Here is a 115,343-nt window from a genome sequence, read left to right as displayed (position 1 = left end):
GTGCCGCATCGCCCTCGAACGCAGCCTCCCGCACACGGTGCAGCGACAGCCGGACCTGGGTGAAGGCCAACTGATCGGTCGCATGCAGTGTCGCGCTGCCGTCGTTGGCCTGGACCGCCATCTGATACCACTTCGCGGCCTGCTCCAGATCGCCGGTTTCCTTCCAGGCGTCGGCGAACGCTTCGGCCACTTCGCCGATGCGCTCCCAGTGCGGCGCCGGTTGCGCATACTGCGCATGGAGGAATTCCAGCCGGACTCTGGCCGCTTCGATATCGGCGTTGTTCACGCGCAGTTCGGTCTGGATCTGCCGCAAGGCGATCATCAGGCCATGCGAGGAGGCGATGCACGCATAGCGGTCGGTCAGCGCCTTCTCCGCGTACTCGCGCCGACGCACGCCGTCGGCCGTCGGCCTGTCCTGGTCCAGCAGCGGCGCACGCAGATACCAGTCCGGGTCGCCATAGCACTGGTACGCGGCCCAGGTGTTGTTCTCGGGCGAATAAGCGGCTTCGCGCGCGATCGCCACGGCGTCGAGAAAGCGGCGGCGATCGAGCAACGCGTCGTAAAAGCTCGTGGCGAATTTCGCGGCGGCCACGTCGTCGACGGCCCATCCCGCCGCCACCACGCAGCGCACGCCGATGCGGATCAAGGCCTCGGCCACGCTCGCGGCGAAGTACGGCCGGTTCAGCGGCGGCACGACGACTTCGAGCAGACTGCCCGGGTCGCTGCGCGCCAGATAGCAGCAGTTGATGAACACGAGTTCCGGCACGCGCTGCATCTTCGCGAATTCGTCCGCGCCGAGAAATACGCCGTTCGAGAGCACCACGCCGCCCGCGCGCGCGGCGGCGCTTTTCGGGGCGGCGGCCCCTTCGTTGGGGCGGGCGTCGGCAGGCCCCGCGCCATTGCCGTTTGCCGATGCGCCGGCGGGCGTCGCGCCTGGGCTGCCCGTGGCCATGGCGGCAGGCGCGGTAAAAGCCGCCGGCCCGGGCGCAAAGGTGTCGGCGGCCGCGAGGTGGTCGGTGACCGGCAGGCCATGCCCCGCGATATGAACGACGCCCCAGTCGCTGTCGAGCAAGTTGACCACCACCTGGCGCGCGTCGGGGCCGCGTGCGGTGTCCGTCTCCGCGACGAGCGTCGTCACGCGGCGCGCCCCGGCAAGCCCGTTCGTCAACAGATCGCGCACCGCGCGCACTTCGCGCCGCGCGCCCGGCAAGAGCGGATAGCGGCGGTCGTCGGCGCATGGGTCGCCTATCAGCAGGATCGGCGCTTCCCGGCCCGTATCCTCCACCTCGCGGCGAAACTCCTGCGTACGCAGCTTGCGCAGCAACTTGGTCCGGATCGCCCAGGGCTTGTGGCCGCCGCTCCCGGTGTTATCCGCGCTCTCCAGGTCGCGCGTCGTATCGAGCAGTTCCCACGGAATGGCCGCCGTGCCGGAATCGAGCTCGATCTGCATTTCGCTCGACCCGTCGAGCAATGGCCGCATCTCCACGGGCACGAGCAGCTTGAACAACGTGCGCCCGACGCTCGCGTCGTTGCACGTGCTCGACGACGCCACGCTGACGAGTTCCTGAAGCAGCCGCCCTTGCGCCGCGACCGCGCGCACTTCGGTACGGGCGCGGCGCGTGTCGAGCGTATACACGATGGACGACGCGCCGTCCTGATCGACCTGCGTGGCGGCGGAAATCAGGTCGAAGTCCGCGCCGCGATAGCTCGATTCCAGCGGACGCAGCAACGCGCCGGTGCCGATGCGCACGTAATGCTGCACGTCATAGCAGCCGCGTGCCGAGTCGCTCAGCAGTTGCACGGCGCGCCAGCCTTCGACGGCGCGGTCGAGATACAGTTCGACCAGCGTCAGCGTGCCGACTTTCGGCCAGTTCACCGAAGCGAGCATGCGGCTCGCCTCCAGCACGCCTTCCGCCACCGACCGTGCAGCCAGGCCCGGCGACATGCCGGTGCCGCCGCTGCCCACCAGGGTGGCCGCGAGATCGAACCACGCGGGCACGCCGACCGCGCCCGTGCGCCTGCGCGCCTCTTCGGCCACATGTTGCGCCCAGGCGATGACGCCCAGCCGTGCCGCGCTAACGAGGCCGCTCGCGCGCAGATGCCCCTCGTCGCCCAGCCCCACGACGATCACCCCCGCCGGACGCGGCATGCTGCGCAGCGGATTGACGCGATCGACCGACGCGTTGACGAAGACCTGTTGCGCCTTGAGCGCCTGGGGATAGCGCCCGAGCCGGATCGACGTGCTCATCGCGCGGCCCACCAGCCAGTCGAGCACGCACTCCGCGCCGGCCAGGACGCTGCCGCGATAGTGGCCGCACATCACAGCCTCGTCGACGAATTTCAGGTCGGCGTTGATGACCTCGATGCGCAGCGGCGCGTTGGACACGGTGGATGCGTTCGACGCGTCGGCTTGCGCCGGGTCGCGCAACCCGGGGTTCGTCAATACCGGATGATGCTGGCCGAGCGAGACGCCGCGCAGCGCCACGACGTCCGGCGAGTCGCGCGGCGCGGCGGGCGAAGGGGGGGCGGCCGGGTCCGGCTCGCCGCCCAGGCCATAGACGACGCTCATCCCGCCGCTCCTGCCGCGCTCGCGCTCGCATCGCCGGGACGCTGCGCCGCTGCGCCTTCGGCAGCCGCCGCAGGCGCCGCCTTCGACGCCTGCAACGCGGGATCGATCCGCGTGTCGGCGTCGCAATGCACGGCGTAAAGCAGGCCCAGCGGGTTGAAATGCGCTTTCAGGAACTCGTCGCGCAGGCCGAGCATGACGTTGCCTAACGCTTTGCCCGCCAGGAATTCCTCGAAGAAACGGTTGGCCCACGCCTTCGCGAAGAGTGCCGGCGTCTTGCACTCGGTGCCGATCACGCCGCGCGCGCCCTTGTCCATGAAGTACGGTGCGAACCCGTCATAGAACGTCGACGACATTTCCGCCGACTCGCACGCGTTGATGAACACGAGCGGCTTGCCGGCCAGTCGCGTGTCGGTCGGCGCGCGCAGCTTCAGATCGTTGAGGCTCACAAGGCGGTCGGTGAGCTCGATGCAGGACGCGCCTGGGCCGCCAGGATCGGTCAACCCCTTCGAGACCGCGTGGCAATAGAGATAGAGGATCTGATCGGGCGTTTGCGCCTGACGCAGCGCCTTGATGAAATCGTCGCCGCTCTCGCGGTCTTCGATGGTCGTGCCCGCGCGCCCCTGCCAGAACGCGCGCTGCGAGGCGACCACGTCGACGCCCATTTGCGCATCGATGCCCGCATGAAAATTCAGGCTCACGTTCAGGCTCGGCGTGCTCGTGATCTCCGGCTCGGTCACCGCCATCGGATTCTGCAACGGGATTTGCTCGATGATGTGCCGCATGCCGAGAAAATTGTCCCAGCTATACGGTACGTCGCCGCTCACGTCGCCGAGGTACAGCAGCGGCCACGGCACCGGCAGCGTCTGCGCCACGATCTGGATCTTCAGCCGCAGGTCGGCACGCGTGCCGAGTTGCCGCAACGCGTTGCCGACGGCGCGCACGTCGTCGCCCGCGCCGGGACCATAGAAAAGCGTGCTCAGCAGGAGCGCGCCCGCGTCCGCCATGATCGGCAATGCCTTGTCGAGCGCATCCTGTGTCGCGTCGATGCCGCTCTGAAACACGTAGTTGCCGCCCGCGTCCCGGTACATGACGACTTTCATGAGGCTGTCGCGCGCGCTGCGGATATAGGCGTCGATCAATGCGGCGTTGACCGGCAGGCGCACGTGCGTCGCGACCGCGCCGCACAGCACGCATTCGTAATCGCCCGCCGCGCCCGGATAAATTTGCAGGCTCAGGTCGCGCGGCTGTAGCACGGCAAGGCCGTCGAGTCCGCGGCCGCGCGTGGCGACCTGCACGGCCGGGGCCGCCGCCGATCCCACCTCGAAAACCAGGTCGATCTGCTGGATGAACTGGCCGTCCTTCAGGATGGTCGCTTTCAGCGCGCACGGTCCGTCCTTGCGCGGCGCGATGTCGAAGCGCGCCTTCGAATAGCCCTTGCCCGTGGGCGGTATGCGCATCAAGCCCGTCTTCCCCGAAATGTCGAAGTCGTCGGTGTCGATCTGCACCGTGAGCACGACGGTGGCATCGTCGGGCCCGAACACGCCGCGCTCCGCGAACGGCACGCTGACCGGCGCGTCGTGGTGCGCGGTCACGTCCACGCCGAAGGCGAGCGTATGCCACTGCCCTTTGACGAGCGGATCGGCGGGCTCCATGTCCTCGAATTCGGCATTGATCCAGCGTGACGTTGCGGCGGGCGCGGGCGCGCTGCCGGGCGCGGCGGCCATGGCCGCCGGTGGTGGCGGTGGTGGCGGCGGCGATGCGGCCGGTGCGGCCGGTGCGGCGGCGCCTGACGACGCGGCGCCATCCGCAGCCATATCGGCAGGCGGCGCATCCGCGATATCGAGCAGCCCGCCGCGCTGCACGTCCGCCACGCCGGCGGGAGACGGCAACGTGTCCTCGATGTCGAGCAGGCCGCGTCGCGGCGGCAACGCGCCCAAAGGCGGATGCGCAGCCGGCGGCGCGACGGGCTTGGCAGGCTCGGCGGCAGCCGCGGCCGCCCCATCCGCCGACGCGCCTTCGAGCGCCGCCGACCAGAACGCATGCGCGACCTCGGGATGCGCGATGTCGCTATGCGCACCGGCCGGGCCGCTGCCGTTGCGGATCACGCCGCTCGCGTCGAAGTTGAATACGTGCGCGTCGCTGAAGTCGTAGCGCGCGTCGATCGCGCCGAGCGTCAACGCCACCGTTTCGGGCGCGCCCTGAATGCCGAACGCACCGACGCCGCCGTACTTCGGAAATGCATCGGCGCCCAGCAGAAATTGGCCCTTCGCCGCCGCGCCGAGCGGATAGAACTTGCCGACGGCGGTGTCCCAGCTCGACTGCGTCGTGAGCAGCGGCCCGCAAACAAGCGCGCCGTCGAGGATGCGCGAGAAGTAACCCGGCGTGCCCGGCGCAAACGGCACATCGGCCGCAAACGACCACAACGACAGTGCGCCCTGCACGAGGAATAGCGAATCAATGGGACGGTGCAGCGCCGGAATCGGCGTTTCAGCGCCCGTCGTGATCTCTCCGGCGATCATGCCCGAGACAACGATGCAGCCGAAGCTGTGCCCCATCAGGTGAAAGCGCGCGTTGGCGCTGGCGTTCTGCATCGCGCCGAGCAGCGCGTGCGCGCCGCCTTCGCCGAACGTGCGGGCGCGGTCCTTCATCTTCCAGAACGAGAGTTGCCGCAGCGGCGCGAGCACCGCATCCTTGAGCGCGCCCACGATCCCGAGCACATGCGGGGCCGCCGCGCCTGCACCCGCACCGCCGGGCACCGCTGCCGTCGCGGCCTGCGGAGCGACCGCGTCGACGATCGCCTGCGGATCGAAGCCGTCCTGATCGGCGCCCGGCCGGCCGGCGGCACTGCCCGTGCGCAGTTTCGAAGCGGTGAATAGCGTCTCGAAGTCCGCCAGCACATCGCCCGGCAGGTTCGTGTCGCTTGCGCCGTCCGCAAAATCGAAGATGCGTTGCAGCGCTTCTCGTGCGTCGGCGTCGGCGCCCAGTTGCCCGGCCAGCGTGTCGATCGCGTCACGGCTGGCGGCGTCCGCGCCGGTCGACAGCACACCGGCCGGCGACGCAGCACCGGCGGCGCTCGCGGGTACGGTCTCCATGCCCCACGGCAGGCTCGGCCAGTGCACGCCGATCACCATCGGATTGAAGGCCGGATTGCGCGCTTCCATGGCGGCGAGGTCCGCCTCGCACTGCGCCATCGCGCCAATCCAGCGATCGTACTGATCGATCGCCGCCGGCACATCGCCTTGCCAGCCGTGGCTGCACACGAACACGTCGGTGACCGGATCATCGGCCGCCGCGAGACGCGCCATGACCGCGGCGCTGAGCATCGTGCCGTCGGCTTCGGCACGCTCGCGGCCGTTCTCGTCGAACAGGATCAGGTAATAGGCAATATCGCTACCGGGAATGTTGCGGATCGGCATCGTGGTCTCCTTCGCGTTCTGTCTGCGCGGGGGCCTCGCACTTCACTCACGCGGCAAGCCCCTCTTCGAACAGCACGGCCTCCAGCTCACGTCGCTGCACGAGGCCGGCCATATTCGGATCTCCGGCCCACAAACGCTTCATCGAGCGAATCTGGGCGGGAATGTCCGCTAACTTCTGATTCTGGATGTCACTGCTGATTGCGCGCATCTCGGTGTAGCGATCGCCCGCGGCGTTGAACGATGCACCACGGTTGTACACGAGCGACACCAGGGCGCCGAGGCAATCGGGATTCAGGTTGGCCGCGGCTGGCGGCAGCGCCCCGAGCGTGCGCGACGTGTAGCGCGGTACGTCGGTCTGCCGGAAAACCGCGTTCGCCGCCGCGAACGGCACGGTCACGCCTTTGGTCTGCGCCAGGATCTGGCTGGCCGCCGCTCCCGTTTTGCCGCATGCCGGCGTGAGTGTCGCGACGGCCGCCGCGCCGAGCGACGCCGTCCAGTCTTTCGCAAGCTGCGCGGCGCTCGTGTAGCCGAGGTCGTATCCGATGCCGATCGTCACGCCCGAGTTGCCCTTCGGCCAGATCGGGTGCTGATAAAGCCTGTTATACGCAGCTTCGCTCGTCACCTCGAAGGCGATGATCATGTTGATCGCGCGGTCGGAAATCGGTGCGACGTCGAGCACGAGCAAAGGCGGTTCGGGGTGTTCGCTCTCGAAAAGCTTGCGCTCCTCATCGAGCGGCACGTCGGGCGACAACAATCCCGGCGTCTGAATGGTTTGCAGGAGCAACTGGTCGAAGGAAGACATGGTGTTCACCTCGTGTACCTTCTGGCACGCGCGGTTCGTCCAGACGCACCGCGTCCTGTTGATATACAAAGGACTGCAAACAAAGTAATGGATACAGCAGGCAGATCACGGGCCGACGTCCGGCGAGCAGGTAGACAGGGAGTATGGTCGGCGATCAGCGGGAACTCAAGTAACCCCACTGAAAGAATAGACGAAAATCTCCGCTGGCAATGCGGTTTTTTTATGGATTCGCGAGGCGCCGCCGCATGCTTTGCACCGGTTTGATAACGCGAGGTGCGTACCCGACCCTCCAACGAGGCGAACATGGAATGTATCGTTGCCCGCCGGGTGACCCGGCGTGACTCGAACGTTCGTGCGCTCAGGAAACGACGACGGTAAATTCGACGCCTGATTCAAAGTCCAGCGTGGTGGTCGAAAAGCGCGGGTCGTTGTCGAGGTAGTGCTTGTAAGGCCGAACCGCGTCCTCGGCCGTGTACATGTTGTCGGCGAGCACGATGGTTCCCGGGCGTAGCAGGCGCTCGATCTGCCTGAACAGCTTCAGATACGCATCGGCCCATACGTCGATAAACACCATGTCGAACGCGCCGTCGAGTTCGGCGACGGTCTGGAAAACATCGCCCTCGTGCAGGTCGACCCAGGCGTCCACGCCCGCCGCTTTGACGTGGGATCGAAGATAAGCGCATTTGACGGCATCGAGCTCGGTCGCGACAAGGGTGCCGCGGCCCAATGTGCGCAGGGCGTCAGCAAGATACAGCGTGGACACACCGCAGGAACTGCCTAGCTCGAGAATTCGAGCCGGTCTGTGCGAAAGAACCATGTTGTACAAGAACCGCCCCGTTTCCGCTGAAACGGCCAACGATAGCGGCGTGCCTTGCGAGGATTCGAAATCTTCGCTCGACAGCCCGAGCGTTTCGAGAAAGCGCCCACGCAGTCTGGGCGCAATCATTTCGTATTCCTCGGCGAGCGTGAGCCATTCCTCGCTCGGGCCCTGGAACTGCGCGCGTGCGCGGGCCATCACTTCTGACTGGCTCTGTTCGTGAAGCCGCCGCAAAAGAACGGAGGTCGATGAAGTCATGTTTCTTCCCGGACAATATCGTTAGTTATGCTGACATATATAGCCGATTGTCACTCCGTCAATCGGCCCCACCCACAGCGAAACCGGGCTAACGCGATGCCATTCTGGCGAGCTTGATCGCGCGCTCGGGGCACGCCGTCACGCAAAGCCCGCAAGACCGGCAGGCGTCCGCGTTCGGCGTGTAGGCGACTTTCATGCCATGCACGCGCAGCTTGAGGCGGTTCATCCAGCCGAGGCCGAGATAATCGGCCTCATCGATCCGCCGGATCTCGAACACGTTCTCAGGGCAGACTGCCAGGCAATCGCCCTTGCCTTCACAACGTTTCAGATCGACGACCGGCGCAATCACGCCCGGCTGCTGTTTGCAGTCGCCCGTTGATTTCTCGCGCATGGTCAGTCTCCCGCGCGCGGACCGCGCCCCGTTCGCCATGCCGTCTTGAAGTGCTCGCGTTCTTCGGGCGTCATCGCCTCCCATTTGCGCCAGTGACGCCGTTCGCGCCAGCCGCCGCCGTGCCCGCGGAATCCGCCAAACAGAATGCGGCTCAACACGAGCAGGCCCAGCGCATGCGCGAAGTCGATCGCGCGCGCCCCCACGAATAGCGCTGGAATCACCCAGTTCCACAACGTCATGACCACCCACCCGAGCACGCCGATGGCGACCACCACAAGCAGCGCTTTACCTGCGCATCTGATTCGAAATTTCATCCATCGACTCCTCTAAATATCCAGTTCGTCATAAACGGTTTGCAGCCGGGCGCGCAGATGCAAGACCGCATAGCGCTTGCGCGCGAGCAGCGTATTGAGCGTGACGCCGCTTTGCGCGGCCATGTCCTTGAAGGCGCGCCCCTCCAGCTCGTGCGCGATAAACACCTCGCGTTGATTCGGCGGCAACTCGTCGAGCGCATTCTGCAACGCCTCGAGCAGCACCGCGCGCGCGTACAGGGCGTCGGGGCCCGCATCGTGCGCGGGCAGGGCCAGGTCGAGGCGGTACTCGCTGCCGGCTTCCTCCTCGTCCCCGTCGAGGTCCACCAGCGGCAGCTCTTTTTTCTTGCGAAAGCGGTCGATGATGCGGTTGCGCGCGGCACGAAACAGCCACGCGCTCGCCTGCTCGATCGGAGCGGGCAGCCGGTACGCCTGCACAAATTCGGAGAACACGTCCTGAAGGATGTCCTCGGCATCGTCCGGGTCGCCGATTCGGCGCCGGATAAAATTGACGAGCCTCGTGCGCTCACGCACCACGGTCGCCGTAATGTCGCTGTCTCGGTCGGTCATCGGGTGCGGGTTGGGTCGTGCCATGCCCCTGAAGACGTTTCAGGCGCGCGAATATTGTAGCGAGCACGAAAAATCCTTCCGCGAGCCGTTGCCGGTTCGCTCAGGGCAGGACCAACCGGGGTTTCGCGAAGCGCGTTCAGCCACTCAGTTGTTGAACGGCACGGGCGCGCTGCGCCTGCGCTTGCTGGAGAAGGCGATACGAAGCGTAATACTTGAAGATGTTCCGGACATACGTGGTCGTCTCCATGCCGACCTTCTCGGCTACCACGATTTCAACATTGTTGAACCAGACGTCAGGATTCAGGCCGCGCTCCGCAGCCAGTTTGCGCATCTTTGCGATGGTGCCGGGTCCGGCGTTATAGCTGGCGAAGGCAAACAGCGGCCGGTTCACTTCCGAGAAATGGGCATCCTGGAAGTAACGTGTCATCAACTGGTCCAGATACTTCGCCCCCGCGTGAATATTCGACTGCGCGACCTTGATGTCCCCGACCTTGAGCTCCTTCCCAGTGGCCGGCATCAGTTGCATGATGCCGACCGCGCCCACGCGACTCTTCGCATCCTGATTGAGCTGAGACTCCTGAAACCCTTGCGCCGCGAGCATTAACGGGTCGAAGCCATATTGGTGACCATACTTATCGAAGAAGGCCACGGTTGCCTTGAAGCGCGCCAGCTCGGCACTTTCCGTATTGTTGTGGATCTGCTTGATGCCCTGCATGTACTGCTTCAGGCGGACCTCCGCCACGCTTTGCTTCCGGATGAAATTGTCGTAGAAGTTGCTGACCACGGCCTGCAACTGCGGACTCTGCTTGCGGATGGCCCAGCCGACTCGACCGCCCTCGCGTACGGCGATGTCCTCGTGCACCTTGATCTGCGGCAGGATCTGCGCCCACATGCGCGCCTTCCAGTCGTCGACCACGAGGATCTGAAGCAGGCCGACGTTGAGCATTTCCATCGCATCTTCGTCTTCGAGCGCATCCGGCAGCAGCACGAGCCGCATCGGCGGCTTGCCGGCTTTCTGGAAGCGGGCATTCAGCGCGCTCAGGCTCTCGTAATAGCTGCTGGAGCGGCGCACATGCACGGTCTTGCCGCTCAGGTCGTCGAGCGTCGACAATGCGGGCGACCTGGGCCCGGTCAGCACCAGTTCACGGGTTGGCTTGAGCGCATGGGCGCTGACGAAGTCCACCACCTTCTGGCGGTCCGGCGTGATCGTCAGGTTGCCGGCGGCGATATCGCCGGCGCCTGCCACGAGGCCGGGCAGCAGCCGGTCACGCGTCGTGGGAATCATGACGACCGTGATCGGGCGTTTGCCGAGCCGATCGGCATAGGTCTTGTTGATGAACCGTTCGAAGTCGCGCACGAAGTCCGCGGTCAACCCGCGCTCGTGCCCGCGATCATTGAAATACAGCGTGCGACTGTAGGGAACCAGCACGCGAATCACCCGGCGATCGAGCATCGCGTCGAAGTCGCCACGCCATGGCTTGTTGGTCAGATCCATGCGGCGCGGCGCACTCGCGGGGACGGGCGCGGAAGCCGCCAATGGCGACGACGCCGGAGCCGACGCCGCGGGAGCCGACGCCGCCGGCCGTGCCGGCGCAGCGGCGGCGCACGTTGCACTGCACGCGCACAGCGCCACACCCAGGAGCCCCGTTACCAGCCACGCACGAACGAAATGCATGATTCACACCATTGCCGTTGGTCGTTTTTGGCCTGGCGCCCCGATCGGGTCAGTGGTTCACCCGGGCCTATTAGTCTGATCTTTGCGTCTGAGCGTTCGACGCGTTTCGCGTGCCCGCTTCGACTCTTACAGCATAGTTGCGCGTGAAAGCGGTTCAAGGCCTTTCATGCTGTCAGGTGGCTTGCCGCGCCCACGGGTCGAGTCTCGCGCCGCGCCGGTCGCAACCGTGACACACAGGGCTTTCCATCAATGCGCGAAGCTGATCGGCATGCCGCCGTCCGGATGCGCAACGATGCCCATTGGAATGCCGTAGATCGCGCTGAGCGTATCGGCGCGCATCAACTCGGCGGACGGGCCGTGCGCGAGCAGGCTGCCGCCCTTGAGCGCGATGAGTTCGTCGCAGAAGCGGCCCGCCATGTTGATGTCGTGCAGCACCACCACCACGCCGATGCCGCGCTCCTCGCTCAGCCGCCGAACGAGCGCGAGCACGTCGATCTGGTGCGCGATGTCGAGCGCGGAGATCGGTTCGTCGAGCAGCAGGCAATCGCTGTCCTGCGCGACCAGCATCGCGAGCCACGCGCGCTGGCGCTCGCCGCCCGACAGGCTGTCCACGGCGCGATCGGCGAAACGCACCACGTCGGTCTGCTCCATCGCCGCGAGCACTTTCTGCGCGTCGGTGCGCGAAAAGCGGCCGAGCGCGCCGTGCCACGGATAGCGGCCGAGCGCAACCAGTTCGCGCACGGTCATGCCGTCGGCGGCGGGCAGTTGCTGCGGCAGATAAGCGACCTTGCGCGCGAACGCACGGCTTTCCCACTGCGCCAGCGGCCGGCCCGCGAACGCGAGCATGCCTGCGGCGGGCTGCTGCTGGCGCGCGAGCAGCTTCACGAGCGTCGATTTGCCCGAGCCGTTGTGGCCGATCAGACCGTACATCCGGTGCTTCGCGAGCGTCAGCGACAGGGGCTTGAGCAGCGTGCGGCCACCCGCCTCGAACGCAACGCCCTCCAGGGTGAAAAGCGCCTGCGCGTCGCCATCGTGCGAAAGCGTCGTGGGCACATTCGTTGGCAAATTCGTTGACAAACTCGTCGGCAAATTCATTGGCAAAATTCTCGGCGTCGATTATTTATTTGCATAGCGAATCAATGTGCGGCGGGCCTCGCTTGCGTCACTTCGCCGGCACCCGCGCCGGTTTGCACAAGCTGACCGTATTCGAGCTTGATATAGCGATCGGCAAGATGGAAATAGCGGTCGTCGTGCGTAATGACCACTACGGTTTTTCCCTTCGCCTTCAACCCCGGCAACAGCTTGCGATAGAACACCTCCTTGAAGAGCGGGTCCTGATCGGCGGCCCATTCGTCGAACAGATAGAACGGCCGGTCTTCCAGGTACGCCACCAGCAGCGCGAGGCGCTTGCGCTGCCCCTGCGACAGTTCGAGCGTGGAGAACACACCGTCCTTGATGCTGACCTTGTGATCGAGTTGCAGATGCACGAGCAGGTCTTGCGCCGTCTGGTCCAGCCCGTCGAAACGCATGCCAAGCAGGTTGTCGAACAGGAAGAAGTCGCTGAACACCACCGAAAAAAGCTGTCGATAACTATCACGATCGGCCTCGCCCAACGGCACGCCGTCGAGCACGATGCGTCCGCTTTCGGGCGCATAGAGGCCCACGATCAGCTTCGCGAGCGTGGTCTTGCCGCTGCCGTTGCCGCCGATCAGATAGACCAGTTCGCCCGGCTCGAACGTGAGACTGACCGGCCCGAGCGTGAACACGTCGTTCTCTTTCTCGCGAAAGTAGCGATGCGTGACGCCGTCGAGCACGATGCTCCCGAATGCGCGCTTCTCCGGCGCGTCGAGGCCGTTTTCGAGCGGCAGTTCGGCGTTCACCGCCTCGATGCGCTCCAGCGCTACGCGCGCGGTGCCGATGTTCGGAATCGCCGACAGCAGCGACTCGATCGGCATGATCATGTAGAGAAACACCATCGCGTAACCCGACATCACGTGCGAACTCATGGGAAGCACGCGCGCGACCACGAACAGCGTGATGCCGATGAAGGCGAACAGGATGAAGCTGCCCCAGCTCGCCGCCGCCGCGTAGAGCACGTAGCCGCGCGTACGCTGCACGCGCACCGCTTCCACGTTGGTGGAAAGCGTGCTGTCGATGAATGCGGCGCGGCGCAGGCGATGCAGCTTGAGTTCCTTGGCGCCGTCGAACAGCGCGCGGAAGTGGCGCACCAGATCGTCCTCGCGCTGGCGCGACGCGCGCAGGTGAAAGAGCGCTCGGCCGTTGGCGACGCGAAAGCCCGCCGCGCCGATCCCGATCGTCACGATCGCCACCAGCAGAATCTGCCACGACAGCACGCTCAGATAAGCGAGACAGCCGACGATGACCGCGCTTTGCATGGCGAGCGCGGGCATGCGCACGAACAGCATCACGATGGCGTCGAGATCCTGCGTGAGCACGGCGAGCGAGCGCGCCGCGCCCTGCTGCTCCAGGTGACGAAACGAGGCGTCGCCCAGACGCCGGATCGTCTGCATGCGCAGGCTCGCCTTGGCGCGCTGGCCGAGCCCCATGAAGAGCGTCTGCGACACCGTGCGCGTGGCGAGCACGACCACGCCGAGCGCGAAGAACTGCCAGCCGAGCTGCGCGAGTTGCGCCGCCGAAGCCGACAGCGCCTGATTGATGAGCGCGACCAGGCCGGCATTGCCGAAGCCGCTGATGAGACTGGTGACGAGTGCCACGCACAAGGTCCAGCGTGAATGGCGTGCGAGCTTCAGGAGCAAAGACATGAGGTTCCTTGAGACGGTGCGTCAGGAACCGGGCCGGTCTGGCGCCGGTCTCCGGAACATTGTGAGGATCAGATAGAGTCCGCCGAGCAGCGTGGCCATCACGCCGGCCGGCATTTCCTGCGGGAACAGCACCCAGCGCCCGAGCCAGTCCGAGCCGATCATGAGCGTCGCGCCGAACGCGGCGGCGACGAACAGCATGGGCATGGCGCGACGGATGCCGAGCATGCGCGCCATATGCGGCGCCATCAGGCCGATGAACGAAAGCGGCCCGATCACGAGCGTCGCCACGGCGCTCAACAACGCGCTCAGCATCAGCAGACCCAGGCGCGCGCCGGCAATACGCACGCCGAGCCCGGCCGAGACCGCGTCGCCGAGCGGCAGGATTTCGAGCCAGCGGCGGCACAGCGGCACGGCCGCGAGCGCAAGCAGCGCGCAGGCGGCCACCAGCGCGGCCATCCACGGCCCGACGTTGTAGGTCGAGCCCGCCAGCAGGTTGTAGAGAATGATCACGCGCGGATCGCCGCTCGAAACGGCGATCACGGAGACGGCCTGGAACGCCGCGCTCAGCGTCATGCCCGCGAGGATCAGCGTGGCGGGCGAAAACGACGAGGCACGCGCGATCAGCACGAGCGCGCAGAGCGTGAGCATCGAGCCGGCCGCGCACCACGCGAGGAAGGTCGGCAGGCCCGGATGCGCGGTGAGAAAGAGCGCGCCCGTCAACCCGAGCGCACCGCCCGCCGAGATGCCGAGCAGATCGGGACTCGCCATCGGATTGCCGGTCATGCGCTGCACGATGCCGCCCGAGAGCGCGAGCAGCACGCCCACGCCGGCCGCCGCCACGACATGCGGCAGGCGCAGGAACAGCAGCGCGGCGGCTTCGTGTGCATCGCTCAGATGCCAGCCATCGAGGCCGCGCCCGAGCGTGAGCGAAAACAGCACGACTGCGGCCAGCGCCGCCGCACTCGCGAGCGCCGCGATGCGCAGGCCGCGCGGCGAAAGCGGCGCGCCGGGCTGTGTGGGCGTTTGCGCGAGATCGGGACGGCCGCGCAGGCGGCGCAGCATCGCGAGCAAAAGCGGCGCGCCGATCAGCGTCGTGATCGCGCCGGTGGGGATCGCCATGCCGAAGCGCGCCGCGCCGTGTTGCGCGAGCTGATCGGCAAGCCATAGCAGCGCCGCGCCGATCAGCGGCGACCAGATCACGCGCTCGCGCAGGCGGCGCGCGCCCGCGAGCCGCGCAACGGCGGGCGCCGCCAGGCCGACGAAGCCGATCACGCCCACGGCGCTCACCACGAAGGCCGCGATCAGCAGCGTGAGCCCGAGCGTGATGCCGCGTGTGGCGCGCAGCGAGACGCCCAGGCTCGACGCCACCGTCTCGCCGAGATCGAACACGGCCAACGGCCGCAGCAACAGCAGCAGCAACAGCGCACACGGCGCGAAGCGCAAGGCGAGCGAGACCGCCACGCGCCAGTCGTGCTGTGCGAACGAGCCGCCGCCCCAGACCAGCAGGCCGCTCAACAGGTCGTAGTGCGAGATCGCGAGCGCGAGACAGAACGCGCCGCCGCAGAGGTTCACGATCATGCCCGCGAGGATCAGCGCGAGCGGCGACATGCCGCGCCGCGCCGCCAGCGCGAACACGGCGGCCAGCGCCGCCGCGCCGCCCGCGAGCGCGACCGCGTCGCGGCCGCCGGCGAGCAGGAACGGCGCGTAGACGGTGGCGAGCGCGAGCGCCAGCCACGCGCCCGAGAAGATGCCGAGCGTCATCGGTTCGGCGAGCGGATTGCGCAGCACCTGCTGCGTCGCGACGCCCGCGAGACCGAGCGCGGCGCCGCACAGCAGCGTGACGGCGACGCGCGGAAAATCGCTGTAGTGCACCAGCAGTTGCGTCACGTCGCCGGGCGCTGGCGCAACGAGCGATTGCCACCACAGCGCGGGCGGGAGCCGTGCGTCCAGGTGCTGCGCGAACAACAGCGCCGCGATGGCGAACAGCGCGCACACAGGCACGAGCGGCGTGCGGCGCATCGCCACGAACGGCCGGGTCATGGCATCCCTCATGCGGCCTCCGAAGCTTGTGCGGCAGGCAGCGTGGCAGGCAACGCAGCCAGGGCATCGACGAGCGCGTGCGCGAAATACGCCGCGCTCAGGATGCCGCCCTCGGGCGGCACCTCGGCCATGCCGGTCATGCGGCCCGCGCGCGCGAACGGCATGGCCTGCCAGACGCGGCTCGTGCGCATCATCATCGCGGTCATGGCGGGCAGCGGCTTCACGTACACGAGCGTTGCGCGCGGATCGGCGTCGAGCGCGTCGAAGCCGATCATCGCCGCGGCCGCCGCGCCGTCCCACGCATTGCGCAGGCCCAGTTGCGCGAGCAACTCGCCAAAGAGGCTATGCGTGCCGAACACGCGCAAACGCGATTCGTCGATGAAGCGCGCCACGTACAGGGGCGCGTCGCCGCGTGCGTTCGCATATGCGGGCAGCGCATCGAGCCGCGCGCGCGCCTGGGCGATCGCGCGCCGCGATTGCGCCACGGCGGCTTCGCCTTGCGCCTCGCGGCCGAACAGTTGCGCGAGCCGCATCGTCTCCTCGCAGGCCCCCGTATACGGCGCCGGGCTTGCGCGAAACTGGCCGAGCGTGACGGTCGGCGCGAGACGCTCAAGCGCGCCGCGCAGCGACGCATGCGCGGGCGTGATGACAATGAGGTCGGGCTTGAGCGCCAGCATCAACTCCATGTTGGGCTGGAACATCAGGCCCAGATCGACCACGGAATCCGGCACCGGACAGGCCGTGAAATATCGCCGGAAGCCCGGCGTGTTCGCCATCCCCACCGGCACCACACCGAGCGCGAGCGTCAGCTCGGCCAGGCACCAGTCGAGCACGATCACGCGGCGCGGCACGGCGGGCCGCGCGCGCGCGCCGGGGCTCACGAGGTTCAGACAAGCGCCGCCCAACAGCGCGGCGAGCAAGGTCCTGCGTTTCATTGCATCAAACCGGAAAGAAGGATTGCGGAATTACCACTGATACTTCGCTCCCGCCGTGAGCAGGCGGCCCTGCCCCCAGTAGCAGTAGTTCGTGCCCGTGCACGAGGCGAAATACTTGCGGTCGAGCAGGTTCGAGACATTCAGCCACGTGGTCCAGCCTTGCAGGCCGGAGAAGCGGCGGCCAAGGTCATAGCGCAGCGAGAGATCGACGAGCGTCGCTGACGAGGTCATGAACGAGTTCGCCGTATCGCCATACGAGCCGCCGATATAGCGCACGCCGCCGCCGAACAGCAGCCCCGCGAGCGGACCGGCGGAGACCGAGTAATCGGCCCACAGCGAAGCGGTATTGCGCGGAATGCCCACCGGCACCTTGTCGAGAGACGCCGAATTGCTCTTGGTGTTGAGCAGGTTCGTGTAGGTATAGCTCGCGATCAGTTGCAGGTTGTTGGTGAGGCTCGCGTGACCTTCCACTTCGAAGCCCTGCGAGCGCACCTGGCCCGTGAGCACGCTGAAGCCGCTATGCAGCGGGTCGGTGGTCTGGACGTTGTTCTCGGTGAGATGGAACGCCGACACCGTGACGAAGCTGTTGAAGCCCTTCGGCTGGAACTTCACGCCCACTTCGTACTGCTCGGCCGTGAGCGGCGAGAACGCTTCGCCGCCATACGAGGTGCCGAACTGCGGCTGGAACGAGCGCGAATAGCTGAAGTACGGCGCCACGCCGCTGTCGAACTGGTACACGCCGCCCGCACGCCACGTGAATGCGCGGTTGAACTGCGTCGTGGTCGCGCCGGTCTTGTACGAGGTTTGATCTTCGTTGGCCCAGTCCTCGCGCACGCCGAACAGGAACGACCACTTGCCGATGTCGAGCTGATCCTGCGCGTACACGCCGAGCTGCTTGATCGAGGTGGCGTTCGACGTCGCGAACATGAAGTTCGGGTAAGGGATCGTCTGGCCGTAGATCGGGTTGCTTTCCGTGAGACCCGGCGTGGAAGTCAGATTGCCATAGAAGTAATGGTCGAACTGCATGTTCTGGTAATCGAGGCCGACCGTGACGTTGTGCTTCACCGGCCCCGTATCGAACTTCGCGTTCAACTGGTTATCCACGGTGTGCGCATTCAGGCTTCCGTAGTTCAGATACGCGGTGCGCGCGAGCGTGTCGGTCCCCGCCTTGAAGCCGTCGTTGCCCACGTACTGGATCGTCTGCGTGTTGCGCAGGAAGCGATAGCTCTGCTTGAACGACCACACGTCGTTGAAGCGGTGCTCCAGCTGATAGCCGATCGACGCCTGGGTTTTGCGGAAGCTGTCCCACGTCGGCTCGCCCGGATTGAGGCTGCGGCTCTGCCACGTGTACGGCACCGAGTTGTAGATGCCCGCTTCCGGGTCCGACTGATAGTTCGCGAAGATCGTAAACGTCGTGTCTTTCGTCGGGCGGAACTGGATCGTCGGCGCAATCGAGAAACGCTGCTGGTTCACGTAGTCGGTCTGGGTGCCGGTGTTGAAGCCGTCGGCGGTGACGCGGTAGAGCACCTTGCCGTCCTGGTCGACGGGGCCGCTCATGTCGAAGAAGCCCTGCACGCGGCCATAGCTGCCCGTTTGCAGACCGATTTCATGGTACGGCGTGGCGGTGGGCATCTTGCTCACGAGATTGACCGTGCCGCCGGGCGAGCCCTGGCCGTACAGCACCGAAGCCGGGCCGTGCAGCAGTTCGATGCGCTCGAACAGGTACGGATCGAAGCTCGTGACGTTGAAGCCGAAGCCGCCGTTCGGGCCGGGCGTGCGCAGCCCGTTCCAGAATTCGTCCACGAGGAAGCCACGCGCGTAGAGGTATTCGAGCGAATCGGTATTGGTGCCGCGCTGCTCGGGGTTGATGCCCGAGGTGTAGCGCAACGCCTGCGCCACGCTTTGCGCGCCCTGCACGTCCATCTGGTCGCGCGTAACGACCGAGATCGACTGCGGCACCTTGATGATCGGCGTGTCGGTCTTGGTGCCCGCCGTGCTGCGCCTCGCGACATAGCCCACCACCGGGCCCGTGCCCGTTTCGGCGTCGCGCGCGCCCTGCACGACCACGGCCGGCAGTTGCCCGCCCGGCTGTGCGGCGGCGTCCGACGCCGCCACGGGCGCCGCCGCCGTTTGCGCGCTGGCCATCTTCGCGATCGCGAGCGCCACGACGGCGGTGATCGTGCGCACCTTGATCCGCCGCGTCTTGCCCGCCGCGTCACCGACGTTGTTCGACGACTTTATGATCCTTCCCCGATTCATCCCACGCACCCCGTTCAAGATTTAATCTTCGCCACATTAAGAATGCGAATCATTTCGATTGTTATTCATAACTTGGCGGACGGACGATAGAATACGGGCGAAGCTTTGCCGACGTCCTGTCAATTCGCTACGCAAAGCCCGCGAAATTTGACGGTTTTGCCGCACTTCCTCTCAAGATTCACAAATGACCGATATCTGGCAGCGCATGACCGGCACGCAGCGGCGGCAACTCAAACGTCCTGTCATCGCCAAACGGTACGATTTCGAGTCCGGCGACAGCGAAAGCTGGCACTCGCACACGCAACCGCAGTTCGTCTACACGACGCGCGGCGTGCTGCGCGTCATCACGCCCGACGGCGCCTGGACGCTCGGCCCGTACCGCGGCCTGTGGATCGCGCCGCTCGTCGCGCACGAATTGCAGGCGGTCAGCCCGGTGGAGATGTACACGGTCTATTTCGAAGTCGACGTCGCGCCGCGCGACGAGCCGAGTTGCCACGTGCTGATGATTTCGACGCTGCTGCACGCGCTGGTGGGCGCGCTCGTGCTCGATCAGCACAACGGCCATCCCGAGCGCCGCTCCGCATTGATCGATCCGCTGCTGCTCCAGGAGATGCACGAGGCGCAACTGGCAACCGAAGGGCTGCTGCCGCTACCGAAGGACCGCCGCCTGCAACAGATCTGCGGCCAGTTGATGGACGCGCCCGCCGACAACACGCCGCTCAACGACTGGGGCATGCGCGTGGGGGCGAGCGAAAGCACGCTGGAGCGCGCCTTCAAGGACGAGACCGGCCTCACCTTCGGCCAGTGGCGCCAGCGCTTGCGGCTGGTGGAATCGATCTCCCGGCTCGCCAGGGGCATGGCGGTTTCGACCATCGCCACCGAACTCGGCTACCGCAACTCCAGCGCCTTCATCACGATGTTCCGGCGCGCGATGGGGGAAACGCCGCAACGCTTCCTGCGCAACCGCAGCGGGCTGGAGCAGGCTACGGCGCAGCAAACGCAATAAGCGGCGCTCGCCCTGCTTCGGTTTTTCTATCGCAGGGCGCAAAAAGAATCGGCCCCGCGCGGGGCCGAACGAACGCCTAGCGTTTTTGTTCCTCGATCTGTTGCCGCAGGCGTTTTTCTTCATCCTGAAGCTCCGGCGTGAAAGCCTCGCCGAAGTCGGCCGGGTCAAAGAAAGGCCGGATCTCGATCTCCGAATCGCTAACCATGGGATTCGGACAACGCTTGACCCATTCGATCGCCTCGTCCATCGATTGAACCTGCCACAGCCAGTAACCGGCAATCAGTTCCTTGGTCTCGGCAAACGGGCCATCGGTAACGGTCCGGTCCTTGCCGGAGAATCTCACGCGGGCACCGGCCGAACTCGGCTTCAGGCCGTCGCCGCCTTGCATGATTCCGGCCTTCACCAGTTCCTCGTTGTACTTGCCCATCGCCGTGATGAGTTCCATGCTGGGCATCTGCCCCGCCTCCGACTCATCGGTTGCCTTGATAAGGACCATCACACGCATTGCGCTTCTCCTGTCAATAATGGGGGGTGTCCCGGTTGGGTGCCCGGTGGCTGACGCAGCCTCCACGACTACGACGCGCGAGGTGGCAAGAAATCGACAGGCCATCGATAAATAATCGACAAACAATCGACAAACAATCGATGTCACCGTTTGCCCGACACCGCCATCGTACAGGTCTCCTCGATGCGTTACGTGTGCCGGACACCGCCTGAATCACGACAACGCGGGCGGCTCGCCGATCGGCGCGCGAATCAGCAGATACGGCGGCTCGCGCAAGTCGTGTCCGTCATTGAAGCCGGGCAGCCGGTTCCATTGCCCCAGGGTGCAATAGACATGATGGTCGGTTGCGAAAATGCCATCGGGCCACACGATGCGCGGATCGCGCACGACCACTTCCATACGCCCATCTGGCAGCCGGCGCATGATCGCGTCGTGCTCGCCCGCTGTCATGTAGATGCGATCGGCGGCGTCCGTCGCGAGGCCGTCGGTCATCACCTTTTCGCCGTGATCCACCACGCTCGCCGCGAGTTGCGCATCGTTCGCCCCGAAGTCCGCCAGCACATCGGTCGCGATGCTGTAGAGCCGGCGGCTCGTCAGCGGCGAATAGTAAAGCCGCGTGCTGTCCGCGCCAAGCGTGATGCTGTCCGCCCCGCCCACGGGAAAGGTCGGGTGACTCGCGTCATAACTGAGCGGCCGACCTTCCAGCACCACGCGAAAACCCGCCTCGGGCTGCGTCGAAGGATGCCCGGCGAGCACGCGGCGCTGCCTGCCGCTCGCGATGTCCACCACGACCAGCGCGCCCGTGTGGCCGAACGACGAATCGGCGACATAGGCCGTGCCTTGCGCACCGTGCGTCAGATCCACGCGCAGGTCGTTCATATGGCTGTCCGGGCGCATCGCGGGCGGCGTGAGCACGATGCTCGCGATCACGCGGTCGGACGCCGGATCGATGCCGACGACTTTCGCGGCGCCCGGCGCGATCGGCTGCCCCGCAAGCTTGCCGTCGTCGATCGCCCAGAGTCGGCCGCGCCGGTCGGTGGTCATGCCGTGTATGGAGATGAGCCGCTGGGCGGGCGGCAGATCCGACGGCAGGCTGAGCGCGGCGCTCGGATAGGCAATGAGCGCGCCGCCGCGCAATTCGGCGAGCGTCGCCTCGCGATGATTGTCGGCGTGGCGCGGAAAGCCCACGAAGATGCGCCCCGACGGCGTCACGGCAATGCCCGAGGGGCCCGGCCCCGAGAACGCGGCGACGACCTCGAACGCTCCCGTGGGCGCCGAATCGCCCGACACCGTCCCGGCAAGCGCCTCGTTCGGCAGCGTGGCGACGAGCGCCGCGCCGGCCGTTGCGGCAAAGAAGTCGCGGCGCTTCAATGGAAGTCCCCTTGGTACTTGTCGACGGCCGCCTGCGCGCAGGCTTCATCCTTATCGCCGCCGGGCGCGCCCGACACGCCGAGTCCGCCGATGGCCGTGCGGTCGGCCTTGCGCAACGCGACGCCGCCCGCAATGAACAGCACCTGCGGCTCGGTCGCGAGCACGGCGCCGTCGAGCGGGCCGGTCACTTTCGCGGCGATCAGCGCACTCGTGGAATCCTTGTCGAACGCCAGCCCATAGGCATAGGCCGTGTAGGCCTTGCGGTACGAGACGGACAGCGACTGCAACGGCACCGTATCGCCCTTGACGACCGCCTGCTGGTGCCCCGAAGGATCGACCACCGTGGCCGTGACCGAGTAGCCCCGGGCCGCGCACACGCGCACGGCTTCGGCGGCCAGTGCCTCGGCGGTTTGCCAGCGGAGCTTTTGCGTGGTCACGAGATTCGAGTCCGCGGCGTGCGCGGCGGGCATCAGCAGCGCGGTCGCCGTCCCCGCCATCAGCGCGGTCAGTCGTTTCCGGTAGTCCATCACGGTTCTTGCCTCCTTCATCGAGCGGAAAAATGCTGCGGTGCATTAATTTTCCGATGCGCTCTTGCCCTGATAAATGGTTAAATTCCGGAAACAGTCCACGGTTTTTCCGTGCAATCCATGCATGCCATCACTGAACTGGAAGTGTTTGTCGAGGTCGTGCAGCAAGGCAGTTTCTCGGCGGCCGCGCGGCGTCTGGGACTCGCCTCCTCGGTCGTCGCCGACCGTGTGAGCGGGCTGGAGAAGCGCCTTGGCGTGCCGCTCCTGCTGCGCACGACCCGGCGCCAGTCGCTCACCGAAGCGGGCGAAGCCTATTTCGACGAAGCGCGGCGCATTCTGGCGGACCTCTCGGCGCTGGAGCAGCGCGTTACCGAAAGCGCGCGCGAGGTGCGTGGCACGCTGCGCGTGACGGCGCCGAATCCGCTCGGCCATGCGTGGATCGCGCCGTTCATCGAACGATTCGCCGTACGCTATCCCGAGATCGCGATCCATCTGACGCTCGATGACCGCTACGCCGATATCGTCGCGGAAGGCTTCGATATCGCCATTCGCGGCGGTCCGAGCGTCGATGCGAACCTGATCGGCCGTCATCTGTTCGACACGCGCCGTGTCGTCGTCGCGAGTCCCGCGTATCTCGAACGCCACGGCGCGCCCGCCTGTCCCGAGGATCTCGCCGCGCATCGCTGCCTCGTTTTCAACACGCAGCCGCATATGTTCGCGCAGTGGCGCTTCGGGCGCGCCGCGCACGAGCGCAAGCTGCGCATTGCCGGTGCGCTCGCGAGCACCAGTTCGACCTTGCCCGTCACCTGGGCGCTCGCGGGTCTCGGCCTCACGCAAAAGTCGTGGTGGGAAGTCGCGGAGCACGTCGCGGCCGGAAATCTCGTCACCGTGCTCGACGCCTTCGAGCCCGAGCCTGCCCATTTCTACGCGATCCATCCGGTGAATCGCTCGCGGTCCAAGAAAATTGCGCTATTCGTCGATCAACTGGCGGAAAGCCTGGCGCCATTGAATGACGCTGGGTAGCGCATAACGCAACGGCTTTCAATCGCCGGCATGGCGTCAGCGCCTTTCCTTCCGTTATTAATACATCGTCATCCTTAATAAATGGCGAATTGAACGGATTCAATCGCGATGCAGCCATAAGCGACTGCGGCCAATTGACTCAAACCCCTTGTTTGCCATTTCCAAAAGAGAGCATTGTCTGAAATGAACTAGATCGGTCGCGCTCCGGGAGCGCATGATGGCAATCCACGCGCTACCGCCTCGTAGTCGACAGGGACTCACCATCCACACGGCTATTGACAAGCACCTCACATCGAAAGGAGTCGTTTCATGGCCTACGCAACCACGAACCCCTACACTGGGGAAACACTGAAAACGTTCCCGAACTCTACCGACGCCGAAGTCGCCGATGCGCTTGACCAGGGACATGGCGCCTTCCAGGCCTGGAAGGCCCTGCCGGTTTCGCAGCGTGTGAAGGTTCTACAGAATGCGGCCGACCTGCTGCGCCTTCGGCACGCCGAATATGCGAGGCTGCTGACGCTGGAAATGGGAAAGTTGTTGAGTGAAGCGCAGGCGGAAGTCGAGTTGTCCGCCTCGATCTTCGAGTACTACGTCAAGCATGCCGAGAAGCAACTGGCGCCCGAAGCACTCAAGTCCGAGGACAGCGCGGTGACCTCTGCATGGCTGGTACACGAGCCGCTCGGAATCATCCTTGCGATCGAACCGTGGAACTTCCCCTACTACCAGATTGCGCGCATCATCGCGCCGCAATTGGCGGCCGGCAATGTCGTCGTACTCAAGCACGCCTCCAACGTGCCGCAGTGCGCTGACGCATTCGAAAAGCTGATGCTCGAAGCCGGCCTGCCCGCAGGCGGGTTCAAGAACCTCTATGCGTCTCGCGACCAGATCAAAAAAATCATCAACGATCCACGTGTGCACGGCGTGGCACTGACCGGCTCCGAAGCCGCCGGTGCGGTGGTGGCCTCGCAGGCCGGCAAGGCCTTGAAGAAAAGCACCATGGAACTGGGCGGCGCCGATGCGTTCATCGTGCTCGCCGACGCGGACCTCGACAAAACGGCGAAATGGGCCGTCATGGGCCGCCACTGGAATGCCGGTCAGGTGTGCTGCTCGTCCAAGCGGATCATCGTCGTCGAAGCCGTCTACGACGAGTTCATCGAGCGATATACCGCCGGGGTGCTGGCACTGAAGGCGGGGGACCCGCTCGATCCGGCCACCACGCTCGCGCCGCTCTCTTCGAAAAGCGCGGCCGACGAAGTGCGCAGGCAGATCGGAGAAGCCGTCGCTCATGGCGCCACGGCCACCGTGATCGGAGCCGAGGTGCCGGCACAGGGGGCATTCGTACGCCCCGTAATGTTGAGCGATCTCGAGCCGGACAACCCGGCCTACTACCAGGAGTTCTTTGGTCCGGTCTCGTTGATCTTCAAGGCCAAAGACGAAGCCGAAGCGATCGCCATCGCCAATGACTCGCCGTTCGGCCTCGGCGGCTCCGTGTTCACGCGGAACATCGACCACGGAATCAAGGTAGCCGGACAGATTTCAACGGGTATGGTCTATATCAACCACCCGACCTCGGTGAAGGCCGATTTGCCATTCGGCGGCATCCGCCGCTCGGGCTACGGCCGCGAACTGATTGCGCTGGGGCTAAAGGAATTCGTCAATCACAAGCTGATCGGCGTGACCGACATCGACGGCGCGTTCTGATTCCCCGGCCTCGCGCGCTGTGTGGCGGTTCATGGCCACACGGCGCGCCGAATCCGCGCGGCGGCATCGACCTGACCTATAACAATTAAATCGGCATCCTTATCAAATTCCCGTCCTTCGATCACAGCCGAAACCCCCAAAACACGGCCTCCTCATTCCATGCCGCAGCCACACCTGTAAGCTTTGAAAGGCTGTAACGATCCACGCCCCCGTAGAAGCATTGCTCTGTTTTTTCTCGTAGCGCCCCGCATAAACGTGTCACATCGATCCGACATCATGGCGGCGCGACCGTTTGCGCACGCAACCACAAGCATCGGCGCACCACACCTACATTCAACGAGAAATACAGGGACCTGACATGAACAAGCGCGCCTTGACGCTCGCGAGCAGGTTGGCTTTTACGGGCCTCGCGGCAAGTCTCGCCGCATGCGGCAGCAGCAACGACGACACTTCGCATCTGCAAATATCGGGCGTGGCGGGACAGGGCGCGCCGGTGGTCGGCGTGCCGGTGACGGTGACCGACCGCAGCGGCGCCGTCACGCAGTCCGCCGTCACCGATTCGAGCGGCCAGTTCTCCGTCGCGGTCTCGGGCCGTGCGCCGTTCGTGCTGACCGTGCCGGTCACCGACACCGACGGCACGCCCACGGTGCTCTCCTCCGTCATCGATCCGGCGGCGCAAGGCGGCACGCAAGCGCTGAACGTCAACCTCAATCCGCTCACCTCGCTCATCACGCAGCGCGCGCTCGGCGCGGCGCTCACGAGCGCGCCGAGCGGTTCGCAGATCGCCTCGGCCAACGTGAGCGCGACGGGCATCGCGCAGGCGGTCAGCGCCGTCGACACCGTGTTGCAGCCGCTTTTCACGGCGATGCAGGTGCCCGCCGCGCTGGTCGCGGACCCGATCGGCTCGGCCACCTATCAGGCGAATTCGTCGAATGCGCTCGACAGCCTGTTCGACGTCACGCGCTTCACCGTGCACAGCGCCACCGTCGGCGTGGGCAATAACAACGGCGCGCCCGCGCAGAATTCGGCCACCTACCAGTCGCTGCAACTGCCGCTCACGGGCGCCATGCCGGCGCCGCTGTCGAGCGGCCCGGTGGCGGCCGCGCTGGCGCTGAGCCAGGGCCCGACAACCACGCCGATCCAGCATCTGATCGTGATCGTCGGCGAGAACCAGACCTTCGACGGTCTGTTCGGCGCCTATGCGCCGCCCTCGGGGCAGACGGTGAAGAACCTGCTCTCCGAAGGCATCATCAACGCGGACGGCTCGCCCGGTCCCAACTTCGCGCTCGCCGCGCAGAACCAGGCCACGGCGCCGAGCGCCTATACGCTGAACCCGGCCCGCAGCAGCGCCTACAAATCGCTGCCCTCGCCGGAAAACACCGGCATGCTCACGCTGAACAATCTGCCGGCTTATATCGGCACGGTCGCGCAAGGCAAGACGCCCACCGTGGCGCCCAGTTCGTACCTGTACGGCGCCGCCGACCAGGACTTCCCGGTCACGCTGCCCAACGGCCCGTTCCAGATCACGAAGTCGACGGCAAGCGCCTCGCTCGTGAACTATAGCCAGCCGAGCACGACGCTCGTCGGCACCTCGGCGACCAACGCGAACTACACGATGCTGAGCACGCTTTACTCGTCGCTCGGCCTCGTCGCGACGACGGGCGACCCCGTGCACCGCTTCTTCCAGATGTGGCAGCAAACGGGCGGCGACAACTCGAAGCTCGACCTCTACACATGGGTGGCCTCCACAGCGGGCCAGGGCGGCGACACGGTCGAGAATGTGCCGGGCGGCCCGCAGGTCAGCCCGACGAACCCGGGCCAGGGCGGCGAGCTGATGGGCTTCATGAACATGTCGGCGGGCGACGCGCCTTACCTCAAGTCGCTCGCGCAGCAATATGCGCTGAGCGACAACTATCACCAGGCGGTGATGGGCGGCACGGGCATGAACTTCTTCTCGATCGCGACGGGCGACCTGCCGTGGTTCAACAGCAGCGGCGCGATCGCCACGCCGCCCGCCAACCAGATCGAAAACCCGGAGCCGCTCTCGGGCACGACGAACTTCTACACGCAGGACGGCTATCAGGGCGGCTCCTGGGTGAACTGTTCGGACAGCACGCAGCCGGGCGTGGGCGCGATTCTCGGCTTCCTCTCGTCGAAGCACGTGGCGAGCAACTGCGACGCAGGCAAGTACTACCTCGTCAACAACTACAACCCCGGCTACGACCTGAGCGGCAACACGCAGCCTATCGGCGCGAACAACTACAACTATCCGCCGCAAACGGTGCCGACCATCGCCGAAGCGCTCTCGGCGAAGGGCCTGGCGTGGGGCTGGTTCACGACCGCGCGCGACACGGCCGACGTGCAGTCGCAGGCCAGCTCGCTTTCGAGCAGCCTCACGGGCAGCACGGCGCTCGCGTCGAGCCTTGCGGGCCTGCTTCAGCAAGCCGAGTACAACAACATCGGCGACCCGCTGGTGGGCTCGCAGAAGGTGATGACCTCGTCGCTCAAGAACAATCTCCAGGACCTCACGGCCTTCATGACCGCGGTGCAGTCGGGCAACCTGCCGGCCGTCTCGTTCGTCGTGCCGCCCAACACGTTCAGCGGCCACCCGGGCTTTTCGTCGCCGGCGGCTTATGAGCAGTGGCTAAGCCAGGTGATTACGGCCGTGAGCGCCTCGAAGCAATGGTCGAACACCGCGATTCTCGTGACGACCGACGAGGGCGGTGGCCACTTCGATACCGGCCCGATCCAGCCGCTCGACTTCTTCGGCGACGGCCCGCGCATTCCGATGCTGGTGATCTCGCCGTATGCGCGCAAGGGCGCGGTCGATCACACGTACAGCGATCACGCGTCGATCCTGAAGTTCATCGAGCGCAACTGGCGTCTCACGTCGTTGTCGTCGCGCAGCCGCGACCGGCTGCCGAACCCGTCGATGCAGTCCGCCTCCTACGTGCCCGTGAACGGCACGCCGGCCATCGGCGACCTCATGTCGATGTTCGCGTTCTGATCGCGTGCGCCGCGCCGCCGTGCGGCTTCGCGCATTGCCAACCGTGATGCGCGTAGCCGCGTGGCGTTCGCCCGCCGCCGTCAACCGGGCGAAGCCTTGCGCTTCGCCGTTTTTCTTTCCGCCGCAAGCCGCCCCTTCCCGATGATTCGAAACGGTTTTCCACCCCGCGCCTGGATCGCGGCGCTGCTCGTTGCCGGTCTCGCCGCCGGCGCCGGCATGGCCGCGCCCAGCCTCGCCGACGCGCCGCACGCCGCCGCGCCCGCATCGTTGAGCATGCAACTACCCACGCGACGCTGGGTCCGCTATCCGGCCGTGCCCGCGCAACTGAGCCCCCAGGCCGCGCTCGGCAAGCAGATTTTCTTCGACGCCTCGCTCTCCGCCTCGGGCAAGATGGCCTGCGCGTCGTGCCATAGTCCCGAGCACGCGTATGGCCCGCCCAACGGACTCGCGGTGCAGCTCGGCGGCCCGGACCTGAAGCGCCCCGGCACGCGCGCCGTGCCCTCGCTGCGCTATCTGACCTACACACCGGCGTTCACGCGCCACTACTACTTCCCCGGCTCAGAAGACACCGAGGACGAAGGTCCGGCGGGCGGCTTCATGCGCGACGGCTCGATCGCCTCGCTGCACGAGCAGGCGGGCCACCCGATGCTCGACCCGAACGAGATGGCCAACACGAGCCGCGCCGTCGTGATCGAGAAACTGGCGCACAGCGGCTACGCGGACACGTTCCGGCAGGTGTACGGCGCGCAGGTCTTCGCGGACGTGAACAAGGCGTTCGACAGCGTCGGCATGGCGCTGCAAGCCTTCGAAACCGAGGACGCCAGCTTCCACCCGTACACGAGCAAGTTCGACTCCGTGATGTCGGGCAACGCGACGTTTACGGCGCAGGAACTGCGCGGCTACCAGCTCTTCAATAATCCGCTCAAGGGGAACTGCGCGAAGTGCCACTTCGACCAGCCGGGGCCGGGCGGGCGGCCGGCACAGTTTTCGGACTTCCAGTACGCGGCGCTAGGCGTGCCGCGCAACCCGGAGATTCCGGCGAATCGCAACCCGAGGTATTACGACATGGGATTGTGCGGTCCCTACCGGCGAGACCTCGCGGACGAGACCGACTTTTGCGGCCTGTTCAAGGACGCGACGCTGCGTAACGTCGCCACGCGCTCCGTGTTCTTCCACAACGGGCGCTTCCATACGCTCGACGACGCGCTGCGCTTCTACGCCGAGCGCGACACCGATCCGCGCAAGTGGTACCCGACGAAAAACGGCAAGCTCGTGCAATACGACGATCTGCCGCCGAAGTATCGCGACAACGTCGACCGGCTCGATCCGCCCTTCCTCAATCACAAGGCCGGTGAGAAACCGCCTTTGAACGAAGCCGATATCCAGGATCTGGTGGCGTTCCTGAAGACGCTGAACGACGGCTACGCGGCCGCATCGGGCGGGCCCGCGATTCACGAGGCGCATTGAGGCACATTGTTGCGCATTGCAGCGCATGGGCGGTGGCGCGAAACGCGGCCTGGGCACTCGGCGCGGCTATCAGGTCGCCGAAACGAGGACCCGGTTTCGCCCACTCTCCTTCGCGCGAAAAAGCGCGTCGTCCGACGATTTGAGCAGCTTCAGGTAATCCGGATGACCGTCGTGCGCGGCAACGCCAATGCTGACGGTGACCTGAAACGATTGCCCGTGCGCCGTGGCGACAGGATGGGAAGCCACGCGGCGGCGCAGATTTTCCGCGATTTCAATCGCATGAGCGAGATCCGTGTCCACCAGCACGACAAGAAATTCCTCGCCGCCGAGCCGGAAGACATAGTCGCTGGCACGAACACATTGACTGAAGCTCAAGGCCAGTTGTTGCAGCGCTGCGTCGCCGGCGTCATGCCCAAACGTGTCGTTGATCTCCTTGAAGGAGTCGGCGTCGATGGTGAGCGCGCAAAGCGGGGTGGCGTTCTTGCGGGCGAAGTCGATCTCGCGGCTCATGACCACCTGCAAATAACGCCGGCTCAGCAACCGCGTAAGCGCGTCGCGTCCCGATTCGATGTGATCGGCGGCCTCGAACAGCGCGTTGAGAAGAAAGTCGATGGTTCGGGTCTGGTCCCGGATGTCGCGCAACAGCTCGATGCGCCTCGCCGCATCGTCCTCATGGGAAATCCTCAGCACGACCTCGTCAACCGTGCTCAACTGCGCAACGATGGCGTAGACCTCATTCGAGCCTTCGAATACGTGAACACCCTTGTGGGTCAGCCACAAGCCGAAGTCCGACTTCGACAGCGCGGGCAAACGATTGCGCTTTTCGCCTGAAGCGATCGCGTACATCAATTCATTTTCCCAATCGAGTAACGCCGCACGCTGCCTGTCCTTTTCGGCGCCAATATCCTGAGCGGCGGCAAACAGCCGATACGACTCGGCGGATCTCGCATTTCTTTCGTGCGAAATGGCATACGAATGACACATGATCTCGATCGCAAAACCCATGACCTCCGAAACGTATTCGGCGCACGCAATGCGATCGGTTAATGAGATACCCGCCAGCCGCTCGAAGATATCCACGTCCAGGCGGCGCGAGCCCCGCATTACCAGATAGGCGGGAATGCCGATCCTTGCGTGGATTTCACCGATCTCCTGCTGCCTGCGCACCGCGGCCTGATATTCGCCGCTCACCGCGGCCGAAAATACGTCGACCAGCCAGCCTTGCATTGCGTCGTGCAGCCTCGAATGCACCAGCTCGTTTGACAGAAAAAATTCCGCGGCCGAATCGGCCATCATGCGCGAATAAAACGAGGATGCCAGTTCCGACTTTCGATCCCGAACCAGGTGTAGAACGTGGTCGTGAATGGTTCCGGAATAACGGGCGGCAATCACGCGCCATTCTTCCACTAATTTCTCAACAACATCTGAGGTTGGCATGATACGAAATGAAATCCGCTAGGGTTGGCTGCACCCGCAACGGGCGGGCTGAAGAGGGGCCGGGTCGGTTCGAAGGCCGATTCTACGCCATCCGGCCCGAACCGTTTCGGCCATGGCGGCGCGATTCATTCCCGGAGCCGATGATGGCGACCAGGAACTGGGGTGGCACAATTTTATCCGTTGAAAATCCGGCAAATCGCTCAATTCGGGGGTGTGTCCGCATGTTCCTGAGACTCCTGCGCTTTATCGTTAACTGGCGCATCCATCGACGAGATAAAAAAGCATTCAAGATGCTACTTTTAATCAAATCCGTCTTTTCCAGACTCAAAATCGCCGCGGCAACGAAACCCGATCAAGCAGCGCTATCCAGTGGAGCATATTACTCGGCGCTGAAAGGTTAACTATTGTCAAATACAGCGGATTTGGCCAAATAGAAGATTTTCAACGGATTTTTCCGCCGATATAATCGGCTTCAAATCGAGATAAGACGCGCGGCAATCCCGCCGTTTTTCATCAGATATCAGGTGCGCACGCAACGGTAAAGACCAAACCCGCGCGGCTCGATAAAAATCGCCTGCCATCATTATGGTTCGGGCGACGCATATTCATGCCTTTGTCGTAACAATCGGGGTTTCAAATCAAATAAAACAAGCTGCGGCCCGGTATTGCCATCACACCGGCCACGGCGGTTCTCGCCTGCCTTTTGGGGAATACGGCCCGAAGCAGGCAGCAGAAGATAAGTGCAAGGACGACCATAACAATGCCTGTACGAATCATGTCGGTTTTCGGCACGCGGCCGGAAGCCATCAAGATGGCGCCGCTCGTCAAGCGGCTCGAATCAGACGGGGAAGTCGAATCGATCGTTTGCGTGACCAGCCAGCACGGCTCGATGCTCGAACAGGTGATGGCGTTCTTTCGCATCACCCCCCAGTACGATCTCGCGCTGATGACCGCGAACCAGACGCTCAACGGTCTGGCCTCGCGCCTGCTCGGCGCGCTCGACGATGTGCTGGAGCGCGCCAAGCCCGACCGTGTGCTCGTGCACGGCGACACCACCACGGCCTGCATGGCCGCGCTCGCCGCGTTCCACCGCCGCATTCCGGTCGGCCATGTCGAAGCGGGCCTGCGCACAGGCAACCTCCAGCAACCCTGGCCGGAAGAGATGAACCGCCGGGTCGTGGACGTGGTGAGCGACCTGATGTTCGCCCCCACGGCCGGCTCGAAGGCGAATCTCGCGCGCGAGTCGCTGGCCGGGCGCGTGATCGTCACCGGTAACACGGTGATCGACGCGCTGCACGAAACCACCGCCCGCCTCGACGCCGACGCGGCACTGCGCGCCTCGCTCGAAGCGCGCATGCGCTTCGTCGACGGCAAAAAACCGCTGCTGCTCGTGACCGGCCACCGCCGCGAAAGCTTCGGCTCCGGGTTCCAGAACATCTGCGCCGCGCTCGCCGAACTCGCCCTCGGCGACGACATCCAGATCGTCTATCCGGTCCACCTCAACCCGAACGTGCGCGGCCCGGTGCAAGCGGCGCTCGGCGGCATGCGCAACGTGCACTTGATCGAGCCGCTCGATTACGTGGGCTTCGTCTGGCTCATGCAGCGCGCCTCGCTCATCCTCACCGACTCGGGCGGCGTGCAGGAAGAAGCGCCCGCGCTCGGCAAGCCCGTGCTCGTGATGCGCGATGTGACCGAACGCCCCGAAGCCGTGGCGGCGGGCACGGTGCGCCTCGTCGGCACGGCGCGCGAGTCGATCGTCGAGGCCGTGCGCGAGCTGCTGCGCGACCCGCAGGCTTACGGCGACTTCGCGCGCCGCCTCAATCCCTATGGTGACGGCCACGCCTCGGCGCGCATCGTCGCGAGCCTCACCGGGCGCAGTTTCGACGAGTTCGCCCATCCTGGCGTCGAAGCAAACCGGACGGCAAGCCCCAACGCGCCGTCACGCGACGCCCCGTTCGACGCCATCGCGCGTGTGTAACGCGCCTGCGCGCCCTTTCGAGCCGATCTGAGCCGATTCCAACCGAATCGCCCCACTTCGAGCCCTTCCGACATCCCACGAGCCCGGTCATGCTGCTGCCCCAACGTCCCTTCGCTTCGCGCCAACGCACTTCCCGAACCACCCTCACGTCACTCGCCCTTGCAGCCGGCCTGCTGCTGCCCGCGCTCAGCCACGCCAGCGCGACGGGCGACAGCCTGCGCCAGCTCACGGCGAACGCGGGCGTCACGCGCAGCGTCGCGCTGTCCGATCTCGGCATCACCGATGCGGTCGTGCTGACGGGCGGCGCGAGCCAGGACTTCTATTTGCCGGTGCCGAAGAACCTGACGCTCGCCAACGCCGCGATCGCGTTCGATGGCCACTACCTCAAGGGCCAAACCGGCACCGCTTCGGTGGTGCTCTCCGTGGACGGCCAGCCTGCGCTCTCGCAGGCGCTTGCCGACGGCGACGGCCTGCTGCAACGCTCGCTCGCGGTGGCCCCGCGCGTGCACGGCGCCGGCTTCGTGCGACTCGGCGTGAACCTGCTTTCGAATACCGGCGTGCGCCATTGCGAAGATCCGAGCGCGGCGGCCAACTCGATCGTCATCTCGCCGCAAACACGCCTCACCTACCGCGTCGAGACGCGGGCCGTGACGAGCCTTGACGACGCCTGGAGCACGCTGCCCGGCGCGCCCGTGCTGCTCGTCTCCGGCGCGCAACTGGAGCAGGCCGCGTTCGACAGCGCCTGGCGTCTCGGCGTCGCGCTCGAGCGCGGCGGCAAGCGTGTTTCGGTGCGCACCCTGCCGGCCGTGGGCGAGAATGTCGACACGCGCGGTCTTGCCGTACCCGACGCGCTCGCCGCCATACCCGCCTTCGCGGCGCTGCGCGACAACACGGCGACGCACAAGCTCGCGAGCGACGCCGAGCTCGGCGCGCTGATCGTGCTGGGCGCCCCGAGCGCGAGCGGCGACGTGGTGGTGGCCGACGCCGCGCTGCGTGCGCGGCTCGCCGGCGCGCTCGACGCGCTGAACGCGCAGCTCGCGAGCGACCCGGACGCGCAAGCCGGGCTGAAGGCCTGGCGCGCGAGCCATGCGACGCTGGCCGACACGGCCCTGGCCGCGCAGCAGATCCGTCTGGCCACGCTCGGCGAGCACACGGTCCTGGCCGTCTCGCCCGACGCGGGCGCGCAGGCCGCCGGCCTCTTCGACGACACGCTGCGCCGCGTGCTGACGACCGACAGCGTCGTCGCGCCGATCGCGCGGCCCGACCAGCGCAACAACGGCAAATTCGTGAGCCTCGCGAATCTCGGCGGCTCCGCGCAGGCGTTCGACGTGCTGGCGCGCGGCGACTGGACCGTGAGCTTCCCGCTCGCCGCCATCGCCGCCGATTCGCGCATGCCCGCCGAAATCACGCTTTATGTGGCGGCGGCGCCGGGGCCCTCGTCGTCGCGTCCGGTCGCAACGATCTACTGGAACGGCGTCCTGCTGGCGGCAAAGCAGCTTCGCGCCGACGGCCAGCCCGAGCAGCTGCGCGCACGCGTGCCGGGCTACGTCCTGGGCGTGAACAACAACCTGCGCCTGTCGGTGCAGCGCCAGCCGTATTCGGCCGACTGCAACGAGACGCCGCAGGCCTATCCGGTCAACGTGCTGCCCGCATCGAGCTACATCAGCGCGGGCGACGCCGCGCCGAACGGCACCTTCATCGGCCTGCTGCCGCTCATGGCCGGCCACCCGCAACTGATCGTGCCGCGCCGCTATCTCGCCACCGCACCCGACGCTCTCTCGCGCGTGATCGGGCTCGCGCTCGCGAGCGGCCTCTCGCCGACGCAGACCGAGCTCACCGTGGCCAACGGCGACGCGGCCGTCAAGCCCGCAAAGCCGTTCCTGGCGATGGAAGTCGCCATCGACGGCGCGTCGCCTTCCGCGCGCGTGAGCGACGGCCGGCGCCTCCAGATTCGCGGCACAACGGTCGACTGGCTCGACGTGACGGGCCTCACGCACCTCTCGAGCGCCGAAGTCGTGAGCGCGCACGGCGAAGACGGCTTGCTGTGGTACGCCATCGGCGCGACCCCGGCCGCCGGCGCGCAGCCGGCCGCCGTCCAGCCGTTCGTCCTGAACCGCGGCAATCTCGCGATCCTCGGTGACAGCGGCCCGCTCGCCTGGATCGACAGCGGCAACCCGGACGCGAGCATGCCGCCGGGCGCCGGCGAAACGCAGTTCTACGAATGGCGCCGCTACGTCTCCTGGGGCGTGCCGATCATCGCGATCACGTTGTTCGTCTTCCTGACGCTGTTCATCCTCGCGACGCGCGCGCGCCGCAAGAACCAGAACAACGCCGAATAACGCCGAATAACGCCGGATTACGCCACTCCGCAGCGCGCCATGATCTCCTCGCTCTACTGGCCTTATCTCATCGCCGACTACTACCACGCGCTCCAGATGGTGAGCGCCGTGGTGGGCGTCGTCATCCTGCTGTCGAGCCTCGACGACCTGTTCATCGACGCCTGGTACTGGGTGCGGCAGATCTGGCGCTCGCTCACCGTCTGGCGCCGCCACACGCCGTTGCAGGCTTCGCAGCTGCGCGCGGTGCCGGAGCAGCCGCTCGCGATCATGGTGCCCGCGTGGCTCGAATACGACGTGATCGCGCCGATGCTGGAGAGCATGGTCGGCACGCTCGAATACAAGAACTACATGATCTTCGTGGGCACGTACCGCAACGACGAGCGCACGCGCAACGAAGTCGAGCGCATGCGCCGCCGCTACCGGCAGCTCGTGCGCGTGGAGGTGCCGCACGACGGCCCGACCTGCAAGGCCGACTGCCTGAACTGGATCGTGCAGGCGATTTTCCGGCAGAACTCGCAGCAGCCGGTGCCGTTCGCGGGCGTGATCCTGCACGACAGCGAGGACGTCCTTCACCCGCTGGAGCTCAAGTACTACAACTACCTGCTGCCGCGCATGGACTTCATCCAGTTGCCGGTCACGTCGCTCGAACGCGAATGGTACGAACTCGTGGCGGGCACCTATATGGACGAGTTCGCCGAGTGGCACTCGAAGGATCTCGTGGTGCGCGAGAGCCTCTCGAAGATGGTGCCCTCGGCGGGCGTGGGCACCTGCTTTTCGCGACGCGCGCTCGAATTGCTCGCCGCCGAAACGCAGAACCAGCCGTTCAATACCGACACGCTCACCGAGGACTACGACATCGGCGCGCGCCTCTCGCGCAGCGGCATGAAGCAGATCTTCGGCAAGTTCCGCGTGGAGTACGTGACGCGACGCACGGCGCTGTTCGGACTCGGCAAGGAAAAGATCTCGACGATCTCGATGCCGCTCGGCATTCGCGAGTATTTCCCGAATACGTTCCGCACCGCCTACCGCCAGAAGGCGCGCTGGACGCTCGGCATCGGGCTTCAAGGCTGGGCGCAGGTGGGCTGGGAGGGCTCGCTCGCGGTGAAGTACCTGCTGTTTCGCGACCGCAAGGGCCTCGCCACGTCGTTCATTGCCATCTTCGCGTATGTGCTGCTGCTGAACTTCATCGCGTTCTGGATCGCCGGGGCGCTCGGCTGGTGGACGCTCTACTATCCGTCGCTGTTCTCGCCCAATGGCTGGCTCGCCACGCTCATGGGCCTGAACGCGTTCGCGCTCGCGCTGCGCGTGCTCCAGCGCAGCTACTTCGTGCATCGCATGTACGGCTGGGAGCACGCGCTGCTCGCAGTGCCGCGCATGGTCATCGGCAACTTCATCAACGCGATGGCCGCCGCGCGCGCCTGGCGCCTGTTCCTCGTGCATGTCTTCACCGGCAAGCGGCTCGTATGGGACAAGACGATGCACGACTTCCCCTCGACCGATCAGCTCACGCAGCAGCGTCAGCGCCTGGGCGAGCTGCTGCTCTCCTGGCAGGCCATCGACGAAAGCAAGCTCGCATTCGCGCTGGAGGCCCAGGCGAACGAGCGCAAGCCGCTCGGCCAGATTCTCGTCGAACAAGGCTGGCTCGACGAGGCCACGCTGCACGAAGCCATCACGTTCCAGCAGGATGCGCAGGGCGCCGCGCCATCGATCGAGGCCGCCCAGGCGGAAGCCGCGCGATGAAGTTGCGTCCGTTCTTCCCCGTGCGGGCGTGCGGCCAGTCCGCCCGCCGCGCGCAGCGCGCCGTGTGCTGCGCCGCGCTCGCCGTGAGCTGCGCGGCGCGCGCTTATGGCGTCGAAGCCGTGCCCCAGGCTAAGCCCAACCCGGTGGCCAAACCCGCTGCGGCACCGCACGCGGCGACCCGCGAAGCGCCACTGGAAGGCGAAGCGTTCCGGCTCGGCGACGCGGCCTTCACGGCCTACAACCGCAAGGACTACGCCGCCGCCGACGCGCTCGCCGCGCGCGCACTCGCGCTGCGTCCCGACGTCACGCGGCTGTGGCTGCTGCGCGTGTACGCGCTGCAAAACCAGAACCGCCCCGCCGACGCGCTGGACGTCGCGCAAACCGCGCTCGCGCAGGGCCGCCGCGACCCGGCGCTCACGGCCGCGCGCAACACGCTGCGCGCCTCGCTTGCGGGTGCTCATGCCGCGGGCGCCACGGCCACGCCGACAACGCAAACGCCGGCCTGGAAGCTCGGCGACGAAGCCTACAAGGACTATGCCGCGGGACGCTACGCCGAGGCGGCCGACCACGCCCGCGAATCGTTGCGCCTGCAACCGGACAATCCGGGCCTGCGCGGCCTGCTCATTTATTCGCTGGAGCGCCAGCAACGCTTCGAGGAAGCGTCGCGCGAAGCCGACGCCGCGCTGCGCCTCACGCCCGACGATGAGACCTTGCAGGCGTTGCGCGACCGCATGCACCGGCTGCTCGCGCCGGCGCCCGCCAAGGCGGCATGGGACGCCTATCGCACCGGCGACTACGCCCAGGCCGCCACGCTCGCGCGCGACGCCATCCACCAGGCGCCCGATGTGCAGAGCTACCGCTATCTGCTGACCGGCGCGCTCCTGAGCGAAGGCGAGTACACGCAGGCCGACACCGCCGCCACCGACGCGCTCGCCCAGGACGGCGACGACGCGCTCTCGCTCGCCATGCGCGGCTTCGCGCGCGCGCAGCTCGGCCAGACCGACGCGGCGCGCACCGACCTGAACAAGGCGCTCAAGCAGGACTGGCTCTCCGATGCGCAGATGGCGACCGTCAAACGCATCGCCGCCGATACGCTGCGCATGAGCATGAGCGCGAACGCAGGCACGGGCGGCGCCAGCGTGCCGGGCGCCGTGGCCACGTCCGTGGCTTCGGCCTCGTCGGCCTCGCCGGCCAGGACCGCGCCCGTGGTGTTCTGCACCTCCGATCCGCAAGACGTACTGTGCAACCTGCTGCCGGCAGGGTCGAGCCTCGCGGGCGCGGGGCCAGGCTACGACGCCGCCACGCGCGCTTACGCGGACTTCGCGCACCGCGACTTCAGCGCGGCGGCGAGCGCGGCCAGCGAAGCCGTGCAGGCCGCGCCCGACAATCTCGCCTATCGCCTTCTGCTCGTGAACGCGCTGGAACGCGCGGGCCGCCACAAGGACGCGCGCGCGGCCTTCGAGCCCGTGACGCAGCGCACGGACGTGCCGCCGGGCGAATGGCTCGACGTCGCCTACACCGCGCAACGTCTCTCGTACAACACCGAAGCGCGCAACGCGTTCGCGAACGCCGTCGATGCGAACGACGCCGGCCAGATCGAACTGGCCGCGCAAACGCGCCAGAACGTGCGCCAGGCCGTGTCCGACCTCGACCGCACGTGGGGCTTCACCGGCGCGCTCGGCTACGGCACGGTGGGCGTGATGAACTCGGCGTTCTCGCCGTCGCTTTCCGCGCGGCGCACCTTGCAGTCGTCGGAAGAACTGTATTGGCGGCCGCCCGTCATCGGCAACGTCGACGGCAGCGTGTTCGAGGTCTACGCGCGCATGAACCAGGCGCTCTACGACGGCACGGGCGGCTCGACCGGCCTGCCGACGAACCAGGGGGTGCTCGGCGCGCGCTGGAAACCCTTCGCACGCCAGAACTTCGTGTTCGCCGTCGAGCGCTTCGTGCCCATCGGCAGCGACAGCCGCGCCGACTGGCTGCTGCGCGGCGCCTGGTCCGCCGGCGAAGGCGGCAGCCTGCGCGTGGACCGCCCGAACTGGCCGTACTGGCAGATCTACGCCGAAGGCGACTACTTCATCGAGCATCCGCAAACGCTCGGCACGTTCGAAGCGCGCTACGGCCGTGCCTTTGCCGCCGCGAACAATCTCGTTGCGATGCCCTATCTCGCGCTGAACGCGGGCTACGACAGCCTGCTCGCGCGCCACGCGACCGCAGGCGTCGGGCCGGGCGTCGCGATGCGTCTGTGGTTCCGCGAGGACCGTCATCACGCGCCGCAATCGTTCGTCGAACTGAACGTCCAGTACCGTGTCCGCGTGGCGGGCGACGATCGCTCGGACGGCATCTTCGCCGGTCTTTATTTCTCATACTGAGTCGTGAGCCCGTCCATGCCCTTCCGCTCGCCCCTTCGCGCTTTCTCCCTCGCCGCCGCGCGGCTGACGCTCGGCCCCCTGGTCACCTTCGTTGCCCATGTCGCCCACGCCGCGCCCGCCGACGACATGGCGCACCTCTACGCGCTGCCGCCGGACGGTTCGGTGTACGTGCGCGTCGTCAATCCTTCGGACACGCCGGTCGCCGTGCAACTGGGCGCGGGCGCGAAGGCCGAGACGATCGGCGCGAAAGGCCGCATCGGCACCGACTATCGCGCGATCCCCGGCGGCGCGCTCACGCTCCTCGTTGACGGCAAGCCGGCCGGGGTGGCGGGCGCCCTGCCGCGCGGCGGCTTCGTCACGCTGATCGTCGGCCAGCCGGGCGCGGGCGTGCAGCCCGTCGTCGACGAAAGCCCCGCGGCCGACGGCCTGAAGGCCGAGTTGTCCGCGTACAACCTCGTGCCCGCGTGCACCGCCGCGATCCGCGTGGTCGGCGGCCCGGCCGTGTTCGGCGCGCTCGCCTACGGCGCACGCGCGGCGCGCGCGATCAATCCGGTTTCGGCCTCGCTCGACGGCGCCTGCGGCGCGCACGTCTCCGCGCCGCAGGCGTTGCCCGCGCTGAAGGCCGGCGACCGCTACAGCCTGTTCCTCGTCGGCACGGCCGGGCATCCCGCGCTCGTCGGCATGCTCAATCGCACCGAACCCTGGCACGCGCACTGACGCGCCGTGTGTCCTCTCACGACTGCAACGCCCTTTCCGCCCGCACCATGACACTCAAACAACGACTCGCCGGCCTGCTGATCGCCTGCACCTGCCTCGCCGCCACCGCCGCCCACGCGCAAGCGGTGCTGATCGGCAAGGACAACTGGCTGTTCTACGCGCAGGACAACCTGACCGACGCCGGCAAGCCCGGCATCGACAACGCCGTGCAGCTCATGAGCGCCGCGAAAGAGGCGCTCCAGGCGCGCGGCATCGGCCTCGTGGTGCTGGTCGCGCCGCTCAAGGCGCGCTTTTACGAAGACAAGCTGCCGGCCGGCACGGCCATCTCGCCCGCCGCGCGCGAGCGCTACGCGAACATCGTCGCCGGGCTGCATGGCGCCGGTATCCAGACCGTGGACCTGATGCCCGTGCTCAAGAGCGTCGAGCACGACGACCAGACGGCCTTCTTCCAGAAGGACTCGCACTGGACCGCCTGGAGCGCCGAAGCGGCCGCCGCGGCGACCGCCGACGTGATCCGCCAGAACTGGAAGCTCGGCGGCGAGGCCGGCACCGGCACGCCGCCCGGCAACTGGATCAAGGAACGCCGCTTCGCCGATTTCGCCGAACTGATGACGGCGGCGCAGCGCAAGGAAGTCGGCCAGGAAATCTATGTCGTGCGCGCGAGCCAGCCGCAGTCCGGCGATCTGCTCGGCGGCGACGCCGCCGCGCCCGTGCACGTGGTGGGCAACAGCTTCGTGCAGCCGTATCTGGGCTATCCGCAGGCGCTGTCACATGCGCTCGACCGGCGCGTGGGTCTCACGTGGAAGTACGGCAACTTCGGTCCGTGGGCCGTGTTCCTGCAATACCTCGAATCGCCCGCGTTCCAGCAGGCGCGTCCGCAGGTCGTCGTGTGGCAGCTCAACGAAGTGCAGATGATGTACGGCCCGAACACGAGCGGCCAATGGGACGCCGCGTCGCTGATGAGTGAAGCCGACTGGAAGCGCCGTGTCCAGGCCGCCATTGCGAAGTAACGCGTCATGACCGTGCCTCGTCCCACGACTCCCGGCTCGCATCGCCGCGCGGCGCTGTGCTTCGCGGCGCTGCTCACGGCCGGGCTGCTGCTCGGCGTGCAGCAGTCGACGCGCGCGGGCCTCGGCTCGCTGGCGCCCGCCCAATGGCTCAGCGGCGCGGCGGGCACGCAGTTGAGCGCGACGCTACGCGTGCCGTACCGCGAAACGCTCGAAACCGCCGACGCCGCGTGGCGCTACCGCGTGTTCGGCCAGCTCGGCGCGCAGGTTCGCCAGGGCTGCCCCGGCTGGCTGTTCTACACGGACGGCCTGCGCGCGCCCGTGCCCGACGCCGGCGCGGTCATGTCCGCGCGCATCGCGCTGATGCGCCGGCTCGTCGCCCGGTTGCGCGCCGAGCATGTCGCCGTGCTGGCCGTGACGGTGCCCGACAAGTCGCGCCGCGAAACCGGGGCGCTCTGCGGCCTCTCTCGCCCCGCCGAAACGGCGGCGCAACTGCCGCGCTGGCAGCACGCGCTTGCCGAAGCCGGCGTGCCGCAAGCCGATTTGACGAGCGCGCTGGCGAGCGTGCCCGCACCGTTCTACCGCACCGACGTGCACCTGAACCAGCCCGGCGCGGCGGCCGCCGCGCAAGCCGTGGCGGCAGCGGCGCTGCCGCTCGTCGGCAGCCGCGGCGCGCTGCGCTACGACGTCACGCGCGCAGCCGCGGCCACGCCGCGCATAGGCGACCTGCTGACGCTCGCGGGCCTCGCGAACGCACCCGCCGGGTGGCGTCCCGCGCCGGACCGCTACGTGCCCGAGCAGTTCTCGCAGCCCGCGAGCGGCGGCCTGCTCGACACCGGGCCGGCCGTCACGGTGATGCTTGCGGGCAGCTCGAATTCGCGCCGCAGCAACTTCGCCGAACAGCTCGGCCAGTCGCTCGGCGCGCCGGTCTGGAACGTGAGCCGCGACGGCGGCAAGTTCGCCGACGCGCTGATGCAGTCGATGGAAGACCGCGCGCAGTGGCCGCCCACGCTCAAGCTCGTGATCTGGGAGATGTCGGAGATGTCGCTCGTGCAGCCGCTCTCGGCCCAGGAAAAAGCCGCCTTGCGCGACGGCGTGCACGCCGACCTGTGACGCGCTCCATGATCCGCTAACGAGGAACCATCAGATGTCCGAATTAACCTGGCTGCCGCGCACATCCGACTGGGCAAAGCGCCTGAACGCCCTGCCGCGCGAGCACACGCCGGACTGGCACGCGCTCGTGCGCCTCGCCAACGAGAACCTCGACTTCGTGCAGACGGGCAAGCTCGACAAGCGGCTCGTCAAGGCTTATGGCGGCACGCCGCCCGAGACGCTGGACACGCAGCCCGTGCGCCTGGCGGTGCTCGGTTCCTCCACGGTCGATCAACTGCTGCCGGGGCTGCGCGTGGGCGCGCTGCGCCACGGCTTGTGGACGCAACTTTACGTGCCCGCTTACGGCCAGGCGATGCGCGAGTCGCTCGACGCGGCATCGGGCTTGTACGCGTTCGCGCCGAACGTGGTGCTGTGCGCGTTCGATGCGCCGCACCTGATCGGCGACGACACCACAAGCCTGAGCGCGGAACAAGCGGAGGTACGCGTGGCGCGCATCGTCGGCGACTTGCGCGCGCTGTGGCAGCGCGTGCGCGAGCGCACCGAGGCGCACGTGATCCAGCAAACGCTCATGCCCACGCTGCTGCCGCTGATGGGCGAAAACGAGTCGCGCCTGCCCGGCGCGCCGCTCACGCTCCTGCGCCGCGTGAATGCCGCCCTGCGCGAAGCCGCGAACGCCGAAGGCGTCGATCTGCTCGCGCTCGACGACGCCTGCGCCCATGACGGTCTCGCCGCCTGGCACGACGCGCGCCTGTGGCTGCGCGCGAAGCAGGACGTCTCGCCGTCCGCCGCGCCCCTGTACGGCGAGCGCGTGGCGCGCCTCATCGCCGCGCGGCGCGGCGCGAGCGCGAAATGCCTCGTGCTCGATCTCGACAACACCTTGTGGGGCGGCGTGATCGGCGACGACGGCCTCTGCGGCATCGTGCTCGGCCAGGGCAGCGCCGAAGGCGAAGCCTACGTTGCGTTCCAGCGCTACGCGCGTGACCTCACGCGGCGCGGCGTGATTCTCGCCGTGTGCTCGAAGAACGATGAAGCCAACGCGCTGCTGCCGTTCGAGCAGCACCCGGAGATGGTGCTCAAGCGCGGCGACATCGCCTGCTTCGTCGCCAACTGGCAGGACAAGGCCACGAATTTGCGCATGATCGCGCAGCGCCTGAACATCGGACTCGACGCCCTCGTGTTCGCCGACGACAACCCCTTCGAGCGCAACCTCGTGCGCGAGCAACTGCCGATGGTGCGCGTGCCCGAAATGCCGGAGGACCCCGCGCTCTACGCCGCCACGCTTGCGCAGGCGGGCTGGTTCGAGAGCGTCGCGCTCACGGGAGAGGATCGCGAGCGCGCGACCCAGTACCAGGCCAATCAGGCGCGCGAAGCACTGCGCACGAGCGGCCAGGATCTCGCCTCGTATCTGGCGAGTCTCGACATGGTGCTGGAGTGGAATACCTTCAATACGACCGACTTGCCGCGCATCGTGCAGTTGATCGGCAAGACTAACCAGTTCAATCTCACCACGCACCGACACGGCGAAGCCGAAGTGCAGGCCATGATGCGCGACCCGCTCGCGGTGCTGCTCCACTTCCGCCTGAAAGACCGCTTCGGCGACAACGGCATTATCGCGATCGTCGCCGCCGTGCCGGATACGAACGAAACGGCGCGCGAAGGCGACTGGCGCATCGACACGTGGCTCATGAGCTGCCGCGTGCTCGGGCGCGACGTCGAGCAGGCGACACTCGGCGTGCTCGCCGACGCCGCGCGCAAGGCGGGCGCACGCCGCCTGATCGGCGAATACCGGCCCACGCCGAAGAACGGCATGGTGCAGGGACATTACCCCGGCCTCGGCTTCGCGCCGCTGGCCAGCTCGCAAGATGCCACGCAATGGGTGCTGGATCTGGGCGACTTTATTCCTTCTCACACTCCCATCGAAATCCGGAGCATGCAATGACCGAAGCAGACATTCTCGACGCCCTGACCGACATCTTCCGCGACGTCTTCGACGACGACAGCGTCGTCATCACGCCCGCCTCCACGGCGGCGGAATACGACGCGTGGGACTCGCTCTCGAACGTGAACATCATGGTCGCCGCGGAAATGCGCTTCGGCGTGCGCTTCAAGGCCTCGGAGGTCGAGGGCCTGCGCAACGTCGGCGAACTCATTGCACTGATCCAGCGCCAACTCGCGGCCCGGCGCTGAACGACCGCCTCCACCGCTCACGTCCGAGAGAAAAGCACCGCCATGCTGTTCAATTCCCTGCCCTTCCTGCTGCTGTTCCTGCCCGTCGCGCTGGGCGGCTACTACCTTGCGGGCGCGCTGCGCCCCGTGGTGGCGGCGGCATGGCTGTGCCTCGTTTCGCTCGCGTTCTATAGCTGGTGGAACCCCGTGTTCGTGACGCTGCTGCTCGGCTCCATCGCGTTCAACTACGCGCTGAGCCGCGCGATGCTCGCAACCGAGGCGAGACCGCGCCTCCAGGCCTGGCTGCTCGGCGCGGGCATCGCGGCGAATCTCGCGCTGCTGTTCTACTACAAGTATCTCGCGGCGCTGCTCGGTTTTCTGGCGACGCACGGCCTGACGGCGCACGCCATGGCGGACACGATCCTGCCGCTCGGGATTTCGTTTTTCACGTTCACGCAACTGGGCTTCCTGCTCGACTGCCGCGCGGGGGTCGTGCGCGAGCGCGGTTTCGTGAGCTACGTGCTCTTCGTGACGTTCTTTCCTCATCTGATCGCGGGGCCGATCCTGCATCACAAGGAAATGATGCCGCAGTTCGCCGATCGCGAGAGCTATCGCTTCAAGCCCGAGAACCTCTCGATCGGCGCACTGATCTTCATCATCGGGCTCGCCAAGAAAGTGCTGCTCGCCGATGCCATCGCGCCCTGGGCTGAGGCCGGCTTCGAGCGCACGGGCGAGCTGCAATTCCTCGCCGCGTGGGGCACGGCGCTCGCGTATGCGCTACAGCTCTACTTCGACTTCTCCGGCTACTCCGACATGGCGATGGGGCTCGCGAAGATGTTCGGCATCCGCTTCCCGCTCAACTTCAATTCGCCGTACAAGTCCACCGGCATCATCGAGTTCTGGACGCGCTTTCACATGACGCTCACGCGTTACCTGACCGCGTACCTCTACAACCCCGTGGCGATGGCGATCGCACGCGCGCGGGCGCGCAAGGGCCTGCCCGTCGGCCGCAAGGCGACCGCGACGGCGCGCGGCTTCGCCAGCATGATTCTCTTTCCGACGATGTTCACGATGGGACTCGCGGGCGTGTGGCACGGCGCGGGGCTTCAGTTCCTCATTTTCGGCCTGCTGCACGGCGCCTACCTGAGCGTGAACCACGCGTGGCGCCAGTTCGGCCCGAAACGCACGGCACCGACGCGCGGCCTCACGCGCGCGGGCTATGTGCTGCTGACGTTCCTCTGCGTCGTGTTCGCGTTGCTGTTTTTCCGCGCGCACAGCACGGCCGACGCCTTGCGCGTGGCGGCCGGCATGCTCGGCCTGCACGGCATGGAGCCGCTCGCGCCGCTCGGGTTCCCGCTGCATGCGCTCGCCTACGGCGACGCCTGGGGCGTCGGCGACCTCATGCGCCTCGTGTTCGAGCGCTGGGGCGAAGGACTCCTGATTATCGTGCTACTCGCGCTCGTGTGGTGCGCGCCGAACTCGAACCAGATCGCCAACGTCTACTCGCCCGCGCTGGAAGGCCCGGCCGAGGGCGCGCCGCGCTGGCTGCAATGGCGGCCGACGCTCGCGTGGACAGGCGTATGCATGCTCGTGCTCGGCTATGCCATGCTGAATCTCCAGCACACGGCGCGCTTCCTCTACTTCCAGTTCTGACGCTTACCCGCCCATGCTGACCGAATTCGATTGCACGTTCCATCACATCGGCATCGCCTGCCGCGACCTCGACGCAGAGCAGTCCGGCTGGGCCGCGCTCGGCTACGCGCAGGAAGGGCCGGAGTTCGAAGACCCGCTTCAGCGCGTACGCGGCCGCTTTCTGACCGGCCCCGGGCCGCGCCTCGAACTGCTCGCGCCAACGGCCGAAAATTCGCCGGTCGAGGGCGTCATCAAGCGGCGCACCAAGCTCTATCACCAGGCGTTCGTCACGCCCGCCTTCGACCGCGCGCTGGCGGCGATCGAGGCGATTGGCGCGCGGCGCACCGCGGAGCCCGCCCCCGCCGTCGCTTTTGGCGGCAAGCGCATCGTGTTCGTGCTGCTGTTCAACGGCAACATCATCGAGTTGATCGAAGCCGCCTGATTCAGGGCGCCGCGCTCAGGCGGTCGCGGCACGCCATGCGTCGAGCAACGCCTTCGCGCCGGGCTCGTCGCCGATCACCCACGGGTCGATCGCGAAGGCCACGATGTCGTGCGCGCCGTAGTCGCGCGCGATGGCCCATTGCGCCTTCACACGCGCGTAGCTCGCCGAGCGCGCGGTGAAGGTATCGGCGCCGGGCTGCGCGGGCGGCAGGTTCTCGAACAGTTCCAGAATCAGGTCGAACGCCACGCCGCGCGAGACGAACAGATCGCGCAGCGGCTGCAATGGCGCATAGGCGGCGACGCCTTGCGCGCCCGCGCCGTCCTGGATCATCGGACGCACCGTCGCCTGCTCGATCAGCACACGCCACAGGCCTTCGAGCGTGGCGTCCGTGTCCAGGCGGCTGTGGAACGTCGAAATGCGTGCGGTCTCGCCACTCGTTGCGCGCGCAACTTCGGCAAGGGTATTGAGCCACGGCACCAGCTTTTGCACGCGCGTGGCATCCCCCCAACTGTACTGTTCGATTTCGTACGGCAAATACCAGCCCCGGAACGCGCGATGGCGCGGCCACGGCGCAGCGCGCATCCAGGCCGTCGTGCGCGTGGCGGTGCTCGCCAGATACGCGTCGAGGGCGTCGCTATCGGCACCGCCGAGAACCTTCCACCATCGTTCGTCGTAAGGCAGACCCAGATGCACCGTCATGCCGAGTTGCGCGCAGTCGTCGAGCAAGCCCTGCAAGAGCGCGTCCGGCGCGATCCAGGTATGATCCGCGTCGCCGTCGATACCCACCCATTGCACGAAGATCGTCGTGCAACCCAGCGCATGCGTAGCCACGAGGCGCTGCTGCCATTGCTCGCGCGTCCAGCCCAGATGCTCTCGCCAGAGCTGCACGAACGTGCCGCCCGTCGCGGCAGTGGGCTCGCACGCAGCAAGAGGCAGGCAAGCGGCCAGCGCAGCCGCGCCGAGGAATCGGCGACGCGAGTGCGACAAGCGCGGCGGATGTATCGGCATGGGCGAGGGGTTGATGGAGTCAGGCTGCGGGTGGTCGGAGGGGCGCCGTCTCGTGACGCGTCATGACACGAGCGCGAGTGCGGGGCATATTGTAGTGCCTGATTGCAATCCGAGGAGCGAGGCGAACGTTGTCGCTCGCAGCGGGCGGCGCGGCCTATGCGAAGTGCGCGCGCTCACCCCGCCGAGCGAGACGAGCAACCCTCACGCCGCGCCCGCCTCGCTTTCATCCTGCGCGAGCAACTGGCTGTCGGGCAGCCGGAAAGGCACGGCGCTGTCCGGATTATTGGCCTCGACCAGCCGGATCAACTGCAACATGAACACATCGCGCTCGACGGGCGACAGGTGCTCGATCGTGCGATCGTGCGCGCGCTGCACGGCGCTCGCCATCTTCCGGACCAGACGCTTGCCCGCAGGTGTCAGCTTGACGAGCCGCAGCCGCTTGTCGTGTTCGACCTGGGTGCGGCTCACGAGCCCCCGTGCATTCAAACGCGGAATGACTTCAGCGACGCTCGAACGCTCCAGCCCGACTTCGATGGCGAGCGAGTTCTGATCCATCTCCCCGAGCGATTCGAGCGCCGTAAGCAGGCTGTACTGCACCGGCGTGATATTGAACTCGCTCGTTTCCTGCGCGAACAGGAAGGTATGGATCTGATGCATGCGCCGTATCAGAAAGCCCGGCCGCGAAAACAGCGGCGAACGCGCCTGCCGCCCGGCGAGTTCCGCGCGGACGCTTTGAATGTCAATGGAATCGGTGACGGTGGTTGGCATGAAGTCGGCTCAGAAGGAAATGGGTGAAATTCGAACGCCCCGATGCGCATTCTAGGCCGTAACCGCCGCTCATCGCAAATACGCGGTACACCAACGAATCCCCATAAAAAGGCATCGCGCCTGCGCTTGGTGCACGCGCCGGCCGGCACTCGCCGAATCGGTGCGAACCGGCCGTTCAAACCTCAGCGGCATGGCGCGCATCGGCCCGTGGCTGCGACCATAAGTCACTGATCCGAAGCGGAAAATGCGCCCGCGGAAAGCCGCGCGAAAAAACCGGCACACTATTTGCGGTACACCACGCATCTCCCCACTCGGCTATCGACCCGTACATGTCACAAGTTCTGCTCAAAGGGGGCCGCGTCATCGACCCCGCCCGCGAAATCGACGCCACGCTCGACGTTCTGGTGGAAGACGGCGTGATCGCCGCCATCGGCCCCGACCTCGCGAACGAGGCGCCTCAGGCGCAACGGATCGATTGCGGCGGCAAGCTGGTGCTGCCCGGCCTCATCGACACGCACGGCCACATTTATCAGTACGTGACCGGCCGCTTCGGCCTGAACGCCGACCAGTGCGGCGTGCAGTCGGGCGTGACGACGATCATCGATCAGGGCGGACCGAGCTGCATCACGATTCCGGGCTTTCGGCACTACGTGGCCGAGCGTTCAGCCACGCGCGTGCTGGCCTTCATCTCCGCGTATCTGGTCGGCGGCCTCGAAGGGCACTACTACCCCGACCTGTATCGCCCCGATTGTCTCGATGCCGAAGCGACCATCAAATCCATTCAGGCGAATGCCGATCTCGTGAAGGGCATCAAGGCGCACGCCGAGATCGGCGGCTTCGCGCGTTGGGGGCTCGATGTGATGAAGATCGCCGCGCAGATCGGCCGTGGCGCGCAGTTGCCCCTGTATATTCACTTCGGACAGTTGTGGCCGAAACCCCGCAGCGGCGGCCTGCCTGTCGAGCCCGACACGATCTTCGATCAGGTGGTTCAGACGCTCAAGCCGGGCGATATTCTCGCGCATCCGTTCAGCCGCCATCCGGGCGGTTTCGTTGAGGAGAACGGACAACTGCATCCACTCGTGCACGAAGCGATTGCGCGCGGCCTGAAGATCGACGTGGGCCACGGCTCGCATTTCAGCTTCAAGACGGCGCGTATCGTGCTCGATGCGGGCGTGGTGCCCGACACGCTCGGCGCCGACATGCATGGCTACAACACGCACGTTCCCGCCCCCGCCGGCACGCCGGAGAGCCATCCCGACGAAGAACACTCGTTCCTCGGCCGCACCCAGTTCAGTCTCGTCAGCGCGATGACCAGCATGCTCGCGCTCGGGCTGCCCCTGCAACACGTCGTCGCGATGGCGACCTGCAATGCCGCGAAGATGGTCGGCATGGAAGACCGGATCGGCTCGCTGGAAGTGGGACGCGGCGCGGACATCAGCGTGCTGGAAGACCGCCGAGGCCGCTGGGTGCTGGAAGACAACGAAGGCACCCAGATCATCACCGACCGCATGCTGTCGCCGCTGTTCTGCCTGAGAGACGGCGTGCGTCACGACGCCGTTTCGCCCACCCTGCCGCTCGCACGCGCGGCCTGACCACGCGAGCCGAACACGATGATCAAACGTCCCCACACCAACGGCGGCGACAAGGGTCCGCAAGGCATCGGCGCATCGCTCAGGCGCAAGGAAGACGAGCGCTTCATGCACGGGCGCGGCGAGTACGTTCCCAACATCCGCATGGTCGGCATGCTCGACGTGGCGTTCGTGCGCAGCCCGGTCGCGCATGGTCATATCGTCGGCATCGAGAAGCCGGAGTCTTTCGCGCAGGCGGTGTATACGCTGGCCGATCTGGAGGGCGTGAAGCCCATCGTCGCCAATTCGGGCCTGCCCGGCTTCAAGCGCTCCGAGCAGCCCGTGCTCGCGAGCGGCAAGGTGCGCCAGGTCGGCGAGCCCGTCGCGATGTGCGTGGCCGCCACGCGCGCGCAAGCCGAAGATATCGCCGCGCAAGTGTTCGTCGACTTCGAGGAACTGCCCGCTGTCGTCGACATGCTCGATGCGCGCCGCGAAGACTCCGCGCTCGTGCACGAGCATTGGGGCGACAACGTGTTTCTCGAGACCTTCGTCGATGCGAACCCCGACATCGATCTCGACGCCATTCGCCGCGATGCGCCTATCCGCGTGCATCGCAAGCTGCGCACGGCGCGGCAAAGCATGGCGCCGATGGAGGGGCGCGGCGTCGTCGCCCATTGGGACCGCCGCCTCTCACAGCTGATCGTGCACACGTCCGCGCAAATGCCGCACATCACGCGCACGGGTCTCGCGGAATGTCTCGGCCTCGACGAGGGACAAGTGCGCGTGATCGCGCCCGATGTCGGCGGCGGCTTCGGCTACAAGGGCATTCTGCTGCCCGAGGAAGTGTGTTGCGGCTGGCTCGCGATGCACCTGGAGAAGCCGGTGCGCTGGATCGAAGACCGCCGCGAACAGCTCACCGCCAACGCGAACTGCCGCGAGCACGATTACGACATCACCGGCTACGCGGATCGCGACGGCCGCCTGCTTGCTGTGGAGTGCGAAGCTCATGTGGATTCCGGGGCGTACTCGTCGTATCCGTTCTCCGCGTGCCTGGAGGCGGCGCAGGTCGGCAGCATTCTGCCGGGTCCGTACAAGATGGACCGTTTCCGCTGCCGGACGTGGTCGGTCGCGACCAACAAGCCGCCGATCCTGCCCTATCGCGGCGTGGCGAGAACGGGCGTGTGCTATGCGATCGAAACCGTCATGGATGCGATTGCGCTCGAAGCCGGCATCGAGCCTTATGAAGTGCGTCTGCGCAATCTCGTCCAGCCGCACGAGATGCCCTACGACAACATCACCAAAAAGCACTTCGACAGCGGCGATTATCCCGAGGCGGTGCGCCGCGCGATGGCCGCGATCGATCTGCCCGCGGTGCGCGCGCGTCAGCAGCGCGGCGAACCGGACGGACGGCGCATCGGCTTCGGCATGGCGGTCTTCTGCGAACAGGGCGCGCACGGCACGTCGGTGTACCACGGCTGGGGCATCCCGATGGTGCCGGGCTACGAGCCCGCCGTGATCCGCCTCACGCCCGACGGCGTGCTCGAAGTGCGTGCGGGCGTGCATTCGCACGGCCAAAGCATGGAGACCACCCTCGCGCAGATTGCCCACGAAGTGCTCGGCATCGACACGGACCGCGTGCGCATCGTGCTCGGCGATACGGGCGTCACGCCGTACTCGACGGGCACATGGGGCTCGCGCTCGATCGTGATGGCGGGCGGCGCGGTGGGCCGCGCCTCGAAGGAGCTCAAAGAACGCCTGCTGAAGATCGGCGCCCACCTGCTCCAGGAACCATTGGACGACGTGCGCTGGGAAAGCGGCGCGGTCGTCGGCAAGCAGGATTCGCGCACGTTGGCGCAAATTGCGCGCATCTGGTATCTCGCGCCGCAATTGCTGCCGCCCGATGTCGATCCGCGCGGCCTCGAAGTCTCGACGTCGTATCAGGCGAAGCGCGATTCGGGCACGTTCAGCTACGCATGCCACGCGGTGATCGTCGCCGTCGATCCGGTGCTCGGCCAGACCGAAATTCTGGACTACGCCATTGTCGAAGACGGCGGCGTGCTCATCAATCCGATGGTCGTCGACGGGCAGGTCTACGGCGGCGCGGCCCAAGGCATCGGCACCGCGCTTTACGAAGCGATGCCCTATAGCGAAGACGGCCAGCCGCTCGCCTCGACGCTCGCCGACTATCTCTTGCCTGGCGCGACCGAGGTGCCCGCGATTCGCATCGAGCACATGGAAACGCCGGCGCCCTATACCGAGTTCGGGCAGAAAGGCATTGGCGAAAGCGGCGCAATCGGGCCGCCCGCGGCGCTGTCCAACGCCGTCAACGATGCGTTGCGCGGTCTCGGTGTGCGCATCGACCAGTTGCCGGTCACGCCGCGCCTGATCGTCGAAGCGCTCGCCAGACGCCGCGCGCAGCAGGCCAACTCACTCAAGGAACTCCTCGCATGAAAGCCGCGCCCTACGACTACGCGAAGCCGGCCGCCTGCGACGAGGCCATTGCGCTCATCGGCCCGGCCGACGGCAGCGGCAAATTCGTGGCCGGCAGCCAGTCGCTCGGACCGATGATGAACCTGCGCCTCGCGCAGCCGGAAAAACTCGTCGATCTGCGCGGCATCGAGGCGCTGCGTGCGTGCCGCATCGACAACGAGGTCGTCACGCTCGGCGCGTGCGTGACGCATGCGCAGATCGAGGACGGCAAGATCGACACCGGCACGCGCGGGTTCATGGAGCACGTCGCGCGCGGCATCGCTTATCGCGCGGTGCGCAATCGCGGCACGCTCGGCGGCAGTCTCGTGCACGCCGATCCGGCCGCCGACTGGATCAACTCGATGTGCGCGCTCGACGCGCAATGCCTGGTGAGCGGTCCGGGCGGCGCACGCACGATCGGCAACAGCGAGTGGATGTCCGGCGCCTTCACGACCGCGCTCGAAGCCGACGAGATTCTGACCGCCGTGCGCTTCACACGCCTTTCGCCAACGGCGCGCTGGAGCTACTACAAGGTCAACCGCAAGCCGGGTGAGTTCGCGGAAGCCATCGCCGTGTTCATCGACGACGCGGTGCGCGGCGTGTGCCGTGCCGTGATCGGCGCGCTCGACGCGCCGCCCTACGCGATCACGGACGCACGCGAACTGCTCGCCGCCGATCCGGCCGCAACGTGCTTCGACGCGCACCTGGAAGCGGCGGGCGTCGAAGCGGGCAGCTACGAACATGAGGTGCATCGCGCCGCGCTCGTGCGCGCGGCGGCGGGCATTCGCAATCAGAAAGGGAGCGCATCATGAGCGACGCCTACGTCAAGACGATCGAGCTCGTCGTCAATCAGGCGACGGTCGCCGACCGCGTCGAGCCGCGCACGAGCCTCGCCGACTTCCTGCGCGAGCAGCGCATGCTGTGCGGCACCAACATCGGCTGCGAACAAGGCGTTTGCGGCGCATGCACGATCGAGGTGGACGGCGTGCCGACTCGTTCCTGCATCACCCCCGCGATCAGTTGCGCGGGCAGCGCGGTGCGCACCATCGAAGGCTTCGACGACGACGCCACCATGAACGAGCTGCGCGCCGCCTTCAGCGCCGAACACGCGCTGCAATGCGGCTACTGCACGCCGGGCATGCTGATGAGCGCGCGCGACATCGTCACCCGCCTGCCCGACGCCGACGACGCCCGCGTGCGCCTCGAACTCTCCGGCAACCTGTGCCGCTGCACCGGCTACGTGGGCATCGTGCGCGCCATCCGCCGCGTGCTCGACGCACGCCGCGCGCGCGCGGCGGCCCCGCTTGCGGCGCTCGCCGTGACGGCTTGAAGCATCGAATACGGAATCTATCGCCATGGAAATCGAACAAAGCTTCACCGTGCCCTATCCGCGCGACGCCGTTTGGGCGCACTTTCACGATACGCCCGGCATCGTCGCGTGCCTGCCCGGCGCATCGCTCACCGCGCCGGTCGAGAACGGTCTGCTCAAGCTGGCGATGACCGTCAAGCTCGGGCCGATCGTCGCCTCGTTCGCGGGCGACGGCGAGATGACGCTCGACGACGCCGGGCATCGCGGCAGCATCACCGGCACGGGCGTGGACCGCAAGAGTGCTTCGCGCGTGAAGGGCGTGGCGTCGTTCGCGCTCGCTCCGGTGAGCGCGGGGGAAACGCGCGTCGATGTGAAGGTGGACTATGCGATCAGCGGCAGTCTCGCGCAGTTCTCGCGCGGCGGCATCGTGAAGGAACTGGCCACGCGCATGACCGAAGCGTTCGCGGCAAACCTCAAGGCGAAACTCGACGAGGCGGGCGCGGCGGAAATCCGCGTGGATGCGCCAGCCGAGGCGGTGCCCGTCGAGCCCGAAGGCGTCGCGGCGGCGCAGCCGGTTGCGCACACCACCGACGTTCCTGCGCAGTATGCGCAAACCGCGCACACCGCACAGGACGCGCCCGCCGCACCTCGCCCCGCTCCTGCGCGCGCCCAGCCGGTTAACGCACCGCTCGACGTCGGCCAACTGTTCTGGAAGGTGCTTTGGTCGCGGCTGCGCGGACTCTTCAGTTTCGCGAGCCGCTGACGATGCGCGCCGACGATGCCAACGCGCGCGCCCTGCGCCGCGTGCATGCGGTGCGCCCGCAATGGCGCGGCGTCGTTGCCGCGCGCGACGCGGTGCGTTTGCCGGCGTTCACGCTGTTGCACGCCGGGCCGCCTTTCGAAGACGCACGCAGGCCTTCCGCTGTGGTGATTTCATCGGCAGTCCTATGCTGCCTTTACGAAGGCTGGGCAAAGGACGAAGCGCACGCCGAACGGCTCATCGCGCAAGGTGAGGTACGCCTTGAAAGCGCCCAGTCGTATGGCGTGGTCACGCCGCTCGCCGCCGTAATCTCGCCGCGCACGCGCCTTGTCGAAGTGGCCGATGCGCAGGCCCCCGCGGCACGCGCGTGGTCGTTGCTCGGCAGCGGCGCGGGCCCGCAGATTCGCTTCGGCAGCCGCGACCCGCGAATCCTCGAACGCATGAAGTGGCGCGACGAAGTGCTCGCGCCGGTGCTGGATCAGGGGCTCGCGCACGGTGCGCTCGACCTGTTCCCACTCGCGCAAGCCGGTCTCGACAGCGGCGACGACCTGCATGCGCGCACCACCGGCGCGACCGCCGCGCTGCGCGCGTTGCTGGCGTCGCGTTTGAATCACGCCGAGGTCGATGCGATGCTCGCGCAAACGCCCCTCTTCTTCCTGACGCCATGGATGGCCGCGTGCGCGTTGATGCTTGCGGCGGCGGCGCAGGCGGGCGAGCCGGCGTCGACGCTGGTGGTGGCGCTCGCGGGCAATGGCGAGCGCGTGGGCATCCGGCTCGCGGGCGCGCCCTCGCGCTGGATCACCGCCGATGCGCGCGCGCCGGAAGGACCGCGTATCGATCCGGACCAGGTGGCGGCGGCCGCGCCGCTCACGGGCGACAGCGGCGTGATCGACGCGGCCGGGTTCGGTGCACAGGCGCTCGCCCATGCCCCCGAGCCTGCGCAGGCCTTCGAGGCCTGGTTCCCCGCGGCCGCGCATGATCGGCAAGCGCGCATCCACACAGCGCCTCACCCCGCGTTCAGCCGGTTGCCCGGCGTGCTCGACGCCGCGCGCGTCGTTCGCGAAGACATCGCGGCGCGCGCGGCGATTGCGATGATCGCCGCAGACGGGCGCTCGGGCTTGCTGGGGCGGGGCATCTACACCGCGCCCCCTGAACTCTTCGCGCGCGCCTTGAACAGCCTCCACGGTGAAACCGAATGAGCACGGAGCCGATCAACGATCCCGCGACGCTCGCCGCCGTCGAAGCCGCCTTCGATGCATACGAGCGGGCGCTCACGACCAACGACGTTCCGGTTCTCGACACGCTGTTCTGGAACAGTCCGCATACCCTGCGCTACGGCGCGACGGAAAATTTGCAGGGCTACGAAGCGATTCGCGCGTTTCGCGCGCAGCGGCCGGGAAAAGGCCTGACGCGCACGATCATCGACCGGTCGGTGACGACCTTCGGCACGCAGTTCGCGGTGGCGAACATCACGTTTGCACGCGCGGGCGAGTCGCGTATCGGCCGACAGTCGCAGACGTGGGCGTGCATTGACGGTCAGTGGCGTGTCGTCGCCGCGCATGTCAGCTGGATGGAGCCGTCATGACCCGCAGCGATCTTCTCCAGCCCGGCCTGCACGGCGCATTCGTGGCCGACGGCTTCGACGCCCTGCCCGCCGGCGCATTGCCCGCGCGCACGGGCGGCAAGCTCGCAGGAAAACGTCTCGCGGTGAAGGATGTGTTCGATATCGCGGGGCTGCGTACGGGCAGCGGCAATCCCGCGTGGCGCGAAGCCCAGCCGGTCGCCGCGCGCACCGCGCTCGCCGTTCGCGCGTTGCTCGAAGAAGGCGCGCAGTGGATCGGCAAGACCGTGACCGACGAACTCACATACAGCCTCGCGGGCGTGAACGCGCACTACGGCACGCCCGTCAATCCCGCCGATCCCACGCGCATTCCGGGCGGCTCGTCGTCGGGTTCGGTCGTGGCCGTGGCGGCGGGTCATGCGGACATCGCGCTCGGCACCGATTGCGGCGGCTCGGTGCGCCTGCCCGCGAGCTATTGCGGCGTGTGGGGCATGCGGCCCACGCATGGCCGCATCGCGACGGACGGCTGTCTCACGCTCGCGCACAGCTTCGACACGGTCGGCTGGTTTGCGCGCGACGCACGCACGCTAACGGACCTGTTCGAGGTGCTGGCGCGCAGCGTCGTCGCGCCGGGCGACGAATCATTCGCACTGCACGTGCCGCGCACCATGCTCGCGTGCCTCGATGCGCCAGTGGCGGCGCACTTCGAGTCGTCGCTACGCACGCTTGGCGGCGCGGTGAAGTGGGTCGCACCCGGCGATTCGCTTGCCGACTGGGCGCAGGCGTTTCGCGTGTTGCAGGCGGCGGAAATCGCACAACGTTACGGCGCGTGGGTGCGCGAGCATGCCGGGAGCTTCGGCCCCGATGTGGGCGCGCGCTTCGCGACGAGCCTCACGGTGACCTGCGAGCAGATCGCCGAAGCACAGCGTGTGCGCATCGAAGCGATCCGAACGATGGCCCATTCACTTGCGCACGCAACGTTCTGGCTCGTGCCGACGGTGCCGGGCGTCGCGCCGCGCGCGGACGCTTCGGCGCAAACGGTCGATCATGCGCGAGCGCGTGCGCAGCAGATGCTTTGCGTCGCCGGCCTCGCGGGTCTGCCGCAAGTGAGCATGCCGTGGATGCGCTTCGAAGGCGCGCCCGTCGGCCTCTCGATCATCGGTGCGCGTGGTGAGGACGAAGGCGTGTTGCGCGTCGCGCACGCAGTGCACGAAGCCATGCGCATGGCTGAGCGATAAGTTTCCGGCCAGGTCGACCCTGGCGTCCAGATGATGCACGCGTTGTCCCGCACGAACCCACACCAGAGGAACGTTATGACGAAGCACTTGACGGATGCGCAGGTGGCGCATTTCAAACAATACGGCTATGTCTTTCCGATGCGGGCGATCAGCGCGCAGGAGGCCACGGCGTATCGCGGCGTGATCGAGCAATACGAGGCCGCCTCCGGCGAGGACGTCAACAAGACCTTGAAGATCAAGGGCCACCTGGCCCTGCCTGCGATCGTCGAACTCGCGCGCCACCCTGCCATTCTCGATGCGGTCGAGGATCTCATCGGGCCGGACATCATGCTGTTCGGCGCGTCGATATTCGCAAAGAACGGCCGCGATCCTCGCTACGTGTCGTGGCATCAGGACTCCACCTACTTCGGGCTCACGCCGCACGAGGAAGTGACGGTCTGGGTCGCGCTCACGCCCGCGAATTCCGTCAACGGCGTGCTGCGCGTCTTGCCGGCCTCGCATAGCGGCCCGGATCTGAAGCATGTCGAGACCTACGCGAAAGACAACATGCTGGCGAAGGGCCAGACGCTTGTCGATATCGATGAGGACCTTGCCGTGGAGATGCCGCTCCAGCCCGGCGAGTTCTCGATGCATCACGAACGCACCGCGCACAGTTCGCTGCCCAACCGCTCGGACGACCGGCGTATCGGCTTCGCATTTTTCTATGTGCCCGCGCATGTGCAATCGGCTACGGGCCGCCGGCGCGCGACGCTCGTGCGCGGCACCGACCGCTTCGGTCACTGGGACGCCGACACGCTGCCCGAATACGACTGCGATCCGCGCTCGATGAGCGAACTCGCGCAAACGTGGGGCAAATACAAGGATGGGGAAGTGAAGCAGGCCGCCGACATGACGTCGCCGCGATGATTCAGGCAACGCTCATCGCCGCGCGCCGGTCGCGGCGATAAGCGTGCGCCTCAGTTGAACCTCCGTTAAACCTCAGGCAAACCTCAAGCCAGCGTGGGCGCCCCGCTCCAGTCACCGGAGGCCTGATGCGGCGAACGAAAGCGCGCCAGAAACTCCCGCGCGCGAGCCGTCTGCGGCGCACCGAAGAAGCGCTCGGGCGGCGCGCTCTCGATCACCTGGCCCGCGTCCATGAACACAACGCGGCTCGCCACCTGTCGTGCGAACTCCATCTCGTGCGTGACGATCACCATGGTCGCGCCTTCCTGCGCGAGCGAGCGCATCACGTTCAGCACTTCGCCGACGAGCATCGGGTCGAGCGCGCTGGTCGGCTCGTCGAACAGCAGGATGTCGGGCTTCATCGCCAGCGCTCGCGCAATGCCCACGCGCTGCTTTTGGCCACCGGACAGGCGCGAGGGAAACGCATCCATCTTCCCCGCCAGCCCGACGCGCTCCAGCAATTCCCGGGCTTCCGCGCGCACCGCTTCGCGTGGACGGCCGAGTACGTGCAACGGCGCTTCCATGACGTTCTGCAGGACCGTCAAATGCGGCCACAGCGCGAAATGCTGAAACACCATGCCGATGCGCGCGCGCGAGCGCGCAAGCTCGGCGTCGCTCATCTTGATCGACGAGCCTTCGCGCACGCCCATGCGCTGGTTGGACACGTGGACCGTGCCCGCGTCGGGCACTTCGAGCCAGTTCACGCAGCGCAGCAGCGTGGACTTGCCGCAACCCGAAGGCCCGAGCAGGCACACGGTCTCGCCCTTGTGCACGGTGAGCGACACGTCGCGCAGCACAGGGTTCTCGCCGAACGACTTCGAAATGCCGTTGAGCCGCAGCACCGTTTGCGCGCCAACATGTTCCGCAACGGCTGCGTGCATGATGGCGGGCGGGACATCGTTCGAAATGTTCATGCTCTGCGTTCCTCGGCGAATCTCGACAGTAAGCCGCTGCCGCCTTCGATCACGAGGCAGATGGCCCAGTACAGCAGCACCGCCGTGATGAACGCCGCGAACGGAATGAAATAAGTGGCCTGAATGCCGTTCATCTGATGCGTGAGTTCGCCAACCGCGATCACCGTGAGGAACGCGCTGTCCTTGACGATCTGCACGAGTTGATTGCCGATCATCGGCAAGGCGACCGTCACGACCTGCGGCAGGACGATGCGCCGGACCAGCCCGAAACCGTGAAAGCCATAAGCCCGTGCGGCTTCGATCATCGGCGTGGGCAAGCCCGCCCAGGCGCCGCGCAGCAACTCCGCCATGTAGGCCGTGTTGTAGAGGATCAACGCGACGGCGCCCGCCCACCAGTTCGACATGCGAATGCCCACCGTCGGGAGGCCGAAATAGATCAGATAGACGAACAACAGGAAAGGCGCGCAGCGCATGGCGTCCACATAGAGCATGGCAAGCCGCGCAATCGCCGGGCGCTTCGACATCAACGCGGGCGTGAGCAGCGCGCCCAGAACCAGCGACGCGACAGCCGCCACCGCGAGCAGGCCGAGCGTGTCGAACAGGCCCGACAACACGTCCGCGCGCTGTTGCCAGATGATCAGAAAGTTCTCCGTCATGCGCGGGCCTCCACGGGTTGGCGGCGCTCGATCATACGCTGCGCCTTGATGAGCACGAACACGATCAGCCCGTAAATGAGCAGTGCAAAAATGAAAGGCGGCAGCGGATCATACGTGCGCGCGCCGACGCGCAGGGCCGCGCGCGTGATCTCGACGATGCCGATGACCGCCACCGCGGGCGTCGACTTGATCTGCAAGGTCATTTCGTTGACGAGGCCGGGCAGGCTCGCGCGCCAGATCTGCGGCATCACGATGCGGCGAAAGCGCAGGCCGCGCGGCATGGCGAAAGCGAGCGCGGCATCGTATTGATCGCGGGGAAAGTTCATGAGCGCCGCGCGCCAGATTTCGCAGTTGAACGCGGCGGTGCTGATGGTGAGCGCGAGAATCGCGGCGGGTGTGGGGTCGAGCGAGATGCCGAACTGCGGCAGCGCGAAGAAGATCAGCAGCGTGAGCGTCACGGCGGGGCACGAGCGGATCAGGCTCACGTACGCGACCACGAGGCGGTGGAAAAACGGCACGCGCGCCCAGCGGATGAGCGCGAGCGCGAGGCCCAGCGGCACGCCGACCACGATGCTGGCGACCGAAAGAACCACGGTCGCCAGCGCGCCCTGAGCGATGCTCCAGTAATCGAAGGCGTTCATCGATGCACAGTAAAGGCGTTCAGAGGTCAGTTGACGGACTGCGGCATGTCTTTGTAGCTCGCGCCGAGCCACTTCTGCTGAAGCTGATACATCTCGCCGCTCTTGCGCAGTTCGAGCAGCGCGGAGTCGACCATCTTCAGCACGTCGGTGTTGCCCTTCTTCACGGCCCACGCGATGTAGGTCGGCTTGCCGATGGCCTGCCCGACCGTGAACACGTCGGGGCGCGTCTTCACGAGCGAGTTCAGGCTGATCTGCGTGTTGGCGACGGCGTCGACGCGGCCGAGGCCGAGGTCCTGATAGGCCTCCGGATACGACTGATATTCGACGATCTGCTTGAGGCCGTTGCCGCCGTGCTTCTTTTTCAACTGCTCGTCGAAGAGTTTGAGGTCCGCGAGCATGGCGCTGCCCGTTTCCGCGCCGACGACCTTGCCGACGAGGTCGTCCGGCGTCTTGATCGGCGAGCCCTTGCGGGTCGCATAGAACGTGACGGCCTCGCAGGTCGGCGACGCGAAGTCAAAGGTCTTCTTGCGCTCGTCGGTGACGAGCACGGCCGTGAGCGCCATGTCGTACTTGCCGGTCGTCACGCCCGGCAGGATGCCGGACCACGGCATGACCTGCTGCTTCACATCGACCCCGATCTTCTTGCGCACCAGGGCGAGCAGTTCGTTGTCGTAGCCGGTGTTCTTGCCGTTGTCGACGAACTCGAACGGATTGTAGTCATCCTCGGTCGCGACGCTCAGATAGCCGCGCGCCTTGATTTCCTCGGCGCTGGCCCCGTAGCTCGCATGGCTGATGCTGAAGGTGGCGACGAGTGCGAGTGTGCAGGTGCGCAAGAGCGTGACAGTGGTGCGCGGTTTCGGCTGACCGGGAACGCGGCGGGTGAGACGGACTGACATGAAGAACCCCTTAGGTGTTGGATGATGACCGTCGAATCGATAATTCGTCCTGGTACTCACGATTCATCGTGGATCATGCAAGGGGTATGCCAACGATCTCCTTTGCCGCCGCAGACCCGTTGCCGTGGCGGCGCGGGTCGATCGTGCGAATGCGTCGCAAATATGTGGTGCACCACATATGTTTGCCAGGCTTGCTATTCGTGCATGCGCGCACCGATATACGACATGCCCGCCTTGACGGTCGAGGTTCAATCGATCGCCGCTTGATTGGCGCGAGATTCTTTGCCATGGATAATCAGCAGGCCTGTCAATTCAATGTATGCTGACGGCGACGTCCCGTGATGCGCGTGGACGGCTCGTAGCCAGGTCCGATGGCCCCCCTCATGGATGCCCCAAGCGATAGCGGAGCGAACGCGTGGACAGTGTGAATCTCGAAGTCCTGAAGCAAAGCGCGCGTTGGCTCGACGAAGGCCGTCGCGTGCTGCTGGTGACGGTGGTGAAAACGTGGGGCTCCTCGCCGCGCCCCGAAGGCGCGATGCTCGCCGTGCGCGACGACGGCCGCGTGGTGGGCTCGGTGTCGGGGGGGTGCATCGAGGACGATCTGATCGAGCGCGTCCGGCAACGCGGCATCACGCAGGACACGCCCGAAGCGGTGCGATACGGCGTGAGCGCGGAAGAAGCGCATCGCTTCGGCTTGCCGTGCGGAGGCACGATCGAGCTCGTGCTGGAACCGTTGACGCGCGCGAGCGGCATCGCCGAATTGTGCGCGGCGGTGGAAAGCGGCCGGCTCGTCGCGCGCACGCTCGACATGACGACAGGCGCGGCGCGCATCGAATCCGCGCGGGCGGCGGACGGCGTGAGCTTCAACGGCCGCACGCTGCTGACCCTCCACGGCCCGCGGTTCCGTATGCTCGTGATTGGCGCGGGGCAGTTGTCGCAATACCTGTGCAGCATTGCGGTCGGGCTGGACTACCAGGTGACCGTCTGCGATCCGCGCGAGGAATACACGGACGGCTGGGAAGTGCCGGGCACGAGGGTCGTGCGCAGCATGCCCGACGACACGGTAATGGACATGAAGCTCGACGAGCGCTGCGCGGTGATCGCGCTGACGCACGATCCCAAACTCGACGATCTCGCGTTGATGGAAGCGCTGAAAACGCCCGCGTTCTATGTCGGCGCGCTAGGGTCGCGCCGCAACAACGCCGCGCGCCGCGAGCGGCTGAAGGAGTTCGACTTGAGCGACGCCGAACTCGCGCGGCTGCACGGGCCGGTGGGCATTTACATTGGCAGCCGCACGCCGCCGGAAATCGCCGTGTCGATACTCGCGGAAGTCACGGCGGCGAAGAACGGCGTGTCGCTGCCCGAACTGCTACAGGTCGAAGGCGCAAAGGCGGCGCGCGAGATTGCGGGACGAGGCGAGACCTGTGACGCGTGAGTAGAAGCCAGCGCGCTCTGAGCCAGGCACGTCGTGCTTTGCTTTTTCCCTTCGAACGCGCTGTGTTTCACCGCGTTGCCAACGATGTCCCGCACGCCCTTTCCGAACCGGAACGGCGCGCGGCACATCAAATCAACGGCTGCCAACCGCCGTGCTGGTCGCCTTCTGAAGAAAGCGCGCGCGCATCGGCTTGAGCACGAACATCGCGAGCACCGCGGTGACGATGTCCAGCGTGATCGCCACGCTGAACACCGGAACCCAGCTTCCCGCATGCAGATGCAGCAGCGCGGCGAGCGGCCCGCCGAAGATCGAGCCGATGCCCTGCGAAATGTACAGCCAGCCATAGTTCTCCGTGGCGTGGCGCGTGCCGAACGTGTCGGTCAGCGTGGAGGGAAACAGCGAGAAAATCTCGCCCCAGCCGAAGAAGACCACGCCCGAGAGCAGCACGAACAATACGGCGTTCTCGCGCGTCAGGAGCCACAGCGCCATCGCAACGCCTTCGAGCGCGAAGGCGAAGAACATGGTGTTTTCGCGCCCGAAGCGGTCCGACACCCAACCGAACAGCGGACGCGTGAGACCATTGGTGAAGCGGTCGATGGTGAGCGCGAGCGGCAGCGCCGCCATGCCGAACACGACAACCTTCGTGATGCCGAAGTCGGCCGCGAAGGTCGCCATCTGCGAGGTGACCATGAGGCCCGACGTGGACATCATCGTCATCATCGCGAACATGAGCCAGAAAAGCGGCGAACGCATCATCTGCGAGGGACGCAGGTTCGGCACGCTCGATGCCGCTACAGCGGATGCATGCGCCGGCGCGACATCGCGCGGCACGCGCAAGCCCTGCGACGCGAGAAAGCCCACAACGGCGAAGGCGATGCCATAGATCCACAGGGTGGCGTCGAGGCCGCGCGACGCGAGCGACGCCGAGATCGGAAAGGTCGTGACGATGGCACCCATGCCGTAACCCGCCGCCACCGCGCCCGCCGCAAAGCCGCGGCGATCGGGGAACCAGCGCACCATGAGGCCGACCACACCCACATAGACGATACCCGTGCCCAGCCCGCCGACGAGACCATACGTGAGATACAGCATCGACGTGCTCGTGACCATCGACGCCAGCACCCAGCTCAGGCCCGACATCACCGTGCCGAGCGAGATCAGCAGGCGCGGTCCGAAGCGGTCGATCAGCTTGCCCTGAAACGGCGAAAAGAACGTCTGCAAAATGATGAGCAGCGAGAACGTCACCTGCAATTCGGGCAGCGGCACGCCGAGCTTCGCCGACAACGGTTTGGTCAGGAGCGTCCACACATATTGCGGGCTGGAAATCGCCATCATGCAGAGCAGGCCCAGACCAAGCTGAAGCCAGCGATTGTGCGCGGCCACAGCGGGCGCATTGGCGGCCGCATGGTCTTGCAGCGTCTGGATGCGTGTGTTCATATGCACTCCCCGGTTTGATTCGGAATTAAAAGGACGAAAAGCCCCCTCCAGTCCGGCGAAATGCCGGACCGGATGGTGAGACAGCTTCAGTTGCGTGCTGCTGTTTTGTGCCGCTGTTGTGTGCTGCTGTTGTGTGCGCTACCAGCCTGCGGCGGCGCCGTCGCTGCGAGGATCGTGGCCGGCCTCGAACAATCCATCTGGATAACGAACGATTGCGCCGGCGTGGCCCATCGCTTCGTCGTAGGCGGCGAGCACTTCCACGTCGTGGCCGAGCGCGCGCAACGCGTCGACGGTCTGTGCGGGGAAACGCGCTTCGAGCTTCAGCGAGTCGGTGGACTGGCCCCAGGTGCGGCCGAGCAGCCAGCGCGGCGCATCGATTGCGGCCTGCGGATTCCAGCCGAAGTTCGCGATGCGCGAGAACACCGCGCTTTGCGATTGGGGCTGGCCGTCGCCGCCCATGTTGCCGTAGACCATCGTGCGGCCGTCGGCGAACTGGGCGAGCGCCGGATTGAGCGTGTGGAACGGTCGGCGGCCCGGCATGAGCGGATTGAGCGACGACGCATCGAGCGAAAAGCTACAGCCGCGGTTCTGCCAGTTGATGCCCGCGTTCGGCAGCACGATGCCGCTGCCGAACTCGTGATAGATGCTCTGGATGAAGCTGACGGCCACGCCGTCGCGATCGATCACGCCCATCCAGACCGTGTCGCCGGGGCCGCGGCCCTGCCCCCACGGCGCGGCGCGCGACATCGACACCTGGCGTGCCATCGCGTCGAGCGCGGCGGGTTCCAGTTGCGCGGCCGGGTCGATGCGCATGTGGTCGGGATCGGTCACATGCGCGTCGCGCACCTTGAAGGCGAGCTTGGTCGCTTCAACGCACGCGTGCACGAACTCGGGGCCGAGCGGGTCCATGCCGTGCGCCAGCACGCGATCCAGCACGCCGAGAATTAGCAGCGACACGAGGCCCTGCGTGGGCGGCGGCATGTTGTACACGGTGCCGAGCGTGTGCTTGAGCGCGAGCGGCGTACGTTCACGGGCGCGGTGGCGTTCGAGGTCGTCGAGCGTGATGAGCGTTTCCAGCGACGCCAGGTCGCTTGCGATGCTGCGCGCGAGATCGCCGCGATAGAAGTCGTCGAGCCCGGCATCGGCAAGTTGTTGCAGCGTCGCGGCAAGACGCGCATTGGAGAAGCGCTCGCCGGTTTGCGGCGCGCGCGCAGCGGGCATGAAGGTTTGCGCGAAGCCGGGCACGCCTTGCAGTTCAGCGCCTTTGCCCGCGACGCAGTCGGCGTGGCTGCGCGTGACCGGAACGCCGTGCCGGGCGTAGTGAATCGCGTCTTCCAGCAAGCGCGCGACGGTCATCCGGCCGCCGAGCGCGTCTTGCGAGAAGCGCTGAGCGAAGTCCCACCCGGAGACCGTGCCCGCGACCGTGTTGGCCGCGAGCGGGCCGCGCGCCGGAACCGCGGCGAGACCGAGCGAGCGATACGTGTCGATGTCCGCGCGCATCGCCGCCGCGCCGCACGCCTCGATGCCGACGGGTGCGTGGCCGGGGCGCGAGATCAGCCAGAAGCCGTCCCCGCCGATGCTGTTCATGTGCGGATAGACCACCGCGATGGTCGCCGCGGCGGCGATCATCGCTTCGACCGCGTTGCCGCCTTCGCGCAGCACGGCGAGCGCGCTTTGCGACGCAAGCGCATGCGGGGCGACCGCCATGCCGCGCGAACCGCGTGTGGGATTGAGTGTGCTGGCCGCGCCGTGCGCGTTTGCTGCGGAGACTTCGAGAGGCATTGACGTTTCCTTGTATACAACGAAATTCGTCAAAGCCAGATCCGTGCCAGTCCCTCGTAAAAACCCTGATAAGGCCTGCCAGGCAAGGCTTTCAGCGCCACGGCACGAGACGCGTGGCGTCGCCGTGCAATGCCGTCAGATGGTGCGCCGAGGCCGCGCCGGTGCCTGAGCGGTGGCATTGCGCCCCGTCTCGGTGCGCGCCGCGAGCAGCCGCTGCATGGTGAGGCCGTTCACGCTGGCCTGGCTGCCGCCGATGTGACGCGAGACCAGTTCGACGCTCAGCGCGCTGTCGCCACGGCGAATGGCGTCGAGAATGGCCGCATGCTCCTCGTAGGTTTCAGCAATGCCGTCGCCGTGCACGAGATCGAGGCGGCGCACGACACGGATGCGGTCGGTGACGCGCCGCATCGTCGAGGTCAGTTCGTCGTTGCCCGCGGCCTCGACCAGCGCGTGATGCAGCGCTTCGTCGAGTTCGACGAGCTTGCGGCCATCGGCAATGCGCTGCGTGCGGCCGACCTTCCAGACACGATCGAGCGCATCGAGCAGTAAATGGAGCCCGGCTTGCGGCGCTTCGCCGTTGCAGAGCTTGCGCACGGCGAAGGTTTCGATCATCTGGCGCATTTCGTAGAGGTCGTCGAAGCGCTTGTTGTCGATCGGCACGACTTCCCAGCCGCCGCGCACGTAGCCCTGCATCAGGCCATCGCTTTGCAGGCGCTGCAACGCTTCGCGCGCGGGCGTGCGGGAAACCGCGAAGCGCTCCGCGATCGCGCCTTCCGTGAGCCGGTCGCCCGGCAGGAGGTGCATGTCGAAGATTTCGTCGCGCAGCGTGTAGTAGACGCGATCCGCCCGCGAAAGCGCGGCGTCCGGCGCCATCGCGAGGCTTTGGTCCAGCGTCATGTTCGGCTTGATGTCGGGCATGGTTGGAAAGCTTATCAAAGGAGCCTGCGCGACAGAAAAGAATCGCGATCCCGAAATCGGGCTCGCGATGATCGAGGGGATGTTGGGTGCGGGATCGCGCGCGCGGCGCTCAGTAACCGCCGCCCGAGGAATTGCCTGAAGTGCTCGATGCACTGTCGGCGTTCCGGTTCATGTCGCCCGCGGCCGCGAGCCCTGAAACCGCGCTCATTGCGAGGCAGACGAGACAGGCTAGAAGAATCCGATACCGCTTCATGGTGATCTCCTGGTGAGGATGCCGAACCGCCGGTACATTGTGGACGCATTGCGCGGCTCGTCGCGAATGAAAACGTCTACATCGCCATAAACGGGGCACACCGGCGCCTTATTCCTCGTGAGCAACAACGATGCCTGTGCGGCTGAATAAACGGCGTTGCCTGGCGCTCTCTTTTATCTATCCAGTTCAACCATTGAGGCACGGACGATCACACGGGAGACGCGCCCTGCTTCGCGGGAATAAACCGCGCGCGTGGATCGTTCTTTGACCGTCAAGGTCTTTGGACAGAGCGAGGGATACGGTCATGAAGTCGCTAACGGAAACATTCGGAGATGTATCCGGCGTCGTAGCATGCTGCGCGGCCATCGTGACGCTCGTGTCATGCGGAGGCGGCTCCGGTTCAAGCAATGCCGGACCGCCCGTTCAGTCGTCGTTCGCCGTAACGGCCCTCGTGTCCGATGGTGCGGTGCCCGCCGCTCACATTGACGCGCATCTGAAAAACCCCTGGGGCGTCGCCTTCAATCCGCAAGGGTTCGCCTGGGTCGCGGACAACGGCACCAACGTCGCGACGCTCTATGACGGCAGCGGCACGCCACAATCGCTCGTCGTCGTGATTCCCGACGGCAAGAACGGCACGGCATCGCCCACGGGCATCGTCTTCAACGGCACGCAAAGCTTCGTCGTCGCGGAAAACGGCAAGTCCGGCGTCGCCGCGTTCATTTTTGCGGGGGAAGGCGGCACCATCACCGCGTGGGCGCCCACGGTGGCGCCAACCAGCGCGTTCGTCATGTACGACGACGGCGCGGGCGGCGCCGTGTACAAGGGTCTCGCGCTCGCCGCGATGAACAACAACACCTTCCTTTACGCCACCGACTTCCATAACAACAAGATCGATGTCTTCAATGCGTCCTTCGCGAAGGTCCCGATGACCGGCGCGTTCACGGACCCGGCGATTCCGGCGGGTTTCGCGCCGTTCGGCATTCAGGCGATTGGCGCGAATCTGTTCGTCACCTACGCCATGCAAGACCCGGCCAGGCATGACGATGTCGCGGGAGCGGGGCGCGGCATGGTCGATGTGTACGACACCGCAGGCAACCTCAAGCAACACTTCGTAACGGGCGGCCCGTTGAACGCGCCGTGGGGCGTGGCGCAAGCGCCCGGCAACTTCGGCACGATGAGCGGCGCGATACTGATCGGCAACTTCGGCGACGGGACGATCAACGCATTCAATGCATCGAATGGCCTGTTCATGGGGCCGCTCAACGGGGCGAACGGGAGCCCGGTTGTCGAAAACGGCGTGTGGGGTATCGCGTTCGGCAACGACCTCAGCAATCAACCGTCCAATACGCTATTTTTCGCGGCGGGGCCGAATAACGAAGCCAATGGCGTCTACGGAAGAATCGATCTGAATACGACAGCGAATTCAGGGACGAGCACGGGTTCAGGCACAGGTTCAGGCACAGGTTCAAGCACCGGCTCGGGCACGGGAGGCGCAATGGGCATGTAGCGCCGACCTCGCATTCGCGCACCGCCGCGCTCCATGCGAGGGCGGCCTGCGTGCGCGTCGTCAATAGACGTGATCGGCCTTCACTGCCTTGACCTTGCGAATCAACCCAAACGGAAGCTAGGCGCAAATCCGCGGCATCGCGGCCCGTCTGATCGGTGAATTTCTGGAACAGGCAGACGATGCACGTGTGCCTGTTGCGTTAAGCGTTCTAAAAGGGAATCCTGCAATCAACCTTTACCGGCGCCTGGGATTTCAGGTCGTCAATACGACTGACACGTCATGGCAAATGCGGCGGCAGTGCGCGGCAGCCGGTCACGAGCGGTAGTTAGATTTCTAGTCGAGCATCCATAGAGGCTCAAAGACCTGGCTTGACAACAATCTTGCCAATAACCCGCCCGGATTCTTGCGATTCGTGTGCCTGAACAATGTCGTCGAGCGGCACTGCATCCCTATCGTCGGTGCATACGCACCGTCCGCGAGACAGCGGCTGATCGCTGAAACGGCTGCGGACTTTGCAGCCGTCGGCACTGTGTAAATGTAGACGAACCGGAATGTGCAGCCTGCGATCATCGCCTTGAGCAGAGGAAGGGCCAACTGGTCATCGGCAGATCCGACGGCATAGGCGCTGATGACGCCGCCATTAGCCAGGCAGTCCATATCGGTAGCGAGGTTCTCTTGCAGACCGACCTCCACGATACGATCGACCCCGCGCTGCCCTGTTGCCAACTTCACGATCTCCGCCACATCTTCCGAGCGTCGATTGATGACAAGGTCGGCACCCGCGCGTCGCGCGGCGTGCGCCTGGTCCGGCGTTGAAACGGTCGTCGCGACCCAGGCGCCAGCCCATTTGGCCAGCAGGATTGCCGCGGTTCCGACGGCCCCCGCGCCGCCCTGAACGAGTATGGCGCGCCCCTTGATGTCGCCGTCCGCAAAGAGGCAGCGATGAGCCGTGAGTGCGGGAACGCCCAGACAGGCGCCAATCTCAAACGAAACGTTGTCGGGCAAAAGAACCGCTTGCGATACCGGCACGACGGCATAATCGGCCGCCGTGCCAAACGCGCGACGATACTGCGCTTCGAACAGCCATACCCGCTCGCCAATACGTGTCGGCGCAACACCGCTTCCCACTGCGTCGATCACTCCGGCGCCGTCTTGATGCGGAATGATCAACGGGTAGGTCGCCGGGCTGGAGAAGCCGGTACGCGCCTTGATATCGCTGGGATTCAAACCGGACGCATGGATGCGCACACGGACTTCGCCAGGCCCCGGTTGCGGGACCGGGAAATCTCGCAGCCTCAGCACTTCGGAAGCCTTACCCTGTCGTTCGTAATATGCGGCCTTCATCTATCCGACTCCTTGAATCATCACGGTCATGCGCTGCGCGACTGCCAGCGCAATTGAGCCGAAACTATCGGAGGCCGACCGTTTTTGTACAAGAAGGCACATCTTTGATATATAGGGATAAAAAGTATCCTATTGGGAGCCAGCATGGCCTCTTCGGTCACCACGTATCAGTGCTCGGTCGCCGCCACCGTCGACGTTGCGGGCGGAAAATGGAAACCGCTGATCGTTCACTACTTGATGAACGGCACCAAACGGTTCGGTGAATTGCGCCGCCTGATCGGAACGGTCACGCAGCGCTCCTTGACGCTCCAGCTTCGCGAACTCGAACTGGACGGCATCGTGACCCGCGAGGTCTTCGCGGAGGTTCCGCCGCGTGTCGAGTACACGCTCACCGAGTTCGGAAAAACGCTCGCGCCCGTTCTCGATGCGATGAAGCAATGGGGCGACGCCTATATCGAACGGCTTGAGCAGCCAGTGGGTCGGTAGGGGCGCCCCCTACAAGGCAAGCGTCTAGAAGTCCGCTGACGCCGACACCCAGAACGTACGCGGCATACCGCTGATCACATAACCGGTCGGGTTGGCCTGCCAGTAATACCGGTTGAAGAGATTCGTGACGTTGGCCCGGAGCGTGATGTCACGACCGCCGATCCTCGTCGTGTAACGGCCGCCCAGATCGACGCGCGTCCAGCTCGGCACGTGCTGGAGGTTATCCTGGCTCACATAGGCTTCGCCGGTATAAATCAGCCGGCCCGTGAGCGTGAATCCCGGCATGAAAGGGGTGTCCCATTCGGCCCCGACGTTGGCCTGCCATGCGGGTGCGCCGACGGCGTGATTGCCGTCATATGCGCCGCCCTGCGTGCGCTCGAGTTTCGCATCGAGCCAGGTCACGCCGCCCAGCACGCGAACACGCGGGCCAAGCTCGCCGAAGCCGGACAGCTCGATGCCCTGGTTGCGCTGTTCGCCATCGAGGCTGTAGATCTTCGTGACCGGATCGACGATACCGCTCGGCACCTTGATCCGGAAAACGCTCAAGGTCGCGCCGAAATGGCCGAGATCGAGTTTCGAGCCGATTTCGACCTGCTTCGACTTGTATGGCGCGAACACGGCGTTCGGGTTGGCCGCGTCGGCGGGCGGCGCGGTGCCGGGCGTCAGCGCCTCGATATAGTTCGCGTAGAACGACAACCGGTCGAGCGGCTGAACGACGAGCGCCACCGAGGGCGTCGTGGCCGACTGGTTGTAGTGGTAAGTCGTGGCGCCCGACGTCGCGTAGTTGTTGCTGTCGATCCACTGCTGCCGCACGCCGAGCGTGAGTTGCACGAGTCCGCGCCAGGCGGAGACGGTATCGGCCACGCCAACGCTGCGCAGCGTCTGCGAACTGTTCCTGGCCTCGGGCGAAGACGAAATCGCGGGGCCTGGGTCCGCGAGGCGCGTGGGTGAATAGATGTTCGTCAGATAGCTGCCGTAGACGGTCTGCCCGAACCACGTCGTCTGCTGCAAGGTATTCCCGCTCACCACGAACTGATGATCGAGCGCGCCCGTCCGGAACTTCGCGCGCGCGCCCGCTTCGGCGGAAACGGCGCGTGACCTGCCTTCCTGATAGCGCGAGGTGGACAGCGCGTCGCCTTGCGCATCGAGCAGCGTCGCGCCCGGATCTTCTAGCTTGTCATAGCCGAACTGGTTTGCGCCCACGGCGCCAAACAACGTCACATTCGAAGTCAGGTCGTACTCCGCACGCCCCATCGCGGTCAGGCTGTGAGAGTTCGAATACGAGAAGTTCTGGGCGAGATTGATCCGCGGGTCCGGCGCGGCCGGCATCGCAATCCCGGCGAGCGGCGTATAGCCACGCGCCGCCGCGCGCATGTAGTCCTCCTGATAAATCACGTCGCCGGACACGCGCAGGCGCTGGCCGCGATAGTCCATGCCGAGCGAGAGCGCGTTGCCTCTCCTCGACTGCTCGTCGATTCCCGTGTCGCCGTCGCGATGCGCGGCGTTGATGCGCACGCCAAACTCGCCGTTCGCACCGTAACGCCGGGCGATATCGGCGTGCGCGCCGAACACGGAGTCCGACACGTACTCGCCCGTCACACGCGTAAGCGGCGTGTCGTCCGCGCGCTTCGTCACGATGTTCACGCTGCCGCCGACGCTGCCCTGCGGCAACATCCCGTTGAGCAGGGCGCCCGCTCCCTTGAGAATCTCCACGCGCTCCACCGGATCGGGACCGACCCGGTAGTTCGGCACGAGCCCGTAGAGACCGTTGAGCGACATCTCGCTGTTCTCGACCCGCAGTCCGCGTATCGTCAGTGCGTCGTAGCGGTTGCTGCTGTCGATCGCCGCGCGCACGGAGGGGTCCGTGGTCGTGAGCAGTTCCGCCACGCTCGTCGATTGCTCGTCGCGTATGAGCTTCTCCGTGTAGCTCGCCACGCTGAACGGCGTGTCCATGTAGTCGCGCTCGCCCAGCATGCCCAGGCTCGCGCCACGGGCGACCTGACCGCCGGCGAAGGGCGCGCTCAGCGGATCGCCGGCGCCTTTGCCGACCACCACCACGGCGGGCAGCAACGCCTCGGGCGTCGTGGCCGACACGGCGCGCAGCGAATAGCTGCCGTCGTTTTGGCGGACCGCTTCGAGGCCCGTGCCCGACAACAGCCTGCGAAACGCTTCGTCGACGGAATACGCGCCCGCAACACCGCCGCTGACTTTCCCGGCGGTCAATTCGCCCGGCGCGCCCAGCAGCACGTCGGCCTGGTCGGCGAGGCGGTTCAGCGCCCCTGCGAGCGGACCCGCCGGCACATCGTAGTGACGACGGGCCTCGGACGTGGCCGCGCTCGCGGCGGGCTCGGCCCAGGCGCAGGTGGCGGAGCCCGCGAGCAGCGCGCTCAGCACGGCCGCGCTCATGACGGCGGGAACCGGGCGGCGCGTCATGGCGGGCACGCGGGATGGGTTTCGGGTGCGAAAAATCGGGCCGGACGAAGTCCGGTCCTGGTGTGACGGCTGGCGACGCATGGAACGCTGGGTCCTCAAGATGGAGATGGATTCAGGAAACCCATCGCCCCTGCGCGCCGCCCGCGATGTTGCGTCGCGAGCGTGTCGTTGAAGGTCCGATGAGTCCTCTTTCATCTACACATCGAACGAGGCCAGCAAATGCGAACTCGATTTCGGAATTTTTTTTGCACCGGGCGTTATCGAGGCTCGATCGTCGTCCACCAGGGCAGCGTTCTGCGCACGGCAACCGGCAGATCGCGCGCGAGCATGGCGAGCACCTGATCCGGATTGCCGGCCGGGTAGCGGCCGACGACCCGGATGCCCGCCACGCGCGGGTCCACGCCAATGTGGCCGCGCCGGTAGCGTGCGAGCTCGGCAATCAGGTCGCTCAGCGGGATGTCTTCCGCCAGGATGATGCCGCGCGACCACGCTTCGCGGGCGCGATCGGCGGCCACCGCGTCCGATATCGCGTCGGGCGTGAACTGCCGTTGCTGACCGGCGGGCACGCGCGCCGTGATGCCCGAACGCGTGCGGATCTCCACGAGCCCGTCGAAGACGCTCAGACGCGTGAACGCGGCCGTCTCGCGCACCGTGAAGCGTGTGCCGAGGGCCTGCATCGTCCCGTCACGGCTTTCGACGTAGAAGGGGCGACCACGCGCATCCTTTGCCGTGTCGACCAGGATTTCGCCCGCGTTCAGGGTCAGCAGGCGGCGCTCGGCGTTGTAATCGACATCGAGCGCACTGTCCGTGTTGAGCCACACGCGCGTGCCGTCGGCCAGCACGACATCGCGCCGCTCACCCGTTTGCGTGCGATAGTCCGACCGCCATGCCACCACGAGACCGGGCAGCGGCGAGCACCGCCAGCCCAGCCAGGCGGCCGCGCCCGTCGCGCCGAGCGCCGCAAGACTCGCCAGCGTCCGCCGCCGGCCGCTCGAAGGCTTTGCCGCATGCCGTGCCGAAACGCGCAACGCCGTAACGGCCGCCTCGCGCTCGCCCGGCGCCTGGACGCGCAGCGGCGCGAACCGGCGGCTGACCGACTCGATATGCGCCCACGCCCGGCGATGTTCGGGACGCGCTTCGAGCCAGGCGGCCCAGGCTTCGCGCCGCTCGTCGTTGTCGCCCTCGGCGTAGAGCGCGGCGTACCAGTTGGCGGCCTGCTCCAGACTGTCGAAATCGGCTTCGACGCAGTCGTCGGCGGCAGAAGACGATGCCGTGGAACGCATGCCCTAGCGCGCGAGGCCCGTTTCGATCAGCGCCAGATGGAGCATCGCCTGAGCGAGGTACTTCTGGATCATGCGTTCCGAGACGCCAAGCTCGCCGGCGATTTCGCGCGTGGACAAGCCGTGGATCTGCGCCATGACGAACGCCGTGCGCACCTTCTCCGGCAAACGGCCAATCAGCGCGCCAATTTCCATCAACGATTCGACGACGATGGCGCGATGCTCCGGCGAGGGCTCGAAGGGCTCGGGCAGCGCCGCCAGCGTGTCGAGCCATGCCTGCTCGACCTGGCGCCTGCGCCACAGATCCACGCACAGGCCTTGCGCCATCGTGCGCAGATAGGCCCGCGCCTCGCCAGGATGGCCGAAGCGCCGGGGCGCGGGCTTCACGATCAGGCGCAGGAAGGCGTCGTGAGCGAGATCCGCCGCATCGGCGGCGTCCCCGAGGCGGCGGCGCAGCCACGCCTGCAACCAGCCGTGGTGCGCCTCGTAGAGCGCATGCACCTCGCAGTGCTCGATGGGTTCGACGGCGGTCATGAAGCGGCAGCGAAGGGGTCCGAAAAGGGGGGGCGAAAGCGCGTCGCCCCGGAAATAGAATGAAACTTATTCTCGTTTGCCGCATTCTGTCAAGTTAATTGAGAATCATTCTCAAATCGCTTGACACAATCTTACATATGTAAATAATTCGCATTCACCGCTTCAGCCGGTGCGCTCGCCGCTCGTTGCACGAGCAACTTTCGCGCATCGACCCGCTGCCGCAGCGCGGGCCAACCGCACACGCTCTCGTTACGCCAGAAACAGAATCACAGCCGGGACACACGTCTACGATCAGGACTACCAATAAAATGATTCAGCAAGACATCGCCACGCGCCTCCCCTGCCTTCCCCGCCTCTCGGCACACACGATCGCCGTGCGGCTCGCTTTCGCCAGCGCACTCACGTTGGCCACGGCGACGGCCGTTCATGCGCAGGAATCCACCCAGGCCGCGAAGGATACGCAGGAGGAGTTGCCCGCTGTCGTCGTCAAGGCCCAGGCGCAGCCCGACGAACTGCCCGCGCCCTATGCGGGCGGCCAGGTGGCAAAGGGCGCCCGTGTCGGGCTACTGGGCAACAAGAACGTGATGGACACGCCGTTCAGCGTGAGCACCTACACCGCGAAGCGCGTGCAGGACCAACAGGCCGCCACGCTCGCCGACGTGCTGAACAAGGACCCGTCCATCCGCTTCACGGGCCAGACGGGCGGCGTGACCGATTCGTTCTTTATCCGCGGCTTTCCCGTCAACGAAGGCAACATCAGCGAATTCGCGTTCGACGGCGTCTACGGCGTGGTGCCGAACTATCACGTGTTTCCCGAGTACGTCGAGCGCGTGGAAGTCATCAAGGGGCCCGCCGCCCTGCTTTACGGCATGTCGCCCAACAGCGGCGTGGGCGGCGTCGTGAACATCGTCCCGAAGCGGCCGCTGGCGCAGGACTTGACGCGTGTGGGCATCGATTACACCTCGGATGCGCAGGTCGGCGGGAATGTCGATATCAGCCGGCGATTCGGCAACGACAAGCAGTTTGGCGTTCGCTTCAACGGCCTGCATCGTCAGGGCGGCACGGCGCTCGACAACCAGTCCTCGCGCTCGGAGGTCGGGGCGCTCTCGCTCGACTACCAGGGCGAACGCTTGCGCGCGACACTCGACTTCATCGAGCAGTACCAGTGGATCGATGCGCCCACACGGCCGTTCCTGATCGCATCGGGCCTTGCGGTGCCGCAGGCGCCCGATGGCGCGCGCAACGTCACGCAGGCGTGGGGCTGGTGGAAGTCGCTCGATCAGTCCGTGCTGTTGCACACCGAGTACGACGCGAGCCGCAGCGTGACCGTCTTCGCGGACGCGGGCACCGCGAAAACCGATGTCTCGCGTCTGTCCGACCAGACGCCGACGATCCTGAACGCGGCGGGCGACACGCGCTCGACCCCGCAAAACTGGAAATTCCAGGTCAATCGCTGGAGCGCCGACACGGGCGCGCGCGCGCATTTCGACACGGGCCCGGTCTCGCACTCGGTCACGTTGATGGCGAGCATTTACGGCGATCGCATCGCCAACGGCAGCAACTCGGGCTCGGCCATTCTCTCGAACATCTATGCGCCGGTCGCAAGCCCGGAGCAGGCCATCGCCTCGCCCTCCCGCGTGGCGAAGGTCTCGTCCTCGCTGCTCTATGGCGTGGCGCTCGCCGATACGCTGAGCGTCCTCAACGACCGCGTGCAACTGACGGCCGGCGTACGGCAGCAACAGGTCCAGTCGGACAACTTCAACACGACTACGGGCGCGAAAACCTCCTCGTACGACAAGGGCGCCGTAACGCCGCTCGTGGGCATCGTCTTCAAGCCGATCGAGCACGTCTCGCTTTACGCCAACTATGTCGAAGGCCTGAGCCGCGGCGACATCGCCCCGACCACGGCGTCGAACGCCGGTCAGGTGTTCGCGCCATACAAGGCCCGCCAGGAGGAAGTCGGCGTGAAGCTCGACTACCACAGCCTGCTGGCGACGCTCGCGGCGTTCCGCATCACGAAGCCGAGCGGCCAGCTCTACGGCACCGTCTACGCGGTCGACAGCGAGCAGCGCAATCAGGGGCTCGAAATGACGTTCGCGGGGGAACCCGTCAAGGGCGTTCGTCTGCTCGGCGGCGTCACGTACCTCAGCGCCGAGCTCACGAAGACGAACAGCGCGTCGACGCTGGGCAACCGGCCGGTCGGCGTGCCCCGCTGGATGGCCAATGTCGGCACCGAGTGGGATTTGCCGTGGGTGCGCGGACTCACCCTGACGGGCGGCGTGAACTTCACGGGCCAGGAATACTTCGACCAGGCCAACACGCAGTCGGTGCCGTCGTGGACAACGGTCGATCTGGGCGCACGCTATACGACCGCGGTTCACGGCAAAACGACGACCGTGCGCGCCGGATTGCTCAACGCGTTCAACCGCAAGTACTGGTCGGGCGTGGCTTCCTACGGCACGATTTCGCTCGGCTCGCCGCGCACCGTGTTCGCCTCCGCCTCGGTTGATTTTTGATGCGATGGCGTCCTTCCGGCGCCCTTCCGGCGCCCTGCTGGCGTCATACGAAAGGGGTACCATGGGAAAGACGTCGAACGCCTGGCTCATCCCTGCCTGCGCGTGGAACGTCTCACTGGCCAGGAGTTCCGCCATGATCCTGTATCACTCCACGCCCGATTCGCCGGTTATTGAAATATCCGTCGAAGGCAAAATCACCGACCACGAACTGCGCGAAGCCATCGAGCACATGCGTGGCGATCTCGAACTGAATGGCAAGACCCGCGTGCTCGAACGCATCGAGCATTTCAGCGGCATCGAAGCGAAGGCGCTGTGGACCGACATGACGCTCGGCGTTGCCGTCGCCCGCAAGGTTTCACGCGCCGCGGTGGTGGCCGACGCGGCATGGATTCGCGCCTCGATGCATCTGGCGCGGTTCTTTACGAAGGCTGAAATCAAGGCGTTCCACGTCGACGAGCTGGAACAGGCGCGCGCGTGGATTAACGCCTGACGGTCGGATCCAGCCGGCAGCACAGGACAGAGGGCGGGCCATATCTTTTGCCCGATCTCGCCCGGGAAGGCATCGACTGCGTAGTGCGAATTGGCGCCTTGCAGGATTACAGCGGCGCGTAGGTCTTTCCACGCACCATCAACGTCGCGCAGGTCACGCAAATCCAGCGCACCTCGTTCTCCGACGTGCGCCAAAGAAACCGAAAATGGCATTTATGCATGGATGCCTTCCCATCACGAAAATCTGCATTGCCCGGGGCTTTCCAGGCTGCCTGGCGTGCGCGTGTCACCTTTTCCCGTGACCGCGAGCGCTACGTCCGTCCGCTTTCGAGAAGCAGCATCGCAATGAGCGATATGAGGGAAAGTACGAACAGAGACACGCCAAAGACGATCAGCAGACGATTCATCGCGTCGGTTATTGCTTCAAGGATGCCGATCTTATGCGAGGAAGGCTTAGGAAAGCCTTAACTGACCCGGCTTCCCCGCGTGAAATACGCCCCTTCAGTTAGCTTTCCGTAATAAATGCGCCGCTGCCGCCATTGACTGGCATCGCGCTTCCATTTTTCTTTCGATACGCCTTCACATGGCGCCCGGCGGCCAAAGCCGGGATATAAAGCGACTACTACATACTGCGTTGCCGGGAGCAGATTGTCATGATCTGCTGAACCGCACCGTTGTCTTCCACGCCGGGCAAAGCATGCAGCAGGCACGTGTAATACTTCTTTTCGCGCGGCAGCGTCATCGCGCCACCGCGATACAGTTTGTCGCAGGCGTTGCGCAGCACCCCTACGTTGGCAGAATTCCGGCTGTTTTTTAATGCGTGCAATACACACTGGTCGTAGGCCGCCGGGCCATTCGCATAGGCTTGGGCGAGCAGCGGCGTCATGAGCGCCGCAAGCGCGATCATGCGAAGTCGCAACATGTTCGGATTCCTTGTTATTGTGGTTGGAATGGGCGGTGCGCGCGCCATCATGCATTTTCTGGACGGGTGATGGGCACACCGCCTTCGGAATGCGGGCTTACCTTGCGGCCTCCTTGCCTACCGCCCCGCATTCGTACCGGTGAGTTAGCGGGTCCGCTTTGCAGGCCATCGGTCCGTGGTTGTCAAAATGAACGGCCGCGCGGTCGTTTCCACGCGCGCCGGGGGCGCGCGCCGACGAACGTGGGCGATCGATCATGTTCTGCGTTCGCATCGCATCTGCCGCGGAGGTCTCGCGTTGCTGCTGCGTCTGTCGCTCGCCCTTCGCCATCCCCTGATTGAACTGCGAGCTGAAGCTTCCGGTGTGGTCCTGGCGCGGCGCGTGCGGCGCGCGCGTGGGGTCTGTGCCGCGGCCGTACGTGCCAGGCGACGAATTGCGAATGCTCTCCAGGTCGCCATATGACTGCGCGGCGGCCGATCCGCTCACGCACAGGCAAACGAAGGCTTTGCCGATCAGCAACCACGGCTTGCGGGAAAAATCCGGTCTCATGCTTATACCCCCTTGTACGCCTGATACCCCTGATACGCCGACCCAAAAGATCGGCGTATTCATCGATTTGTTATTGGACCATGTCGCGCAACTTCTTCAGCACCGCTTCTGCCTGTGCGGGATCGGTGTATGTCGTCGCCGTTTGCGTTTGCGCGTTCGCCGCCACGCCGCTGGCCGCCGTTGCAGTTTGTGTGCCTGCGGGCAAGCCTTTCCCCACGCAAATGGTATCGGCCGGAGGCAACGAACCGTTGAGCAGGTAATCAACCGCGTAGCCCAGGACACATGTGCTATCGGTAAACAGTGCGCCGTGGCTGTAATCGGTGTCCTGAATCAGGAGCCTTGAACCCTTCAACAGGGCGGCCGTCGCGCGTGCCCCCGCCAGCGGCGTGGCGCCGTCGTTCTCGTCCTCCAGCAGAAGCATCGGCAAATTCGCCGCGCGCTCGAAGGGCAATGCCTTTCGCGCCGTGAACGGCCAGTACAGACAGGGAACCGAGGAAACACTGCCGCCTCTCAGTGGAGCAGACTGTGCGAGCGAATTTCCCAGATCCGTCCAATACTGTTGATCCCGGTGGGTCAAGGCGCCGTCATTGCAGGTGACCGCCGCATTGGCAGCCGCGCCAACGGCCAGTCCTACCGGCTTTGTGCTGCCCGAGGAAGATGCAACGTACGCGTCGACTGCGCCCGCGGCGATCTCGTGCGCGCGCGCTTCCATGCGTTCGCTTGCCTGTGGAAGGAATTGCCGCCCGTCGACTGCACTCTTGAGCTCGCGTGGAGACATCGCCGGGTTCGCCGCAAGCAAGTCGATTATCCCGTTGACCACCGCCATATAAGTGACGACCCCGTCAATCTGGCTCTGAGCAAACAGCGAGTGATACACGGCGCCTCCGAGCCAGCTTGTGAGCCACGCCGGACCGCGCCTGGAAATGCTCCTGACATCATCCACGCTCGCACCCAGTCCAAAGAGATCGTCATGGGATGCCACGTAGGGCGCCACGATCCCATCCAGAACATGCTGCAACGCCGGGGCCTGCGCGGGCGCATACTCGACAAGAGGAAGGGTGATATCCACGACACTGTCCAGTACCATCCGGCCAGTGCGATCTGGAAACAGGCTCGCATAGCCCGCCCCCAGTGTCGTCCCGTACGACGTACCGAAGTAGTTCAGCTTGTCGTAGCCCAGCGCGGCACGCATCACCTCCATGTCCCGTGCCGTGTATTCGGTATTGATATACGGCGTCAATGGCGTACCGCCACACGCCGCCGCCTCCGCGCGGGCGTCGTCAACGAGTGCATCGATAGCCGCAGCGGAACGATCCGTGTAAACCGTAAGGGCAGGGCCGGCCGCTATCGAGCTGCAAACCAGTTGAACGCTGGACCCCACGCCGCGTGGGTCAAAGCCGATCACGTCATAGGAGTCGGAAAGTTGCAGCAGTTTCGCGCCCACCGAATCGGACGGGTTACCGATCAGCAGCAACTGACTCACATCCAAAGCCTCGTTGAGGCCGCTTACGCCGGGGCCGCCGGGATTCGTCCAGATGGCGCCCAGACGGCTCTCGGGTTTGCCCGCGCTCACCTTCAGGACGCCAATGCCCACGCTGCCTTTCGAAAGGTCGTCGTAGTCGAGCGGCACATTCATCGTCGCGCAACGTGTTCTAGCCGATAGCTGGCTCAGCGCCCCCTGGTCGAGTCCGCTGAAATAGTCCGAACTACAGTCATGCCACGCGACCGCCTGTGTGTAGTACGGCGCGAGCGCCGTGTCGGCGCCGGTGTCGGTTGATCCCCCGCTGCAACCGTACAGTCCAGACACACTGAGAAGAAGAGCAAAGAATCCCAGGCTTTCTAGTTTTTTATTCATGGCCCCGACAAGCTTGTTATGCGTTATGTTTTACTGGAAAGCAAAGCCGCTCATGCAGAGCCGGCGTGCGACACCTCTGCCTTCATTTCCCGGTTATAGTCATTGGTACTCCGAACGGTACGAGGCGCGACCACCCCGTTTCGTTGCTCCACGATCCCCATGAATGCAACGCCCAAGGCCGACAGGACGAAGACGCCGTGGATGATGGTCTGCCACATGATGCCGGCCGGGGTGATGAGCGCCGCGGGCGTACCCAGGCTGCCGGCCTCGATAAACGTGCTCAGCAACTGGATCGATGAAATCCCCACGATAGACATGGCCAGCTTGACCTTGAGCAGGCTTGCATTCACGTGGCTCAGCCATTCGGGCTGATCGGGGTGGCCGCCCAGACGAAGACGCGAGACGAAGGTTTCGTAGCCCCCGACGATCACCATGATCAGCAGGTTCGAGATCATCACCACGTCGATCAGGCCCAGCACCATCAGCATGGTTTCCTGCTCGCTGAAGCCGGCGACGTGGGATACCAGGTGCCAGAGATCCCTCAGGAACAGCACCACATAGACGCACTGGGCCACGATCAGGCCCATGTACAGCGGCAACTGCAACCAGCGCGAGCTGAAAATGAAAAGCGACAGCGGCTTGACGTGTGGATTGGATGAGGTCATGAGAAAGTGAGTGCTGCTCCCCGTTCAATTGGAAAGTGGTGAACCCACGGGCCGCAATCCGTTGACCGGATCGAACAGGCGATACGCCGGTCGTCGCATTCCATGCAGGCCGTATTCACGTTCGAGGGTTCGCTGTTGATGAGCCGAAAAAAGAAACCCGCACAAGCAGCACGCCCAGCGGGTTTTTCAACACACACGCCGCTACGCGGGAACGCGCACCGACGCTTTACCGCTTTCCACGCCCTTCAATCGTCGACTCGGGGCGCGAGGAATACGGGAGCATGCAACGATCAAGCGCTGGCATCGCGCGTGTCTCGCGTGTCTCCCGCCGGATCGAATCGGGCTTGACACGGCTTCAGCACAGGTAGAATGCACACACCCCCGGGTTCCGAAAAGATTATGCAAAGTGTGGGCGAGCGCACATATCACTGAAACCTGGTATTTTGCGACCACCCCCTTCAAAAACCCGTTAGGGACAGCGATTATCGTGATCCGATAGATTGACTCGACTAAATCGTCATGACGACCTCTCCTGAAGACAGTGCCGAATCCATGCTGGTGCGCACGCTTGCGGCCGATCTCGTGCTTCCCGCGCCCGTGCTGCTGGTCGAGGACGATCCGCTCGTGTGCCGCCGGCTCAAATCGTTGCTCACGCAACTGGGTTACCGGGAAGATGCGCTGGCGTTTGCCGGTTCGCTCGCTCAGGCGCGCGCGTGGCTGGCCGATCAGCCGGTCGCGCTGGCGCTGGTGGACCTCGGCCTGCCCGACGGCAGCGGTGTCGACCTGATCGCCGAACTGCATGCGGCGGACCCTGGCCTGCCCGTTCTGGTCGTCTCCGCCTGGAGCACGCAGGACGCGATCCTGGCGTCCCTGCGCGCCGGGGCGGTCGGCTATGTGCTCAAGGAGCGCGACGACATGGAGATCGCACTCGCGCTGCGCAGCGTGCTGCGAGGCGGCGCGCCGATCGACCCGTTCATGGCACGGCGCATCATCGAGGAGTTGCCCGCAAAGTCGGCGGCGCAGCCGGGAGACGCCGGATTGAGCCAGCGCGAGAGCGAAATTCTTCGCCTCGTGGCCGACGGGCTGAGCAATCGCGATATCGCCGAACGGCTGTTCCTGTCGCGCTACACCGTGGAATGCCACATCAAGCACATCTACCGAAAGCTCGCCGTTTCGTCACGTACCCAGGCCGCGAGTGCCGCGCGTCAGCGAGGCCTGCTGGATTGAGCGCGCTCGCGCGATGGTTCCGCTGGTTGCCGTGGTCGCTCTGGCCGCTGTGGCTTTGCACCGCGACCGCCTGGGCGCAGGCGCAGACCACGCCCGCGACGTGCACGGTGCAGATTCTGGCCGTTCATGCGGCCGAGGCCACCGCAGACGGCGGCAAACCGGCGCCTTCGCAATGGCAGCCTGTCACGCTGCCCGACGAGTGGAGTCGCCGCCACCCCGACTTTGGCGGCGTCAGCCTCTGGTATCGCATCGACTGGCAACGGCGCTGCCCCGCTTCAGCGGCGGGCCCGGTGGCCCTGCTGTCGCAGTCCATCGTCATGGCCGGAGAGATCTTCGTCAACGACCATTTTCTCTGGCGCGACAAGCACCTGAGCGAGCCGCTCTCGCGCAGCTGGAACAAGCCGCGCACCTGGCTCCTGCCCGACGTCTGGCTGCACGACGGAACGAACACGCTGTGGGTGCGCGTGGTCGGTGGCGACGCGCGACAGTCCGTGGGTCTCGGGCCGCTCTTTCTCGGCGAGCCTGAACGCATCCAGCAACAATACGAAGCGCTCCAGTGGAGCCACCGCACCCTGTTCGAGATTAACCTCATCGTCTCGGGCGTCATCGGCGTGCTGTTCTTCGGCATCTGGATCCTGCGCCGCGACCAGAGCTTCTACGGCTGGTACGCCTTCTCGTCGCTGTTCTGGACGATCTTCATCGCCAACGTTCTGGCCACCAGCCCGTGGCCGTTTTCAAACAGCCTGATGGTGACCCGCGTGAACACCATGGCGGCGCTGTTGAGCGTCGCGTGCTTCTGCGTGTTCACCTGGCGCTTTGGCGGACAAACCCGGCCGCGCCTCGAACATGCCTTGTGGGCGGCCAGCGCCGCGTTGCTCGCGGCGCAGGTCGTCGTCCCCGACGCCTGGGTCGGTTACGCGCAACAAGCGGGCTTTTTCAGCGCAACGGCCGCTTTTCTCATCAACTGCCTGCAATTCCCCTTTCATGCGTGGCGCACGCGCCGGCTCGAACATACGTATCTCGCCGTTGCTCTCCTGATCCTGCCCGTCGCCAACATCCACGACTTGCTCGTGCTCAAGGCGATCATCCACACGCACCCGGTCTTTCCGTATGCCAACACGGCGTTGACCTTGTCCCTCGCGGCCATCATGGGCATTCGTCATGCGCGCAATCTGCGCCGCATCGAGCGCTTCCAGCAGGAGCTTGCCGAAGGCATCGCGCAGGCGCGCGGCGAGCTTGCCAGGACCCTGGAGCGCGATCATGCGCTGGCGCTCGCCAACACGCGCTTGCAGGACCGGTTGCAGGTCGCCCACGATCTTCACGACAGCCTGGGCGGCTCGCTCGTCCACATGATGGCATCGGTCGAACAGGGCGCCGCGGCGTTGCAACGGGCGCAGGTTCTCTCCATGCTGAAGTTCATTCGCGACGACTTGCGGCAGACCATCGACAGCAACTCGTCGGCGGGCGTCGCCGTGCCCGCATCGCCGCAAAAGTGGATCGCGCCCTTGCGCCACCGGTTCACGACCTTGTTCGACGAGCTGGGCGTCGACTCCGACTGGCAATTTCCACAGGCCTGGCGCACGCCGCCGAATGCGATGCAGTATCTGGCGCTCACACGGCTGGTCGAGGAGGCGCTGACCAACGTGATCAAGCACAGCCGCGCGCGGCATGTGCGGCTCTGGCTCGCGCAACCCGCTGCTGACGAACTGGTTGTCGGGATCGAGGACGACGGAGTCGGCTTCGACGTGGACGCGGTCCGCCAGGCCGATATCAGCATCGGAATGCGTTCGATGTCGGTGCGTATCGGTCGTGCAGGCGGTGCGCTGGAGGTCGCTTCGGAACCGGGGCGAACCACGTTGAAGGCGCGCATGACAGTGACACGGTCCTGAACGACGCTCAGGGGCTCGCCGTCACCGGCCCTTCCATGATGTCGTGCGGCTTCGGCACCCCGATCCTGATCGCCAATGCGGCGAGCAGCACCATGGCGACGTTGAACCACAACGCGACTGCCGCGGCGAACCGGAGTTGGTCGGGCTGACCGGCCGCCACGGCGCGCACCGGCGAGAGACCGCCCGGCGCCGTTAGCGCGGTGAAGATCGCGGCCGATATCGCGATGCCAAACGCCGTGCCGAGCGACGACGCCATCTTGTAGATGCCCGAAGCCGCACCGGCCCTGGCGTCCGCGACGCTGGACAGCGCAGCGTCAGTGGAAGGCGTCGCGTAGATGCCCAGCCCGGTGCCGAGCAGGGTGAACCCCATAACCGCGATCATGACGTAGCCGGTCGCCGTGACGTATGTGAAGGTCGTGAGCGCGATGCCGGCCGCCGTCATCGCGCAGCCCAGCAACATCGGGCGGCGTGGGCCGCCGCAGCGCTGCTGCATTTTCTCGCCAACGCGAATCGCCACCAGAATGGCCAGCAGGTAGCCCGTTGTCAGCAAGCCCGACTGAAGCGAGGAAAGTCCATAGGCCTCCTGAACGAGAATCAAGACGACCAGCAAAGCCCCGGCGACGCCGTTGAGAAGAAAATTCGACAAGGTGGCGGCCAGGTAGATCGAATTCTCGAAGAACCGAAAATCGACGAACGGGTGAGCGCAGCGACGTTCGGCGTAAATGAATACGCCCAATGCCCCCGCGAATGCGACCGCCAGCGCGAGCACGACAGGACTCGACCAGCCCAGTGTCGCCCCCTGCCCCACCACGACATTGAAAGCGACCATGGCAATGAGCAATGCGATCAAACCGGTCCAGTCGAACGACTGCGTCGCGACTCGCGCATCGCCGCGGCTCTCAGGCGTTCCGCGGATCAGCATCGCGCTTGCCGTTGCAACGATAATTGACATCCAGAAGATCGATCGCCACCCCATCGTCGCATCGACCAGACCGCCCAGCAGCGCGCACAGGCCCGACCCGCCCCACGAGCCGATCGACCAGAAACTCAGCGCCCGCTGCCGCGCCGCGCCGGTGTAATAGGCTTTCATCAGGGCGAGGGTTGCCGGCATGATGCAGGCCGCCGATATGCCTTGAATGATGCGTCCGGCAATCAGGAATATCGCGGTACCGCACGGAGAAGCCGCGATCAGAACCGACCCGATCACGCTCAGCGCCAGTCCCGCGTAAGTCATCCTCACGCGGCCGAAGCGGTCGGCCAACCCGCCCGCTATGACGATAAAGACCCCGGAAAACAGCGCCGTAATGCTCACGGCTATATCGCCGATGCCATTGTCGATCCGCAGTTCCGTGCGCATGACCGGGAGCACGTTGAGCGTGGTCTGGGCGAACAGCCAGAACGTCACGACTGCGAGCACGATTCCCGCGATGAGCCTGTCGTGGCCCTCGTAAGCGGCGGGTTGAAACATCGTGTCGGGCATCGCCATTTTTTTCTCCGCGCGGTTTGGCATCCGTTCAACAACGCGCCTTCAAACGTCCGCCGCCCGACCTCGCCCGAACGTCGACATGCACGACGCTCTGCGCCTGAGGAGAACATCGGGCACGCGTCGGCGTGGTAGTGGTAGTCGTGGTGGCAGAGGGCACGGCAGGCTCACGCCTTGACGGTCGATGGCGGGATGGGTGGCAAGGAAAATGGCTGTCGGCTGAGCCTCTGGTTTAATCAAACGCAGCGTGAATCTTTGCCTATACTTTCGTCTAACTTACGTGCGCTTGACACTCCCATTTGGGAGGGAAATCAGCGTCGCAAGGGAGCGGGCATGACGCGCGTCGAGACGATTCACCGGGCTATCCGGCACGTTTATGAGGCCGCGCTCGCGCCGGAGGATTGGCCACGCGCCATTGCCTCTATTGCCGAGGCGGGTGAAGCCGGCAAGGCCATGCTGCATGCGCAGGAACGCGAAGCGCCAGGCCTTGCGATCTCCATCGGCTTCGATGCGAACAGCGCATGGCTCCTGCAACGGGAAATCGAAACCCGCATGCCCGACTGGATCAAGGCCATTCCCGTGGGCAAGGCGCTGCGCCAGTCATCGGCGATCTCGGATACGGATTTCAAACGTTCGGACATCTACAGAGAAGCGATCCGGCCCGCCGGCGGCTTTTACGGCATCGTCGCGCCGCTGGTTCGCGAGCCCGAACGGCAGGTGCTCTTTTCGATGGGGCGTGAGCTGGGGAAGGCCAACTTCAGCGACGACGATCTCGGCGCGCTCACGCTGATCGTTCCGCATTTGACGACTGCGCTACAGGTACGAAAACGTCTTGACGCAGCGGACCTTCGCGCGAAGGGTGCGTATGACGTGCTGACTCACCTGGATATCGGCGTGGTGCTGTTCGATGCCGCAATGCGGCCTATTTTTGCCAATCGCTGCGCCGAGGCGCTGGCGCGTTCCGGCGACGGCTTGCTGCTTTCCGGGAGGTCGGTGTCCGCATCGCGCCCATCCGATGCGAGAAGCCTGAGAGCGGCGATCGCGGCGGCCATCGCGCTGAACAACACGGGCCGCGACGCGAGTGAAACCGCTATTCGACCTCAAGCGCCGATGCGCTGTTATCTCTCGCGCAGTCCGCCGCGTCTTCCACTTGTTGTCCGCGTCTTGCCCGTCAGTGCGTCGGACCTGCTACAGGGCATCAGCGCGAGCACCCGTGCCGCCCTGTTCGTGATCGAGCCGGACAGGCAAGTGGCAATCGATCCGATGGTGCTGGCCGCGACTTTTGAATTGACGCGACGTGAAGCAGCGCTCGCCGCGCTGCTCGCACGAGGAATGGAGCTTGCAGAAGCCGCCTCGCAATCCGGTATCGCAATCGGAACGGCGCGCGGATATCTTAAGCAGATTCTGGCGAAGACCGCCACGCACCGGCAGGCCGAACTCGTCTCACTGTTGCTGCGTGGCGGGCTGCACATTACGCGCTGAACGGCACGACAACGCGCATGGCCGGCGGTATCCGCAAGCCGCAATCAGTAGCGCGCAAGCTGGCTGCCGTTGACTTGCACGCGGTCGCCGGGGCGCAGGTCGCCAGGCGTCGGCACATTGAACGCGCGCACTGAACCGTCGCTCAACTGCACGTCGATCTGGAATCCCGCGGGCTGGCCCATCTGCTGGCCGATCTGGTTGCCTGCGTAGGCGCCGCCGAGCGCGCCGATGACGGTCGCGGCGTCGCGGCCGTGGCCACCGCCGACCTGATTGCCGAGCACGCCGCCAACCAGCGCGCCGACTACCGTTCCCGCAATGCCCGATGTGCCCGTGGCGTTGCTCAGGGGCCGGATGCTCGAAATCGTGCCGTACTGGGCGCCGTACTGCGAGCCATTTTGATTGCCGTATTGCGAGTTGTATTGCGAACCGTACTGACCATTGTTTTGCGTGTCATATGGCTGTTGCGGCGCGGGCGGCGGTGCATAGGCGGGTTGCTGCACGGTGCCGGGTTGCGCGTACGCGGGCTGGCTATACGCCGGCGCTGCATATTGCCCTTGATAGCCCTGCTGCGCGCCGTAAGGCGTGTAGCCCGGAGCAACGCATGCGGACAACGAAAGACTTGCAGCGGCAACCAGCGCTGCGGCGAGAACGGAACGGGTAGAGAGCATGGGCATCACGGTGTAGTTTGCATTGCCGCCGCGCCGTGCATGGCAAGCGCAATTGGAAAAGCGGTTGCGCCGGAGTATACGGAAAGCCCGCGCGCACGTGCGCCGCGCGACGGTAACAACATGTAAAGTCCGTTGCCGTGTGAATGACGGCGCTCGCCGCGATATCGCGACCGTGATGATTCCGTGCGTGCGCAGGGCGTGCCGAACGTGTGCGGGCTTGATGCATCGATGCATGCATGACCTCGATGCACGAGGCGCGCTCTGTAGTGTTTGATTAACGCGGTGGGTGCCACCACAATCAAGATGTCAGGTCGCGAACAAGACCGGCCGGGAGTGAATAGAACAAGCGACACAACAGCGACGCGAAGTTCGAACGTTCGTTGAAAGGCACATTCACGCTCCTGGTCCCCCGGCTTCTGCGTTTGAAGCGAACCATGATTACCATTCGGTACCATTCCAGGTTCGGCCTCTTCCTGCACACCGGAATTGTTGCATCGGCGTATTTCGCAGGTGCGAAGCTAGGCCTTTCCTATGCGGTAGTGGGCGGTGCGATCTCTCTGGTATGGCCTTCCAGCGGCATCGCGCTCGTTGCGCTGCTCGCCATGGGCATGGCGGTTGCCCCCGGCATTGCCGTCGGCTCCTTCCTCGCCAATGTCTCGGTGGGCGTGCCGGTCGCTGTGGCCGCGACAATCGGCATCGGGTCCATGCTCGCACCGTTGACGGCAACCCTGCTGCTGACGCGCGCGACCCGATTCCAGATCAGCCTTGACCGCATCAACGACGTGCTGGCGTTCATCGGCCTCGCTGCCGTGGCGAGCACATCGATCAGTGCGGTGATCGGCACGACCGCCCTGCTGGGAGGCGGCCTCGTGCCGGCCGAGGGCTACGGGGCGGCCTTTCTGAAATGGTGGCTCGGCGACATGATGGGGGTTCTCGTCATGGCGCCGTCCCTTTTCAGCGTCCTCGCCTATTCGAACCCGGTGCGCTCCAGGCAGCGGGCCGTCGAAGCGTGCGGACTGCTTGCCGTGACCTGCTGGGTGAGCTACCTCATCTTCGGCGCGCCGCAACTGGCCGGGCACGGCTACTATCCCGCGGCGCTCGCGATCTTCCCGTTCATCATCTGGGCGGCGCTGCGCTTCGATCGCCTCGGTGCGAGCATCGTGACCCTGACGATCTCGGCCGTGGCCATCTGGGGCACCACCCACGGCACCGGGCCGTTCGCCGCCGCATCGGCTGTGGACAGCCTCGTGAGGTGGTGCGCTTTCGCCAACGTCGTGGCGGCAACGGGACTGCTGCTCGCGGCGGCGCGCGCCCAGGAGCGGGGCGCCCATGACCTGCTGCGGGCAGCCCATATCGAACTGGAGCAACGCGTGCAGGCGCGAACCGAGGACCTGGAGAAAGCCAACAACGAACTCAAGGAAGAGATCGTGCGCCGCCGCCTGCTGGAAGGGGAACTGATCCGCATCGGCGACCAGCAACAGCGGCTCATCGGCCAGGAGTTGCACGACGGACTCGGGCAGCACCTGACGAGCCTCGGCCTGTACTGCGCCGCCTTGAACCAGAAGCTTCAGACGCAGGGCCACCCGGCCGCCGCCGACGCCACCATCGTAGTCGGCCTGGTGAAGCAGGCGTCCTTGCTGACCCGCAGGATCGCCCACGGACTGGACCCCGTGGCGATGGAATACGGAGGCCTTGCGGCCGCGCTGCACGGACTGGCCGAGACGGCGCGCGCGCTCAACGGCGTGGATTGCGTGCTGAGCATCGCGCCGGATGTGGACTTGCTGGACCCGCTGCTGCAAATCAACCTGTACCGTGCGGCACAGGAAGCCGTCAACAACGCGCTGAAATACTGTCACGGCCAGCGCATCTGGATTGACCTGGAGCGCTCGGGCGGTCAGCAGACGCTGTCGATCAGTGACGACGGCGTCGGCATCGACCACGAAGACATGGAGCGCGCCTCGGGTCTCGGGCTGCACAACCTGCGTCACCGCGCGAGCCTGCTGGGCGGCTCCTGCACCGTGTCCCGCAACGGTCTGGGCGGCACCACCGTCGCCATCAGCTATCCGCTACCGGAGGGCTCCGGCCATGCCCAGGCAACGCGCTAGCTCTCAACGCGCGACTCAAATCCTGATCGTGGATGATCACCCCATCATCCGGGACGGCATGACGCTGTTGCTGAATCTGCAAGAGGACCTGCATGTTTGCCGTGCCGCCGGCAACGCCGAAGAAGCGCTCGCGGCGATGGAGTGCGGGCCCGATGTCGCCATCGTGGACATCAGCCTGCAAACGGACTCCGGCCTCGAACTGGTGAAGACGCTGCGTCATCGATATCCGGACCTGGCCATTCTCGTCCTCAGCATGCACGACGAAAGCCTGTTTGCCGAACGCGCCCTGCGCTGCGGGGCAAACGGGTATCTGATGAAACTCGAGGCCACGGATCATGTCGTGGGCGCCATTCGCGACGTGCTGGCCGGCAATATCTACATGAGCGCCGCCATGCATGAGAAGCTGGCGCGCGCGCTGGCCGTCCCTCGCAAACAACCCGAAGGTCCCATCGCCAGTCTTTCGGAACGGGAATTCGAAGTGCTGCACCTGATCGGGCTCGGCTTCAGCACCCGCGAAATTGCGGAGAAGCTGAGCCGCAGCGTGAAGACCATCGAAGCGCATCAGGCCAATATCAAGGAGAAGCTCAATATCCGCAACGGCAAGGAGCTCACGCGGTTCGCCATTCAGTGGATCGAGAGCCAATAGCGTGAATCACGCCAATACGGTTAAAGCGCCATTCGGGCTGAGCCCGTGCGTCGAATAAGGCGATCCCCTAGACGCTTTTAGGACGGACACCTGATTCATGCGCATGGGGTCGGCGCATATAGTCGTAACTATCGGCGTGCCAGCCAGCTGGCACTGTCCATGCACCCACGTGGACCCGTTGGTGGCGTGACTACCCGCGACGTCACCACCCGTCATCCGTCGACGGTATGCAAATTACCGTTCACCGCGCACCTTTCACCAGGGAAGCGCCCTCAAACGGAATATCGCATCAGCTCGTTGAACCCGAACGCCTCGGCACGCCGAAGGAGCGATCATGCGCGCATTCGACATCATGACTACGTCGGTCGTCACCGCCAGACCGGACATGACGATCCACGACGCGGCAAAGCTGTTCGTCGACAACCATATCGGCGGCATGCCGGTCGTCGACGACCGCGGACAGGTGGTGGGCATCGTCAGCCATCGGGACCTGCTGCATCGCGTGGAGAACGGCACAGCGCACAGCAGGCGCCCGTGGTGGGTAGAAGCGCTTGCGTCGTCCCCGCGCGACCAGGCGGCGAGGTATGTGAAAGAGCACGGTCGCTTCGTCGGCGACGTCATGTGCGACGCGGTGATCTCAATCGCCGAAGACATGCCCCTCCAGCAGATCGCCGACCTCATGGAGCGCCGCCACCTCAAACGCGTGCCGGTGCTCAGGCAAGGCAAGCTCGTCGGCATCGTGTGCCGGGCAAATCTGATTCGCGCGCTCGCCAGCGTCGAATCGCGCGTGGACGCTCAAGCGCATGACGATGCGAGCCTGCGCGACGCGATCGTGCGGGAAATGCGCGGGCAGCGCTGGGGATTGCCCAAACAGGGCGTGCTCGTCAAGGACGGCGTCGCGCATCTGTGGGGCGTGATCGAGTCCGACGAGGAAAAGCGCGCGATCCGCATCGCGGCCGAGGGCGTGCCCGGCATCAAGCGCGTAGAGAGCCACGTGGAGTTTCCGGGCGTGACGCCAACGCTGTAGCGCCCCTCAACCGCCCATCGTTTGCATAGGTTCAACCCCGTCTCGCTCGAAGCTGCCATACACGCCCCGAGCGAGGCCCGTTCGATACAGGAGGAAATCAGCGAAGCGAAACGGCTTGCCTTGGCGCCGCTCGCGTTCGTCGCTTGTATTCGTCGCTTGCATTCCCGTTACTGGGCGGCTTTCCGGCCGCCCAGGTCGGTCGGAAGTGCGGCCAGTTCTCCTGAATGTCTCCTGCTTCACGGCATCGATGGATCGTTGAAGCCGGTTGCATGCAAGAGCGCTCGCCGCACCCTACGTGGCAATCGCTGGAGGTAGCGCATCATGAAAACCCTTGTTCAAACTGTCGTTGTCCTGACTGTCATGGCCGCTCCGGCCATCTCGCTCGCTCAATCGAACGGCCCAGTGACGACTGAGCAAGTCCGCGCCGAGCTCGTCCAGCTCGAACAGGCCGGCTATCGCGTCGGCGACGGGGACAACGCAACGTATCCGGCCGAGATCCAGGCGGCCGAAGCCCGCGTGGCCGCGCAGAACGGCGGAAGCAGTTATGGCGGCGTGATCAGCGGGACGTCGGCATCCGGAGCGCCCCCCGCGCCCGTGACCGGCCTGAAGCCCGTGTACTTCGGTCAGTAAGCCATTGCGCTCACGCACCGTTTTATCGAAAGCCCTTCTTCCAGACGGAGAAGGGCTTTTTGCCGGGCGCGCATTGCCTGCTGAGCGCAGCCAACGCGCGGTCTCGCGCACTCAGTTCGCACCGGCGCGCCGCCAGCGCAAATAAGAGTTGACCAGTTTGCCGCCGGAGTTGATCGGCCTGGCCGTGCTCAGGCTCAGCACGTTGCCTTCAATCTTGACGACACGCGGCTGCGTCTGGCCAATCCAGTTGGGGAACAGCGATATGAACATCGAGTGGGTGAGCGACTGCGTCGCTTCGTCCACCTCGAACGGCCCGGTATAGGCGATATAGCTGCTGCCCTGCGCCTCGTATTCCTGCGCGCTCCCCTTGAACCAGTCGCCGGAAGCAAAGGGCATGCGCTCCTGGCGGCACAATTGCGCGGACATGTAGCCGTCCGGCGTGTACATGATGATGCCTTGGGGCGTTTCGCCAAAAGGATAGAGCGTGCCGGAGCCGTCGACAGGTTCCTCGACGTACGAGACCAGTTTCCAGGCGCCGATCAGTTGTTCACGCAAAGTGGCTTTCATCACATCATTTCCTGTGTTCGAAGATTTACGACGCCTGCTGCATGTCGTTGTCGATGGGGAGCAACTGGCCGGAGATCGACTTGCCCGCGTCCGAGGTGATAAAGAGCGCGAGGGCGGCAATGTCGTTGGGGTCGACGAAACGCTGCAACGATTGCAGTGACATCGCCTCGCGCCGCTCGTCCTCGACCGGACGGCCGCTGAGCTTCGCGCGCCCCGCGAGTACGTTCTCGATGCGCTGCCCCGCCACGGCGCCCGGCAGAATCGCATTCACGCGAATGCCCCATTCCCCCAGTTCGCGCGACAAGGTCTTCGTGAAGCCGATGAGTCCCCACTTGCTGGTCGAGTACGCGCTGCGATTGGGATAGCCGAACCGGCCCGCCACCGACGACATGACGATGATCGACGCCGCACCCGATTGCTTGAGATGCGGGATCGCAAGACGGGTCACGTTGAACGTGCCCCCCAGATTGATCTGCATGACTTTGTCCCACGCGTCGGGATCGAAGCTTTCGACCGGGGCCGTCGGTCCCGAGATGCCCGCGTTGTTCACGAGCACGTCCAGACCGCCGAGCACGCCGATGGCTTGCGGCACCACCTGCTCGATCTCGACTCGACTCGACACATCGCACTTGAATGTTTCGACGCCTGGCAACTCCGCGGCGAGCATCTTGAGCGCGGCTTCGTCGATGTCGATCACCGCCACGCTCGCGCCGTTTTGTGCGAAGGCATGCGCCATGGCGCGTCCAATGCCCGATGCGCCCGCCGTAATCAAAACCCTTTGGCTTCCCATGTCGCCCTCCTCGTGTTCGCTTGACACGACTCACTATAGGCGGCGCACATCAATCCATGAAATCGTTTGTTATTATCACTCGCATAACTGTGATGGATAGGTCATGGATCTGACGCGCATTGATCTCAACCTGCTGGTCTCGCTCGACGTGCTGCTCGCCGAATGCAATGTGACGAAGGCGGCAGCGCGGCTGCACATCAGCCAGCCGGCGCTTTCCGCGCAGCTCGCCCGCCTGCGGAACCTGTTCGACGATCCGCTGCTGGTCCCGCTGCAAAAGGGCCGGGGCATGAATCCGACCGCACGCGCGCTGGCGTTGCACGGCCCCCTGCGCTCGGCGCTCAAGACGCTGGGCGCGGTGGTGCAAACCGAACTTACGTTCGATCCCGCAAAAGACCAACGGGTGTTCCGCATCGCGCTCGGCGACAACGCCATGATCGCCGTGGGCGCGCCGCTTGCCGCGCACATGGCGTCGCAGACGAGCGGCAACGTGAGGATCGCCTTCAGCATGAGCGAGCCCGAACGCATCGGGCGATTCATGGAAGAAGGCGAATTCGACGTGCTCATCGACTCGGAGCGCGCCATTCCAGGCGGCCTGCTTGCGGCAGTGCTGCGCGAGGAGCCGTTCGTCATGGCGCAGCGCAAGCACCACCCTCGTGGAAAGCGGCCGCTGAACCTCAAGACGTATTGCGCGATGCGTCACGTCGTCGTCTCGCCCGACCGCGACAATTTCCGGGGATATATGGACGGTTATCTCGAAGCGCTTGGCCAGCGCAGGAATACGATCCTTGCCGTGCCGCAGGCGGGCATGATCCCGGACATCCTGGCCGGCTCCGATTGCGTGTGCACGCTCCCGCGCATGCTCCTCTCCCGCTGCCTGGATGTCGTCGATATATTCGATCTGCCGTTCCCCTGCGAACCGTATCGGCTATCTCTCGCGTGGCATATTCGCGACGACAACGATCCTGCGGTGAGGTGGCTGCGCGAGCAGATTTTCGCGCTGGAGAAGGTGGACAGCATATCGCGCAAGCGGTCAACGTCTTCAACGAACCGCCGCAAACGCCACACGGAAACCAGGCGCTGAATACGTTCAGGACACCAATGTATTTTTACACAGGCCCGATCCTGACTTGTCGCTTTGCTAGATGTTCTCCGCCATCGCACGCACCGTCTGATTGATCCGCGTCTTCATATGAAAGAACGTGTCGCTGTCTCGCAACGCCAACGTGCGCGTGGCGCCCAGGTGAGACGTGACATCGATGTCCTCCAGCACCCGTGCGGGTCGCCGTGAAAACACGATGATCCGGTCCGCAAGGAAGACGGCTTCCTCGACATCGTGAGTGACAAAGATCACGGTGCGCGCCTCCTCGCTCTGAATACGGCGCAGTTCCACCTGAAGCTGCTCGCGCCGCTGCGCGTCAAGCGCGCCAAACGGTTCGTCCATCAGAAGCACTTCGGAGCCCGCGGCCAGCGTTCGCGCGATGGCCACCCGTTGGCGCATGCCCCCCGATATCCTGTTCGGGAAGGTGTCCGCGAATTCATGAAGGCCGACAAGGCGCAGATAATAATCGGTGCGGCGACGCTTCTCTTCCTTGCCAAGGTCGGCCCGGTAGCGCATGCCGAAGGCCACGTTCTGGCCGACGGTCAGCCACGGAAACGACGAATACGATTGAAACACCATGCCGCGCCGCTGGTCGGGCTTGCCGACCGGCTCACCCTCAAGACGGATTTCGCCGGTGCTCGGCGTGTCGAGTCCGCCTGACATGCGCATCAGGGTCGTCTTGCCACAACCGGAAGGTCCGAGAAATACAACGAACTGGCCTCTCGGGATCGTCAGATCGAAGGGTTTTTCGACGACCGGCAAGCCACCGAACTGTTTCGTGACCCCGTCGAAAACCAGATACTCTGTCGTTCGAATGTTCATTAATCAGCACTCTTGAGATAGCGGAACATCCGCCGATGTAGCGCGCGAATCATCTGGTCGCTCACGAGCCCGATGATGCCGATCACGAAGACGCCGGCCATGACCTGATCTGTCTGCATGTAACGGCGCGCATTCCAGATGACGAAGCCGAGGCCGCTATCGGACGCCACGATTTCAGCAATGATCAGGTAGGTCCAGCACCATCCGAGCGTAATGCGCAAATTGTCAACCAGATTGGGCAGCATCGATCGCCAGGCAATATCCGTGAGAATCTGGAACGGACGGCCGCCGAGCGTACGCGCGATCTCGATGTATTCGTGGGGAACGCGATTGGCGTCGTCGACCACGAGCAGGACCAGCTGGAAGAACGTTCCCAGCCACAGCAGGAAGATCTTGGTTTCCTCGCCGACGCCGAACCAGATAATGCTGATCGGCACCAGCGCCGGTGTCGGCAAGTACCGGATGAAGTCCACGATCGGTTCCAGCGCGGCGTTGATCGGACGATAGCTGCTCATCAACAGGCCGATGGGAATCGCCATTGCCGCCGACAACGCAAATGCCGCGAGAATGCGCCCGATCGAAATCAGCGCGTTGCCGACGATCTGCCCTTCGAGGGTCATGGTCCACAGGCTGCGGGCGATCTCGATGGGCGACGGCAGAAAAGTGGGATCGACCCAGCCTTTCCATGACGACACCTGCCACACCAGCAAGACTGCGAAGCTGGCGCCCAGGCCAACAAGAACGTTGGCCAGGCGGCTGATGCTGCCACGAAAGGCGAAGGCGTTCTGAAGCGGCTTGTTCACTTGAGGTCGGCGGCCGAAATGGATTGCAGAGCCGAACCGTCGAATGAACCGGCGGCCGACAGCGTATGGTCCGATGCGCCGTTCGCAAGATTCAGCTTCATCAGCGTATCGAAAGTCTTGTAGATGGAACCCGGCTGCCCGGCCGCGCCGAAATATTGCTTCGCGGTGTCGAGCGACGTATAGGAGAGGCTTCCATCGATGCTCGCCTTGAAGTCTTTTTCGCTCTGGCTAAAGTGCGGCGCGGCAAGACGGATAAAGTCGGCGGGCTTGGCGTTGTAATACGCAATCGCCTTGTACACGCCGATCAGGAAATTCTTGTAGGCGAGCGGGTCGGCCTTGAGTTTCGACTGGTTGACGATAATGGCATCGACAATCGTACCCGGATAGCTTGCCGATGAAACCAGAATATGAGCGCCGCGTTTCTCGCCCAGTGTGACTGCCTTGTTCATGAACGGCTGGAACGTCCCTATCGCGGCAACGTTGCGGTCCGAAAACACCGATAGCGCATCGGATCCCGCAGTCTGCTTGACCGTCATGTCCTTGTAGCTCAGCCCGGTCTTGCTCAGTTCGAGTTGCAGCAGGAGATACGCGGGAATATCCGTTTCCATCGCCACCACCTTGCCCTTCAGGTCGCTGACCTTCTGGATCGAGCCGTCCGCGACCACGCCGTCGCCGCCGTTGGACTCGTCGATCGTGCCGATCATGACGCCCGGCGTCGAGGGGCTGCGCGGGCGACGCTGATAGTCGTCGACGGTGCGCATGTCGACTTCGATATCGCCGTGTGCGATGCCTGCGAGCGCGTCGGCCTGTTCATCGTCGAACTTGACGGACACATTCAGCCCCAGCTTCTTGAAGTAGCCAAGATCGTTCGCCACAAAAACCGGCGCGAAGCCTGACCAGTTATTGCAGATCACGCGAATCGTCTTGTCCTCGGCGTGAGCGGCCTGACTGGCGGCGACCAGTGCGAAGGCGAGCATCGCCGCACGAGCGCTGCCCCGATGATTGAGTCGTTTTGACATGAGTGGTATTCCTAACGAATTAGCAGAATGGGAACGGCGAAGGGGAAAGATCAGCTACGCGCTGGATCGGCGTCGCCGACCCAACGATTCATGCGCACATCGACAGCAAGCGACTTCTGGTACATCGCGCGGTAATGGGGAAGCCATTCGGCGGCGTCGCGCATCAAGGTGTCGCGCTGCCCGGCAGCGGCCGCCATGATGGCGCGGGCCTCCTGTCTCAGGGCCGATTCGTCGATGGTCTGTAGCTTGCCGTCGCGCATCACCACCTGCCCCGCGACCATCGTCATGACGACCGCACGGCTTGCGTCCGCATACACGAGCTGGCGCGCGATATCGTTGAGCGGCGTGAACGGCAGCGTATCCAGATCCAGCATGATCAGATCGGCCTGGAAACCCGCCGCAAGACGGCCAAGCCGGTGTGCCTGACGCATCGCGGTCGCGCCGCCCCTGAACATGCACTGAAGGATCTCGCTCGCTACGGGCCACGATTCGGGATTCGGATCGCCGATCGTATGAATCAGCGCCGCCGTTTTCATGACCGACCACAGGTTGACCGCATCGTCCGCGATGATTTCATCGGACCCGAGCGCAATCGGAACCCCCGCTTGCGAAAGCCGCCGGAACGGCATGACGCCGCTGCCGAGCCGCAGATTGCTGATCGGGTTATGAATCACCTGGGCACGAGATCGCGCCAGCAGCGCAATATCGTCGTCGTCGATCCACACGGCGTGGATCACATTCATGCGTTCGGACAGCAGCGCGAGGTCGTCGACATACTGGATCAGCGAGCGGCCGTTCAGGCACACTTCGCCAAACACGCGCTGCAAGCGAGTCTCCAGCATGTGGATGTAAAACGGCAGATCGTGTGTGCGGCTGAGTGCGTCGAGCGCTCGCAGATAATCGACGCTCACGCGCTGCGGCGCCGAACAGGACACCGCGGCGCGCAGCCGTCCGTCACTGGATTGATGCCACGTCTCGATCAGATAGCGATAGTGACGCAGCAGGTCGTCCGTCTGCATGGGCGCGGGGGCTTCGAGCCGCGCCCGGAGTCCGGCGGGAACGAGGTCGCCGAGAAACGGAAGCTTGGCGATTTCAGGCAGGTTGGGCTGGTCGAGCGCCACCGTCGCCCGAATACCGATATCGCGATAGGCGCTCATCACCGCGTCGATTTCGGCATGACTCGGGGTCGGCAGGAAGAACGCATCGTCCTGCACCGAAGTGACGCCGATCTTCAGCATTTCCGCGGCGCCGATCTGCGTGCGGACATAGGCGCTGCGGGCGGATACCGCTGCGTCGGGAATCGCAGGCACTTCGTAGAGCATGAAGAGTTCGAGCGGCAGACTGTCCAGCGCGCCCTTCAGGAAGTTCGTCGGCGAATGGAAATGCGCGTTGATCAGGCCCGGCATGACAAGCTGTCCGCTGCCGTCTATCACGAGATGCGCATCGCCAATGCCTCGTGACGCATCCGGGGCGATTTCGCGGATCTTGCCGTGTTCGATGACGATGTCCGCGCGGCCATACTGCGGGCATGCAGGATCCATCGTCAGTACGCAGGCATTCCTGATGACGGTCAGGGGTGCCACACCGTCGCTTGTCGGGGCCGTAGAAGCATTCGCCGGCCCAACAGGGTTGTCGCTCATCGCGATCACCTTTTTGCTGGACGGGCACGCCAACCCGATATCCTCTATGTGAACAGAGGAGCGCTGCCTTTGACGGTTTCGAAGTTAAGGGAAAAATTTTTTGACGTCAACGCGTCAAAAAAAAGCCGTCGGCGCTCATCATCGTCAACGACCGGCGACGAAATGCGCGCTTCATGGCCGCTTCATGGCCGAGGCACCGTCAAGCCATCGAACGCTCAGGCGCGCAAAGGCAAGCTGTCCGGCAAGGCCACTAGCAACGCTCCTCCCTGAGCGCCTTCTTGCGTTTGACGGCATACATGGCCAGATCGGCACGGCGCAACACGAGATCGACATCGGGCTCGTCCGCCGCCACCTGTGTGAAGCCCACACTCGCCCCCACGCTCACGCGCAGTCCCGGCGCGAGGTCGAAGGGCCGCTCGATCGCATCCGCCGCCAGCGTGGCCCAGTCGTCCGGCGCGGCATCCACGCGCGGGTCCACGATGACGAATTCATCGCCCCCGATACGCGCCACCAGCGCGCCCTTGCTCGCGAGCGTCGTGAGACGCGTGGCCACCTGGGCGAGCAGCAGGTCGCCCGCCTCGTGGCCGTGTGCGTCGTTGATCGACTTGAAGCCGTCGAGATCGACGAAGAACGCGGTCATGCCCGCCTTGATGGGCGACGCCCCCGTACGGCAGGCCGCGCTCAACAGGCCGTCCCGATTCAGGAGTCCGGTCAGCGTGTCGTGCCGTGCGCGGTGGCTGTTTTCGCGCTCCGCCTTCATCGTCGAAATGAGCAACGCGTTCAGATGGCGCGCGGCCACGCTCATCGCGAACACGTAGAAGGGAATTTGCAGCAGCGTCAGCAGAAGAACCGGTTCGCCGCCCAGCAGCGCGCCAATGCAGCACGGACCGAGCGACAGGCAGATCATCACGGCCACCAGTCGAGGCGCCGCAAAATTGCGGAAGCAGATTCCGCCCACCATCGCGGCAGCGGAAAGAAAGGCCAGTGTGGCCGATACCCAGTCCCCGCTCATCGCGGTGACCAACGCGCCGTAGCCGACCGTCGCGCCCCACAAAGGCGCGAGCAGAACATAGAGGTCGGTGGGCGTTGTCTGGCCCTGCACCGCGCGACGCCGCGAATACACGAGCACGACCAGCCGTAGCGCGCATACCGCGATCTCCGCGATGAACCACAGCTTGAACGGCAAGGTCGGATGCCGCCGCGCCAGCACCCAGGCCACCGCCACCGTGTTGGACACGCCGCCAAAGAAGATCGGCAGCGTGCCAAACAGGGTGCCGACCAGCGCGACGCGAATCTCGTGAGGCGCGTCCTGACCGGGTGCGGTCAGCCAGCGGGCCAGTCTGCCGCGCGGCAAAGAGTAGATTTCCTTCCGGTAATTCACCTGTATCACCGCCTGTCATGCCGCGCCCCGGCCGCGTGGCCGGTCGTGTCAATCATGTGTTCAAGGGTTGAGCAGCGACCCGCCCAGCCCGGCTCTCCCGTTCCAGGCAGCGTCCTTCCACCTGACCCGGGCGATGACGGAACCGCAGCCGCGTGAACGCCCAGCTACGTTTACGGCCGGCAATGCAGGGAACTTTAGGATTGCGCCTTCAAATCGGCGCGGACGCCAACCGGCAGCGCGCCGGGCCCTGGCGGGCGGGGAAGTCGCGGCCCCGATTTTTGCGAAATATCAAAAAGCCAACTGGCCAGCCAGAAAAGTCCTGGCAAATGTACTTTTTTTACCGGGCCTTTTCATTTCCCTCAGCGCAAAGTGCGGCAAGACCGATGCCACATCGCGTCAACAAGAACGAACGAAGAGACATGCCGACTATTTTTTCCAGTTAATCGCCCGGCGATTGCTTCGGTGAATGCGGTTGCGCCGCCATCCATCCGGCGCCAATCGCACACCGATGCCGGTACGGCTCGCTCCGCTGCGTTGCCCGGCGCTCCGATCTGCAAACGAAATCACCTTGCGCCCACAAGCCAGGCCGGTGATATCGGCGCGCCGGTTTCACCCCGTTTCAGCATGAAATCCCATCACTTCAAAAAGAGTATGCCCAGATGCGTAAGAAAAATTTGATCATAGGTCTCACCTGTTCGATCGGCCTGTTCGCCTCGGCTGTGGCGCAGGCCAAGGACGTCATGCTGTTCAACCGCATCGGCCCGACGAAGTCCGTGCTGTACGTGGCAAATGCCGACGGCACCGGCGCGCACGCGTTGCCGGGCTCATCCGGATTCGACTACAACGCGCGCTTTTCCGATGACGGCCAGTGGATCGTTTTCACTTCGGAGCGCGAAGGACGCGGGCAGTCCGATATCTATCGCATGCGCACTGACGGCAGCGCGCTTGAGCGCCTCACCGACGATCCGGCCGTGGACGACCAGGCGTCGATGTCGCCCGACAATCGCTATGTCGCCTTCATGTCGGACCGCGGCTCGCATCGCGCCAATATCTGGATTCTCGACCTCGCCACCCGCAAGCTGACCAACCTGACCGGCGCAGCGCCGATTCAAGGCGACCCGATGAAGCCGGACGGCTTCTATCGCCCTTCGTGGTCGCCCGACGGCCAGTGGATCGCCTTCTCGTCCGATCGCAACACCGAATGGAAATCGCACGACAAGGGCGCCGCCTGGGAGCATCTGCAAGCACTCTCCGTGTATATCGTGCATCCCGATGGCACCGGTTTGAAGCGGCTGTCGCCCGAGGGCGTGATGACCGGTTCGCCCAGGTGGTCGGCGGACGGCAAGCAGCTAATCGCCTACCAGGGCGATGTGGAGGTGAGCTGGCTGTCGCGCGTGGATCAACTGTCGATGAAGGCGACCTCGCAGATCGTGGCGATCGACGTGGCAACCGGCCAGTCCCGCGAGTTGACCTCGGGCCCGGGCGTCAAGCTCAATCCGCAGTTCTTGCCGGACGGCCGCTTCGGCTACAGCACCAAGTCCGCGCAAACGACCGGGATCATGTACTCCGACGGCCCGAAGCCGTTCCCCCCGAACCTGCGCGAGCCGTCGTGGAGCAAGGACGGCAAGCAGGTCGTCTACGAGCGGATCGACAACCTGCCGCTCGCGCAGAACACGCCGCTCTATAGCTGGAATTCCAGGTACGAATACCGTTACACGGACGTCTTTCCGATGTTCGCCAGGGACGGCACGCTGGCCCTCTCCAACAAGGACATCGATACGTCGCTCGTGATCATGAATGCCGACGGCACCAACAAGCAGTTGGTGTTTCAGTCGACCACGAAATGCGCCGCCGGCAAGAACCCGTCGGGCCAGTGCGGCGACATGATCGGCGTTGCGCTCACCCCGTCATGGATGCCCGACAGCAAGTCGCTCGTCTTCAGCTTCGGCGGCTATTGGCGCACGCGCGACCAGAACGTCGCCAACGTCAAGCTGATCAACCGTGACGGCACCGGCGTTCAGGATCTCACCTCGCCCACCTCGAACACCGGCTTTGCGAGCGTCTCGCCCGATGGCAAGCAGATGGTGTACCGCTCCTGGGCCAAGGGCGACGAGGGGCTGCGCATCATGGACCTCGCAACCCGCAAGGTGCGCGTGCTGACGACCGACTGGGACAACGTGCCCGGCTGGTCGCCCGCCGACGACCGCATCGTGTTCACGCGCAAGCAGAAGGATGGCAACTTCGACATCTTCACGATCAAGTCGGACGGCACCGAACTGCGCCGCCTGACGAACTTCCCGGCATCGGACGCGCATGCGGTCTGGAGCTGGGACGGCAAGAAGATCCTGTGGAACAGCAGCGAATATGGCTTCAAGGACGAATCCGCGCTCTACGACAATTCGTTCCAGCCGTACGGGCAGGTGTGGTCGATGAACCCCGATGGCTCGGACAAGGAAATGCTGACCGACAGCCGTTGGGAAGACTCGATGCCGGCCTTCGTTCCGCCTGCCGCCCACATCGCGACGAAATGATCGCGCCCGCAGTGGCGTGAGACTTGCCGTCCGTCTGTGCCAGATCGGCCCGGACGGACGGGCAAGCTTCACCGCCTCCCCCGTCGCTTATGGACTTGGGGACTTGGGGACTTAGGCACTTACGCACTTACGCGCGCGCCGCGCCCCTGGCTCGCATGCGCCTGACTGAAGCGTTCTTCGGGGGCGTTGCCGTTCAGGTAGTAGTCGCCGATCGCCGCCTCGCGCTGCGCCGCCGGATTGTGCGAAGCCAGCGTGCGCGCATTGCGCCAATGCCGGTCGAAACGCAGCGTTTCGCTCGTGGCCGACGCCCCACCCGTTTCGAATAGCAACGTCGCCGCTTCGAGCGTCTGCTCGATCACGATTTGCTGCGCCTGAAAGGTCTCGACGTCGGCGGCAATGTAGTCGTCCGTCGTCGCGGTGCTTTCCGCACGCTTGCGTTGCAGTTCGTCCAGCCTGCGCGCAAGCCGCTCGACGATGCCTTGCGTCGAATAAGCCAGGCTCGCGATCCGACCCACGGTTCGCTGCACCAGCGGATTCTCGCGCGGGCTCGATTGGCCCGGCACACCGAACGTGCGCGTGCGGCCCTGCACGAACGTGATGCTGTCGCGCAGCACCGCCTGCCCGATGCCCGCCAGCGTGGCCAGATGCACCGTTTGCAGAAACGCCGTGATCAGCGAATTGCGCCGGGGCTGCGAAGCGTCATAGCGTGTGACGATCCAGCTTTCGTCGACGGCGACGGCGTCGAATCGCGTCGTCCCGCTCGCGGTGAGGCGCTGCCCGAAGCCGTCCCAATCGTCCAGGCGCGCGACACCCGGCACTTGCGCGGGGATGACGACGTTGAGGTCCGACTGGTCGTCGTGCGCGGCGACACTGATCCAGTCCGCGTACAGCGTTCCCGTCGAATAGTATTTCTCGCCATTCAGTTGCAGCTTGCCCGACACCGGGTCGGGCAGCAGCGTCACGGAGTTATGCGTGACGCCGCTGCGCTCGGAAGTGGCCGCGCCGATCACCTCGCCACGCGCGATGCGCTCGAACCAACGCTTGCGAGCCGTCTCGTCGTTCGACTCCAGACGTTGTTCGATGAAGCTGAAATGCGCGCGCAGGATCTGCGGAAGATTCGAATCCGCCGCGGCAAGCCGGCTCAGCAACGGGAAAAACTGCGCGAACGACAGGCCCGCCCCCCCATACGCCTGCGGCACGCGCAACGCGGTGAACCCCGACGCCTTCAGCGACTGCACGGCGTCGTGCGCCAGTTCGCGGCTGCGCTCCCGCGCCACGGTGCCTGATTCGATCCGCGCAAACACGGGATCGAAGCGCTGCGCCAACGGCTGCCCTGCTGATCGGTCGATACTCATGATCGTGAATTGACGAATGAAACCGTCCAGCATACCCACGCCACGATGCTTCGCGCAACGAACGATAGCTGCTAAGCATATACGGCGCCGCTTTTACAACAGGCGCCCGCAAAATTCCCAGATGCATTTTCGACGCCGCAGCGTCGCCTGCATGCGTTATTTCGCCGGATTCGCGTTCGTGCAATCCATCGCCGCAGCCATCGTTGCGTATCGGACGTTCAGTCGCGCAACCGTGGACGTTTTGCCGCATTTTGCCTGTTTAGATATCGCGATCCGTCATTTGGACGCGCGCGGCAGGCTCTTTACACTCGCCTTCCTTCTCGCCACGCTTGCACCGCTTTGCCCGACATGACAACGCACATTGCCGATCACGCAGCAAACGCCGGATTTCAGATAGCGCCTGTCGATGCGCCGCTGGGCGCCCAGGTACTGGGATTCGATGGCAGCCTCGACGCGCGCCCCGAGCAGATCCTCGCGCTCAAGCGCGCCCTGCTCGATCATCACATCCTGATCTTCAAGCATCAGCGGCTCGACGACGCGGCGTTCAAACGACTGGCGACCTCGTTCGGGTCTGTCTACGCGCCGCCGGCCGACGCTCCCGTGCTCGCTTCCAGCGACGACGGCACCGTGCCGGAAATCGTGCTCGTCTCGAACGTCGACGACGGCGTGCTCGGCAACATCGAATTGCCCGCGCACTCGGACCATCACTGGACGCCGTTGCCATCGTCGGGTTCCTTGCTGTACGCGCTCGAAGTGCCCCAGGCTGGTGGCGACACCACCTGGTACAACCTCGCGGCCGCCTATGATTCGTTATCCGAATCATTGCGCGAGCGCCTCGACCGCCTGCGCCTCATCACCTACAACCCGTTCCTGCGCCGCAAGCATCCGCTGCCCGAGGGGTTTCCGCTCTATCGGCGTCCCGGCATCGAACCGTTGCGGCCATTCATCGACCACCCGCTCGTGCGCACGCATCCCGACAGCGGACGCAAGCTGCTGTACCTCGGCGCGCGCACCGAAGTCGAACTGGTCGGCTACGATCCGGATGCGGGCGCGGACCTGATCGCGCAACTGCGCGAGCACATCCTGTCGCCGCGCTTTGCTTACCGGCATCGCTGGAGCGTCGGCGATATCGTGTTCTGGGACAACCAGATCACGCTGCATGGCCGCGACGACTTCGACTCGGGCGAGCGGCGCGTGCTCAAGCGCATCAGCCTGGCCGGGAGCCGTCCGTTTTGAACGCGCCTGAACATCGTGCGTCGCGCAAGCTGATACTGAACGCGTTCGAGATGAACGCCGTGGGTCATCTTTCGCATGGTCTGTGGGCGCACCCCGACGACCAGGCGCTGCGCTATACGGATATCGACTACTGGCTGGATCTCGCGCGCACGCTCGAAGACGGGCTGTTCGACGGTCTCTTTCTCGCCGACGCGCTCGGCGTGTACGACGTCTACGGCGGCGGCCCGCGCACGGCCCTCACGCACGCTGTCCAGACGCCCGTGAACGACCCGATACCGATCGTGGCGGCCATGGCCGCCGCCACCCGGCATCTGGCCTTCGGCGTGACCGCTCAAACGGGTCTTGAGCCGCCGTATCTGTTCGCACGCCGGTTCTCCACGCTCGATCATCTGAGTAAAGGGCGGATCGGCTGGAATATCGTGACCGGCTTTCTCGACAGCGCGGCCCGTGCGAGCGGCGCGCAAAGCGCCGGTCAGCACGATGCGCGCTACGACCATGCCGACGATTACGTGAGCGGCCTGTATCGCCTGTGGGAAGACAGCTGGGCCGACGACGCCGTGCTGCGCGACCGCGCCACGGGGCGCTTCGCCGACGCCTCGCGCATTCGTGCGATCCGTCATGAGGGCCCGCACTATCCGTTCGAAGCCATTCATCTGAGCGAGCCGTCGCCGCAGCGCACGCCCGTGCTGTATCAGGCAGGCGCTTCGCCGCGCGGGCTCGCTTTCGCGACGCGTCACGCGGAGTGCCTCTTTCTGCCGAACAACGGTGTCGAAGCCACGGCGTCGAAGGTGCGGCGCATCGAAACGCTGCTGGCAGAACACGGACGTTCGCGTCGCGACGTGCGGCTGCTCTCCAGCGTTGTCGTGATCGTCGCGCCGACCCGCAAGGAGGCGCAGGCGCGCAACGCCAGCTATCGCCGCTATGCGCAACCGCTGGCGGCGCTGGCGCAACTGGCGAGCGCCACGGGCATCGACTTCTCGCGCTACGCACCGGACGAACCCATCGTCGCGCAGGCGGGCAACGCCATCCAGTCCGCCGTCGCCGGGCTGTCTCGCGCGGGCGAGCCCGTCACCGTCGCCGGGCTGCTCGAACGGATGCCGCTCGGCGGCAAGTTCGATCCCGTCGTCGGCAGCGCGGCCGAAGTCGCGGACGCCTTGATTGCCTACGCGGACGCAACCGGCATCGACGGTTTCAACCTCGTTCGCACCGTGACGCCGCAGTGCTTTCGCGATATCGCTTCGCTGCTGGTGCCCGAATTGCAGACGCGCGGGCGCTTCAAGACCGCCTACGAGCCGGGTACGTACCGCGAGAAGCTGTTCGGCCACGGCCGGAACCGTCTGCCGCACCACCATCCTGGCCGCACGGCCCCTCAGCACGCCGCTTTCCCGACTTCCACCCCAGACATTCCGTGACCACCTCCACGCTTCCCGCCAAAGATTCGTTCTCCCAAGGTTCCACCGATCTCGACCGGTCGCGGGCCGTCGCGCCTCTCACCATCAAAAGCGATGTCGAGGCGCTGGAAGCCGCGCGCCGTTTCGCGGAGTCGATTGCGGGCGAAGCCGTGGCGCGCGACCGCGAGCGCCGGCTGCCGCACGCGGAGATCGAGGCGTTCACGGCCACCGGCTTGTGGGGCATCACCGTGCCGCCATCGCACGGCGGGGCCGGCGTCTCGCACGTCACGCTCGCGGAGGTCGTCGCGATCGTGTCGGAGGCCGACCCGTCGATCGGCCAGATCCCGCAGAACCATTATTGCCTGGTCGATGCCGTGCGCCTGATCGGCGACGCGCGTCAGCAGGCGTTCTTTTTCGCGGAAGTGCTTGCAGGCAAGCGTATCGGCAATGCCGTGTCGGAGACGGGCACGCCGACGTCGAAAGCCATGCATACGCGCATCGCACGCGACGCCGACGGTAGCTGGCGGCTGAACGGCCGCAAGGCCTACTCGACGGGCGCGCTGTTCGCGCACTGGGTGCCCGTTGCGGCAACCGACGACGCGGGCCGCCAGTGGCTCGCCTACGTGCCGCGCGACAGCGCGGGGCTGCACGTGATCGACGACTGGGACGGTTTCGGGCAACGCACCACGGCGAGCGGCACCGTGCTCGCCGACAACGTCCGTGTCGACGCCCTCCATGTGCTGCCGCGCGACCGCCTGTTCTCGCCGCCGACCATCCACGGTCCGTTCGCGCAGTTGCTGCACGCCGCCATCGATCTCGGCATCGCGCGGGCGGCGTTGCGCGACCTGCACGCGTGGCTCACGCAGAAGGCGCGCCCGTGGGCGGACAGCGGCGTGACGCGCGCAAGCGACGATCCGCTCACGCTCAGCAAGGTGGGCGCGCTCGTGGTCCGTCTGCACGCGGCGGAAGCCCTACTCACGCGCGGCGCGCTTCTGCTCGACGCCGCACGCGAGTGCCCCGAAACGGGTGCGCAAGGCGTGACGGCCGCCTCCATTGCGGTGGCGGAAGCCAAGATCCTGACGACGGAACTCGCGCTCGACGCCGCGACGGCGCTGATCGAATTCGGCGGCAGCCAGTCGGCGCTGCGCAGCCACGCACTCGACCGCCACTGGCGCAACGCGCGCGTTCACACCGTGCACGACCCGGTGCGCTGGAAGTATCACGCGGTCGGTTCGCACTGGCTCAACGGCGCGGAACCCGCGCGCCACGCCTCGCTGTAACCCGCCGCGACGGCTTCGATTTTCATCATTCACACGCCGGCTACACGGCAAACACGCGCCATCAAAACGACCATGACATCGATGCATCGACGCCGTTTCCTGCTTCAAACGGGCCACGCGGGGCTCGCGGCGGGCGCCGCTTTCAGCGGCCTCCTGCCGTCGTCCGGCCACGCCGCGCCCTCGCCCGCCCCGCAGCGGCGCGAAATCGTTCGCGTGCTCGCGGAGGGCTCGGGCAACTCGCTCGACCCGCATGGCGACGGTGTCGCGAAGGAGTCGCTCGGCGTCTTCACCAACGTGTACGACCGCCTCGTCGCCTTCGAGCGCAAACCGCTCGACTCGTCCACGGGCCGTCAGTTGCAGGCGTATCGCTACGACTACGCGCGCCTGAAAGGCGAACTGGCCGAATCGTTCGAGAGCACCAACGGCGCTCGCTCGCTCGTCTTCCATCTGCGGCGCGACGCGACGTTTCATGACGGCCGCCCCGTGACCGCCGGCGACGTGAAATGGTCGCTCGATCGGGCCGTGACGCTGCCGGCGTCGAAACGCCAACTCGCCACGGGATCGCTGACCGATCCCGCCCAGTTCGTCGTCGTGGACGCGCAAACGCTGCGCATCGATCTGCCGCGCGCGGACCGCTACGCGCTGCCCAACCTGGCGCTCACCTTCGCTTCGGTGCTCAACGCAACGGACGTCAAGGCGCACGCCGACGCCGCCGACCCGTGGGGCACGAACTGGCTGCGCAACCATGCCGCCGGCGGCGGCGCGTACCGCGTCGGCGCGTGGCAAACGGGCCAGCAGGTGACGTACGAGCGTTTCGACGCGTGGCGCAGCGGCCCGCAGCCGTTCGTGCGGCGCGCGCTCGTTCAGGCCGTGCCGAGCGCTTCGAACCGGCTGGCGGCGCTGCAACGCGCCGATGCCGACGTCGTGCTCGGGCTCGCGCCGCGCGAATTCGCCTCGCTGCAAGGGCAGCCAGGCGTCGCCGCGCTCTCCGTGCCCGTCACCAATACGTTTCGCTTCGTCGCGTTCAACACGAAGCAGGCGCCGTTCGATTCGCCCAAAGTGCGTCAGGCCATCGCGTTCGCGCTGCCTTATCAGGCATTGTTCGACGGCGTGAACCACGGCAAGGGCACGCCGCTTTTCGGCGCCCAATCGGGCGCGGCCCCGAGCGCCGACTATCCGCAGCGCTACCCCTATGCGACCGATGTCGAGCGCGCGCGGGCGCTGCTCAAGGAGGCGGGCCACCCCAACGGCTTTCGCACGACGCTCAGCTACAACGCGACCGACACGGCGATTGCCGAGCCCGCCGCGCTGCTCATCCAGGACGCGCTCAAGGCGATCGGCGTGGAAGTGACGCTCGACAAGGCGGCGGGCGCGCAGTGGGGCGCGCTGGAAACGGAAAAGCGCCTTGCGTTCTTCATCGATTCGTCGTCGGCGTGGTTCAACGATCCGGACTACTACTACCGGATCTTCTTCGAGGGCGACTGGCGCTGGAACTTCGGCTCGTTCGACAGCCCCGAACTCGTCAAGCTGACCGACGCCGCCCGCTGGGAAACGGACGCTGGCCGCTACGAACGACTGATGCGCGACGCCGCGCAGATCGTCACGCGGGATGTGCCGCTCGTGCCGTTGTGGCAGCCTTCGTTCGACGTCGCGACGCGCGACGACCTGCGCGGCTTCACCTACTACATCCACGGCCAGGTGGACTTTCGCACGCTCACGCGCGCCTGAGTCCGCACGATGAAGCGCAACCCGTTCCTCACGAGGCTGCTGGCGCGCGTGCTCGTCACGTTGCCCGTGCTGCTCGTCTGCGCGATCTTCACGTTCATGCTCGTGCGGCTGCTGCCGGGCGACCCCGCCGCGCAACTGGCGAGCGGCATGCAGTCGGACGCGCAAGGGCTCGCCGAACTGCGTCATCGCCTCGGCACCGATGCGCCGCTCGCGACCCAGCTCTGGCAGTATCTCGACGGCCTCGTGCACGGTCACTGGGGGCGCTCGTTCACGACCGGGCGCGACGCGCTCGACGAACTGCTCGACCGTCTGCCCGCCACGCTCGAACTGACGATCAGCGGCTTCGTGCTGGCACTCGCGAGCGGCCTCGCGCTGGGCGTCGCCGCGGCCTGCCGCCCCGGCTCCGCCATCGACCGCTTCGCGCGCGCGCTGTCAAGCGCGGGCAGTTGCCTGCCGACCTTCTTCGTCGCGCTGCTGCTCATCTATGTGTTCTATTTCCGGCTCGGCTGGGCGCCGGAACCGACCGGGCGGCTCGACCCGATGCTGAGCGCGCCGCCCGTGCGCACGGGCGTCGTCGCATTCGATGCATGGCTCGCGGGCGACCCCGCCGCGACCCTCGACGCACTGCGCCGGCTCATGCTGCCCGCCATCAGCATGGCGCTGTTCGGCTTGCCGCCGATCGTGCGGATCACCCGCTCCGCGCTGCTCGCCAGTCTCGCCGCCGACCCGATGCGCACCGCCCGCAGCCTGGCGTTGCCGCGAGCCAAAGCACTGACCGCTTACGCGCTCGCGCCTGCCGCCGCGCCCATCGTCACGGCGGCGGGCATGATGTTCTCGTACATGCTCGCGGCCAACGTGGTCGTCGAAAAGATTTTCGCGTGGCCCGGCATCGGCGCTTACGCGCTCGATGCGCTGGGCAACGCCGACTATGCGCCGCTACAGGGCTTCGTGCTGTTCGTCGCCATTGCCTTCGCACTCCTTAACCTCTGCATCGATCTGCTCGTGCAGTGGATCGACCCGCGCACGCGGATATCCTGATGCAACTCGTACGTTTTTTCTTCGCGCGCCAGTCCACGCCCTCCGCAAGCGCCGCTGTGCGCCACGCGGCGCGGGGCCGCGCGCTCGCGCTATGGCCGCTCGCCGCGTTGGCGCTCGTCGCGCTCGCCGGTCCCTGGGTCGTGCAGAACCCCACGACACCGGATGTCGCGCATATGCTCGCTGCGCCCTCCCGGGCACACTGGTTCGGCACCGACGCGCTCGGCCGCGATCTGTTCGCACGCGTGGTGGTCGCCACCCGTCTCGACCTGGCGATCGCGTTGAGCGCCGTGTTCGCCGCGGCGCTGGCGGGCAGCGTGCTGGGCGCGGCCTCCGGTTTCGCCGGCGGACGGATCGACCGCCTGGTGCAGCGCGTGGTCGATGTCTGCATGGCGTTTCCGTTGTTCGTCGTCGCGTTGTCGCTCGTCGCCGTGCTCGGCAACTCCGTGCAAAGCGTCGTTGTTGCCACCGCGCTCATCAACGTGCCGTTCTACACGCGTCTCGCCCGCGCCGAGATCGCCACGCGGCGCGACGCGAACTATGTGCGCGCCGCGCGGCTGCAAGGCGCGGGCAACACGCGCATTCTGTTCAGCCTGCTGCTGCCGAACGCGCTGCCCGCGCTGTGCGCGCAGATGACCGTCAACCTGGGTTGGGCGATGACGAACAGCGCGGGACTGTCCTTTCTCGGCATGGGTGTGCGGCCGCCCGCAGCCGAATGGGGCGTGCTGGTCGGCGAAGGCGCGCCGTACATGATGACGGGCCAATGGTGGATCGCGACGTTTCCGAGCCTGGCGCTCGCCCTCGCCGTGTTCGCGCTCAACGGCGCAGGCGAGCGCCTGCGCGACGCCTTCGACCCGCGTACCCGATGATGCGAACCGCCCCCCCACCGATGCTGGACATCGAGCAATTGCGCGTCGAACTCGCAACAGACACGGCTCACGCGACTCACGCTGCGCTGATCGACGGCATCGATCTTCGCATCGCGGCGGGCGAAGTCGTGGCCCTGATCGGCGAAAGCGGCTCGGGCAAGTCGCTCACGGCGCTCGCGCTCATGAACCTCCTGCCGCGCGGCCTGCGGCAAACGGCCGGCCAGTTGCGCTGGGCCGATACCGATACGCACGCATCGTCGCCACACCCGGCGGCGATGGTGTTCCAGAGTCCGCGCAGCGCGTTGAACCCCGTGCGCCGGATCGGCGCGCAGTTCGACGATGTCTTCGCCGCGCGTCGCCTGCCTCGCCGCCTGTGGCGTGCGAACGCGGTCGCGCTGCTCGAACAGGTCGCGATGACACCGCCCGAGCGCTATCTGCGCGCTTATCCGCACGAGCTTTCGGGGGGGCTGTGCCAGCGCGTCGTGATCGCGCTGGCACTCGCTCGCGAGCCGCGGCTGCTGATCGCCGACGAGCCCACCACCGGTCTCGACGCGCTCACGCAGCATCAGGTGCTCGACCTGCTGCTCGCGTTGCGGCGTACCCGCGAGATGGCGTTGCTGCTCATCACGCACGACCTCCAGGCCGCGCTGGCCTATAGCGACCGCATCGCCGTGATGCATGCGGGCCAGCTTGTCGAGGTGCTGCCTTCCGCCGAATTCCTCCACGGCGCGCGGCATCCGTATTCGCGCGCGCTGGTCGCCGCGACGCCCGTGCTCGCCGCCGATCTGCATGCGCTGCAAGGCGTGCGCGGCAACCTGCCCGATCTGCGCGGCCCATTGCCCGCGTGCCGCTTCCATTCGCGCTGCACGCTCGCGCAGGCGCGCTGTGCGACCGACGCACCGCCCGTCGTGACGTCGGGCGCCGATCGCTTCGTCTGGTGCTGGCAGCCGGTCAGCATCGAAACCGGAGCGCGACGATGACAGCCTTGCTGGAAGTGGCGGGCCTGAGCAAGCGGTATCGGACTTCGGCGGGGCCCACCGATGCGCTGCGCGATGTGTCGTTCACGCTCGCGCGCGGCGAGACGCTCGGCGTCATCGGGCAGTCCGGTAGCGGCAAGTCGACGCTCGCGAGCGTGGTGGTCCGGCTCGACGATCCCGACGCGGGCACGATCCGCTTCGACGGCGTCGACATCGGCGCGCTGCCCGCGCGACGGTGCGCGCGAGCGCCGTGGCGCAGGCGCATCCAGTTCGTGTTTCAGGACGCGCGCGACAGCATCGATCCGCTCGGCCGCGCGTTCGACGCGATTGCCGGCGCGCTCGCCCATGACGTGGGCGGCGAGGCGCGCCGGGAGCGCGTCGAGGCCCTCGCGCGCGCCGTCGACCTGCCGCTGTCGCGCCTCGCCTTGCGGCCGCATCAGCTTTCGGGCGGCGAGGCCGCGCGCGTATGCATCGCGCGCGCGATTGCGAGCGGCCCCGACCTGCTCGTGCTCGACGAACCGACGGCGGCGCTCGACGTGTCCGTTCAGGCGGGCGTGCTCGCCACGCTCGACCGGCTGCGCCGCGAGCGCGGCATGGCCATGCTGTTCATCTCGCACGATCTCGACGTCGTGCGCCTGTTCTGCTCGCGCGCGCTCGTCATGAACGCGGGCGAGATCGTCGAAACGGGGCCGACCGCGGCCGTGTTCGCGCAGCCGCAGCACGCCTATACGCGCGCATTGCTCGACGCACGGCGGCGCGCGACCGGGTCCGTTTCATCGGCGGCGCTTTTTCCCCTTTCCTCCTCCCTCTGACGACGACCGGGAATAAAACCGCGAGGCGGGCGGTATTGCACGTGAAGCCCGCCCCGGAAGCACGCCGGATCGAACCGGCAACCGGCTTCCCGAACCCAGTCGAGAGGACATCATGTCGTCAGATCTTCCTTCCCAACCTTCGCGCCGCAGTGCCCTGAAATGCCTCGCCTTCGGGGGGGCGGGCACCGTGTTCGTCCTGGCCGGAGGCGTCCTCACGCCGGTGCAGTTAGCGCTTGCCGCCGGCAGCAAGGACAAGCCGGCGGTATCCGGCATGCCGCTGTTCTTGCAGATCAGCGACTCCCATATCGGCTTCAACAAGGAAGCCAATCCCGATGTCGCGGGCACGCTCAAGCAGACGATTGATTTCGTCAACGCCATGCCCGTCAAACCGGCGCTCGCGATTCACACGGGCGACATCACCCACCTTTCCAAACCGGAAGAATTCGATCTCGCGGCCCAGTTGCTCTCCGGGCTCAACGTCACCGAATTGCACACCGTGCCCGGCGAGCACGACGTGACGGACGGCCCGCAAGGCGAGTACTTCAAACGCTTCGGCCAGGCGTCCGACAACCGGGGCTATTACAGCTTCGACCACAACGGCGTGCATTTCGTCGCGCTCGTCAACGTGATGCATTTCAAGCCGAACGGATTGGGCAACCTGGGCGACGACCAGCTCGCCTGGCTGAAGGACGATCTCAAGGGGCGCACGTCCAGCACGCCGATCGTCGTCTTTACGCATATGCCCATGTGGACGATCTACGAACCGTGGGGCTGGGGCACCGGCGACGCGGGCCAGGCAATGGATTATCTGAAGCGATTCGGCTCCGTGACGGTCCTCAATGGTCACATTCATCAGATCGTTTCCAAGGTCGAGGGCAATATCACGTTCCACACCGCACGCTCGACGGCCTACCCGCAACCGACAGCCGGCGATGGACCGGGGCCCGGCCCGCTCAAGGTGGCAAGCGAGCAGTTGCCGAAAATGCTGGGCGTGACCAGCATTCGCGTCTCGCGACATCCCCTCGCGGCGACGCTCTCCGACACCACGCTCGCCTGACTTTGCCTCCCGCCCATTCGACAAGGAACCGAGCCATGCTCTCCCACCCATTTCGTCGCGCGTTCGTCTTCTGCTCCGGGGCCGGCATGCTTGCGGCCGCGCTGGCCGCCGGTTTGCCTGCCGCGCAGGCGCAGGAGCCCAGTCAGATCGTCATCAAGAATTTCATGTTTTCGCCCATGGCCATCACGGTCAAGGCGGGCACGACGGTGACGTGGAAAAACATGGATGGCGAACCCCACACCGTCGTCGACGACGCGGGCATATTCCACTCGGCCGCGCTCGACC

General features: G+C 65.7%; 95 protein-coding genes (2 of these 95 running past the window's edge). 51 read left to right on the top strand and 44 right to left on the bottom strand.

Features of this window, described 5'->3' with window-relative positions; genetic code table 11:
- The 13 genes from C7402_RS24730 to C7402_RS47450 all read right to left on the bottom strand — a co-directional run.
- On the bottom strand, nt 1-2,569 hold the 5' portion of the coding sequence (locus tag C7402_RS24730; RefSeq protein WP_116612510.1) for a CHAT domain-containing protein. It extends 650 nt beyond the left edge of the window; the window shows 2,569 of its 3,219 coding nt (coding positions 1-2,569); the start codon lies at nt 2,567-2,569; the stop codon falls past the left edge of the window.
- Nucleotides 2,566-5,985, bottom strand: a complete 3,420-nt coding sequence (locus C7402_RS24725; protein ID WP_116612509.1) for a CHAT domain-containing protein — start codon at nt 5,983-5,985, stop codon at nt 2,566-2,568. Before C7402_RS24725 ends, C7402_RS24730 begins: the two co-directional genes overlap by 4 nt.
- Nucleotides 5,986-6,031: 46 nt before the next feature.
- Nucleotides 6,032-6,787: a lysozyme family protein gene (locus tag C7402_RS24720; RefSeq protein WP_116612508.1), complete on the bottom strand. Its 756-nt coding sequence runs from the start codon at nt 6,785-6,787 to the stop codon at nt 6,032-6,034.
- Nucleotides 6,788-7,145: 358 nt separating this feature from the next.
- Nucleotides 7,146-7,862, bottom strand: coding sequence for an O-methyltransferase (locus C7402_RS24715; RefSeq protein WP_116612507.1), 717 nt, complete (start codon nt 7,860-7,862; stop codon nt 7,146-7,148).
- Nucleotides 7,863-7,950: 88 nt separating this feature from the next.
- On the bottom strand, nt 7,951-8,253 hold the full coding sequence (locus C7402_RS24710) for a 4Fe-4S dicluster domain-containing protein (RefSeq protein ID WP_116612506.1): 303 nt from the start codon (nt 8,251-8,253) through the stop codon (nt 7,951-7,953).
- A 2-nt stretch (nt 8,254-8,255) separates the two neighbouring features.
- Nucleotides 8,256-8,567 carry a hypothetical protein gene (locus C7402_RS24705; protein ID WP_116612505.1) on the bottom strand — a complete coding sequence of 104 codons (312 nt, stop codon included), beginning with the start codon at nt 8,565-8,567 and terminating at the stop codon, nt 8,256-8,258.
- Nucleotides 8,568-8,579: 12 nt separating this feature from the next.
- Nucleotides 8,580-9,134, bottom strand: a complete 555-nt coding sequence (locus C7402_RS24700; protein ID WP_116612504.1) for an RNA polymerase sigma factor — start codon at nt 9,132-9,134, stop codon at nt 8,580-8,582.
- Nucleotides 9,135-9,270: 136 nt separating this feature from the next.
- Nucleotides 9,271-10,809: an MltF family protein gene (locus C7402_RS24695; protein WP_116612503.1), complete on the bottom strand. Its 1,539-nt coding sequence runs from the start codon at nt 10,807-10,809 to the stop codon at nt 9,271-9,273.
- A gap of 246 nt (nt 10,810-11,055) precedes the next feature.
- The gene (locus C7402_RS24690) at nt 11,056-11,862 is read right to left on the bottom strand and encodes an ATP-binding cassette domain-containing protein (RefSeq protein ID WP_244314931.1); all 807 of its coding nucleotides are present in this window, start codon (nt 11,860-11,862) and stop codon (nt 11,056-11,058) included.
- Nucleotides 11,863-11,945: 83 nt separating this feature from the next.
- Complete coding sequence (locus C7402_RS24685) at nt 11,946-13,592, bottom strand: cyclic peptide export ABC transporter (RefSeq protein ID WP_116612501.1); 1,647 nt, start codon at nt 13,590-13,592, stop codon at nt 11,946-11,948.
- A 21-nt stretch (nt 13,593-13,613) separates the two neighbouring features.
- On the bottom strand, nt 13,614-15,632 hold the full coding sequence (gene fhuB, locus C7402_RS24680; protein WP_116612500.1) for a Fe(3+)-hydroxamate ABC transporter permease FhuB: 2,019 nt from the start codon (nt 15,630-15,632) through the stop codon (nt 13,614-13,616).
- 8 nt (nt 15,633-15,640) lie between these two features.
- Nucleotides 15,641-16,567: an ABC transporter substrate-binding protein gene (locus C7402_RS24675; RefSeq protein WP_116612499.1), complete on the bottom strand. Its 927-nt coding sequence runs from the start codon at nt 16,565-16,567 to the stop codon at nt 15,641-15,643.
- A 30-nt stretch (nt 16,568-16,597) separates the two neighbouring features.
- On the bottom strand, nt 16,598-18,826 hold the full coding sequence (locus tag C7402_RS47450; RefSeq protein WP_133254543.1) for a TonB-dependent siderophore receptor: 2,229 nt from the start codon (nt 18,824-18,826) through the stop codon (nt 16,598-16,600).
- Nucleotides 18,827-19,010: 184 nt separating this feature from the next.
- On the opposite strand from C7402_RS47450, the gene C7402_RS24665 reads away from it, so the two are divergent.
- Nucleotides 19,011-19,832, top strand: a complete 822-nt coding sequence (locus C7402_RS24665; protein ID WP_116612497.1) for an AraC family transcriptional regulator — start codon at nt 19,011-19,013, stop codon at nt 19,830-19,832.
- Between the two features lie 76 nt (nt 19,833-19,908).
- Here C7402_RS24665 and C7402_RS24660 read toward each other — a convergent pair whose 3' ends face one another.
- The 3 genes from C7402_RS24660 to C7402_RS24650 all read right to left on the bottom strand — a co-directional run bounded on the left by C7402_RS24660 (nt 19,909) and on the right by C7402_RS24650 (nt 22,235).
- Entirely contained in the window at nt 19,909-20,337 is a 429-nt protein-coding gene (locus C7402_RS24660; protein ID WP_116612496.1) for a YciI family protein, read from the bottom strand.
- Nucleotides 20,338-20,550: 213 nt separating this feature from the next.
- Nucleotides 20,551-21,708 (bottom strand): L-dopachrome tautomerase-related protein, encoded by a 1,158-nt coding sequence (locus C7402_RS24655; protein WP_116612495.1) that lies wholly within the window; start codon nt 21,706-21,708, stop codon nt 20,551-20,553.
- Nucleotides 21,705-22,235, bottom strand: a complete 531-nt coding sequence (locus C7402_RS24650) for a GlcG/HbpS family heme-binding protein (RefSeq protein WP_116612494.1) — start codon at nt 22,233-22,235, stop codon at nt 21,705-21,707. The genes C7402_RS24655 and C7402_RS24650 overlap by 4 nt, the downstream gene beginning before the upstream one ends.
- 120 nt (nt 22,236-22,355) lie before the next feature.
- Here C7402_RS24650 and C7402_RS24645 point away from each other — a divergent pair, with 120 nt between their 5' ends.
- From C7402_RS24645 to C7402_RS24630, 4 genes are all read left to right on the top strand, one after another.
- Nucleotides 22,356-23,258, top strand: coding sequence for a LysR family transcriptional regulator (locus C7402_RS24645; RefSeq protein WP_116612493.1), 903 nt, complete (start codon nt 22,356-22,358; stop codon nt 23,256-23,258).
- Nucleotides 23,259-23,567: 309 nt separating this feature from the next.
- Complete coding sequence (locus C7402_RS24640) at nt 23,568-24,959, top strand: NAD-dependent succinate-semialdehyde dehydrogenase (RefSeq protein WP_116612492.1); 1,392 nt, start codon at nt 23,568-23,570, stop codon at nt 24,957-24,959.
- A gap of 358 nt (nt 24,960-25,317) precedes the next feature.
- A complete protein-coding gene (locus tag C7402_RS24635; protein ID WP_116612491.1) occupies nt 25,318-27,966 on the top strand; it encodes an alkaline phosphatase family protein in 2,649 nt (882 codons plus the stop codon).
- Between the two features lie 216 nt (nt 27,967-28,182).
- Nucleotides 28,183-29,433, top strand: a complete 1,251-nt coding sequence (locus C7402_RS24630; RefSeq protein WP_425273801.1) for a cytochrome-c peroxidase — start codon at nt 28,183-28,185, stop codon at nt 29,431-29,433.
- Nucleotides 29,434-29,502: 69 nt separating this feature from the next.
- On the opposite strand, the gene C7402_RS24625 is transcribed toward C7402_RS24630, so the two are convergent.
- Nucleotides 29,503-30,870, bottom strand: coding sequence for a diguanylate cyclase (locus C7402_RS24625; protein ID WP_116612490.1), 1,368 nt, complete (start codon nt 30,868-30,870; stop codon nt 29,503-29,505).
- Nucleotides 30,871-30,878: 8 nt separating this feature from the next.
- On the opposite strand from C7402_RS24625, the gene C7402_RS46380 reads away from it, so the two are divergent.
- The 12 genes from C7402_RS46380 to C7402_RS24570 all read left to right on the top strand — a co-directional run bounded on the left by C7402_RS46380 (nt 30,879) and on the right by C7402_RS24570 (nt 46,376).
- A complete protein-coding gene (locus tag C7402_RS46380; protein ID WP_133254542.1) occupies nt 30,879-31,271 on the top strand; it encodes a hypothetical protein in 393 nt (130 codons plus the stop codon).
- 359 nt (nt 31,272-31,630) lie between these two features.
- A complete protein-coding gene (gene wecB / locus C7402_RS24620) occupies nt 31,631-32,848 on the top strand; it encodes a non-hydrolyzing UDP-N-acetylglucosamine 2-epimerase (RefSeq protein WP_116612489.1) in 1,218 nt (405 codons plus the stop codon).
- A gap of 89 nt (nt 32,849-32,937) precedes the next feature.
- Nucleotides 32,938-35,187: a cellulose biosynthesis cyclic di-GMP-binding regulatory protein BcsB gene (locus C7402_RS24615; RefSeq protein WP_244314929.1), complete on the top strand. Its 2,250-nt coding sequence runs from the start codon at nt 32,938-32,940 to the stop codon at nt 35,185-35,187.
- A 39-nt stretch (nt 35,188-35,226) separates the two neighbouring features.
- Complete coding sequence (locus tag C7402_RS24610) at nt 35,227-36,927, top strand: glycosyl transferase family protein (RefSeq protein ID WP_112175087.1); 1,701 nt, start codon at nt 35,227-35,229, stop codon at nt 36,925-36,927.
- Entirely contained in the window at nt 36,924-39,299 is a 2,376-nt protein-coding gene (locus C7402_RS24605) for a bacteriophage N4 adsorption protein A (RefSeq protein ID WP_116612488.1), read from the top strand. Before C7402_RS24610 ends, C7402_RS24605 begins: the two co-directional genes overlap by 4 nt.
- Before the next feature lie 15 nt (nt 39,300-39,314).
- The gene (locus C7402_RS24600) at nt 39,315-40,016 is read left to right on the top strand and encodes an alginate O-acetyltransferase AlgF (protein WP_116612487.1); all 702 of its coding nucleotides are present in this window, start codon (nt 39,315-39,317) and stop codon (nt 40,014-40,016) included.
- Between the two features lie 47 nt (nt 40,017-40,063).
- Nucleotides 40,064-41,026 carry an alginate O-acetyltransferase AlgX-related protein gene (locus tag C7402_RS24595; protein WP_116612486.1) on the top strand — a complete coding sequence of 321 codons (963 nt, stop codon included), beginning with the start codon at nt 40,064-40,066 and terminating at the stop codon, nt 41,024-41,026.
- Nucleotides 41,027-41,032: 6 nt separating this feature from the next.
- Entirely contained in the window at nt 41,033-42,136 is a 1,104-nt protein-coding gene (locus C7402_RS24590) for an alginate O-acetyltransferase AlgX-related protein (RefSeq protein ID WP_116612485.1), read from the top strand.
- A gap of 34 nt (nt 42,137-42,170) precedes the next feature.
- Complete coding sequence (locus C7402_RS24585) at nt 42,171-44,075, top strand: HAD-IIIC family phosphatase (protein ID WP_208948994.1); 1,905 nt, start codon at nt 42,171-42,173, stop codon at nt 44,073-44,075.
- The gene (locus tag C7402_RS24580) at nt 44,072-44,323 is read left to right on the top strand and encodes an acyl carrier protein (RefSeq protein ID WP_116612484.1); all 252 of its coding nucleotides are present in this window, start codon (nt 44,072-44,074) and stop codon (nt 44,321-44,323) included. Before C7402_RS24585 ends, C7402_RS24580 begins: the two co-directional genes overlap by 4 nt.
- A 42-nt stretch (nt 44,324-44,365) precedes the next feature.
- Nucleotides 44,366-45,955, top strand: coding sequence for an MBOAT family O-acyltransferase (locus C7402_RS24575; RefSeq protein ID WP_116612483.1), 1,590 nt, complete (start codon nt 44,366-44,368; stop codon nt 45,953-45,955).
- A gap of 13 nt (nt 45,956-45,968) precedes the next feature.
- Entirely contained in the window at nt 45,969-46,376 is a 408-nt protein-coding gene (locus tag C7402_RS24570; RefSeq protein ID WP_116612482.1) for a VOC family protein, read from the top strand.
- 15 nt (nt 46,377-46,391) lie between these two features.
- On the opposite strand, the gene C7402_RS24565 is transcribed toward C7402_RS24570, so the two are convergent.
- Nucleotides 46,392-47,264 carry a DUF4434 domain-containing protein gene (locus C7402_RS24565; RefSeq protein ID WP_244314928.1) on the bottom strand — a complete coding sequence of 291 codons (873 nt, stop codon included), beginning with the start codon at nt 47,262-47,264 and terminating at the stop codon, nt 46,392-46,394.
- Between the two features lie 321 nt (nt 47,265-47,585).
- The gene (locus C7402_RS24560; protein WP_224044714.1) at nt 47,586-48,041 is read right to left on the bottom strand and encodes a MarR family winged helix-turn-helix transcriptional regulator; all 456 of its coding nucleotides are present in this window, start codon (nt 48,039-48,041) and stop codon (nt 47,586-47,588) included.
- A gap of 440 nt (nt 48,042-48,481) precedes the next feature.
- Here C7402_RS24560 and C7402_RS24555 point away from each other — a divergent pair, with 440 nt between their 5' ends.
- The 9 genes from C7402_RS24555 to C7402_RS24515 all read left to right on the top strand — a co-directional run bounded on the left by C7402_RS24555 (nt 48,482) and on the right by C7402_RS24515 (nt 57,963).
- Nucleotides 48,482-49,744, top strand: coding sequence for an amidohydrolase/deacetylase family metallohydrolase (locus tag C7402_RS24555; RefSeq protein ID WP_116612481.1), 1,263 nt, complete (start codon nt 48,482-48,484; stop codon nt 49,742-49,744).
- Nucleotides 49,745-49,762: 18 nt separating this feature from the next.
- Nucleotides 49,763-52,171, top strand: coding sequence for a xanthine dehydrogenase family protein molybdopterin-binding subunit (locus tag C7402_RS24550; protein WP_116612480.1), 2,409 nt, complete (start codon nt 49,763-49,765; stop codon nt 52,169-52,171).
- The gene (locus tag C7402_RS24545) at nt 52,168-53,001 is read left to right on the top strand and encodes an FAD binding domain-containing protein (RefSeq protein WP_116612479.1); all 834 of its coding nucleotides are present in this window, start codon (nt 52,168-52,170) and stop codon (nt 52,999-53,001) included. Before C7402_RS24550 ends, C7402_RS24545 begins: the two co-directional genes overlap by 4 nt.
- Nucleotides 52,998-53,519 carry a (2Fe-2S)-binding protein gene (locus C7402_RS24540; protein WP_116612478.1) on the top strand — a complete coding sequence of 174 codons (522 nt, stop codon included), beginning with the start codon at nt 52,998-53,000 and terminating at the stop codon, nt 53,517-53,519. Before C7402_RS24545 ends, C7402_RS24540 begins: the two co-directional genes overlap by 4 nt.
- Before the next feature lie 25 nt (nt 53,520-53,544).
- Nucleotides 53,545-54,261, top strand: a complete 717-nt coding sequence (locus C7402_RS24535) for an SRPBCC family protein (RefSeq protein WP_116612477.1) — start codon at nt 53,545-53,547, stop codon at nt 54,259-54,261.
- A gap of 2 nt (nt 54,262-54,263) precedes the next feature.
- Nucleotides 54,264-55,457, top strand: a complete 1,194-nt coding sequence (locus tag C7402_RS24530) for an oxamate carbamoyltransferase subunit AllG family protein (protein ID WP_116612651.1) — start codon at nt 54,264-54,266, stop codon at nt 55,455-55,457.
- Nucleotides 55,454-55,843 (top strand): oxalurate catabolism protein HpxZ, encoded by a 390-nt coding sequence (gene hpxZ, locus C7402_RS24525; RefSeq protein WP_116612476.1) that lies wholly within the window; start codon nt 55,454-55,456, stop codon nt 55,841-55,843. The genes C7402_RS24530 and hpxZ overlap by 4 nt, the downstream gene beginning before the upstream one ends.
- Nucleotides 55,840-57,057 (top strand): amidase, encoded by a 1,218-nt coding sequence (locus C7402_RS24520; RefSeq protein WP_116612475.1) that lies wholly within the window; start codon nt 55,840-55,842, stop codon nt 57,055-57,057. The genes hpxZ and C7402_RS24520 overlap by 4 nt, the downstream gene beginning before the upstream one ends.
- 75 nt (nt 57,058-57,132) lie before the next feature.
- Entirely contained in the window at nt 57,133-57,963 is an 831-nt protein-coding gene (locus C7402_RS24515) for a phytanoyl-CoA dioxygenase family protein (protein ID WP_116612474.1), read from the top strand.
- Between the two features lie 83 nt (nt 57,964-58,046).
- Here the strand turns inward: C7402_RS24515 and C7402_RS24510 are convergent, their stop codons facing one another.
- The 4 genes from C7402_RS24510 to C7402_RS24495 are packed head-to-tail and all read right to left on the bottom strand — an operon-like array spanning nt 58,047 to nt 61,106.
- A complete protein-coding gene (locus C7402_RS24510; protein WP_116612473.1) occupies nt 58,047-58,913 on the bottom strand; it encodes an amino acid ABC transporter ATP-binding protein in 867 nt (288 codons plus the stop codon).
- Nucleotides 58,910-59,569 carry an amino acid ABC transporter permease gene (locus C7402_RS24505; RefSeq protein WP_112175106.1) on the bottom strand — a complete coding sequence of 220 codons (660 nt, stop codon included), beginning with the start codon at nt 59,567-59,569 and terminating at the stop codon, nt 58,910-58,912. Before C7402_RS24505 ends, C7402_RS24510 begins: the two co-directional genes overlap by 4 nt.
- Nucleotides 59,566-60,210, bottom strand: coding sequence for an amino acid ABC transporter permease (locus tag C7402_RS24500; RefSeq protein ID WP_112175107.1), 645 nt, complete (start codon nt 60,208-60,210; stop codon nt 59,566-59,568). The genes C7402_RS24505 and C7402_RS24500 overlap by 4 nt, the downstream gene beginning before the upstream one ends.
- Nucleotides 60,211-60,236: 26 nt before the next feature.
- The gene (locus tag C7402_RS24495; RefSeq protein ID WP_112175108.1) at nt 60,237-61,106 is read right to left on the bottom strand and encodes a transporter substrate-binding domain-containing protein; all 870 of its coding nucleotides are present in this window, start codon (nt 61,104-61,106) and stop codon (nt 60,237-60,239) included.
- A 415-nt stretch (nt 61,107-61,521) separates the two neighbouring features.
- Between C7402_RS24495 and C7402_RS24490 the strand changes: the two genes are divergently transcribed.
- A complete protein-coding gene (locus C7402_RS24490) occupies nt 61,522-62,541 on the top strand; it encodes an XdhC family protein (protein WP_116612472.1) in 1,020 nt (339 codons plus the stop codon).
- A gap of 132 nt (nt 62,542-62,673) precedes the next feature.
- On the opposite strand, the gene oxlT is transcribed toward C7402_RS24490, so the two are convergent.
- The 3 genes from oxlT to C7402_RS24475 form a co-directional block, all read right to left on the bottom strand.
- Entirely contained in the window at nt 62,674-63,978 is a 1,305-nt protein-coding gene (oxlT, locus tag C7402_RS24485) for an oxalate/formate MFS antiporter (protein WP_181565728.1), read from the bottom strand.
- Nucleotides 63,979-64,116: 138 nt separating this feature from the next.
- On the bottom strand, nt 64,117-65,760 hold the full coding sequence (locus C7402_RS24480) for a gamma-glutamyltransferase family protein (RefSeq protein WP_279635575.1): 1,644 nt from the start codon (nt 65,758-65,760) through the stop codon (nt 64,117-64,119).
- A gap of 135 nt (nt 65,761-65,895) precedes the next feature.
- Nucleotides 65,896-66,678, bottom strand: coding sequence for a GntR family transcriptional regulator (locus C7402_RS24475; protein WP_116612471.1), 783 nt, complete (start codon nt 66,676-66,678; stop codon nt 65,896-65,898).
- Between the two features lie 557 nt (nt 66,679-67,235).
- Here C7402_RS24475 and C7402_RS24470 point away from each other — a divergent pair.
- The gene (locus tag C7402_RS24470; protein ID WP_116612470.1) at nt 67,236-68,438 is read left to right on the top strand and encodes a TIGR03118 family protein; all 1,203 of its coding nucleotides are present in this window, start codon (nt 67,236-67,238) and stop codon (nt 68,436-68,438) included.
- Nucleotides 68,439-68,771: 333 nt separating this feature from the next.
- On the opposite strand, the gene C7402_RS24460 is transcribed toward C7402_RS24470, so the two are convergent.
- Nucleotides 68,772-69,782: an NADPH:quinone reductase gene (locus C7402_RS24460; protein ID WP_244314927.1), complete on the bottom strand. Its 1,011-nt coding sequence runs from the start codon at nt 69,780-69,782 to the stop codon at nt 68,772-68,774.
- Between the two features lie 144 nt (nt 69,783-69,926).
- On the opposite strand from C7402_RS24460, the gene C7402_RS24455 reads away from it, so the two are divergent.
- Nucleotides 69,927-70,268, top strand: a complete 342-nt coding sequence (locus C7402_RS24455) for a winged helix-turn-helix transcriptional regulator (RefSeq protein ID WP_116612468.1) — start codon at nt 69,927-69,929, stop codon at nt 70,266-70,268.
- Between the two features lie 24 nt (nt 70,269-70,292).
- On the opposite strand, the gene C7402_RS24450 is transcribed toward C7402_RS24455, so the two are convergent.
- From C7402_RS24450 to C7402_RS24440, 3 genes are all read right to left on the bottom strand, one after another.
- Nucleotides 70,293-72,701: a TonB-dependent receptor gene (locus C7402_RS24450; protein ID WP_116612467.1), complete on the bottom strand. Its 2,409-nt coding sequence runs from the start codon at nt 72,699-72,701 to the stop codon at nt 70,293-70,295.
- 257 nt (nt 72,702-72,958) lie between these two features.
- Nucleotides 72,959-73,984 (bottom strand): FecR domain-containing protein, encoded by a 1,026-nt coding sequence (locus tag C7402_RS24445; protein ID WP_112175116.1) that lies wholly within the window; start codon nt 73,982-73,984, stop codon nt 72,959-72,961.
- A gap of 3 nt (nt 73,985-73,987) precedes the next feature.
- Nucleotides 73,988-74,515 (bottom strand): sigma-70 family RNA polymerase sigma factor, encoded by a 528-nt coding sequence (locus tag C7402_RS24440; RefSeq protein ID WP_112175117.1) that lies wholly within the window; start codon nt 74,513-74,515, stop codon nt 73,988-73,990.
- A gap of 308 nt (nt 74,516-74,823) precedes the next feature.
- On the opposite strand from C7402_RS24440, the gene C7402_RS24435 reads away from it, so the two are divergent.
- Together C7402_RS24435 and C7402_RS24430 are read left to right on the top strand one after the other, a co-directional pair.
- On the top strand, nt 74,824-77,031 hold the full coding sequence (locus tag C7402_RS24435) for a TonB-dependent receptor (protein ID WP_116612466.1): 2,208 nt from the start codon (nt 74,824-74,826) through the stop codon (nt 77,029-77,031).
- Between the two features lie 133 nt (nt 77,032-77,164).
- A complete protein-coding gene (locus tag C7402_RS24430) occupies nt 77,165-77,521 on the top strand; it encodes a SpoIIAA family protein (RefSeq protein WP_112175119.1) in 357 nt (118 codons plus the stop codon).
- A 621-nt stretch (nt 77,522-78,142) separates the two neighbouring features.
- Here C7402_RS24430 and C7402_RS24425 read toward each other — a convergent pair.
- The 4 genes from C7402_RS24425 to C7402_RS24410 all read right to left on the bottom strand — a co-directional run bounded on the left by C7402_RS24425 (nt 78,143) and on the right by C7402_RS24410 (nt 81,509).
- Nucleotides 78,143-78,442, bottom strand: a complete 300-nt coding sequence (locus C7402_RS24425) for a VF_A0006 family four-cysteine protein (RefSeq protein ID WP_116612465.1) — start codon at nt 78,440-78,442, stop codon at nt 78,143-78,145.
- Nucleotides 78,443-78,539: 97 nt separating this feature from the next.
- On the bottom strand, nt 78,540-79,052 hold the full coding sequence (locus tag C7402_RS24420) for a hypothetical protein (protein ID WP_133254541.1): 513 nt from the start codon (nt 79,050-79,052) through the stop codon (nt 78,540-78,542).
- 7 nt (nt 79,053-79,059) lie between these two features.
- A complete protein-coding gene (locus C7402_RS24415; protein ID WP_116612463.1) occupies nt 79,060-80,844 on the bottom strand; it encodes an alpha/beta fold hydrolase in 1,785 nt (594 codons plus the stop codon).
- Nucleotides 80,845-80,894: 50 nt separating this feature from the next.
- The gene (locus C7402_RS24410; protein ID WP_116612462.1) at nt 80,895-81,509 is read right to left on the bottom strand and encodes a TIGR00645 family protein; all 615 of its coding nucleotides are present in this window, start codon (nt 81,507-81,509) and stop codon (nt 80,895-80,897) included.
- A 552-nt stretch (nt 81,510-82,061) separates the two neighbouring features.
- Between C7402_RS24410 and C7402_RS24405 the strand changes: the two genes are divergently transcribed.
- Together C7402_RS24405 and C7402_RS24400 are read left to right on the top strand one after the other, a co-directional pair.
- Nucleotides 82,062-82,736, top strand: a complete 675-nt coding sequence (locus tag C7402_RS24405; RefSeq protein WP_116612461.1) for a LuxR C-terminal-related transcriptional regulator — start codon at nt 82,062-82,064, stop codon at nt 82,734-82,736.
- Nucleotides 82,733-84,625: a sensor histidine kinase gene (locus C7402_RS24400; RefSeq protein WP_341869257.1), complete on the top strand. Its 1,893-nt coding sequence runs from the start codon at nt 82,733-82,735 to the stop codon at nt 84,623-84,625. Before C7402_RS24405 ends, C7402_RS24400 begins: the two co-directional genes overlap by 4 nt.
- A gap of 7 nt (nt 84,626-84,632) precedes the next feature.
- Here the strand turns inward: C7402_RS24400 and C7402_RS24395 are convergent, their stop codons facing one another.
- A complete protein-coding gene (locus C7402_RS24395; RefSeq protein WP_116612649.1) occupies nt 84,633-86,111 on the bottom strand; it encodes an MFS transporter in 1,479 nt (492 codons plus the stop codon).
- Between the two features lie 330 nt (nt 86,112-86,441).
- Between C7402_RS24395 and C7402_RS24390 the strand changes: the two genes are divergently transcribed.
- The gene (locus C7402_RS24390) at nt 86,442-87,590 is read left to right on the top strand and encodes a helix-turn-helix transcriptional regulator (RefSeq protein ID WP_116612459.1); all 1,149 of its coding nucleotides are present in this window, start codon (nt 86,442-86,444) and stop codon (nt 87,588-87,590) included.
- A 44-nt stretch (nt 87,591-87,634) separates the two neighbouring features.
- Here the strand turns inward: C7402_RS24390 and C7402_RS24385 are convergent, their stop codons facing one another.
- The gene (locus C7402_RS24385) at nt 87,635-88,267 is read right to left on the bottom strand and encodes an outer membrane lipoprotein (RefSeq protein ID WP_112175128.1); all 633 of its coding nucleotides are present in this window, start codon (nt 88,265-88,267) and stop codon (nt 87,635-87,637) included.
- Nucleotides 88,268-88,638: 371 nt separating this feature from the next.
- On the opposite strand from C7402_RS24385, the gene C7402_RS24380 reads away from it, so the two are divergent.
- The 4 genes from C7402_RS24380 (at nt 88,639) to C7402_RS24365 (ending at nt 92,666) form a co-directional block, all read left to right on the top strand.
- Nucleotides 88,639-90,363: an MASE1 domain-containing protein gene (locus C7402_RS24380; protein ID WP_244314925.1), complete on the top strand. Its 1,725-nt coding sequence runs from the start codon at nt 88,639-88,641 to the stop codon at nt 90,361-90,363.
- Nucleotides 90,344-91,009, top strand: a complete 666-nt coding sequence (locus tag C7402_RS24375; RefSeq protein ID WP_116612457.1) for a response regulator — start codon at nt 90,344-90,346, stop codon at nt 91,007-91,009. The genes C7402_RS24380 and C7402_RS24375 overlap by 20 nt, the downstream gene beginning before the upstream one ends.
- A gap of 334 nt (nt 91,010-91,343) precedes the next feature.
- On the top strand, nt 91,344-92,036 hold the full coding sequence (locus C7402_RS24370; protein ID WP_112175131.1) for a CBS domain-containing protein: 693 nt from the start codon (nt 91,344-91,346) through the stop codon (nt 92,034-92,036).
- 321 nt (nt 92,037-92,357) lie between these two features.
- Complete coding sequence (locus tag C7402_RS24365) at nt 92,358-92,666, top strand: DUF4148 domain-containing protein (protein WP_116612456.1); 309 nt, start codon at nt 92,358-92,360, stop codon at nt 92,664-92,666.
- A gap of 111 nt (nt 92,667-92,777) precedes the next feature.
- On the opposite strand, the gene C7402_RS24360 is transcribed toward C7402_RS24365, so the two are convergent.
- Both C7402_RS24360 and C7402_RS24355 read right to left on the bottom strand, forming a co-directional pair.
- A complete protein-coding gene (locus tag C7402_RS24360; RefSeq protein ID WP_116612455.1) occupies nt 92,778-93,233 on the bottom strand; it encodes a lipocalin-like domain-containing protein in 456 nt (151 codons plus the stop codon).
- A gap of 25 nt (nt 93,234-93,258) precedes the next feature.
- A complete protein-coding gene (locus C7402_RS24355; protein WP_116612454.1) occupies nt 93,259-94,023 on the bottom strand; it encodes an SDR family oxidoreductase in 765 nt (254 codons plus the stop codon).
- A 103-nt stretch (nt 94,024-94,126) separates the two neighbouring features.
- On the opposite strand from C7402_RS24355, the gene C7402_RS24350 reads away from it, so the two are divergent.
- The gene (locus tag C7402_RS24350; protein WP_116612453.1) at nt 94,127-95,104 is read left to right on the top strand and encodes a LysR family transcriptional regulator; all 978 of its coding nucleotides are present in this window, start codon (nt 94,127-94,129) and stop codon (nt 95,102-95,104) included.
- Between the two features lie 57 nt (nt 95,105-95,161).
- On the opposite strand, the gene C7402_RS24345 is transcribed toward C7402_RS24350, so the two are convergent.
- The 5 genes from C7402_RS24345 to C7402_RS24325 form a co-directional block, all read right to left on the bottom strand.
- Entirely contained in the window at nt 95,162-95,944 is a 783-nt protein-coding gene (locus C7402_RS24345) for an ABC transporter ATP-binding protein (protein ID WP_112175136.1), read from the bottom strand.
- Nucleotides 95,944-96,747, bottom strand: coding sequence for an ABC transporter permease (locus C7402_RS24340; protein WP_112175137.1), 804 nt, complete (start codon nt 96,745-96,747; stop codon nt 95,944-95,946). The genes C7402_RS24345 and C7402_RS24340 overlap by 1 nt, the downstream gene beginning before the upstream one ends.
- The gene (locus tag C7402_RS24335) at nt 96,744-97,766 is read right to left on the bottom strand and encodes an ABC transporter substrate-binding protein (RefSeq protein WP_116612452.1); all 1,023 of its coding nucleotides are present in this window, start codon (nt 97,764-97,766) and stop codon (nt 96,744-96,746) included. Before C7402_RS24335 ends, C7402_RS24340 begins: the two co-directional genes overlap by 4 nt.
- Before the next feature lie 50 nt (nt 97,767-97,816).
- Entirely contained in the window at nt 97,817-99,307 is a 1,491-nt protein-coding gene (locus C7402_RS24330; RefSeq protein WP_208948993.1) for an amidohydrolase family protein, read from the bottom strand.
- A 349-nt stretch (nt 99,308-99,656) separates the two neighbouring features.
- On the bottom strand, nt 99,657-100,787 hold the full coding sequence (locus tag C7402_RS24325; protein ID WP_116612451.1) for a GGDEF domain-containing protein: 1,131 nt from the start codon (nt 100,785-100,787) through the stop codon (nt 99,657-99,659).
- Nucleotides 100,788-101,446: 659 nt separating this feature from the next.
- On the opposite strand from C7402_RS24325, the gene C7402_RS24320 reads away from it, so the two are divergent.
- A complete protein-coding gene (locus C7402_RS24320) occupies nt 101,447-103,318 on the top strand; it encodes a PD40 domain-containing protein (protein ID WP_116612450.1) in 1,872 nt (623 codons plus the stop codon).
- A gap of 119 nt (nt 103,319-103,437) precedes the next feature.
- On the opposite strand, the gene C7402_RS24315 is transcribed toward C7402_RS24320, so the two are convergent.
- Nucleotides 103,438-104,673 (bottom strand): acyl-CoA dehydrogenase family protein, encoded by a 1,236-nt coding sequence (locus C7402_RS24315; protein WP_116612647.1) that lies wholly within the window; start codon nt 104,671-104,673, stop codon nt 103,438-103,440.
- 121 nt (nt 104,674-104,794) lie between these two features.
- Between C7402_RS24315 and C7402_RS24310 the strand changes: the two genes are divergently transcribed.
- The 11 genes from C7402_RS24310 to C7402_RS24260 all read left to right on the top strand — a co-directional run.
- A complete protein-coding gene (locus C7402_RS24310) occupies nt 104,795-105,025 on the top strand; it encodes a hypothetical protein (protein ID WP_116612449.1) in 231 nt (76 codons plus the stop codon).
- A complete protein-coding gene (locus C7402_RS24305; protein WP_116612448.1) occupies nt 105,022-105,909 on the top strand; it encodes a TauD/TfdA dioxygenase family protein in 888 nt (295 codons plus the stop codon). The genes C7402_RS24310 and C7402_RS24305 overlap by 4 nt, the downstream gene beginning before the upstream one ends.
- On the top strand, nt 105,906-107,321 hold the full coding sequence (locus C7402_RS24300; protein WP_244314924.1) for an NtaA/DmoA family FMN-dependent monooxygenase: 1,416 nt from the start codon (nt 105,906-105,908) through the stop codon (nt 107,319-107,321). Before C7402_RS24305 ends, C7402_RS24300 begins: the two co-directional genes overlap by 4 nt.
- Entirely contained in the window at nt 107,318-108,580 is a 1,263-nt protein-coding gene (locus tag C7402_RS24295) for an SfnB family sulfur acquisition oxidoreductase (protein ID WP_165841985.1), read from the top strand. The genes C7402_RS24300 and C7402_RS24295 overlap by 4 nt, the downstream gene beginning before the upstream one ends.
- An 81-nt stretch (nt 108,581-108,661) precedes the next feature.
- Nucleotides 108,662-110,308, top strand: a complete 1,647-nt coding sequence (locus tag C7402_RS24290) for an ABC transporter substrate-binding protein (RefSeq protein ID WP_224044738.1) — start codon at nt 108,662-108,664, stop codon at nt 110,306-110,308.
- A 9-nt stretch (nt 110,309-110,317) separates the two neighbouring features.
- A complete protein-coding gene (locus C7402_RS24285) occupies nt 110,318-111,346 on the top strand; it encodes an ABC transporter permease (protein WP_116612446.1) in 1,029 nt (342 codons plus the stop codon).
- A complete protein-coding gene (locus tag C7402_RS24280; RefSeq protein ID WP_112175145.1) occupies nt 111,346-112,212 on the top strand; it encodes an ABC transporter permease in 867 nt (288 codons plus the stop codon). The genes C7402_RS24285 and C7402_RS24280 overlap by 1 nt, the downstream gene beginning before the upstream one ends.
- On the top strand, nt 112,209-113,192 hold the full coding sequence (locus tag C7402_RS24275; RefSeq protein WP_165841984.1) for an ABC transporter ATP-binding protein: 984 nt from the start codon (nt 112,209-112,211) through the stop codon (nt 113,190-113,192). Before C7402_RS24280 ends, C7402_RS24275 begins: the two co-directional genes overlap by 4 nt.
- Nucleotides 113,189-114,001, top strand: a complete 813-nt coding sequence (locus C7402_RS24270; protein WP_116612444.1) for an ABC transporter ATP-binding protein — start codon at nt 113,189-113,191, stop codon at nt 113,999-114,001. The genes C7402_RS24275 and C7402_RS24270 overlap by 4 nt, the downstream gene beginning before the upstream one ends.
- A gap of 112 nt (nt 114,002-114,113) precedes the next feature.
- Nucleotides 114,114-115,058, top strand: coding sequence for a metallophosphoesterase family protein (locus C7402_RS24265; protein WP_116612443.1), 945 nt, complete (start codon nt 114,114-114,116; stop codon nt 115,056-115,058).
- Between the two features lie 35 nt (nt 115,059-115,093).
- A protein-coding gene (locus tag C7402_RS24260; protein WP_116612442.1) for a cupredoxin domain-containing protein crosses the window boundary here: on the top strand, nt 115,094-115,343 show its 5' portion. The gene runs 98 nt beyond the window's last position; 250 of the gene's 348 nt are visible here — the first part of the coding sequence; it begins with the start codon at nt 115,094-115,096; its stop codon lies beyond the right edge, outside the window.

The sequence above is a fragment of the Paraburkholderia unamae genome (genome assembly GCF_003096875.1).
In the GTDB taxonomy this organism is placed as follows: Bacteria; Pseudomonadota; Gammaproteobacteria; order Burkholderiales; family Burkholderiaceae; genus Paraburkholderia; species Paraburkholderia unamae.
This window is presented reverse-complemented; position numbering and strand designations above follow the sequence as displayed.

Excerpts from the sequence above, each read along its gene's own strand:
- C7402_RS24725 (WP_116612509.1), bottom strand. The coding sequence starts at position 5,985 with ATGCCGATCCGCAACATTCCCGGTAGCGATATTGCCTATTACCTGATC.
- C7402_RS24720 (WP_116612508.1), bottom strand. The coding sequence starts at position 6,787 with ATGTCTTCCTTCGACCAGTTGCTCCTGCAAACCATTCAGACGCCGGGA.
- C7402_RS24715 (WP_116612507.1), bottom strand. The coding sequence starts at position 7,862 with ATGACTTCATCGACCTCCGTTCTTTTGCGGCGGCTTCACGAACAGAGC.
- C7402_RS24710 (WP_116612506.1), bottom strand. The coding sequence starts at position 8,253 with ATGCGCGAGAAATCAACGGGCGACTGCAAACAGCAGCCGGGCGTGATT.
- C7402_RS24705 (WP_116612505.1), bottom strand. The coding sequence starts at position 8,567 with ATGAAATTTCGAATCAGATGCGCAGGTAAAGCGCTGCTTGTGGTGGTC.
- C7402_RS24700 (WP_116612504.1), bottom strand. The coding sequence starts at position 9,134 with ATGACCGACCGAGACAGCGACATTACGGCGACCGTGGTGCGTGAGCGC.
- C7402_RS24695 (WP_116612503.1), bottom strand. The coding sequence starts at position 10,809 with ATGCATTTCGTTCGTGCGTGGCTGGTAACGGGGCTCCTGGGTGTGGCG.
- C7402_RS24685 (WP_116612501.1), bottom strand. The coding sequence starts at position 13,592 with ATGTCTTTGCTCCTGAAGCTCGCACGCCATTCACGCTGGACCTTGTGC.
- fhuB (WP_116612500.1), bottom strand. The coding sequence starts at position 15,632 with ATGACCCGGCCGTTCGTGGCGATGCGCCGCACGCCGCTCGTGCCTGTG.
- C7402_RS24675 (WP_116612499.1), bottom strand. The coding sequence starts at position 16,567 with ATGAAACGCAGGACCTTGCTCGCCGCGCTGTTGGGCGGCGCTTGTCTG.
- C7402_RS47450 (WP_133254543.1), bottom strand. The coding sequence starts at position 18,826 with ATGAATCGGGGAAGGATCATAAAGTCGTCGAACAACGTCGGTGACGCG.
- C7402_RS24665 (WP_116612497.1), top strand. The coding sequence starts at position 19,011 with ATGACCGATATCTGGCAGCGCATGACCGGCACGCAGCGGCGGCAACTC.
- C7402_RS24660 (WP_116612496.1), bottom strand. The coding sequence starts at position 20,337 with ATGCGTGTGATGGTCCTTATCAAGGCAACCGATGAGTCGGAGGCGGGG.
- C7402_RS24650 (WP_116612494.1), bottom strand. The coding sequence starts at position 22,235 with ATGGACTACCGGAAACGACTGACCGCGCTGATGGCGGGGACGGCGACC.
- C7402_RS24645 (WP_116612493.1), top strand. The coding sequence starts at position 22,356 with ATGCATGCCATCACTGAACTGGAAGTGTTTGTCGAGGTCGTGCAGCAA.
- C7402_RS24640 (WP_116612492.1), top strand. The coding sequence starts at position 23,568 with ATGGCCTACGCAACCACGAACCCCTACACTGGGGAAACACTGAAAACG.
- C7402_RS24635 (WP_116612491.1), top strand. The coding sequence starts at position 25,318 with ATGAACAAGCGCGCCTTGACGCTCGCGAGCAGGTTGGCTTTTACGGGC.
- C7402_RS24630 (WP_425273801.1), top strand. The coding sequence starts at position 28,183 with ATGGCCGCGCCCAGCCTCGCCGACGCGCCGCACGCCGCCGCGCCCGCA.
- C7402_RS24625 (WP_116612490.1), bottom strand. The coding sequence starts at position 30,870 with ATGCCAACCTCAGATGTTGTTGAGAAATTAGTGGAAGAATGGCGCGTG.
- C7402_RS46380 (WP_133254542.1), top strand. The coding sequence starts at position 30,879 with ATGAAATCCGCTAGGGTTGGCTGCACCCGCAACGGGCGGGCTGAAGAG.
- wecB (WP_116612489.1), top strand. The coding sequence starts at position 31,631 with ATGCCTGTACGAATCATGTCGGTTTTCGGCACGCGGCCGGAAGCCATC.
- C7402_RS24615 (WP_244314929.1), top strand. The coding sequence starts at position 32,938 with ATGCTGCTGCCCCAACGTCCCTTCGCTTCGCGCCAACGCACTTCCCGA.
- C7402_RS24610 (WP_112175087.1), top strand. The coding sequence starts at position 35,227 with ATGATCTCCTCGCTCTACTGGCCTTATCTCATCGCCGACTACTACCAC.
- C7402_RS24605 (WP_116612488.1), top strand. The coding sequence starts at position 36,924 with ATGAAGTTGCGTCCGTTCTTCCCCGTGCGGGCGTGCGGCCAGTCCGCC.
- C7402_RS24600 (WP_116612487.1), top strand. The coding sequence starts at position 39,315 with ATGCCCTTCCGCTCGCCCCTTCGCGCTTTCTCCCTCGCCGCCGCGCGG.
- C7402_RS24595 (WP_116612486.1), top strand. The coding sequence starts at position 40,064 with ATGACACTCAAACAACGACTCGCCGGCCTGCTGATCGCCTGCACCTGC.
- C7402_RS24590 (WP_116612485.1), top strand. The coding sequence starts at position 41,033 with ATGACCGTGCCTCGTCCCACGACTCCCGGCTCGCATCGCCGCGCGGCG.
- C7402_RS24585 (WP_208948994.1), top strand. The coding sequence starts at position 42,171 with ATGTCCGAATTAACCTGGCTGCCGCGCACATCCGACTGGGCAAAGCGC.
- C7402_RS24580 (WP_116612484.1), top strand. The coding sequence starts at position 44,072 with ATGACCGAAGCAGACATTCTCGACGCCCTGACCGACATCTTCCGCGAC.
- C7402_RS24575 (WP_116612483.1), top strand. The coding sequence starts at position 44,366 with ATGCTGTTCAATTCCCTGCCCTTCCTGCTGCTGTTCCTGCCCGTCGCG.
- C7402_RS24570 (WP_116612482.1), top strand. The coding sequence starts at position 45,969 with ATGCTGACCGAATTCGATTGCACGTTCCATCACATCGGCATCGCCTGC.
- C7402_RS24560 (WP_224044714.1), bottom strand. The coding sequence starts at position 48,041 with ATGCATCAGATCCATACCTTCCTGTTCGCGCAGGAAACGAGCGAGTTC.
- C7402_RS24555 (WP_116612481.1), top strand. The coding sequence starts at position 48,482 with ATGTCACAAGTTCTGCTCAAAGGGGGCCGCGTCATCGACCCCGCCCGC.
- C7402_RS24550 (WP_116612480.1), top strand. The coding sequence starts at position 49,763 with ATGATCAAACGTCCCCACACCAACGGCGGCGACAAGGGTCCGCAAGGC.
- C7402_RS24545 (WP_116612479.1), top strand. The coding sequence starts at position 52,168 with ATGAAAGCCGCGCCCTACGACTACGCGAAGCCGGCCGCCTGCGACGAG.
- C7402_RS24540 (WP_116612478.1), top strand. The coding sequence starts at position 52,998 with ATGAGCGACGCCTACGTCAAGACGATCGAGCTCGTCGTCAATCAGGCG.
- C7402_RS24535 (WP_116612477.1), top strand. The coding sequence starts at position 53,545 with ATGGAAATCGAACAAAGCTTCACCGTGCCCTATCCGCGCGACGCCGTT.
- C7402_RS24530 (WP_116612651.1), top strand. The coding sequence starts at position 54,264 with ATGCGCGCCGACGATGCCAACGCGCGCGCCCTGCGCCGCGTGCATGCG.
- hpxZ (WP_116612476.1), top strand. The coding sequence starts at position 55,454 with ATGAGCACGGAGCCGATCAACGATCCCGCGACGCTCGCCGCCGTCGAA.
- C7402_RS24520 (WP_116612475.1), top strand. The coding sequence starts at position 55,840 with ATGACCCGCAGCGATCTTCTCCAGCCCGGCCTGCACGGCGCATTCGTG.
- C7402_RS24515 (WP_116612474.1), top strand. The coding sequence starts at position 57,133 with ATGACGAAGCACTTGACGGATGCGCAGGTGGCGCATTTCAAACAATAC.
- C7402_RS24510 (WP_116612473.1), bottom strand. The coding sequence starts at position 58,913 with ATGAACATTTCGAACGATGTCCCGCCCGCCATCATGCACGCAGCCGTT.
- C7402_RS24505 (WP_112175106.1), bottom strand. The coding sequence starts at position 59,569 with ATGACGGAGAACTTTCTGATCATCTGGCAACAGCGCGCGGACGTGTTG.
- C7402_RS24500 (WP_112175107.1), bottom strand. The coding sequence starts at position 60,210 with ATGAACGCCTTCGATTACTGGAGCATCGCTCAGGGCGCGCTGGCGACC.
- C7402_RS24495 (WP_112175108.1), bottom strand. The coding sequence starts at position 61,106 with ATGTCAGTCCGTCTCACCCGCCGCGTTCCCGGTCAGCCGAAACCGCGC.
- oxlT (WP_181565728.1), bottom strand. The coding sequence starts at position 63,978 with ATGAACACACGCATCCAGACGCTGCAAGACCATGCGGCCGCCAATGCG.
- C7402_RS24480 (WP_279635575.1), bottom strand. The coding sequence starts at position 65,760 with ATGCCTCTCGAAGTCTCCGCAGCAAACGCGCACGGCGCGGCCAGCACA.
- C7402_RS24475 (WP_116612471.1), bottom strand. The coding sequence starts at position 66,678 with ATGCCCGACATCAAGCCGAACATGACGCTGGACCAAAGCCTCGCGATG.
- C7402_RS24470 (WP_116612470.1), top strand. The coding sequence starts at position 67,236 with ATGAAGTCGCTAACGGAAACATTCGGAGATGTATCCGGCGTCGTAGCA.
- C7402_RS24460 (WP_244314927.1), bottom strand. The coding sequence starts at position 69,782 with ATGAAGGCCGCATATTACGAACGACAGGGTAAGGCTTCCGAAGTGCTG.
- C7402_RS24455 (WP_116612468.1), top strand. The coding sequence starts at position 69,927 with ATGGCCTCTTCGGTCACCACGTATCAGTGCTCGGTCGCCGCCACCGTC.
- C7402_RS24450 (WP_116612467.1), bottom strand. The coding sequence starts at position 72,701 with ATGACGCGCCGCCCGGTTCCCGCCGTCATGAGCGCGGCCGTGCTGAGC.
- C7402_RS24445 (WP_112175116.1), bottom strand. The coding sequence starts at position 73,984 with ATGCGTTCCACGGCATCGTCTTCTGCCGCCGACGACTGCGTCGAAGCC.
- C7402_RS24440 (WP_112175117.1), bottom strand. The coding sequence starts at position 74,515 with ATGACCGCCGTCGAACCCATCGAGCACTGCGAGGTGCATGCGCTCTAC.
- C7402_RS24435 (WP_116612466.1), top strand. The coding sequence starts at position 74,824 with ATGATTCAGCAAGACATCGCCACGCGCCTCCCCTGCCTTCCCCGCCTC.
- C7402_RS24430 (WP_112175119.1), top strand. The coding sequence starts at position 77,165 with ATGATCCTGTATCACTCCACGCCCGATTCGCCGGTTATTGAAATATCC.
- C7402_RS24425 (WP_116612465.1), bottom strand. The coding sequence starts at position 78,442 with ATGTTGCGACTTCGCATGATCGCGCTTGCGGCGCTCATGACGCCGCTG.
- C7402_RS24420 (WP_133254541.1), bottom strand. The coding sequence starts at position 79,052 with ATGAATACGCCGATCTTTTGGGTCGGCGTATCAGGGGTATCAGGCGTA.
- C7402_RS24415 (WP_116612463.1), bottom strand. The coding sequence starts at position 80,844 with ATGAATAAAAAACTAGAAAGCCTGGGATTCTTTGCTCTTCTTCTCAGT.
- C7402_RS24410 (WP_116612462.1), bottom strand. The coding sequence starts at position 81,509 with ATGACCTCATCCAATCCACACGTCAAGCCGCTGTCGCTTTTCATTTTC.
- C7402_RS24405 (WP_116612461.1), top strand. The coding sequence starts at position 82,062 with ATGCTGGTGCGCACGCTTGCGGCCGATCTCGTGCTTCCCGCGCCCGTG.
- C7402_RS24395 (WP_116612649.1), bottom strand. The coding sequence starts at position 86,111 with ATGGCGATGCCCGACACGATGTTTCAACCCGCCGCTTACGAGGGCCAC.
- C7402_RS24390 (WP_116612459.1), top strand. The coding sequence starts at position 86,442 with ATGACGCGCGTCGAGACGATTCACCGGGCTATCCGGCACGTTTATGAG.
- C7402_RS24375 (WP_116612457.1), top strand. The coding sequence starts at position 90,344 with ATGCCCAGGCAACGCGCTAGCTCTCAACGCGCGACTCAAATCCTGATC.
- C7402_RS24370 (WP_112175131.1), top strand. The coding sequence starts at position 91,344 with ATGCGCGCATTCGACATCATGACTACGTCGGTCGTCACCGCCAGACCG.
- C7402_RS24365 (WP_116612456.1), top strand. The coding sequence starts at position 92,358 with ATGAAAACCCTTGTTCAAACTGTCGTTGTCCTGACTGTCATGGCCGCT.
- C7402_RS24360 (WP_116612455.1), bottom strand. The coding sequence starts at position 93,233 with ATGAAAGCCACTTTGCGTGAACAACTGATCGGCGCCTGGAAACTGGTC.
- C7402_RS24355 (WP_116612454.1), bottom strand. The coding sequence starts at position 94,023 with ATGGGAAGCCAAAGGGTTTTGATTACGGCGGGCGCATCGGGCATTGGA.
- C7402_RS24350 (WP_116612453.1), top strand. The coding sequence starts at position 94,127 with ATGGATCTGACGCGCATTGATCTCAACCTGCTGGTCTCGCTCGACGTG.
- C7402_RS24345 (WP_112175136.1), bottom strand. The coding sequence starts at position 95,944 with ATGAACATTCGAACGACAGAGTATCTGGTTTTCGACGGGGTCACGAAA.
- C7402_RS24335 (WP_116612452.1), bottom strand. The coding sequence starts at position 97,766 with ATGTCAAAACGACTCAATCATCGGGGCAGCGCTCGTGCGGCGATGCTC.
- C7402_RS24330 (WP_208948993.1), bottom strand. The coding sequence starts at position 99,307 with ATGGATCCTGCATGCCCGCAGTATGGCCGCGCGGACATCGTCATCGAA.
- C7402_RS24320 (WP_116612450.1), top strand. The coding sequence starts at position 101,447 with ATGCGTAAGAAAAATTTGATCATAGGTCTCACCTGTTCGATCGGCCTG.
- C7402_RS24315 (WP_116612647.1), bottom strand. The coding sequence starts at position 104,673 with ATGAGTATCGACCGATCAGCAGGGCAGCCGTTGGCGCAGCGCTTCGAT.
- C7402_RS24310 (WP_116612449.1), top strand. The coding sequence starts at position 104,795 with ATGCATTTTCGACGCCGCAGCGTCGCCTGCATGCGTTATTTCGCCGGA.
- C7402_RS24305 (WP_116612448.1), top strand. The coding sequence starts at position 105,022 with ATGACAACGCACATTGCCGATCACGCAGCAAACGCCGGATTTCAGATA.
- C7402_RS24290 (WP_224044738.1), top strand. The coding sequence starts at position 108,662 with ATGCATCGACGCCGTTTCCTGCTTCAAACGGGCCACGCGGGGCTCGCG.
- C7402_RS24285 (WP_116612446.1), top strand. The coding sequence starts at position 110,318 with ATGAAGCGCAACCCGTTCCTCACGAGGCTGCTGGCGCGCGTGCTCGTC.
- C7402_RS24280 (WP_112175145.1), top strand. The coding sequence starts at position 111,346 with ATGCAACTCGTACGTTTTTTCTTCGCGCGCCAGTCCACGCCCTCCGCA.
- C7402_RS24275 (WP_165841984.1), top strand. The coding sequence starts at position 112,209 with ATGATGCGAACCGCCCCCCCACCGATGCTGGACATCGAGCAATTGCGC.
- C7402_RS24270 (WP_116612444.1), top strand. The coding sequence starts at position 113,189 with ATGACAGCCTTGCTGGAAGTGGCGGGCCTGAGCAAGCGGTATCGGACT.
- C7402_RS24265 (WP_116612443.1), top strand. The coding sequence starts at position 114,114 with ATGTCGTCAGATCTTCCTTCCCAACCTTCGCGCCGCAGTGCCCTGAAA.